Origin of the sequence: Pseudoduganella sp. RAF19 (genome assembly GCF_052114165.1) — a bacterium.
Classification (GTDB): Bacteria; Pseudomonadota; Gammaproteobacteria; order Burkholderiales; family Burkholderiaceae_D; genus Rugamonas.
Genome location: NZ_JBFREF010000002.1, coordinates 340246 through 455588, shown reverse-complemented (window position 1 = coordinate 455588; position 115343 = coordinate 340246). Strand labels below are relative to the sequence as shown.

Sequence of the window (115343 nt, the reverse complement as noted above, 5' to 3'; positions counted from 1 at the left end):
GCCTCCGATGGCGAGGTCAGCGAAGCCGCGCGTTTCCCGACGCCGCTGGAACGTATCTACGGCACTTGCGTTTATCAGCCGAAGAACGGCGGCCTGGAAGTCTTCATCAACGACAAGGACGGCAGCTTCCTGCAGTACCGCATCGCGCACAACGGCGGCGCCTACACCAGCACCCTGCTGCGCCGCTTCAAGACAGCCAGCCAGCCGGAAGGCTGCGTGGCCGACGATCGCACGGGACGCCTGTTTCTCGGCGAGGAAAAGCGCGGTGTCTGGTCAATTTCGGCCGATGGCGACGGCAAGGAATCCATGCACATGATTTTGCCCGTGGGCGGCATCATGACGGCGGACGTGGAAGGCATGTCGATCTACCACGGCGCCAACGCCAGCTATCTGGTCGTTTCAAGCCAGGGCAGCAGCAGTTATGTGGTGCTGGACGCGGCGGCGCCGCACAAGGTCCGCGGCAGCTTCCGCATCGGCATCAATCTGGAAGCCGGCATTGACGGCACCTCGGAAACGGACGGCCTTGATGTCACCTCGGCCAATCTTGGCGGTCCTTTCGCTCAGGGCATGCTTGTGGTCCAGGATGGCCACAAGCGCCTGCCGGACGGACCGCAGAACTTCAAGTACGTTTCGTGGGAAGATGTGGCGCGTGCGCTGAACCTGCGCTAATCAGCTCGGCGAGGTAATGCTCCACCAGGCCTTGCAGTTCGGCCGTTGCGTCGCCCCGATCAGCCGCAGGCACCTCCGCATTCAACGCAACGGCGGCCTTCATCAGGTGCTGGATGACGGCCGCCCTGATCTCCAGCTCACGCGCGGGGAGTTCCGGCGCCAGCACGGCCAGCACCGAAGCCACCTCGCCGCGCACCTTGCGGCGAATATCCTGGGCGCCCGGCATCACCGGGTCCTGCAATTCCGCCAGTCCCAGGAATGCGGGACGCGATTTGCGGAACCGAATGAAGGTCGTGGTCAGGCGCGCGGCCAGCACCGGCAATTCCACCGTTTCCGCGTCACGCCGCAAACCTTCGAAGACTTCGCCAAGCTGCGCCAGGTATTGCTCAAACAATGCCTGCGCCACCAGTTCCTTGGTCGCAAAGAACTGATACAGCGAACCAATGGACGATTCGGCGCGCGCCGCGATGGCGGTCATGGTCGCCGTTTCGTATCCCTTTTCCGCAAATTCGGCAGCAGCCGCCTCCAGCAAGGCGGCGACACGCGCGACGCCGCGCGCGCGGCGTCGCGCCTTCGCTTCACCGGCGTTCGCGGTTTTCGTTGACTTTTGTGAGTCCATCCTCATATAATTTTTTGTGAGCCCACCCTCACAATACACCAGGAGTCATCATGTTGCAAAAATTCGACCCAAAAACGACCGCCCTCGTCCTAATCGATCTCCAGCAAGGCATTCTGGGATTCGGCAAGGCGCCGCGTCCCGGGACCGAGGCGCTGAGCACCGCCGCCACGCTGGCCAGGCGCTTCCGTGAAGTGAATGCGCCGGTTGTTCTGGTGCGCGTCGGCTGGAGCAGCGATTTCGGCGACGCTCTGAAACAAGCCGTCGACCAGCCGCCACCGCTGCCGCCAGGCGGCCTGCCGGCGAACTGGTGGGACTTCCCGGCCGAACTGGAAGCTGCGGACAGCGACATCAAGATCGTCAAACGCCAGTGGAATGCGTTTTATGGCACCGAACTGGACCTGCAACTGCGCCGCCGCGGTGTCACAACCATTGTACTGGCCGGGATTTCGACCAATATCGGCGTCGAATCCACGGCGCGTGCGGCCTACGAGCATGGCTACTCATTGGTGCTGGTTGAAGACGCCATGAGCTGCGGCTTCCAGGAACACCACGACGCCTCGGTCAAATTCATCTTCCCGCGCCTTGGGCAGGTTCGCCAATCCGGCGACGTGCTGGAGGCGCTGGCATAGTAGAGCTGCCCCGGCTGGTGGTATGCTTTAAGCAAACCAGAACCGGGGAGCATCTGTGTCCATCGCAGAGAAACTATTCAAACTCAAGGAAAGCGGCACGGACGTGCGCACCGAAGTGGTCGCGGGCGTCACCACTTTCCTGACCATGGCCTACATCATCTTCGTCAATCCCGCCATTCTTGGCGATGCGGGCATGCCGAAAGAACCCGTGTTTGTCGCCACCTGCCTCGCCGCCGCATTAGGCACGACCATCATGGCCTTGTACGCCAACTACCCGATTGCGATGGCGCCGGGCATGGGTCTGAACGCCTATTTTGCTTACGCGGTGGTGCTAGGTATGGGCATCACGTGGCAGGTTGCTCTCGGCGCCGTCTTTATCTCGGGCTGCCTGTTCCTCACGGTCAGTCTGCTTGGCTTACGCGAGATGGTGGTAAACGGTATTCCACGTTCTCTGCGCACAGCCATTACGGTGGGCCTGGGTTTGTTCCTGGCACTCATTGCACTCAAGTCTGCTGGCATCGTTGCCGCCAATCCCGCCACCATGGTCGGTGTGGGCGACCTGCACAAACCGCCGGCGCTGCTGGCCATTGTGGGCTTCCTGCTGATCGTGACGCTGGATCGCCTGAAAGTACGCGGCGCGATCCTGATTGGCATTATCGTCATCACGGTCCTGAGCTTCTTTTTTGGCGGGAATAAGTTCAACGGCCTGGTATCCGCACCGCCGTCGATCGCACCGACCTTCATGAAACTGGACGTGCCGGGCGCTTTCGGCGTCGGCATCCTGAATGTGGTGCTGGTGTTCTTCCTGGTTGAATTGTTCGACGCAACCGGCACGCTGATGGGCGTGGCCAACCGCGCCGGCCTGCTGGTCAGCGGCAAGATGCAGCGGCTGAATAAAGCGCTGCTGGCCGACAGCACGGCCATCGTGGCGGGCGCCGTGATGGGCACTTCCAGCACCACGGCCTATGTCGAAAGTGCAGCGGGCGTCCAGGCGGGCGGCCGCACCGGCCTGACGGCGCTGGTGGTTGCGGTGCTGTTCCTGGCCTGCCTCTTCATCGCGCCGCTGGCTGGCGTCGTGCCGGCTTACGCTACTGCACCTGCCCTGCTGTTTGTGGCTTGCCTGATGCTGCGCGACCTGTCCGATGTGGAATGGGCGGAAACCACGGAAAGCATTCCTGCCGCGATCACCGCCTTGCTTATTCCCTACACTTATTCCATCGCGCACGGTGTTGCCTTCGGCTTCATTACCTACGCCGCCCTCAAACTGCTGACGGGCCGGGCACGCGAAGTGAAACCCATCGTTTGGATTATTGCTGCGGTGTTCATCTTCAAATACAGCTGGATCGGCGCCTGAGTTTCAGGAAACTGGCTCAAGGCCATGTAGGTGCAGGCCTTGCGGCATTGAGAGCCCAGTCCTACACGCGGTATCAGCGCCGCACTGTAGGGCTGCCTTTGCCCGGCATGTGACGAAAACTTACATACCGACGAGCTGAAATGAGTGCTTCTTGCAACGCGGAATTGACTTCCCGCGCTGCAGCGAATTGATAGGATTTCCCGACGCGCCGCTTGATGGCGCAGGAGATTCTTCTCATGCACGCACTCGACCTGGTCAAGCCCGACGGGCGTGAAATCACGCTCTACAGCCGCAATGCGATATCCGCGATTGCGTCCGCGCCCAGCCCATTCGCTGAGCCGCTGGGCGCCAATCCCCACCTCCGCTGGCATCCGCTGCGCGGCGAATGGGTCACGTACGCGGCCTTCCGCCAGAACCGCACCTTCCTGCCGCCGCCGCAATACAATCCGCTGGCGGTAACGGTCGACGAAGCCGCACCAACCGAGCTGCCGCAGGGCGATTACGAAATCGCCGTGTTCGACAACCGCTTCCCTTCGCTGTCGCTGGCGTCGCACGATCCACCGCAGCTGAAGGTACCGACAGCACCGGCCGCCGGACATTGCGAAGTCGTGGTGTTCACGCAGGACCCCAGTGCCGCGCTGGCCCATCTCGATCTGGGCCGCATCGAGCTGCTGCTACGGGTGTGGGCTGACCGCACCCGGCGCGTGCAGGGGCGTGGCGGCATTCAGTACGTCCTGCCGTTCGAGAACCGCGGCGCGGAAGTTGGCGTCACGTTGCACCATCCCCACGGCCAGATCTACTCGTATCCTTTTGTGCCGCCGGTGCCGGCGCGTATGCTGTCGCAGGAGCAGGCCTTCTTTGCTGAACATGGCCATTCCCTGCTCCCGCACATGGCGCGGGACGAGCTGCGCGAAGGCCTCCGTCTGCTGTATCAGGGTGAACATGCCGTGGCGTTTGTACCGGTCTGCGCTCGCTATCCCTACGAAGTATGGGTGATGCCGATTGCACCCTGCTCCAGCTTCACGGACCTCAACGAATTTCAGCGCCGCGACCTGGCGCGCGCGCTCAAGACGGTGTTGCTGAAGTATGAAGGGTTGTGGCAGCGCCCTTTTCCTTATCTGATGGCCTGGTATCAGGCGCCAACAGATGGCCGGCAGCATCCGGAGACGCAGTTGCACGCGCAGTTCTATCCGCCCTACCGCACCAAGGAACGCCTGAAGTATCTGGCCGGTACCGAGCTTGGTGCCGGGTTGTTTGCCATGGACGTGCTGCCGGAAGAAAAAGCGGCGGAACTCAAGCAAGTCCAGGTCATACTGGAGGCTGCATGATGACGCCGACAGAGTTCTTCAGCGGAACCGCTCAGGTCCACAGTTGGGCTCCTGGCCGAGTTAATCTGCTCGGCGAGCACACAGACTACAACGATGGCTTCATGCTGCCGATCGCGACGCCGCAGCGCACCGATGTGATGCTGGGTGCCAGCGATGACGGCCGCTTCCACCTGTATTCCGCGACGCTGGGGGAAAGCTTCGATTTCGCACCCGGCGAGAAAGCGCCGGAAGGATTCGGACGCTATATCGAGGGTTGCATCCGCCTGCTGGAACAGCGCGGCGTACAACTGCCGCCACTCCGCATTTACGTCCGCTCCAATCTCGCACTGGGCACGGGCCTTTCCAGCAGCGCCGCGCTGGAAGTGGCCACGCTGCGCGCCTTGAAGGAATTGCTGAATCTCGATCTAGATGGCGTGTCCATCGCGAAAATCGCCCAGCAGGCCGAGATCCAGTATGCAGGCGTCAACTGCGGCATCATGGACCAGATGGCGGCCAGCCTGGCGGACAGCGAACATATGCTCTTTCTCGACGCCCGCACGCTCGACACCCGTCTGCTGCCGCTGCCCGCGCAGTCGGAAGTGCTGGTGGTGGATTCCGGCATGCCGCGCACACTGGCCGCCAGCAAATACAACGAGCGCCGCGCGGAATGCGAACAGGCCGCGCAGCTGCTGGATGTTCCCGCTCTGCGCGATGTCACCCGGCTGGAGGATGTGGAAGTCCTGCCGCAGCTCCTGCGTAAGCGCGCCCGCCACGTGGTGAGCGAGAACCTGCGCGTACTGGAAGCCTGCGGCGAAATCACGCCCCAACGCTTCGGCCAGTTGATGAACGATTCTCACGCCAGCCTGCGCGACGACTACGAAGTCTCGATTCCGGCGCTGGATATCCTTACCGGCGCCTTGCGCACCCAACCCGAAGTGTATGGCGCCCGCCTGACCGGCGCTGGTTTCGGTGGCGCTTGCGTCGCCCTGTGCCGCACGGGTTATGCCGCCATGGCAGGCCGCCACGCCGTCGAGCAAGTGAATGCCGCCGGCGGCCGTGCGCGCCTGCTGATTACCGGAGAAGCACGATGAGCGATTTCGAATACCCGCGCCCGCAGCTGGTGCGCGGCAACTGGCAATCCCTGAACGGCCCCTGGCAATTTGCCTTCGACGACGAGCGCAGCTACCGGCTGCCGGAAGATTCCATCAAGTGGACGCACGAAATCATCGTGCCCTTCTGTCCCGAGTGCGAGATGAGCGGCATTGGGGACACCGGTTTCCACACCATTGTCTGGTATCGCCGCGAGTTCGAAATGAACCAGCGCGGTTCACGCACCCTGCTGCACTTTGGCGCCGTGGACTATTCCTGCCGCGTTTGGGTCAACAACCGCCTGGTCACCGAGCACGAAGGCGGCCATACCTCCTTCTGCGTGGATATTACCGACGCGCTGGCCGAAGGCAAAAGCCAGACCATCACCGTGCAGGTGGAAGATGACCCCGCCGATCTGGCTAAGCCGCGCGGCAAGCAGGACTGGCAGCTGGAGCCGCATTCCATCTGGTATCCGCGCACCACCGGGATCTGGCAGACAGTGTGGATTGAGCAGGTGCCATCGACCTACATCGAGAAGATCCGTTGGACGCCGATTTTCGACGGCTTCGAAATTGGCTGCGAAATCAAGACCGCAGGCGACAAGCGCGACCGCATGACGGTGGAAGTCAAACTTTCGCACGATGGCTTGCTGCTGGCGGATGACGACTACAAGCTGATAGGCCGGGAAGCCAACCGCAAGATCGCCATCTCCGACCCCGGTATCGACGATTCGCGTAACGCCCTGCTGTGGAGCCCCGAGTTCCCGACCCTGCTCGATGTCGAGCTGACGCTGCGCTGCGACGGCGCCGTGCTGGAAACTGTGCATTCCTACACGGCCCTGCGCTCGGTCGCCATCAACCGCGACCGCTTCATGCTGAACGGCCGCCCTTATCCCCTGCGCCTGGTGCTGGATCAGGGCTACTGGACCGAAAGCCTGATGACGGCGCCCAACGATGCGGCGCTCAGGCGCGACGTTGAGCTGGCCAAGGAAATGGGCTTCAACGGGGTGCGCAAACACCAGAAAATCGAAGATCCGCGCTATCTCTACTGGGCGGACAAACTGGGCCTCCTGGTGTGGGAGGAAATGCCTTCCGCCTACGCCTTCAGTCCACGCGCCATGACCCGCCTGCTGCATGAATGGGGCGAGGCCATCGAGCGCGATTACAGCCACCCCTGCGTGATCGTCTGGGTGCCGTTCAACGAATCCTGGGGCGTGCCGAACCTGACTTCGATGCAGGCCCACCGCAATGCGGTCGAAGCGCTGTACCACATGACCCGCATGCTCGACTCAACCCGGCCGGTGATCGGCAACGATGGCTGGGAGGCCTCCGCCACCGACATCCTCGGCATTCACGATTACGACAACGACCCGCAGCGGCTGAAGGCCCGCTACGAGGTGACCGATCCGGCGCGCACCCTGTTCGACCAGCGCCGTCCCGGTGGCCGCATCCTGACGCTGGATGGTTTCCCGCACCGCGGGCAGCCCATCGTGCTGACGGAATTCGGCGGCATGGCCTTCGATCCGAAAGCGCCCGCGCACCAGACCTGGGGCTATGCACGGGCCAACACTGCGGAGGCTTTTTACAAGGCCTACCGCGAACTGCTGGAAGTGGTGGGCTCGACGCAGATGTTCAGCGGCTTCTGCTACACGCAGTTTGCCGACACCTTCCAGGAATCGAACGGGCTGCTCAACGCGGACCGCTCGCCAAAGATACCGATGGAGCAGATCAACGCGGCCACGCGCAACGTGCCGCTGCTGGTCGACACTCCACCGGCACCGGGCTGACAAGGCCCTCAACAACCATTCGAGACCCGCAAGGGCAAGGGAGAACGCATGTCAACAATTATCGTATTTTGTCATTTACGCTGGGATTTCGTGTTTCAGCGTCCGCAGCACCTGCTGACTCGCCTGGCGAACCACTACAAGATCATTCTGGTCGAGGAACCGGTTTTCCAGGAAGGCGCGCCTTGCCTGAAGATCAGCTACCCTGCACCAAACATTACCGTCTACCAGCCGCAAACGCCGTGTCATGCGACTGGCTTCCACGACGATCAGATCCCGCTGCTGCAACCGCTGCTGGCCGACATTGTTCCAGAAAATGAAGATCCGATCGTGTGGTTCTACACGCCGATGGCGCTGCCCTTGCTGTCCCAGCTCCATCCCGGCCTCGTCGTGTACGACTGCATGGACGAGCTGTCCGCCTTCAAGAATCCACCGCGCCAGCTGCTGCAGCGGGAAACAGCCCTGCTGAATATCGCCGACCTGGTGTTCACCGGCGGGCCAAGCCTGTTCGAAGCCAAGCGCACCCGCCATCCCAGCACGCATTGCTTCCCCAGCAGCGTGGATGCGGCGCACTTTGCCAAGGCGCTCAACCGCGCGGATGATCATCCGGCGCAGCACGACCTGCCGCACCCGCGTCTCGGATTCTACGGGGTGATCGATGAGCGCTTCGATCCGGCCCTGCTGCAGGCACTGGCCGATGCCCATCCCGAGTGGCAGCTGGTGATGGTGGGCCCAATCGTGAAGATCGATCCGGCCCAGCTGCCGCAGCGCGCCAACATCCACTATCTTGGCCAGCAATCCTATGCCGACCTGCCACGCTTCCTGGCCGGATGGGATGTGTGTCTGATGCCGTTTGCGCTCAACGAAGCCACGCGCTTCATCAGCCCGACCAAGGTGCTGGAATATATGGCGGCCGAGCTGCCCATCGTCAGCACGGCCATTACCGACGTCGTGAAGCCCTACGGCGATATCGTGGCGATCGGTCACACACCGGAAGAATTTATCCGTGCCTGCGAAATCGCGCTGGCGCAAACGCCCCAGCAGCGTGAACACATGGCCGAACAGATGCGCAGGATTGTCGCCAGCACTTCGTGGGAAGCCACTGGTGCGCGCATGAAATTGCTGATGGATGGCACCCAGCCCGGCCGCCGCTCCGCGCGCCTGACGACGCCGGAAGGCATGGCCAATGAGGCAACCGTGGCGTTGCGCCAGTCCAGCACCAAAGTACATACAGCCATTGTCGGCGCGGGGCCGACCGGCTTATCGGCGGCCTATCATCTGGGCACGGACACCCTGCTGCTCGACAAGAATGCCACGGTCGGCGGCTGGTGCCGCTCGATTACCGACAAAGGCTTCACCTTCGATCACGCGGGCCACATCATGTTCTCCAACGATCCGTATGTACTCAAGCTGTACGACGTGCTGCTGGGCGATAACCAGCACTGGCAGCTGCGCGAAGCCTGGGTCTACAGCAAGGACGTCTACACACGCTATCCCTTCCAGGGCGCCTTGTATGGCCTGCCGCCGGACGTGATCCGCGAATGCATCATGGGTGCGATTGAAGCGCGCTACGGATCGGACAAGCCGGCCTGCGCCAACGAAGGCGTGGATGACTGCTGCGCCGACGGCACCGCGGACGCCGCCAATGCCAGCGCGGCGGCAGTGGAAGACAAGCCGCGCAACTTCGAAGAATTCATCTACAAGGTGTGGGGTAAAGGCATCGCCAGGCACTTTGCGATTCCTTACAACCGCAAGCTATGGACCGTGCCGCTGACCGAGATGGAAACCTCCTGGCTGGGTGGCCGGGTGCCGCTGCCGGACCTCGGTGAAATCGTCGATGGCGCTTTGCAGCCCGTCGCCAAACCGATGGGACCAAATGCCCGCTTCGGTTATCCGATCAAGGGCGGCTTCCAGGCGCTGATGAATGGCTTCCTGCCGCATATTCGCGGCAAAGTGGAACTGAAGGCCGACGTGGTGCAGATTCTGCCCCAGGAGCACGTGATTGCGCTGGCCGACGGCCGCCGCTTCCGCTACGAGCAGCTGGTGTCCACCATGCCGCTGCCGGAACTGGTGCGCCTGTGCGGTAACGAAGCGCCGGAAGAAGTGCAAGCTGCGGCGCGTGGGCTGAAGCACATCTCCATCCGTTGCGTGAATATCGGCGTGAACCGCACCGGCATCACCGATAAACACTGGATCTACTACCCGGAGGACACCATCTTCCACCGCATCTTCGTGCAGGGTAACGCCAGCAAGGAATGCAACGCGCCCGGTGGTTTCGGCTTCACCTGCGAGATTTCCTACTCGCCGTGGAAGCCGCTGCCGGTCGATGGTGATGACCTGATCGCGCGCTGTGTGGCCGATTGCGTCAAGGTCGGATTCATCAAACCGGACGACGAAGTGGTCACCGCATCCATCGTCGACATGCCTTACGCCTACGTGGTCTACGATCACCAGCGTGCTGACAATGTCGCGACCGTGCGCGCCTGGGCCGAACAGCACGACATCATCCTGGCCGGCCGCTACAGCGAATGGGAATATTACAACTCTGACCACGCTTTCCTGGCCGGGAAGAAGGCGGCCGAGAAAGTAAAAGCCGGCACAATCGAAACGGGGCCTGCCGTCAAAGCGGACGGCTGATTCGCGGCCGCTCGCGTATCTTGAGGATGCCAATCACATTGCAAAGCCGCATACGGCAAAGCACGAGGGCATCCTCTTCCTCCGCCTCCACCTGCAGATCCACGTTCATCCCGTGCACACCCGGCGCCATGCTGACGCCGCGTAGCTGCACGCCTCCGCGCCGGATAATGGCCAGCGCAGATTCCAGCGAAGTGGTGGCGCTATCCACTTCGACGCGCATTCTGAAAGAAGTCTCCATGACGAAATGATAGGCTGCCGTTGGTGGAATAGGCATCCAAAGATTACTCAGAAACCTGCCAATTGAAGAAGATTCTTCTTTCTCGGATAGAATGCAAGGATCGACATTCTGCAAAGCAGGCAAAATCATGGAACAACTGGACGAAATCGACCGCCGTATCCTGCGCGAACTGCGCCGCGACGGCCGCGTAAGCAATACCAAGCTGGCCGAGAAAGTAGGCCTGTCGACCACACCATGCTGGAACCGCGTGCGCGCCCTGGAAGAAGGCGGCGTGATCGAAGGCTACACGGCGCTGCTGAACCAGGAGGCGCTTGGCTTACCGGACACCGTCATCATCGAGGTCACGCTGGAACGCCACGACGACTCCATGCTGGAAAAGTTCGGCCGCGCGCTCGCCACGCTGCCCGAAGTGATCGAGGCTTACCTCCTGACCGGAGAATATGATTACCTGATCAAGGTCGCCGTGGCCGGCACTGCCGGTTATGAAGAATTCCTGCGCAAGAAGCTGTACAAGCTGCCCGGCCTGCGCCACAGCCGCTCCACTTTCGTGCTGCGCTGCCTGAAGCGCGAGCATTCGGTCGAACCTTAACCTTGCAGCAGCGCGAGCACGGCGCTTTCATCGGGATCGAGTTCGCCGCCGCAGCCTTCGCCCAACAGAACACCGCACATATAAGCATCCAACACGCCTGGATGCACGTAGCACTTGCGGCAGACGGCCGGCGTATTGCCCAGCTTTTCGGCCACACTTTCGATAGCCCGCACCACATTGCGCCTGGCTTCCGTCTCCGATTCAAAATGGCCAGCCTCACGCAGCGCCAGCGCCGCCAGCACCGTGCCGGCCCAGGTACGGAAATCCTTGGCCGTGAAATCCTCGCCACTGATGGCGCGCAGATAATCGTTCACGTCCGCGGAACCGATGGCGTGGGTATTACCTTCCTCGTCCACATACTGAAACAGGTCCTGGCCGGGCAAGTCGCGCATGCGCTGAATGATGCGTGCCAGGCGGCGGTCGCTGACGCGCACGGCATGGCTGATGCCACTCTTGCCACGAAAACGAAATTCGACCGCGCTGCCGGCGATGCGTACATGCCGGTTGCGCAAGGTCGTCAGGCCGAAGGACTTGTTCTCACGCGCATACTCCTCATTCCCGATGCGCATCAGCGTCGCTTCCAGCAGATATACAACAGTGGCCAGCGCCTTTTCGCGCGGCAGTCCCGGCAGGCTTAGCGCTTCATCAACCGCACGCCGGATCGACGGCAAGGACGTCGCGAAGTTGGCCATGTGCTCATACTTCGCTTCGTCCCGCACGGTGCGCCAGCGCGGGTGATAACGGTATTGCTTGCGGCCGCGCGCATCACGTCCCGTGGCCTGGAGATGGCCGTTTGGCTGGGCGCATATCCACACATCCGTCCAGGCAGGCGGAATCACCAGGGAGCGTATGCGCGACAGCACCGTTTCATCGCGTACCGCAGCGCCGTCGGCATCCACATAACGAAAGCCATCGCCCTGCGGCACGCGCCGATAGCCTGCGGCGTTGTCGCTCACATAACGCAACCCGGCCAGTCGGGCTGCCGCTACACCATTGATCGCGGAATCGTCGGGTTTCATGATGTGCAAATCCTACCGCCCCTGCGAAATACGCGGCTCACGGTTGCGCGCGCTCTTGGTGAGGCTGAGGTACAATGCCGCTTCCCCCTTTAGTACCAACGGCCCGCAGGCCCCGGAGCAAGACGCATGAAATATCTCCCTGCCTTAGCCCTGGCACTCGCCACGGCAAGCAGCGGCGCGTTCGCCGCAGACACAGTTGAAGAAAACCTCGGTTGGCATACGTCCGCCGAACTTGGCGCAATTACCACCAGCGGTAACACCACCGGTACCACGGTCACCGGCAAAATCGACGCACGTCAGGAAATGCAGGACTGGAGCAATCAATATATTGCGACCGGCTTCTTCAAAGACGACCGTTTCAAGGACGACCAAGGCGTATCGCACAGCAAGCGATCCGCTGAGCGCTTCTCGCTGTCCGCCAAAGCCGGCTACAAGCTGGTGGATGACCAGGAAAAGCTGTTCGCGCTCGGCTCGTACGTGGACGACAAATTCGGCGCGTTCACCCACTACACCACGATCGCAGTGGGTCACTCAAGCCGCTGGCTGGACTCGCCGAACAAATCGCTGGATGTGGAACTCGGTCCTGGCTATATCAACCGCACCCGCTCCACCGGCGAGGAAGAAAGCGGCTTGACCTTGCGCGGCGCGGCTAACCTGCGCTGGAAGATCAGCCCTTCGGCTTCCTTCTCGCAGAGCGTGACCATGGAAACCGGCGCCGGCAATGTGCACTCGGTGGCGGAAACGGCTCTCAGCACCAAGATCAACAGCACCATGCAGATGAAGGCGGCATTCAGCGCCCGTAACGATACCAGCGTCCCGGTGGACAAAAAGAACACCGACACGCAAACCTCGGTGACCCTGGTCTACTCGTTCTGATTCAGTGCGATAGCTGTTTCTGCGTCTGGTACAGGCGGGCATAGATCCCGCCTTGTGCCAGCAGCGAGTCGTGGCCGCCGATTTCCGCAATCGCGCCTGATTGCATGACCACGATACGGTCCGCATTCTCGATGGTGGACAGGCGGTGCGCGATGACCACGGTGGTGCGCCCTTCCATCAGTTTCTCCAGCGCTGCCTGCACCTGGCGCTCGGATTCGGTATCCAGCGCGCTGGTCGCTTCGTCCAGGATCAGGATCGGCGCGTCCTTATACAGCGCGCGGGCAATTGCCAGGCGCTGACGCTGGCCGCCGGACAGGCGCAAGCCATTCTCTCCGACTTCCGTTTCATAGCCTTCCGGCAGGCGCGCGATGAATTCGTGTGCATAGGCCGCACGGGCCGCCGCTTCGATGCGCGCGCGGTCCGGGTTCTCGTCGCCATAAGCGATATTCGCGGACAGCGTGTCGTTGAACAGCACCACATCCTGGCTAACCAGAGCGATCTGGCTGCGCAAGTCCGGCAGGCGGTATTCGCGCAGGTCGACGCCATCCAGCAAGATGCGGCCGGACCCGACATCATAGAAGCGCGGCAGCAGGCTGGCCAGCGTGGTCTTGCCGCTGCCCGAACCGCCCACCAGCGCCACCGTTTCACCGGCGGCGATATCGAGCGACACATTATGTAAGGCCGGCGCAGCGTCGGCATCATCCACGTTGTAGCGGAAGCCGACTTGCTGCAGTTCGATGCGGCCTTGTGCGCGCTCCAGCGTGCGGGTGCCGGTATCGGGTTCAATTGGCGCGTCGATCAGGCCAAACACCGACTTCGCTGCGGCAAGCCCGCGCTGTAGCGGCTCGTTAATTTTGGTCAGGTTCTTGATCGGCGACTGCATGATCAGCAGCGCCGTCAGGAAGGCCACGAAAGCGCCCGGCGACAGTGCACCGGCGCGGGCGCGCAGCAGCGCCACGTAAATCACGGCGGACAACGTCGCCCCCACCAGCATCATGATGACGCCGGAGTTCATGGCAGCCGTTGAGGCATGTTTCACCGCGATCTGGCGATTCAGCTTCACCACTTCATCGAAGCGTTTCTGCTCGTATTTCTGGCCGCCGAAAATCTTCACCACGCGCTGGCCGCCAATGCTCTCGTCGAGCACGCGGGTCAGCTCTCCCATTGCATCCTGGGCACGTTCGCTCAGGCGGCGCATGCGGCGCGCGGCGAAAGTCACCACCAGTGCCACCAGCGGCAACAGGACAAGGCAGAAAGTGGCCAACTGCCAGTCGATCGTGAACAGCGAAACCAGATAGCCAATGGTACCCACCGAATCGCGCACCGCCACGTTGACCACGTTCAGGCCCGCCTGCGACACCTGTGCAGCATCGAAGGCCACGCGCGACAGCGTGGTGCCGGTGGAGGACTGATCGAAATAGCGGTTCGGCAGGCGCAGAATACGGGCGAACATGCCTTCGCGCAGATTGGCCTGGACACGCTGCGTCAGCCAGGTCGAGCCATAATCGGCAAAGAAGCTGCTGACCATGCGCACCATTGCCAGCGCCAGAATCAGTGCGGGAATCGCCCACAGCATGGAGTCGCCGCTATTCTTCGGCAGCAGGCTATCCGCCCATCCCTGCACCACGCCCAGCATGCCGCCGACGTGATGAGTGGCCCCCGGTCCTTCGGGGCCCAGTCCATCGATCACGTTTTGCAGCTGGCGGACCAGCAGCACGTCCGTCGTCGCCGCCACCGCAACCGCCACCAGCGTGGCGATAACGACCCCGATATAGGGCTGGAATTCCTTGGTCAGTCGGAGATAAAGTTGGCGGGTTTGCACTATTCTGATGGTTATATGCTGGAAAGGCAGCATTGTACCTCAGGGGTGCACCGCCTCAAGCTTGGCTTTGACGCGCTCGGCCAGGTCGGAAACCAGGAAGGGCTTGCGCAGCAGCTCCGTGTCCGCCGCCGTGGCGCCGGCCGCATACCCACTGATCATAATCACCGGCAGTACGGGGAGCCGTTCGCGGACAGCCCCCACCACCTGGTTGCCATCCATCCCGCCCGGCAGACCAATATCCGTGATCATCAGATCGATATGGGGTCCTGACTGCACCAGGCGCAGCGCAGCGGCGCCGCAATCGGCTTCCAGCACACGGTAGCCCAGCTCACGCAACTGCTCGCCGGTCATCTCGCGTACATCCTGCTCGTCTTCCACCAGCAACAGGGTGCGGCCTTTTTCGGGACCAGCGGGGATTTCGAAAGCCGGATCGCTGGCGGAAAACGGCATGCAGACGCGCACCGTGGTGCCTTTTTCCGGTTCCGATTCAATCTGCACGAAACCACCCGACTGCCGCACAAAACCGTAAATCTGGCTCAGGCCAAGCCCCGTGCCTTTGCCCAGGGGTTTGGTGGTGAAGAAGGGTTCGAACACGTGAGCCAGGACTTCCGGCTTCATGCCCATGCCGCTATCCGAAACGGCGATGGTCGCATAACGTCCGGCCGCAGCGCCTTCCTGATGCTGGGCTTCCATGCCGTCCAGTTCCATTTCGTCGGTGCTGATGGTCAGCCAGCCGCCGTCCGGCATGGCGTCGCGCGCATTGACGCAGAGATTCAGCAAGGCGCTTTCCATCTGATTCGGGTCGCACATCACCAGCCATTTGCCGGCGCATAACTGAAGTTCGACCTGGACGGACGGCCCAACCGCGCGCCGGATCATGTCTTCCATCTCCAGCGCGATGCGGCCCAGGCTGACACTTTTCGGTTCCAGCGTCTGCTGCCGGCTGAAGGCCAGCAAACGGTGCGTCAGCCCAGCCGCGCGCTGGGCGCCTTTCTCGGCACGCCGCAAATAGCCTTCCACTTCGCCCAGCTTGCCCTGCTGAAGACGGATGCGCACCAGATTCAGGCCGCTGCTAATGGTTTGCAGCATATTATTGAAGTCGTGCGCGATGCCTCCGGTGAGCTGACCGATGGCCTTCAGCTTCTCGCTCTGCCGCAAACGGTCTTCGGCCTGCTTGCGGTCCAGGATCTCGCGGTTCAGCGCATTCAGCGTCTGTTGCAGCTCCTGGGTGCGTTCAGCGACCCGGCTTTCCAGCAGCTCGCTGTTCCGCACCTGCATCTGCTCGCGCAGGTGGGCGCCGATGGCGTCCGCCGCGTGGCGTGCATACAGGTCCGTCATGCGCAGCTCGCGTTCGCTGAAGTGGCGCGCTTCGCGGAAGTGCGTGTTCAGCATGCCCAGCACTTTGCCGCCGTGCGAAATCAGCGGCGTCGATTGCACCGCGCGGAATCGCGCCAGGCGGCCAATGACGCGCAGTTCGGAGCTGAGCGGCTCCTTTTCGATATCCTCGACAATCACGCGCTGTCCGCTGGCCAACGCCAGGCCGCAAGCGGTGCCGTCTCCACTACGCACCGATTTGAAGCGGTACATGAAATCCGGATCGAAGCCGCGCTGCGCGGCGGTACGCAGGCAAAGTCCCTCCTCATCGTACAGCTGCACACTGCCGGCTGAGGCCCCATGCATTTCGATGGTCGCATCCAGGATTTCGTACAGCATGGTATTCAGATCCATCGCTTTCACAATGCGACAGCTCATCTCATGCAGGCGCGACATATTGCGCAATTCGTCGGCCAGCGCCTGTTCAGCACGGGCACGTTCGACGGCCGTCCAGACGCGGTCCGCAATTTCGCGCAGCAGGTTGCGGTCCGGTGCCGGCCAGTGACGTGGTTCAGGATGGGCCGCATACAGGCAGGCCACCAGTTTGCCGTCTTTGATCAGGGGCGCGATGGCCGTGGACCGCACACCTCGGCTATAAATGCCTCCCGAGCGCCCATTGCGCTCGATCGGCGCGCGGCGCAGGTCCGGCACAAAGCGCGCCCGTCCGTCCAGCAAGGCGCGGCGGAAACCCGGCGCCAGGTCGGACAGCTTGCAGCCCTTCTCCAGCAGACCGGGTAAGCGGCCATCGCCATACCGGCCGCTATCGATCAGGATTTCGCCATCGGACTGCATTTCCGCATAGCCGACGGCGGCCAGCCTGAGTTGCCGCCCCAGCGTTTCGCAAGCCACTTCCATGATCCTGCGCGGGCATGACAAAGGCCGCAGATTGTCGCTTAGCGCGAGCAGGAAGCTCTGGCGCGCTTCGTTCTGGCGCACCGCGGCTTCCGCCGCATGATGCATGGTCACGTCCGAACTGCACAGCAGCACACGATCGCCTGCGCGCGTGGCCATGCTGCGCAGCCAGCGCGTGGAACCGCTGACGCGATAAGGATGTTCGCCCTGCCACAGATGGCCTTTTTCCAGCACATCCACCAGCACAGGAAACAGCTGGCCCAAACCGTCCTCACTGCTGCCGCTCAGCCGCGCGGCGGCCGACTTGCCCAGCACACGCATGGCGGCAGGATTGGCGAACTGGCACTCAAAGGCCGTCAGTACGCAATTCTCGTCGCGCACCGCGGCGTAGATCAGGAAGGCATCGGGCGAAGCCTGCTGCACGGCACGGAAGCGCAGCTCGCTGGCCGCCATCTCCTCACCGCGCAGGCGTGCGATCGCGAGGCAGGAAATGATTGCCGGTTCCAGTTCGCGGGCGGTAAATGGCTTGACGAGGAAGGCGTCCGCGCCGGCTTCCAGCGCCTCATCGCGCAGTGCGCCGTTTTCCGACATCAGCATCGCCGGCATCAGGCGCAGCGCGGGCCGGTTGCGCACGTGCCGCAGCAACTCCAGGTCGTCGCCGGCGAGGAGCAGGTCGAAGCGCTGCTGCGACAGCGCGGCAGCGGCGGCCTGGCTGTCCACCACCAGCGTCACCTGCCCATAGGGCTGCAGCAAGCCACGCGCCCGTTCGCCCATGCCTGCGTCATTCTCGACAACCAGGACGCAAAACGGCGGCTGGGGATGATCGTCCTGTCCGCTCGCAGCGGCTGATTCGGCAGGCAATGCCGGGGCCACTTCGTCACAGGTACAGCACAGACCGAGCACGGCGCCGGTTTTGTCCACGACAGCATTGAAGGCGAAGGCCAGGCATGGGCTGCCTGGTGCCGGCAGGCGTACTTCTTCCGTCCAGCTGGCAACGGAACGGTTGTGGATTTTTTCGACGCCAGATGAAATGGTTTCCCAGATACCGGACCAGGCCTCGCTGGCGGGTTTGCCTGCCATGTCCGGGCCGAGCCAGGGGATGCAGGCGTCGTTATAGAACAGGGTGTATTCCGCGCCCCACCATAGCTGCATGGGATGGCGGGACGTGAGGCAAATACTTAACGCCGCACGCAAGCTGTCCGGCCAATTCCCGACTGGCCCGACGGCCATGGATGGCCAATCCATGGCACGCATTCTGCGCGCCATCTCGCTTTCGCAGGGAAATACGCGCAGCAAGTCTGCTGCCGCGTCATCAAGCATTAGCCTCTCCACCGTCCCACGTAATCCCTGTACGAGCTCAGCCTAACCGATGCTAACCAATGGTTGGCCGGGCAATTATGTTCTGAGACTTTTACATTAGCTCATTTTTGCAAATTTGGATGGACAGGATGTGACTGACTGTCTTTTGCAAGCAACTTATTAAGCAATAATCCATTCCCACACTGAACTTCAGTTACGCAAACGAACGCTACATTCAGTCGTTTTTTGCCTTGCGGCCGCCGCGGCGCTGGCCCGCGCGCTCGCCAAACCATTCCACCACCGCGTGGCGGTAGTTCGCCGGGATCTTGGCGGAGGTGCGGCTGGCCAGGGCGCCAACCGTGTGCCCGGCAAGCACTTCGCGCATACGCTGATCCGCTTCCAGCATCACCGCATGAATGCCGCAAACGCCGCGCGTCGCGCTGGCAGGCGGATTGTCGCCGTACACAGCGCAGCGGGCGCGAATTTCGCGGCAATCGAACAGCGCCTTTTCGCCCTCCACCGCATCAACTACTTCAAGAACGGTGATGTCGTCTGCTGGTCGTGCCAGCGTAAAGCCGCCCTTCACGCCTTCGGTGGCGCTGACGATGCCCGCCTTGGTCAGCTTGGTGAACAGCTTGGCCAGGTAATCCACCGGCACACCCTGCAACTCGGCCAGGTCGCGCACGCTGGCTTCGCGCACGCCGCTATTGCGCTCGTCGAGATAGAGCAGGCAATGGAGCACGTACTCGGTAGCGCTACTGATATGGCTCATCTTGAAATAACTCCACCTACAATTGTCGTCGTTTGATGATACCGGGCTTCCATCGGCGTGGCAATCAGTAGAACTACGCTTGCGTAGCAGCGCTTCCCGGCATATTGTTAACTCCGACTTCGCGAGTCGTCGTTTAAACCGAACTTTGGAGTGAGTAATGAAACAGACAATTTTGATCGTCGGCGGCGGTTTCGCCGGCATGTGGAGCGCCCTCGGCGCAGCGCGCCTGCTGGACCAGCAAGGCAAGTCGGACAGTGTGGAAGTGGCGCTGATTTCCCCCGAGCCTGTACTGCATTTGCGTCCGCGCCTGCATGAAGCCGCACCACACGCCATGAGCACGCCCCTGCTGCCGGTGCTGGAAGCAGCCGGCGTGCGTTATATCCAGGGCGCCGTGAGCAAAGTGCAAGCTCAGCAAAAAGTCGTGCTGGCCACCGGCCCACAAGGCGAACAATTCACCCTCGCCTACGACCGTCTGGTGCTGGGCACGGGCAGCAAACTGCACCGTCCTGACCTGCCGGGCGTCCGTGAGCATGCCTTCAGCATCGACCAGCTGGACGAGGCAACGGCGCTGGACCTGCACCTGGCCCGCCTGGCAGATCGCCCCGGCAGCGCGGCCCGCAATACGGCCGTGGTGGTAGGCGGCGGCTTCACTGGCATCGAACTGGCTTGCGAACTGCCGGAACGCCTGCGCACCATCCTCGGTGAAGACGTGCGCGTCATCATCGTTGAGCGTAACCCGGAAATCGGTCCGGACCTCGGCCCGAGCCCGCGTCCCCTGATTAACGAAGCGTTGGATGCCCTTGGCGTTGAACGCATCCTCGGCGATGGTGTGGCATCGGTGGACGAGCATGGCCTGGTGACGTCGTCGGGCAAGCGCATCGAATCCCACACCGTGATCTGGACCGGCGGCATGCGGGCGCACGCCCTGACCAGCCAGCTGGGCGGCGACAAGGATGCGCTGGGCCGCCTGAAGGTGACGCGCGAGCTGCGCGTGGAAGGCGTGTCCGGCGTGTTCGCCGCGGGCGACGTGGCGGTCGCCACCACGGATAATGAAGGCAACCAGTCCATGATGTCCTGCCAGCACGCGATGGTAATGGGGCGTTTTGCCGGCCATAACGTGGCAGCCGATCTGATTGGCATCGCCTCCCTGCCCTACACACAGGAGCTGTATGTGACCTGCCTGGATCTCGGTCCATGGGGCGCCATGTATTCCGAAGGGTGGGATCGACAGATCAAGATGACGCCGGCCGACGCCAAGGCCCTGAAGCGCCGCATCAACACGGAGTGGATCTATCCGCCGCTGGCCAGCCGCACGGCCACGCTGGCGGCCGCCGAGCCAACCCGCCGCGCCGTCGCCTGATCGCGCTTGCCTTGCAGGGGCGGTGCGTTTATCGTGTGCGTTTCGCCATCACGATGGAGTGCCCATGCATCGCCCCCTGCTGCAAGCTTGCGCCGCACTGTTGATTGCCGTCTCCGTACCGCTCCATGCGGCGCCGGAGACTCCCGCCTTCGCCGACGCCGGCCGCGAGCAGCGAGTGAAAGCCCTGCTGCCCGAGATCGACCGCATGTACGATGAGCTGGCGCAGAAGGAGCATTTGCCCGGTCTGGTGTACGGCGTGGTGATGGATGGCCGCCTGCTGCATCTGCGTGCGCTGGGGGAAGCTGACCTCGAACACAAGGTCCCCGTCACTTCTGCCACGCGCTTCCGCATCGCTTCGATGACCAAGAGCTTCGTCGCGATGGCGGTGCTGAAGCTGCGCGATGAGGGCAAGTTGCGGCTGGACGATCCGGTGGCACAGTATCTGCCGGAGCTGAAGAAGCTGCAGCTGCCGACCACCGACTCGCCTGTGCCGACCATCCGTCACCTGCTCACCATGAGCAGCGGCCTGCCGGAAGATAATCCCTGGGGCGATCGCCAGATGGCGCGCAGCAATGCAGAGATTGAGCGGCTGCTGCATGGCGGCTTGTCCTTCTCTACCGCGCCGGGCACCGGCTACGAATACAGTAATCTGGGCTTCGTCATGCTGGGCAAGATTGTGAGCAAAGTCTCCGGCATGCGCTTCCAGGACTACATCACGCGCAACATCCTGCAACCCCTGGGTATGCGAAACACCACCTGGGAGTATTCGTCCATTCCGGCTGGACAACTGGCGCTGGGCTACCACTGGAATCACGGCGCATGGCAGCTCGAACCGATTCTGCACGATGGCGACGGCGCCGCGATGGGCGGCCTGATTACGACCATGGACGATTTCTCGCGCTACGTCATCTTCCTGATGAACGCCTGGCCGGCCCGCAACGACCCTGACACGGGTCCCGTACGCCGCGCCTCTGTGCGTGAAATGCAGCACCCCTTCAGCTTTACCGCCTACCAGCCCAACGCCACGCTGGCCGATGGCGAAACGCTGAATCCCAAGGTCGGTTTCTACGGCTACGGCCTGCACTGGACGCGCGACGTCCACAATGTACTGATCGTTGGCCATTCGGGCGGCCTGCCCGGCTACGGCAGCCAGTACCGCTTTGCGCCGGACCACGGCGTGGGTGTGATCGCCTTCAGCAACCTGCGGTATGCGCCGGTGTATGGTCCGACCATCCGCGCCGTGAATCTGATGGTCGAGAAAGCCGGACTGCAGCCACGCAGCATTGCGCCATCGCGCGTGCTGGCCGAGCGCAAGGAGCAGGTAGTGAAGTTGCTCAAGACCTGGGATCAGACACTGGCGGGCCGCATCACGGCCGAGAACTTCTTCCTCGACCGTTCCAGCGCCGACTGGCAGCAGCTGATTGCCGGCCGCATGGCCGCCATCGGCAGGATCAAATCGATTGGCGAGATCGAACCCGAGAACCAGATGCGCGGAACGTTCAGAGTCACCGGCGAACTTGGCGTAATTGATGTATGGTTCACACTCTCGCCTGAACGTGAACCGAAGATTCAGGCGCTGGAACTCAGACAACCACAATCTTAAGGAGACTGTATGCAATCCCGTACCGATCTCGCCTTCCACGCCATGCATGAAGAAGGCATCCTGATGCTCGCCAATTGCTGGGATGGCGGTTCCGCCCGTATCGCCGATGCGGCCGGCTCGCGCGCGCTGGCCACCAGCAGCGGCGCTGTCGCCTGGGCGCATGGCTATTCGGATGGCTATCAGTTGCCGACCGAACTGCTGCTGGCCACTGTGCGCGACATCGCGCGCGCCAGCAAATTGCCGCTGACGGTGGACATTGAAGATGGCTATTCGGACGATCCCGCCCAGGTTGTGAAGTTCGTGGAGGAGCTGATGGCCACCGGCGTGGTGGGCATCAATATAGAAGACGGCAGCAAGGCGCCCGAACTCCTGGTCAGCAAAATCTCGGCGATCCGCGCCGCGGCCGACAAGGCAGGCGTGAAGCTCTATATCAATGCGCGCTGCGACGTCTTCCTGCGCGGCCTGGCGCCGCCGCTGGAACGCGCTGCCGAGATGCTGCGCCGCGCGGCACTGTACAAGCAGGCCGGCGCCAGCGGCCTGTTTGCTGCAGGCGCAGCCGAACATGCGGACATCGCCGCCATCGTTGAAGGTGCAAGCATGCCGGTCAATCTTCTGGCGCTCGCCACGCTGCCGCCGCCGGAGCGCCTGGCCGCCATGGGCGTGCGCCGCCTGAGCGCCGGTTCGGCACCGGCCGAGGCAATGTTCGGCCGGGCGGCCTTCTATATGAAACGATTCCTGCAGACCGGCGAGATCGACGACGAACAGTCCCTGACCTACGGCGCCCTGAACCAGCTCATGAAGAGCGAATAATCCCCGCGCAGGCGTGTTTGAAGAGTTTCGCGACTTCCTCCACGCTGCGCCCACGCTGCCGCAGGCTTTCGAACACCGGGAAGCTGGTGGCAGCGTACAGCATGTCCACCATATCCAGCTGGTGCTCATCGGACCAGCGGCCCGCCGAGATGCGCTTCACCAGCACATTCAGCGCGCCGCGGCGGCGCTCCGTGCGCTTGCCTATGGCGGCAGCCAATTCCTGGTCCATCTCGGCGGCTGCATGCAGACTGCGCATCGAATCATCATGGCCCCAGGCGCGGCACACCAGGTCAATCAATAGCTCCAGTGAGGCGTTCGGGTCCTGATGGCACATCGCCTCGGCCACCCGCTCCATCCCCGCTTCGCGCGCGACCTGGTCCAGCACAGCTTCCAGCAAGCCGCTGCGCGAGCCGAACTGGTTGTATACAGTCAGCCGCGTCACCCCTGCGGCTTTTGCCACCGCTTCCAGGGACACCACCCGATTATTGTCGCGATCTCTTAATAGAACTGTCGCCGCTGCCACCACCCGCGCGCGCTTTTCCTCGGCCGCGGCCTGCCGCGCCGGACTTTCATACGCCCGTGTGCTCATCTCATTGCCATCTCATTGCCATCTCGTTGCCGACTCGTTGCCATTTGGGTATACAACATGTATATTCAAAGTTCCACAAACCACCCCGATTATAGCCATGAGCACACTTCCATTCTTCATCATTTGCCTGCACGTGATGGCAGGCGTATTCTGGGCAGGCACGGCGTTCACCATGGCGCGTGCCGGAGAAAATGCGGCGCTGCATGCGAAACTGAAGAAACCACAGCTGGGTGCCGCCGCCATGGCGATATTGACCGGCGGCTATCTGTGGCATACCTTCCACGTAGGTCCGGTGTCGGCGGTAGAGCGTTCACTCGGAATTGGCGCGGTGGCAGCCTTGCTGGCACTGGGACTGCAGATCGTGGGGGCACTGAAACCGGCACATGCCCACAAGATGCAGGCACGATCCGCTATTTTGATGGCAGTGACTGTAATCGGCATGGCGGGGGCCCGTTATGCCGGCGTGTTTTAGCCAGTTTAGCGTCTGAACAACATTGAATATTCTTTTCCAATAAATCCAGACGGCTGTGCTAGTATGCGGCAGCGCCTTGCGGAGACAGGGCGAATATCCGTAGAAAAGAGAATATTGGAGAAGGAACAGTGAGTATTTTCAGAACCAAAAACCTGGACGACATGGTGGCAACTGCCCGTGCTCCAGGTGGCCTGCGCAAGGTGCTGGGCCCGTTTGACCTCGTCCTGATGGGCATTGGCGCCATCGTCGGTACAGGTATCTTCGTCCTGACCGGTACTGGCGCGCTGACTGCTGGTCCTGCTCTGACTATTTCCTTCGTCGTCGCCGCAATCGCCTGCGCTTTTGCGGCGCTGTGCTATGCCGAATTCGCTTCCACCGTCCCGGTGGCCGGTTCCATTTATACCTACAGCTACGCCACTCTGGGCGAGCTGGTGGCGTGGATGATCGGTTGGGACCTGATGCTGGAATATGGCCTGGCCACTTCCGCTGTGTCGGTTGCCTGGTCCGGCTACTTCCAGTCTTTGATCGACGCCATCGGCATCCATCTGCCGACCGCATTGACGGCGGCGCCAGGCGCCATCCCGGGCGTGAACACGCTGTTCAACCTGCCGGCCTTCCTGATCATGGTCGTGCTGACCGCCCTGCTGGGCTGGGGTGTGCGCGAATCGGCCCGCATGAACAACATCATGGTGGCGATCAAGATCGGCGTGGTGCTGCTGTTCATCGTTGTGGGTGCACGCCACGTGCATCCAGTGAACTGGCATCCATTCGCACCGTATGGCCACACCGGTATTCTGAGCGCTGCGGCGCTGGTGTTCTTCGCCTTTATCGGCTTCGACGCCGTGACTTCGGCTGCTGAAGAAGTAAAGCGTCCGGAGCGCGATCTGCCGATCGGCATTATCGGTTCACTGACCGTCTGCACGATTCTGTACGTGATCGTGGCAGCCATCATGACCGGCATCGTTCCTTACAAAGAATTCCTGGGCATCGACCACCCGGTATCGCTGGCGCTGCAATATGCCGGTGAAAACTGGTTTGCCGGCTTCGTCTCGCTGGGCGCGATTCTCGGCATGACCACCGTGATCCTGGTGATGGCATTTGGCCAGACCCGCATTATCTTCGCCATGTCGCGTGACGGCCTGCTGCCGAAGAAACTGTCGACCGTGCATCCGAAATACGGCACCCCGTTCTTCGCTACCTGGCTGGTTGGCCTGATCTTCGGCGCCATCGCTGCGCTGGTGCCGCTGAATGTGCTGGCGGAACTGGTGAACATGGGCACGCTGGCTGCATTCTGCCTGGTGTCGATCGCCGTGGTCATCATGCGCAAGAAGCGCCCTGACCTGCACCGCGCCTTCCGCTGCCCTGGCGTGCCATATGTGCCGGCGCTGGCAGTGATCTTCTGCGTACTGCTGATGACCTACCTGGCTGCCACCACCTGGATTGCCTTCCTGGTCTGGCTGGCCATCGGCCTGGTCGTCTACTTCGGCTACGCACGGCATCGCTCAGTATTGAATACCGCTGCCCAGGCAGCGTAAGCAAAAAGGGGAAGACGAGTTCTTCCCCTTTTTTTATTTTCAACTGGAGGAGAGCAAATCATGAAATTGTTCGCTGCAGCCACGCTGCTGCTTGCCGCTGCTGTTTGCCAGGCAGCCGATGTCCCCACTACTGGCCGTTCCGCTGAAGATGTCGCCCGCGATGCGAATCGCAAACCGGCAGAGATGCTGGCTTTCGCCGGCGTGAAGCCTGGCCAGGTTGTTATCGATTATTTCCCGGGCGGCGGATATTTCACCCGCATCTTCTCCAACGCAGTCGGTCCGACCGGCCAGGTATGGGCCGTGGCGCCGCAGATCTGGATCGATCGCCGCAACGGCAAGCCGCTGCCGCCGCCGGTGTCCGGTGAAGAGGGCCGCAGCAATGTGCATGAATCCATTGGCGATGCGTCCTTCAACGTGCCCTTGAAAGCGGATGTGGTCTGGACCTCCCAGAACTATCACGACATCCACATCTGGGGCGGCGCCGCCGCCACGGCCAAGCTGAACAAAGCTGCCTTCGATGCTCTGAAACCAGGCGGCGTCTTCGTGGTGCTGGACCACGCCAGCGCGCCCGGTCTGGACGACAAAGGCATGAGCGACCTGCATCGCATCGATGAAGCCCTGGTCAAGAAGGAAGTCGAAGCGGCCGGCTTCAAGCTGGATGGCGAGTCTTCGGTTCTGCGCAATGCCGGCGATAACCACAGCCTGAAGGTATTCGATCCGTCGATCCGCGGCAAAACCGACCAGTTCATCCTGCGTTTCCGCAAGCCGTAAAAAATTTCGGGCAGTCTGTCACAAACCGGTTCCGGCGTTCGTCTAATGGGTATGGAAGGCGCATTGTGGCGCTTTCCACCTAGACCGGAGAAATACATCATGACTCATACTGCCCGTATCCCCTTCTTCACCCTGGCACAAAACCAGATGAAGAACATGATCGCCCTGTCCATGTCCGTCAAAAGCGGCGTACTGGGCCACCGCCTGATCGAGCTGATTAACCTGCGCGTGTCCCAGATCAATGGCTGCGGCGTGTGCATCGACATGCACTGGCGCGATCTGATCAAGCAGGGCGCCGATCCGCGCCATCTCAATTCCATCGCCGGCTGGCGCGAGTCGCCTTTCTTCGACGACCGCGAACGCGCTGCGCTGGGCTGGGCCGAAGCCGTCAACGCCCTGCCGCAGAAGGACGATATCGACGCTGCCTTCCGCGAGCTGAAAGAACATTTCAACGATGAGGAAATCGCCCAGATGGGTTATGCCATCTCCGTGATCCGCGGTTGGAACAGCCTGAACCTGAGCCTGCGCAACCAGATCCCGGAAGTGCCACCTCCAGGTATGTAATAAGGCAGAGCGCGCACGGAACGAATCAGAACCTTCTGCGTACCATTCCGTGCGCGACCGCCGGTATCTTGAAGACTCCACATTTAACGGAGTCTTCGCATGAAAAACTTGAAACCTCTCGTCCTCGCAAGCGCCCTGCTGCTGGCTTCGGCCACTAACGCAGCCAGCCAGTATGCTGATCCTGCCAATCCAGGTCTGCCTGCATCAACCTTCAAATGGGATGCCAGCCGTACTGCAATGGTGGTGATCGATCCCCAGATCGATTTCATGAGCGCCAAAGGCGCGGCCTGGGCCCTGGTCGGCGAGAGCGTTACCGAGCAAAAGCTGGTGCCGCACTTGCTGCAGCTGTTCGCCGCCACCAAACGCGCCGGCATGACGGTCGCGATTTCGCCGCACTACTACTATCCGCATGACCACAATTGGAAGTTCCAGGCGCCGGCGGAAAGCGTGCAGCACAAGCTGCGCATGTTCGACCGCAAAGGCAACCTGAATCTGGAGGGCTTCAATGGCTCCGGCGCCGACTGGATGCCTGAGTTCAAGCCTTACATCGAGGACGGCAAGACGATTGTCGCGGCCACCCATAAGCTGTATGGCCCACAGAGCAATGACCTGATGCTCCAGTTGCGCAAGCAAGGCATCGACAAGATCATCCTCACCGGCATGGCATCCAATCTATGCGTGGAATCGCATTTGCGCGAGTTCCTGGAGCGCGGTTTCGAAGTCGTGGTGGTGCGCGATGCGATCGCGGGTCCGAAAGCGCCGGAGGGCGATGGCTATGGCAGCGCGCTCGTAAATTTCCGCTTCATCGCAAACGCCGTCTGGACCACGGATGACGTGTTGAAGCATCTGGAGAATTAATGGCATTAACACTAGACCAGGCACTGGGACAGGTCGATATCACGGCCCTCGCCTTCCAGCGTATAGCGCTGGCGGGGAACGAACTGCCAGGCGCGGCGCCGGAGATGGCTCACTTCATCGCGGTGCTGGAGGGCTGTGGCACGCTGGGCACCGCATTGGGTCCCATCTCTGCCAAGGCGGGCGAGCTGCTGCTCTTGCCCGGCTACGCTGCCCCTCGTCCGGGACCTGGTCTGGTGCTGGCACATGGCCTGCTCGCGGCAAAGCTGCTTGACGGCCGCAGCCTGTTCGACGTCCTGCTGCTGCCGCACAGGCTCGATGCGGCAGGGAGCGAATTGTTTACCGGCGCAATTCCCGAACTGCTGCGCGAGTCGGCGCACGGCGGCGCTGGGTCGGCCGCGATCGTGAATTGCGTGGCGCGGCGCCTGGTCACCACGCTGGTACGCCATGCCTGGCCTGATGCGGCAGAGGTCCCCTCTCCCGGCATCAGCAGCCAGCAGGAGCGCCTGGCCAAGATCGTCAAGCTGCTGGAGAAGGACCCGGCCCGCGAGTACACGCTGGATGGGCTGGCGCAAGCGGCGGGCATGAGCCGCACCGTTTTTCACCGCCTCTTCACGCAAACCTACAGCTGCTCGCCGCTGTCAATGCTGCGCGAATTCCGCATGAAGCGCGCCGAGAAGCTGCTGGCCGAGACGGACATGCCGATCAAAATCATCACAGCGCGTCTGGGCTACCGCAGCCGCAGCCATTTCTGGAAGCTGTTCAAGGATGCGCATGGTGTGGACCCTGAACAGTTTCGTCAATCACGTACAGACCCAGCTCCCGGATCACCTCTACTGGTGGACGTCCGCCAGGAGCCAGGTTGATGATGACATGCGCCACGCCCAGTTCCTGTAAGCGCTGCAGGTAAGCCTTTAGCGCATTGCGGCCGGTGCGCATGCCCAGCGTGATCGGAACCGGCGGCGCGTCCGGGTCTTCTTCGAGGTCCAGGTTCAGCGACTGGATGAACGGCTTGGCACCTTCACTGCGCTGGGCCAGCGCCTGCTGCCACAGGCCGATGCGGCCTTGCTGGCGTTCTTCTTCACGGTGATAGGACGCCCAGCCGTCCGCATTGGCCGCAATCCATTGCAGCGATTGACGGGACGTTCCGACCACGATCATCGGCACCGCCGCTTCCTGCGCTGCGTGGATGTCGAAACCGCCCGTGCGGTCACGCACCGCCGCGCGCTGGGCCGGGTCCATCGCTTGCCGCACCAGCTCCCACTTCTGACGGTAGATTTCTGCGGATTGCTGCACCTCGCGGCCAAAGGCGGCGAATTCATCCGGGCGGTCGCCGGAGCCCAGCCCCAGGATGAAACGGCCGCCGCTCAGACGATTCAGCGACAGTGCCGATTTGGCAAGATGCAGCGGGTCTCGCAGCGGCAGCACCGCCGCCGCCGTGCCGACCGCGATGGAATTCGTGGCGGCGGCCAGCATGGCCAGCCAGAGGAAGGGATCATCCAGGGCGCTGACATTGCCTTCCTGCGGAATCATCAGCGGCACATCGCGGCACCACAAGGCGGTAAATCCGGCGATTTCGGCCGTCTGCGCGATCAATTGCTGCTCCCGCAGCTCAGCCGGAACGCGCTGCGGCATGGGCGCAGGCGTCATCAATCCCAGGGTCAGACCGGAACCGGCTACCCGGCGCCAGACGAGATTATCAACTTTTGGTGGAAAGTTATTCGTCACGACACCCTCTTTTTCGTGAATATTGCTCCACCTACACTAGAGACATCAGGCAGCCACTGCCAATCGCTATCAGGAGAATACATCATGAAAACCGCATCCTTCATCGCCGCTACCTTGTTTGCCCTGTCCGCCGTAGGCGCCGCTCAAGCCGCAGACCAATCGACCGTCACCCGCGAGCAAGTCCGCCAACAAGCCATCGAAATGCTGCGCTCCGGCGTACCAAATGATGGCGAAGGCTATCAGAATCAACTGCCAGCCCAGACCCAAACCAAAGTTACGCGTGATGCGGTGCGCGCTGATGCGCGTGCCGCAAACCGCAGCAATATCGTGACTGGCGGCGATCTGTATCAGTGATCCGCTCAGGGGCGCACAGGCAGCAGGCTTGCTGCGCTCTTCATCACGTAGTTGACGAAAAGACGCACCCGCGCCGGCATCTGGGTCCGGTGCGGGTAGTACATGTGAATGGCCGATATCGCCGTCGCGAATTGCGGCAAAATCTCCACCAGCTCCCCTTTCTCAAGCTCCTCGCGGATCAGGTAGACGCTTAGCTGCCCGATGCCGATGCCCGCCTTCACCGCTTCCACTTCCGGCAATGCGCTGTTGACGGTGCAGACCGAGGGCACGTCCTGAAATACCATCTCCCCATTAATGTTCAGTTCCCACGGCACCAGCCTGCCCGTGCTGGGCATACGGAATCCCGTGCAGGGATGCTGCAGCAGTTCGCACAGATTCTTTGGCTCTCCATGGCGCTTCAGATAGTCCGGCGTGGCGGCAATCACCAGCGATAGCGGCGCCAGACGGCGTGACACCACATTGCGCGAAGGCTCGCGGCCAATGCGGAATCCGACGTCGATCTTGGCTTGCACGATGTCGGTGTCCAGATCTTCCAGCACCAGGTCGAAGGCGATGTTGGGGTGTTCGAGACGGAAGCTGCGAATCAAGGGCATCAGCACTTTGCCGCCCAGGGATACGGGTGCCGTTATGCGGATCACGCCCTCGCGGCCGTCGCTGCTGGTGCGGACTTCATCGAGGATCTCATCCAGCATTTGCAACGCTGGACCGGCCACCTCCAGCAGCCGGGCGCCTTCGTCGGTCAGCTTCAAGGTGCGCGTGGTACGGTGGAACAGACGCACGCCGAGGTGTTCTTCCAGCTGCTTGACAGCCTTGCTGAGCGCTTGCACGCTCATGCCCACGTCCGCTGCGGCCGCGCTGAAGCCACCGGCGCGCGCCACGGTCGCAAAGAGTTCCACCGCCCTCGCCTTGTCCATCGTCCGTTCCGTGTATCCCGAAGCAAACGATGGTAGCATGGCCGCGACGGAGGTCGACCATGGCAAAGCGAACTCTCGTAGAAGGACTGGTACAGGGCGTCGGCTATCGCTACGCTTTTTCGGATCAGGCGGAAGCGCTGGGCTTGCGCGGCTGGGTGCGCAACCGGGCCGACGGCACAGTGGAAGCCTGCGTGCACGGACCGGATGAAGCGATCGAGCGCATGGTCAGCTGGGCGCAGCGTGGACCTTCCGCAGCGCGCGTCAGCAAGGTGACTGTCAGCGATTCGGATGAAGCGCCAACTGAGCGCTTCGATATTCGCCCCACGGCCTAGTTACAGCCAGCGCCGCACGCGGGCGCAGTATTCGGCGTAGCGCTGGCCGTAGCGTGCGTGCATGGCTTCTTCCTCGAAGCGTACCTGGATCTGCGCCAGCACTTCGCACAGCACCCACACCACGAATACCGGCCAGCTGCCGATTACCAGCAACTGGCCGAGCATGATGATGCGCACGCCCAGGTAGATCGGGTGGCGCGAAATGGCGAACGGTCCACCAGTCATTAACTCGCCGTCGTCGACGACACCCATGGCCCAGCTGCGGCCCATCGACGCTTGCGCATAGACGACCCACGCCGGACCGAGCACCATCATCAGCAGGCCAAGCCAGCGCAGACTTTCGTTATCCAGCAGCAGTGGGCCGGGATTGCCTGTCGCCGTGTAGAAAACCAGGTAAATTATATCCACCAGCGGAATTCCAAGGTAGAAGCAGCGCGCCACGAAATCACGTGGGCCTTGGCCGTGCAGGAAAGTAAGCTTCATGCGGCCGGCAAGATATGAGCGCAGTGTGACTGCCAGCAGCCCGAAGACGACAGCGTGCGCAATGGGGAAGTATCGCCAGAACATGGCGTTATGATCGCACAGYGCCTCCGGCTCACGTATGAATTCTATGCAAGATCATCTTGAATAATGATCGCTTCTGCGCAGCGCCTGCTGATGGCATGCTTCGGCTTTGCGTCACAAGGAATTCGCCGTGCTACGCCATGTCTTCACTACCGTTGCGACTGCGCTGGTCGCCATGTCCATTGCCATCTGGCTTAAGCTGCCAATGCCGCAGATTACGATGGTCAGCGTGTTTATCCTCATGCAGCCACTGACGCGGCAGGTGCTCGCCAAGAGCTTGTACCGGATGATCGGCACAGTGACCGGCGTGGCCGCCGCCTGGCTGCTGGCGCCGCTGTTTGCGCAGACGCCTGAGCGCCTTTTGATGGCGCTGGGCGTCTGGGTCACGCTATTCACGGCCGCCGCGGCCTTCAACCGGGATTTGCGCGCTTACAGCATTGTGCTGACCGGGTACACACCGCTGCTGATTGGCATTCCAGCCACCATGGAGTTGCATCACGTACGCGTCGATGCACTCAGCCGCCTCGCCGAAGTGGGCTTGGGCGTGGCTTGCGCGGCCATCGCCGCCTTGGCGCTCGGTCGCCGCGCAGTGATGCCCGCGCCACTACATTCGCCACCCGCGCCACCTGCCCCGGCGCCCGCGATGATGCTGCCGGCGGGCGCGCGTACGGTGCAGGCGTCCTTGGCTGGCCTGCATCCCGCTATCGCGATGCTGGCCATGGGCACGCTCTGGCTGGCCACCTCGTGGCGCGGTGGTGCGATGGCGACGCTGAACGCCACCGTCGATTGTGCGCTGGTGGCGCTGGCCGCGCATCCCGTGCGGGCGGCGCTGCAGATGTCGTCGGGCACAGTCGGCGCGGTGGCGATGGCCCTGCTTCTGAAGGCCTGCTACCTCTGGCTGCCATTGCCGCCAAGCCTGCTGCTGGCCCCAGCACTGGCAATCGGTGCATGGATGACGGGCCGTGCGCAGACGCTCGGACAAGGCCTGGGCTACTGTATCACTCTAAGCATGCTCGCCTACCCCGGCGCGGCCCACAATGACCAATATTTGTACGACAGCGCGGGCCTGGTGTTTTCGGTCGCCGTACTGACGGCAGTCTGCGCGGTATTATGGCCACTTCGCCAACGCGTTAATCCAATATGAACTTCGATCGCATCGATCTGAACCTGCTGCGGGTGTTTAACGTCGTATTTGAAGAACGCAATCTGCTGCGGGCGGCGAAGCGGCTGAACCTGAGCCAGTCGGCGATCAGCCATGCACTGGGCCGCTTGCGTGAAGCGCTGGGCGACGAGTTGTTCGTCCGCACCGCCAACGGCATGCAGCCCACAGCGCGGGCGCAGGCGATGGCCACGCCCTTGCGCAATGCGCTTCAGCAGATCGGCAATGCGCTCGGCGAAGAACCGTTCGCACCCGCCACCGCGCTGCGCGATTTTGTGGTGGCGGCAAATGATTACATCACCTTGCTGCTGCTGGATCGCCTCAGCGCACGCCTGCAAGCACTGGCGCCGCAAGTCAATCTGGTGATTCGGCCATCGACGCGGATTGACCTGGCTGGCCAGCTTGACCTGGGCAGGATCGATATGGCGATTGGCGTGTTTGCCGACGTGCCGCCGCGCTTCAGTGTCATGCCGCTGTGGACACAGACCGATATGCTGGCCATGCGCCCCGATCATCCGCTCGCGCAGAGCGGCGTGAGCGCGGCCGATATGGCGCAATACGGATTGATGGCAGTCTCGCTCGGCGGACCGGAAGAAGGCGCGGTGGATGGCTTCCTGTCCGAACGCGGCCTGGCCCGCGAGTCGGATATGTTCGATCGCGCGGCACTGCCGGACGGCCTGCGGCTGCGCATGCTGCTGCCGCATTCGCTCGCGGTGCCATCCCTGCTGCGCTCAAGCGATATGCTGGCCATTTTGCCGTCGCTGCTGTGCGAACTGTTTGCGGCGCGCGAAGGCTTGTGCACTATGCCACTGCCTTACGAATCACGCAGCCGCCAGGTGCAAGCGATCTGGCATACGCGCGGCGATGACGATCAGGGACTGGCCTGGCTGCGCACGCAGCTGCCCTAGGGCACCATGACGGTCGCCTGTCCGGCGAAATTGATCTGGATTACGCCAGCCCAGGCGCACATCAGCTTTGAGGTAGCGTTCAAGGCAGGCATGCTGCCGATCAGCACTGTTGGCGAACCTGGCACCCAGGGGCCGGCCGGAACCGGCACGCAAAGCATCGGCGTCAGCACGCCTAACGCGGCGGCGGTGGCGGTGATGACGGCAGGATTGGACGGACTGCTGCACATACCAAATGGTGGAACGTTGACTATAGGTATGTTGTCCATGATGGTCGCGGCTGGCGGGCCACCGGTCATGGTGCGGTTGGCGGGCAGCACGTTCAGAGCGCCCGGCGCGGCGCCGAAGCTGCATTGCATTAATGCTCCCGAACATACGCACTGGGACATTTACCCTCCAGTTAATAGCAATTATTAACTTACAAATTTATATCCAATAATAATCTAATTCCAAATCGAAATAATATAAAACCGCCCCGAGTCTAATCCCGGGGCGGTTTTAATGCAAATTACCAGGAAGCGTTCAGGGTATATTTGCCACTGGTGGCGCCGGTGCCACCACTGTAATAGATCACTTTGGCATACAGATCCATGGAGCTGGAGCCAGTGTTGGCCTTGCTGACCGTGTCCACAGCGCCCTTGCCATTGACGCTGGAGCTCAGCTTGGTGCCCGCCGAGTTGTACAGTTCCAGGTCATAGTCCGAGCTGGAGTTCGGAGTCATGGCCACCGTCAGGGTCTTGCCGGCCGGCAGAGTGACCTTGAAGTAGTCGACGTCCGTGCTTGCGCTCATGGTGGCGTTCACGGTGGTGTTGGCCGTCGAGATCAGGTTGGCGGTAGCTATGGTGTTATTGCTTTCCGTCTCGCTCATCGTTGGACCGGTCGCGGTCAGGATCTTCTGCGCCTCGAACTTGGCCTGGTAAGTGTTCGCATAGCTCAGGTCGCCAGGGAAGAGGTTTTTGGCGGCATTCACGATAGCGGTCGCCATGGCCGGCATCTTCACGTTGGCGCCGAGGCCAAAGTGGGCTTCCAGGATGATCTTGTCGATGTTGGCGCGTGGCTTGCCGGCGGCGATCAGGTCCACCATGGCCAGGTACAGCGGTGCCGACCACAGTTCGTCGGACTGGAAGGTCACGCCGTTTTCGGTCACCGAGGTGTGGGCGGCGTAGGTCTTCGAAGCGTTGTACTTGGCGTCCGAGCGGTTCAGCATGCGGCCTGCCCAGCAGGAGCCGTGACCGTCCCAGCTGAAGGCCCACTCAGGATGGTAAGTCTTGCCGTTCGGGGTGCTGTAGGAATAGGACGCCGCCCAGTAGTCGCCGAAGCCCTCGCCCATCGCGCCGGTATCGCCGCCGCTCCAGCTGGAGTCGATGTTGGCCTGGATGCCATGGCCGTACTCGTGCAGGATCACGTCCGCATCTTCGCTGTCGTTCACGCAGCCATGGCCGAAGGCCAGGTAGTCGGAGCCTGGCGAGCCGCCGCTGTAGTGCGAGTTGTCGTCGCCGTTGACGCCGTTGGTGTCGACATCCAGCGGGCGGTTAATGATGGACTTGGTGCCGGTAAAGCCCAGCGACTGGATGTAGCGCTGGTTCTGATCCAGGTGGAAGTAGACGTTGGTGTCGTCGAAGGCATCGTTGCCGCGTTTGGCCGTCCACACGCCGTTGGTGGTGGTGCTTGGTGCGGTGTTCGGGGCCTCGATATCCTTGATGTTGACGTACGGGCCGCTCAGCTTATACACGCCGCTGGTCACGGTCAGATCGTTCAGGGACTTGGTCGAGTAGGCAGCATCGAAGGCCGAAGCAGCCGAGGTGTCGGTCAGCGCATCGGTATTCAGCACGGTACGTGGATCAGGATCGAACACATAGCCGCTGCCGTTGATGCCGGAAGCGGCAGCCTGCACAGCGGCGGCTTGGTTGGCTGCAGCTTTCGGTGCGCCGGCATCGGACTTGCCGCGGATCTTCGCATCCGCGGTGGCTGAGGCGCGGTCAAGGGTTGCGCCGTCCAGCTTGCCGCGCGCCGAGATGCTGCGCTCGCCGCTCTTGTTGGTGCGCGGCAGCGAGGTGCTATAGGAATCAATCAGCGTGCCGTCGTGGGCGTTCAGGAACTGCACGAAGCCGCCGGTCGGCATTTCAGCTTCGATCCGCACCTTCCTCGCGAGCTGCACACCATCCTTCGCGCGTACCCAGACCAGAGTGGTGGTCGGCACGCTCACCAGCTTGTGCTGGACCTTCATATTGTTCCAGCCCTTGTCCAGCGCCTGATCATCGCTGATCTGCTGCTTGTTGTAGAGCTGGTTCACGGCATCCGCATCGTCCTTGCCGGAGATGCTGAGCGTTTCGTTGAAGATTTTCTGCAGGCTGCCATCCTTGCCGATCGAAACCACGATCTCAGCACGGTCCACCGGCAGGCCGCGCAGCATTTGTTGATAGTAGTAGTGCTTGCCGGTCAGCGATTCGGTGACGCGGGTCAATACCAGGTTCTTGAGATCGGCAGGCAGGCCGAAGCGCTCTGCATTGTCGTGCAAGACCTGTTCCGCCGAGACGGCTTTCGTACCACTGAAGAAGGTCAGGTTGTCGACCCTCTTGTCGGCTGCGTTCGCGTAGCTTGCGCAAGCCAGCATGATCATTGTGGCGATCGTGGTGCGTGTCGTTTTCCGCATAGTTTATGTCTCTCCTGCAAATTAATTTATTAATTGATTTATTTTCGGAATTTTTATTCCTCGCCAGGAATTTAACTAGTGAAACAAATGAAACGCGTGCGGCGAGTATATGTCGAAAAAGTAGAATATATTTTTGAAAATTTTGATTAAAATCACACAGTGTCGCTTTTGCATCAGTCAAGTGCGCACGCACAACAGCGGAGCCGTTTTATGAAGAAAATTCTTACTGCAGGTCTTGCCAGCGCGCTGATTTTCGGTTGTGCGAGCGCGCAGCAGGACGCTAGCCAGGACACCGAACCCCAAGTCACTTCGGAGGTAACGGACATCGTGGCGCGCATTGCTGGCGGCGCAGCACCGCAGGACCGTTTCACCGAACGGGGTGCGGCGATGACGCTGGCCAGTGGCACGGCGGCGCGCCAGTTGAAAGGTTGCGATGCGCCCTCGCTGCGTTTGCTGGATCGCCGGGTCAAAGGCGAGGACCGCCAGTACCTGTACCGCCTCAATTGCGGGAATGCGGTATGGCTACTGGAAGTCGATTACAACAAGGCGTCGCGCATCAACCGGATGGAATTGCGCCCTTCTGAATAGGTGCGCGCGGGGCTGGACTTGCCCCATTCAGTGTGGTCAGATATGCATTAACGGAGCCAGGAGAATCGCATGGATGTCATCACTACTGCAGTGACGGCTGGTGCCAGCGAAGGAGGCATCAGCGCAGCCTACCAGATGTTGAAATCCCGGCTGGCGGGGAACTCTCCCGCCGTGGCGGACGCAATCGCCGATGTGGAACAAGATCCCGGATCGCAGTCCCGCCAGTTCGCCCTGTCCGATGCCCTGGCCTCCGCCGGCCTGGCGGGCGACCGCTACTTGCGGGCTGCTGCGCGCAACCTGATCGACGAGGTTGAGAAGCGCGCCCGCAGCCGTTTGATTACGCAACCGGCTGCAATTGAGCCGGCCGATACGCCCAACCATGCAGTCATGAAGGTCTGGTTTGCCACCGACCGCGAACTGTCCGGCGATCGCCATCCGGCCCGCCTGTTTGGCGGAGCACGCGGCCAGCTGCGCTATGGTTCCTGCGATGTGAGCATCCCGCGCGAGCACCGCATGGGCGAACTGGAGTCACCCTCGTTGCTGCGGCTGGAGTTCCATGAAAATCCCGAGCACCACGTGATGCTGATGGCGGTCGAACTGATGGACGCCTCGTACTGCTTCGGCCAGCTGAAGGACGCAGTCGCGGCAGGCGGCGAGAAAAGCGCCCTGCTCTTCGTGCACGGCTACCGCACCAGTTTTGAAGATGCCGCGCGGCGCACCGGCCAGCTCGCTTATGACCTTGGCTACCAGGGCGTCCCGATTTTTTACAGTTGGCCCTCGCAAGGCAAGCTTTCGGGATATATAGTGGATGAGACCAATGTCGAATGGACATTGTCGAACTTGAATACGTTCCTGATCGAATTCCTGGAACAGAGCGGCGCCGAGCACGTGTACCTGCTGGCGCACAGCATGGGCAACCGCGCCATGACGCGTGCGATGATGAACCTGAATGCATCGCGGCCTGAGCTGGCAGCTCGTATCCGCGAAGTGATCCTGACCGCGCCGGACATCGATGCCGACGTGTTCCGGCAGCAAATCGCGCCGGCGCTGGCGAAGGCTGCCAACCCGGTCACGCTGTATGCCTCGTCGGAAGACGCGGCGCTGCAAGCTTCGAAGTCGGTGCATGGCTATCCCCGCGCCGGGGAAAGCGGCCCCGGGCTGGCACTGGCCCCGGGCGTGGAGACCATTGATGTGACCGGGATCGATACCGGTTTCATCAAGCACTCCTACTTTGCCGAGCGGCGCTCGGCGCTGAGCGATATGTATTACCTGATCCACGAACATGCGCGGGCCGCCGACCGTTTCGGCCTGCGTGCCGTAGACAGCGGGGCGGGACGCTATTGGGTGTTCCGCGATTGAGGAGAAGCAGCATGACCGCCTATGCCAGCGCCTCGGATGAGGCCATATTCTGTGTCGATCGGCTCATGCAGTACATGGGCGACGATGACAAGGCGATATCCAATGTCGTGAAGATTGTTCGCGACGGTATCGGACCCGGAGTCGAACCGCTGAACATGGCGGGTGAAGCGATCCGGGACGAGAAATTCATGGAAGCGCGCCGCATCCTGCACAATCTGCGCGCAACAATTGGCGCGCTCGGCGCCAAACGCTTCGTGGCCGCGTCACTGGCCTTGGAGCTGGCCCTGCAAGAGGGGCGCATGATGGAAGTTCCCTATCTGTTCACCGCCCTGGAAGGTGAGCTGAAACTGGTGCTGGACTACGCCGGCGCCTGGCTGGACCGTCATTCCGGACGTGCCTCAGCCCGTTAATTCTTGTTACAAGTTTTACCCCCTTGCGCTGGTTTCTTATGATGCAGCGCAATACGCCCGTGCTAAGATCGCCAACAATTTGTGAATTTGGCAGTCTTGCGCCGCCTCGTGATTCATCGTGCGCCGTCCTGTGGCCATAGTGCCTACAATGATGGAACGGCATGCCGAGAGTTGATTTTAGGCAATAAACTGGTATATTGGCGTCCCCAGTGGAAAAAAAGAATATGGAATTATTTAACAAGTCCGGCGTGCTGTTGTCGTCGGTACTCGTGATGGTGGGCATGCTGATTGCCTGTCAGGCGCGGGATGACGTTGTGCCTGCGGCACCGGAAGTCCTCGCACTGGCCCAGCAAGTTGGCAAGCACGGTGGCGCGGCCGCCGAGCGCCGCCTGCGCGAATGGTCGGACCAAGGGTCCGCCGTCGCGACCCGTGAATTGGGCATGCTGTACCGCAACGATACTGCCAAGCGCGGCGAAGCCATGCGTCTGTTCGAAAAGGCCGCCCGCGAGGGCGATCCGGAATCGGCATTCCAATTGGCGGAGATGTACCGCACCGGCAATGTGAGCAAGGAAGAAGCGACCGACAAGGCCTGGCCCTGGTATGTGCAAGCCGCGGAACACCGCCATGCACAGGCGGCGCTGACCCTGGCTTCCCTGGCCCGCAACGGTGAAGGCGCTCCGCACAGCGATGCGGAAGTCGCCAAGTGGCTGGCGGCTGCCGGCCACGTCAAGTAAAGCGGCTGCATGGACAGGCTGCGCGCGCTCGAAGTGTTTGTCGAAGTTGTGCGCAAAGAGGGCTTCGCGCGTGCCGCCGAATCCCTGGACACCTCCCCTGCCAACGTTACCCGCTACATCAGCGACCTCGAATCCCATCTCCAGACCCGACTGCTGAACCGCAGCTCGCGCAAGATGTCGCTCACACCGAGCGGCGAAGCGCTGTTTGAGCGCGCCCGTTCCATCCTCGAAGAGGTGCAGGAGGCGGAAGCCATTGTGTCGTCGGCCGCCCTGCATCCGCGCGGCGTACTGCGGATCAATGCGCCGCTCAGTTTTGGCGTATTGCAGCTGGCCCATTTGTGGCCAAAGTTCATGCAGCAGCATCCGGATGTACAGCTGGACATTTCCCTGATCGACCGCGTGGTCGATATTGTCGAAGAAGGCTACGACATGGCGATCCGCATCTCGCGCGCCGGCTCGGCCAGCAATGTGGCGCGCAAGCTGGCCACGTCGCGCAATATCGTGTGCGCTTCGCCGGACTACCTGGCGCGGCGCGGAATACCGCGCACGCCGGCCGATCTGCAGCAGCATGAATGCATTGTCTACAGCTACAACCCCACCGGCGACGAATGGCAGTTCTCCGACGAGGCGGGCAAGCCGCATCCGGTGAAAGTCCGTGGCGCCATGCATACCAATAACGGCGACACCGCGCGGGCTGCCGCGCTGGGCGGGATGGGCATCATCTGGCAGCCAAGCTTCCTGATCGGTGCCGACCTGCGTGAAGGGCGGCTGGTGCCGGTGCTGCCCGGCTATCGGCTTCCTGACATCGATGTGCTGGCCGTCTATCCCAGCCGCCGACACCTGAGCGCCAAGGTGCGCGCCATGATCGATTTCCTGGTCCGGGAGTTCGAAGGCACGCCGCCCTGGGACCGCGTCAACTAAGCAAGTCCTTTGCGCGGCGTCAATGAGCGCCGCCGCCGCTTCCCTACGCTGGAGTCTTTGCCAGCTGAGGAGAAGGTCATGTCGAAAAGCATTACCGTTGCCGCCGGTGTGGCACTTGCCATTCTCGTCGCCTGCCAACGCATGCAGCCCGCCGATAAACTGCTGGAAGAGGCGCGCGGCTTCCGCGCTCGCGGCGACTTCCGGGCTGCCGTCATTCAGTTGAAGAACGCGGCCGAGCAATCGCCTGAAAACGGCTCGGTGCGGCAGCTGTTGGGCGAAGTGTACGTCGAACAGGGTGATGCCGTCTCGGCAGAGAAAGAACTGAAGCGCGCCCTGGACCGTGGCCGTCCCCGCGCCGAAGTTATTCCTTATCTGGGCAAGGCCTTGCTGCTGCAAGGCGAATATCAGAAGCTGCTGGATGTGCTAAGCAATGACGGCAGTAGCGCGATCGTGCTGGCCCTGCGCGGCGAGGCTCAGCTTGGCCTGGGCAAGCCGGATCTGGCGGCTCCCCTGTTCCGCCAGGCGCTGCAAGCGCGTCCGGACAGCATGGACGCCCTGCTCGGCCTAGCCCGGCTGGCAATGGCGCGCGAGCGGCAAGACGAAGCCATGCGTTATATCGAGCAAGCGATCGTCGCCCAGCCGCGTGAAATCGACGCGCTGCGCTTCAAGGGTGATTTGCTGCGCGCTCAGGGACGGCTGGAGGCGGCTCGCCTGGCCTATGAAAGCGTACTGAAGCTCAGGCCCAATAACCTGCAGGCACGCATCGACATTGCCAATCTCGCCATTCAGGCCGGACAACTGGAACAAGCCCGGCAGCAGATCGCTGCCGCGCGCAAGAGCCAGCCCAATAGCCTGCTGGTCTACTATGCGCAGGCAATGCTGGATTTCCGGGAAGGCCAGAATAAGAGCGCGCTGACCCAGGTGCAGCAAATTCTGCGTGCGGCGCCGGATCATGCGCCAAGCCTGCTGCTGGCCGGCGCCATCGAAACGGCCATGGGTTCCTTCACGCAGGCGCGCGGCCATTTGCAAAAGTTTCTAGAAAGCTCACCGCACCATCCTTATGCCACCCGGCTGCTGGCGGCTGCAGCGCTGAATGCGCGCCAGCCAGAAGAGGCGCTGCACTTGTTACTACCCTTGGTCGGAAGCGATGCGTCCGATGCGGATGTGCTCGCACTGGCTGGTGAGGCAGCCATGCAATTGCGCAAATTCGAGCAGGCCGCCACCTACTTCGAACGCGCCAGCGCGCTCGCTCCGGACTCAACTCAGCTGCAAGCGGCGCAAGGCCTGAGCCATCTTGGCACAGGCGAGCACAAGCGCGCCATCGCCGAACTGGAGCAGGCGGCCCGCACATCCGGCGCCGGCTCGCGCGCCGGCGCGTTGCTGGTCATGACGCACTTGCGGGCACGCGACTTCGACAAAGCCATGCAACAGGTCGAGGCCATGCTCAAGCAAGGCGACAACCCCATGGTGCAGAATCTGCGCGGTGGCGTGCTGCTGGCCAAAGGCGATCTGCACGGCGCGCGTGCCGGTTTCGAACAGGCACTCAAGCTGGATGCGCAGTACATGCCTGCCTTACAAAACCTCACCCAGCTCGACTTGATGGAAAAGAAACCGGATCAGGCGCGCAGGCGTTTGAACGAGGCTCTGGCCCGCTCCAGGGACAGTCTGCCGCTGATGATCGCCCTGTCGAAGCTCGCCGCCGGTCAGGGCAATCAGGCTGAAGCCGTCAATTGGCTGGAAAAGGCCTGCGCCGCGCACCCGAATGATGTGGCGACGTCCACCATCCTGGCGGCGGCCTATCTGCGCAGCGGCGCCCGAGAAAAGGGTATGACGCTGGCACGCAAGCTGCACGCCGCCAATCCGGCTAATGCTGAAGTGCTGGCCCTGCTGGCGAGCGCTGAAGCAGACAGCGGCGAGCATGCCAATGCGCTGGAAAGCTACAGCAAACTCGCCGTACTTCAGGCCCGTTCGGCAGCTGTGCAAATGCGCATCGCGTTGGAACAGCTGGCGCTGAAGCGTCCGCATGACGCAATGGTTGCCGTTCGCCGCGCACTGGCGCTCGAACCGGATCGCGATGATGCGCTCGCCCTGGCCAGCGCCATGTTGATCGATGGCGGCGCGCTGCCGGAAGCCATCAGTCTCGCCCAGGGCGTGCAACGGCGCCGTCCCAATGATGCACTGGGCTTCAAGCTGGAAGGCGACGCACTGCAAGCCCAAGGTAACGTTGAACAAGCATTAAAGCGCTATGAACGGGGCTTCGAACTGATGCGCACAGGCCCGCTGCTGATCTCGATCCATCGCGCCCTGCGCGCGTCCGGCAAGCGCCCTGCGGCCAATGCGCGCATGGACCAGTGGCAGGATAAAAATCCGGCCGATGCCCGCACGCGCCTCTACTATGCCAGCGCGCTGGTACAGGACCGCGACTTCCACGCCGCCAGCACTCAGTACGAACGCTTGCTGGAGGTCGGTCCAAACAATGCGCTGGTATTGAACGACCTTGCCTGGTGCTATCTGCAACTTGCCGATAAGCGTGCGCAAGGCCTGGCCGAGCGCGCCTTCAAACTCGCGCCGCAAAATCCGGCCGTCGCGGACACGCTGGCCGCGGTGCTGACCTCGCAAGGCCAGGCCACGCGCGCACTTCCTCTGCTGAGGAAAGCTGTCGACCAGGCGCCCGCTTCAGCCGATATCCGCTTCCATTACGCACAGGCGCTGGCACAAACCGGCGACAAACGCGCGGCGCGTATACAGTGCGAACAGCTGCTGGCCCTGCATGATCTTCCTCAGCGCAGCGAAGTGCAGGCGCTGATGGCCAAACTGTAAGGACATCTTAACCTGGCCCGTAACGGCCGGGAGCGATGATGTGCTGCGGGTCCAATGCGTCTTTGACACGCGCTACAGTACGCCAAAAGCTGTCGTCTCCATTGTCCAGTTTATCCATCGATTGCTGCCCCACGCGGTAGGGAATGTAGCCTGCGGCCATCATTTCCTCAAACAGCTGGTCGTGGCAGGCGCGCGCGCGGGCCGTTTCAGCCGCATCTTCCTTATCGAAAGCGACGGTCAGCACGCCGCCCAACGCGCGCTCGTTGATCATGCTGAAAGTCGCGAACAGATCGAACTGGTGCGCACGGAAAATGCGATCGGCCAGGGAGCTGGCCACCAGCATATCGGCGCCACGCATCGGCAAAACGGGCGAAACCCACAGCAGACCGCAGTTATCAAGCGCAGGATTGGCGCCTTGCGGGAAGCCTTTTGGCAAGCCACCCCGGCGGCGCCAGTAAGCCCCCGCCAGAAATCGCCCATTGGGAATGCCGCGGTTCATGTCGAATAGCGAGCGGCCCAGCGCCACGCGCGCGCGCAGCTTGTGTGCCAGCGCACCCTTGCCCAGCATTCGCACCGCCATCTCGCCCAGCGCCAGTTTGCGCTCGTCAAGAAACTGAACACGCGCCCTGGTTGGCGCCAAAGCCATGCGCACCGCTTTCCGCGCAAAGGCCAATTGCGCGGTGCTGCCGTAAAGCGCCCCTGACACGGTCCAGCTCCCAATGCCCGCCGACTTCCGCAGTTGCTGGCGCACTTCGTCGGGCAGCCGCGATGCGCCAGGCGCGAGCTGATGCGGAAAGGTCATGCCGCCCGAAATCACGCGCAAGTCATTGCCGATATGCAGAATGCTGCGCAGGATACCGCCCATACGCAAGGGCCGCAGTGCATCGACCACCGCTGCGATATCGCCGTGCTCTTCAACTGAACACAGGAAATGGTTGATCGCCTGCGTCTTCGGCATCAGCCACAGGCCGAGACTGGTGACGATGCCCAGATTCGCCTGCGTGAACAAGCCATCCAGATAAGGCCCCACGCCATACGGAAAGATGCGCTGGTTAACGGCGGTGGGAAAATGGCCAAAGCCCGTGTTCAGCACCTCGCCATTGCCCAGCACGATTCTCATTCCGGCCACGTTCTGAAAGCGGTTGCCGTAGGGCGAGTGGCCAAAGCCGCGCTCCAGGATATTGCCGACGAGGCTGGTGTCCGGTCCGCCCCCCGTGCAATCCATCCACATCGGCAAGTCTTCGCGAAGCAAATAATCCGACAGTTGCGCCTGAGTTACGCCGGGCTCGACCACCACGTAAGCCAGATCGCGGTCCATTTCCAGGATGCGCCGCATGCCACTCAAATCCACAATCACATTCCCGTCGCGCACCGCGCAGGCGTCGCCGTAGCCCCAGTTGTGGCCCACGCTGATTGGGTACAGCGCTGTGCCATGTCGTGCCGCGATGCGCACCACCGCAACGACTTCATCCGTTGTCAGCGGACGCAAGACGGCCAGGGGCCGGGTGCTGCGCGCGGCCGTGCTGGCACTGTAAGGCGCAAGACTCGCCGCATCGACGGCCACGCGCCCGGCACCAAGCAAGGCCGACCAGGCTTCCAGGGCTTCGGAGGCGCCCATGGCTAATCCTTGCCTTCCATCAGACGCGCCGTAATACCAGGTTCATCCTCGCGTGCGAAGAAGTAGGGATAGAAAGAGCGTTCTCCTTCGCGCTGCTCCATCATGCCGCCGAACTTGTCGATCTGCCGGCCCATGTACTCCAGCTCCAGCCGCAGCAGGACGGCCGGCGCCTGCACACGGCTGCAGTGGCGCTCGCCCCCAAAGTCCTTGAAGCCCAGCATCCGTTTGTAGAACATCACGTGGCGGGGGTTCACCTCGATGATGTAGTCGGTGTAGCCATGGATGTTGTGGGCGTAGATGTACGAAATATGGATCAGCGAAGCGAACACGCGCTTGCTCACATGCCGGTCGATCGCCAGCCGCGACGGCTCGCACAGACGGCGTCCCCGGGAGCGCAGGTCGTCGAGCTTGTCGCGGAAATTTTCATCGGCCGGCAAGCCGACGCCGGCATCGTCCAGACACAGCGACATGGTGCCGACTGTCGCGCCCTCCGCCTCCGCATATAGCGTAATCCGGTTGGGCGCATGCTGATCATGCGTATCGACCTCGTAACCGCGCCAGCCATACATTTTCTGCAGGAGCAGACCGGCGCTCTTCCGCGTGCCAGGGGTGTTAGCCATGCGGATATGGAACAACTGGTGGTCCAGTTGGTGGTTCAGGGCAGTATCCATGCCGCTCTCTCCAATTAAAAGATCACGCAGTGCAGGCTCTGCCGCGAACGAAACAATGCTGTCGTTATCGTGGCTCATCTCACTCAGAGCGCAGTGATCTTCAAAAGGTTCCCGCGCGTCGGACTTTTTTTCATGCGCCGTCGCGCGCTCAGCTCGGTCCGCGCAAGCATTTGATTTGATGAGGGAAATCGCTGTGGCACGGATGCTGCTGAACGGTGTGCGTCGGCACTTCGCCGCCAACACAAAAGGAGAAGCAAGCCATGAACACCTTGAAAAAAAGCCTGATGGCCACGGCCGCTGCAGCGGCGCTGGGCCTGGGAGTGGCCGGAGCGGCTCAGGCCTCGACGTTCGCGTCCGCCATCCTGGACATCAATAATTTCCGCCTGTTGCATGCCAACGGTGCGGCATTCAGCAACACCGATTTTTCTCAGTTGTCCGGCACCAACGATGCCCACGCCACGGCCTCCCGCGACATCATTTTCGCGGCAGGCAGCGATTCGCGCGGCATTCTGAGCGGCACCAATCCCAACGTGTTGCATCAATGCGTGGGAGCGCCCTGCTTCCCGCTGGTCGAAGACAATTTCACGCCTTTTGCCAGCCCGCCGCCGGTGCCGGGCAGCTTCGGCTACGCCGACCAGAATCTGACCGGTTCCTCCATCAGCATCAACGGCGGCCCCGCAGGTGCCCACGCACAGACCCGCGCCGACGCTTCGACCGGCCTGAACACGGTCACGTCCGGCAACTCGGATGTGGGCACCTCGACCACCTTCAGCTTTGTTCTCGGCAATTCGGAAACGATGACGATTGCATTTGACGGCACGCCTTACACACAAGCCTTCGTATCCGCTGGCGCAGGTCCGACGTCAAATGCCAACGCCCGCCTGTCGTGGAGCATCAACATCGTGGACCTGTCGACCGGCTTGTCGGTATTCGCCTTCGAACCGAGCGCACTCAACGCACTGAGCGCCGTCAGCCGGACTGACGCCAGCACGGGCATCCTGACCTACAACCCCGGCACGACGGCATACAGTTCCACCACGCCGATGCTGACCGGTGGCACCAGCTACCAGATCACGATCCAGCACAACACGCTGGCCAACGCATTGCAGCAGGAAGTGCCGGAACCGGGAACGCTGGCCGTGGTTGCAGCCGGCCTGCTCAGCATGTCGCTGCTGAGCCGCCGCCGCAAGCAATGAATAATTTCGGAATTGAAGCCGGACTTGATCCGGCGCAAGTGTTGGGCCGGTTCGGCGTGCGCTCGCCGAACCGAGCCATATAATCGATTCAAGCCTTTAGCCATGGAGCGCCTGGACATGGAACCGATGATCAGCCAGTTGCTGTCCAGCCTGAAAGGAATCTGGAAGTACCGCTGGCCCGCTTTCATGGTCATGTGGCTGGTTGCCGCGCTGGGGTGGCTGAAGGTTTACACCCTGCCCGACGATTACCAGACCTCGGCCCGGGTCTTTGTCGACACGCAAAGCGTACTCAAGCCGCTGATGGCGGGCATGACCAGTGTGCCCAACGTCGAACAGCAGGTTGCAATCATGAGCCGCACCCTGCTGACCCGGCCCAATATCGAGCGCGTGATGCGCATGGTGGACCTCGACATCAACGCCCGCACACCGCGCGAGCACGAGAAACAGGTCGATGAGCTGATGAACGCGATCCACATCAGCGGCACGGCCAATTACGACATCTACACCATTAGCTACAATCACTCCAGCCCGCGCCTGGTGCGTGATGTGGTGCAGTCGCTGCTCACCATCTTTGTCGAAGGCAGTTTCAAGGGCAAGAAAGGCGATTCGGAGAAGGCTGTTCAATTTATCGACGAACAAATCCGCAGCTATGAAGACAAACTGCTCACCGCCGAAAACGCCATGAAGGAATTCAAGCTGAAACACAACACCCTGCTGCCGCGCCAGGGTGTCGACTATGGCGCGCAAATCCTGATTTCTGCCGATGCGCTGAATACCGCACGACTGGAACTGGTGGAAGCCGAACACTCCCGCACTGCCCTGGCGGCGCAGGCCAATGGCGATGAGCCTGTCATCGGCACCAGTGCCGCGCCGGCCGTAGAGAATCCGGAAATCGATAGCCGCATCGACGCCCTGAATAAATCGCTCGACGCGTTGCGCACCACATATACCGACCTGCATCCGGACATTGTCGCCACCCTGCGCTTGATTGGGCAGCTTGAAGAGCGCAAGGCCGATGAGGCGAAAAAACGCGTTCCGGGTGCCGACCCAGGAAAAGGCTACAGCCCCATGCTGCAGCAGCTCAAAGTGGCGCTGGCCGAAGCGGATGCGCACGTGGCCGCGGTCAAAGCTCGCGTGCAGGAGATGGAAGTGCGCCATGAACGCCTGGTAGCGCGAAGCAATGCCGTCCCCGAAGTGGAATCTCAGTTGGCCCAGTTGAACCGCGATTACCAGGTCAACAAGGAAAACTACGAGAAGCTGATTGCGCGGCGCGAGTCGGCAAAGCTGTCAGGCGAACTCAGCACAACGACCGAGATGATGAGCTTTAAGATCATCGATCCGCCTACCGTGCCCTTGCGCCCGATCGGTCCCAACCGCGCCCTGTTGTTCAGCGTCGTGCTGCTGGTTTCGATCCTGGCAAGCGGCGCGGTGGCGCTTCTGCTGGGTCAACTGCGTCCGACCTTCCTCAGTCCCGCTGAACTGCGCGAGGCAACGGGCTTCCGTGTCATCGGCACCGTGTCGATGAACTGGACCGACGCCGAGCAACGCCGCCGCCGCCACGGCCGCATCGGCTTCAGCGCAGGTCTGGCCTGCCTCTGTGCTTGCTATGGCGGCGTCATGGCCTACGCCTTCATCCATTGAGCTGTGGGGTGAGTAATGCAACTGCCCGAAGTGCTGCTGGAAGCTGGAAACGAAATGCCAGAGCCCGGTTTCGCGGATATCAACCTCGTGAGGCTGCTCCAGCGTGGCATGCTCACCCACGATGGCGGGCGTACGCCGGTGGCCGAAGACTTCCGCATCATCAAGCGCCCCTTGCTGCATGACGCCAAAACAGCCAACCGCGGCAACCTGATCATCGTCACCAGCGCCCTGCCCGGCGAAGGCAAGACTTACTGCGCCATCAACCTGGCCATGAGCATCGCGATGGAAAAGGACGTGACGGTGCTGCTGGTCGATGCCGATGTGGCACGCCCTTCCGTCCTCAAGGTCCTGGGCCTGCATGCCGACATCGGCCTGATGGACGTGCTGCTCAACGGCAGCATGGATCTGTCCGATGTCATCCTCAAGACCAATGTGCCTTCGCTCAGCATTCTGCCCACCGGTCGCGCCAACCGTCACGCCACCGAACTGCTGGCGAGCCGCAATATGAGCAGTCTTCTGGAAGAAATCGCCTCCCGCTACTCGGACCGCATCGTTATCTTCGATTCGCCGCCTTTGCTCATTACGACGGAGGCAAGCGTCCTCGTGTCGCAAATGGGCCAGGTGGTGATGGTGGTAGAGGCCGAAACCACTACCCAGAACGCGGTGCGCGAGGCGCTGGGCCGCCTGGAACCCGGCCGCAATGTCAACCTGGTCTACAACAAGACGCGCGCCTTTCCCGGCGTGGAGTATTACGGCTACTACACCTGACAGTGACGCCGCATGCGCGACATCCTAATCCTGCTCGCCATCTTCGCCAGCCTGCCATTCGTGTTGAAAGACCCCATCAATGGCGTGCTGATGTGGGTACTGGTCAGCGTCATGAATCCCCACACCCAGGGCTGGGGCTATGCCCAGCACTTCCCGGTCGCAATGATTATCGCGATCTGTACATTTTTCAGCATATTGAAGGCGCCGCAGTCCTGCCGCCTGCCATGGACACCCGAAACCATTCTGCTGCTCACCTTTATATGGTGGATGAATATCACCACCCTGTTCGCCATGTTTCCGAATGCGGCCTGGACCCAGTGGGGCAAGGTGATGAAGATCATGCTGATGAACCTGGTAACGCTGATGGTGCTGCGCGAGCGCGCCGACATCCAGCGCCTGATCGGTGTGATCGTGCTTTCCCTGGGCTTTTACGGCGTCAAAGGCGGCATCTTTACCTTGCGAACCGGTGGCGCCGATCTGGTGTGGGGGCCGGAGGATACCTTCATCGGCGACAACAACGCGCTGGCGCTGGCCTTGATCGTGACCATCCCCCTGATGCGCTATCTGCAGCTGGCTACCCACAGGAAATGGCTCAAGCACGGGATGACCGCTACCATGCTGCTGTCGGCTGTCGCCACACTGGGTTCCTACTCACGCGGTGCGCTCCTGGCCATTGGCGCAATGCTGGTGTACATGTGGCTGAAGAGCCGCCACAAACTGCTCGGCGGCGCCCTGCTGCTGATTTGTGTTCCGCTGGTTCTGGTGCTGATGCCGGAGCGCTGGTCAACGCGCATGGATTCCATTAACTCTTACCAGGAGGACGACTCGGCAATGGGCCGCATCAATGCATGGCGCATGGCCTTCAATCTGGCGAGCGATCGCTTCTTCGGCGGTGGCTTCGAGGTTTCAGAACCCCTCGCGTTCTTTCTGTACGCGCCGGTTCCCAGCGACGTGCATGCGGCGCACAGCATCTATTTTCAGGCGCTGGGCGAACACGGCTACGTCGGGCTCGTGCTTTATATGCTGCTCGGATTATTCACATGGCGCTCCGCCACGGTGGTGGTGCGCCAGGCAGCCATGCAGGAGGAATTCGCCTGGGCGGGATCGCTGGCGCGCATGATCCAGGCCAGCATGGTGGGATTTGCAGTTGGCGGCGCCTTCCTCAGCCTGCTGTATTACGACGTACCTTACTACCTGATGGCCGCCGTTGTTGCCATGCGCGCTCAGCTGCGCGGACGTGTGCCCAATACCACGGTGTAAGGCGTGGCGACATGGGCTAGCCAACGCAGTCCGGGCCAGGCACGAACGGCAGAAATCACGGTGCGCCGGGCCCGTCCCAGTTTGTTCACATCAATCAGGTCGAACCGGTCCTGGCAGCGCACGCCACGCGCTGTCAGCCAGTCGCGCAGGCCGTAATAGCTGAACCAGTTCACCGCGGGATACGTTGCATACCCCGCCAGTTCGGGGCGGCTCGTCATCGCCAACTGCACGATGTGCCGTTTCAACGCCGGCGGATACCAGGAGTACAGCGGCAATTGGAACTCCTCCTGCCGTGGACACAGCACATTGCTGGTGCTGATATACAGGCTGCCGCCGGGCCGCAGTACCCGCACCATCTCGCGCAGGCATGCTTGCCAGTCTTCGACGTGCTCCAGCAGTTCAGGCGCTATACACAGATCCATGCTGGCATCCGGCCAGGGCAGATCGGTGGCTGAAGCGACTGCGAAACCGATCTGCAATCCGGCATCCGCCGAGCGTTCGCGCGCCAGGGCAATCAGTGCCGCATTGATATCGGCGCCAAATACTTCGTGTCCGCCCTCGGCCCACAGGCGGGACTGCGTGCCCGCCCCGCAACCGATATCGGCAACATACAAAGGCGCCTCTGGAGCACCCAGCGCGCGCAGCACCGTGCGCTGGATCGATGCAAAGCGTTCCAGCGCCGCCTGTCCCGCGCTTTCCTTCTCGTAGTAATCGTAGAAGCCGCGTTGGCTGCCGGTATTCCAGGTTGGGCTGACCATCATTTCCTCGCACCGTCAGTGAGACAGCTTCATGATTCGCGAATTCGAGGTTTCGCTTCTTGCGATGGGACAGGCAGAGCGTTTGACGGATATCAAACGGCGCCAGGCACCGCAGCGGTCTAATGGCTCAATGAAGAACCGGATACGACGCTGCATTGCTGAACTCGGATGGCACAGCGCTGCCTGGTACGCCCTCTCCCGTCTGGTGGAAAGCGTCGGCTGGCGTCTGCAGCGCTATTTGTTTGTGGCCCAACGCGTCGCGACCGAGCCGGCACGCCAGCGATGCAATGGCTGTATTACGGTGAGCCCGATCGTCACCATAGAAGACGTCCCGCCTGGCTATCCGCGGTGTGCGGACATCCTGTCGCGCCGCTTCCGTCAGGGCGCCCACAGCCTGGCTGCCTGGCGTGGCGAGCAACTGGCAGGCTTCATCTGGTACCAGTTCGGCGCTTATCAGGAAGATGATGTGCGCGTCCGCTATTGCCTGCCTTCGCCGCACTCGGCGTGGGACTTCGACGTATTCGTGCAACCGGAGATGCGGCTTGGCACCGCCTTTTGCAGGCTGTGGGACGCGACCAACCGCCGCCTGCACGCCGTTGGCGTTCAATGGACCTGCAGCCGCATATCCGCCTTCAATCCGGAATCGCTGCGCGCGCACAGGCGCATGGGCGCAACGCCGCTCGGATCGGCAGTCTTTCTTTGCTGCGGCGAGTGGCAGTGGATGGTGGCGTCGCAGTTCCCCTGGGTCCACTTATCCCGCCACGAGAATTCCTTCCCAAAACTGGTTTTCGACACCAAGGCGCTGGAAAGGCTTACTTGATGCCGTGATGATTCATCAGGTCGTACAGCGTCGGCCGGCTCACGCCAAGCAGCTCGGCGGCGCGCGCGATATTGCCGCCGGTTCGCGCCAGAGCGCGCACCATCACCTTGTACTCGGCGCCGCTGCGTGCTTCCCGTAGATCCATGCTCTCGGATTGCGCGGCAAGCGGCGGCAAACCCAGGTCGGCCGCCGTGATGTGCGGGCCGTCGGCCATGATGACCGCACGTTTGATGCAGTTTTCCATCTCGCGCACATTGCCAGGCCAGCCGTGTGCCTCGATCGCCGCCAGCGCGTCCGTGCTGAAAGCCATGGCGGGACGGCTTTCAGCGTTGGCAAAGCGATGACGGAAGTGGTGGGCTAGTAGCACGCTGTCGCCCATGCGCTCCCGCAGCGGCGGAATCACCAGCACAATTTCGCTCAAACGATAGAACAGGTCCTCCCGGAATGATCCGGCATCGACCAATGCTTTCAGATTACGGTGTGTGGCGCAGACAATGCGCACATCGACTGCGATCTCATTCCGGCCGCCGACGCGCTCAATGATCCGCTGCTGCAGGAAGCGCAGCAGCTTGGCCTGTAAAGGCATCGCCATATCGCCGATTTCATCGAGGAAGAATGTGCCGCCGCCGGCCAGTTCGATCTTGCCCAGCGTCTGACGCTCGGCCCCCGTGAATGCCCCCTTTTCGTAGCCAAACAGCTCGCTCTCCAGCAGGTTCTCCGGGATCGCGGCGCAATTGATGGCGACGAAGCGTTTGCCGTGACGGGCACTCAGCTCGTGCAGGCCGCGTGCCAGCAACTCCTTGCCGCAGCCCGAAGCGCCCAGCAGCATCACCGTCGCCGAGCTGGGCGCGACTTTTTCCACGCTGCGGCAGACCCGCAGCATGCCGGGGTCGCGCGTAATAATGCCGGCCAGCGGCGAGTCGACCTCCGTCTGCAGCATGCGCCGGTTGTCCTGCTGGACGGTGTGCAGGAAGAAGGCGCGCTCGATCATGAGGCGCAACAGGTCTGTTTCCAGCGGCTTCTGATGAAAGTCGTAAGCGCCCAGCCCTACGGCTTTCAGAACATTGCCGCGGTCCTGGTTCCCGGACAGCACGATGACCTTCATATCCGGAGCAATCGCCAGCATCTGCTTCAGCAAGGCCAGGCCTTCGGCCGAACCATCGGTATCCGGCGGCAGACCGAGATCAATGGTCGCCACGGCGGTTTGGTGGCGGCGCAGCTGATTCAGCGCCATGTCACGGTCCGCCGCAAACACAGTGTCATAATCATCCAGCGCCCAGCGCAGCTGCCTTTGCAAGCCCGGATCGTCTTCCACCACCAGCAGCTTTTTCTTGGCCATGCTTGCTCCCTATGACGCTAAAATCAGCGGCTGCCCTTACCGAATAGCACAACTTGCACCGTGTCGACCAGAATCAGCAGGTCAAGGAACAGGCTATTGTTTTTCACGTAGTACAGGTCATATTGCAGCTTGCACACCGCATCCTCGATCGAGGCGCCGTATTGATAGCGCACCTGGGCGAGGCCCGTGATGCCGGGCTTGATCGTGTGGCGCACGTCGTAATACGCGATTTGGCGCTGGAACTGGGAGACGAAGAAGGCGCGTTCCGGCCGCGGCCCGACAAAGCTCATCTCGCCGCGGAACACATTCAGCAATTGTGGAAGTTCGTCGATGCGCAGCTTGCGCAACCAGCGGCCGGTGGATGTGATGCGCTTGTCAGCCTGCTGCGCCCAGCGCGGCTGGCCATCGTGTTCCGCGTCCTGGCGCATGCTGCGGAACTTCAGGAGAAAAAAAAGCCTGCCATCGCGCCCGACGCGCTCCTGCCGGTAAATCACAGGACCGCCATCGTCAAGCAAAATGGCAAGAACCGCTCCGGCCATGAGCGGCAGGGTAATCAGACAAATGGCAGCACTGGCGGCCAGGTCGAAGCCGCGCTTGACCGCAGCCCGCAGCAGGCTTTGATCAAAGCCGCCACCGAAGGTCAGGTAACTCGGTTGCATGGAATCGATCCGGAGCTGGGATGCTTCCCGCTCGAAAAAGGTCGCGGCATCGATCACCCGAACTCCACCCAGCGCACAGGCCAGCAATTCCTTGACGGGATAAGTCCCATTGCGGCGGTCGCCGATCGATACCACCAGTTCATGCGCGCCGTGTTTGCGCGCCAGCGCCAGCAGGCTTCCGCACACGGGCAGCACCACTGCCGACGGCACACAGCGCAATTCGCCTTCAACCGGCACGCAGCCAACCACTTCGAATCGATGAAAACCCTGGCGGCTGCGCGCCAGCTCCAGGCATTCCCGTGCCAGCACGCCATCGCCGACCAGTATCAGACGCTGTACCAGCATGCTGGTCTGGGCGGAACCGCGCAGCAGCAGCCGCGTCATCAGAACGCCACCAGCACCCAGCAGGAAAGACAGGCTAGGCACCAGGTGCGGCACCAGTGACAGCATGGCGAATCCCAGAGCAAACGCCGGCAGCACGCGCGCCACGATGCCAGGCAGGTCTTCGTGCACCTCATTGCGGTACATGCCGAGGGCAGCCATGATGAAGACCATGACCAGCGAGAACACTGTCGCGGAAAGCCAGGTGCTTCCAATCAGCCGCACCTCATGCAGCCCGGCCAGCGTCGCCAGCGCTGCTGCCGCGAGCAGGACGGCCAGCTCCATCAGGAGCAGAAGCAGGGCCATGCGCGACACGTAGTGATTGAAGATCCGGATCACTTCCGCCTCCTCCGGTGAGACCTCAACCATGATGCGCCCGCACTGGCATCAGGGTTTTGAGGGAGCGCAAGCCTGCGGAGGGATGGCAAATGGTCTATAGTATTGCTCTTGACCGCATAAAATCCCGAATCACCATGAAATTTGATGTAGCCATCGTCGGCAGCGGACTGGCCGGCCTGTCGGTAGCCCTGCACCTGGCGGAAAGCCGAAAAGTTGCAGTTATTTCCAAACGTGAGCTGCTGGATGGCGCCAGCAACTGGGCCCAGGGCGGCATAGCTGCGGTGCTCGATTCCGGCGACAGCCACGAGCAGCACATCACGGACACCCTGATCGCCGGCGCCGGCCTGTGCGACGAGGGCGCCACCCGCTACATCGTTGAACACGGACGGGAAGCGATCCAGTGGCTGATCGACCAGGGCGTGCCCTTCACCCGCGACGAGAGCGCGGAACTGGGCTTCCACCTGACGCGCGAAGGCGGCCATAGCCAGCGCCGCATCATTCACGCTGCCGACGCCACCGGCCACGCCGTGCAGGTGACGCTGGAAGAAAAAGTGCGCGCGCATCCGAACATCACCCTGTTCGAGCACCATTGTGCGATTGACCTGATTACGTCGGACAAAATCAGCCCGCGTCCGCAAAACAGCCAGCCGCGCTGCCACGGCCTGTACGTGCAGGACGTGAAAACCGGCCAGGTCCACACCTTCGCAGCCGAACACACCATCATGGCCACCGGCGGTGCGGGCAAGGTTTATCTGTACACCACCAATCCCGATACGGCCAGCGGCGACGGCATCGCCATGGCCTGGCGCGCAGGCTGCCGCGTGGCGAATATGGAATTCATCCAGTTCCACCCGACCTGCCTGTATCACCCTTACGCCAAGTCCTTCCTGATCACGGAAGCGATCCGCGGTGAAGGCGGTCTGCTGAAACTGCCGCCCGAAGCCGGCGCCGCAGCCGGCCAGCGCTTCATGCTGGCCCACGACGACCGCGCCGAACTGGCTCCGCGCGACGTGGTGGCGCGCGCCATCGACTTCGAAATCAAGAAGCGCGGCCTGGACTACGTGCACCTGGACATCAGCCACAAGCCGGCCGAATTCCTGATCGAGCACTTCCCGACCATCTACGCACGCTGCTTGGAACTGGGCATCGACATCACCAAGGAACCGATTCCTATCGTGCCCGCTGCCCACTACACCTGCGGCGGCGTGGTGACCGATATGGCGGGCCGCACTGATCTGGCAGGCCTGTACGCAGTGGGCGAAACCGCCTGCACCGGCCTGCACGGCGCCAACCGCCTGGCATCTAACTCGCTGCTGGAATGCGTGGTAATCGGCCGTGCCTGCGCCCAGGACATCATGTCCACGCCGAAGGAAGGCGCGCCATTCCTGCCGGATTGGGATGAAAGCCGCGTGACCGATGCGGACGAAGAAGTGGTCATCGCCCATAACTGGGATGAGCTGCGCCGCTTCATGTGGAATTATGTGGGCATCGTGCGCACCACCAAGCGCCTGGAACGCGCCCAGCACCGCATTGCGCTGCTGAAGGAAGAAATCGACGAATACTACGCCCACTTCCGCATCACGCCGGACTTGCTGGAGCTGCGCAATCTGGTGGAAGTGGCGTCGATGATCGTCAACAGCGCGCTGCAGCGCCGCGAAAGCCGCGGCCTGCATTTCAGCCGCAATTATCCAGGGACCTTGCCGAAAGCCTTGCCGACGGTGCTGACGCCGCCGCCCCGTTAAGGCACGTTGACTTCGTGGCGCTGGCCGAGCCGTCTCAGCTCGCCGGCGTCCACGAGTTTCTGGAATTCCCCATCGAAGGCCTTGCGCAGCGCCTCGCCTGATGCATTGCGTTGAAAGGCGAAATAACCGTCCTGCACCTCGATCACATGCGGCAGCATGGTGATCTGCCCGGCCAGCCCGATTCTTCCCAGTACCGGCTCGGTGTTGCGGCGATTGCTGGCAAACAGGTGCACATGCTGATGCGCCACCATCTTCAAGCCGCTCTCCACGCTGTTCGCCACGCTCAGACGCAGCTGAGGGCGTGCCGCGTCAAAGGCCGGACCATAGGCCCAGCCGTTCAGCACGACCACGCGCCGCTCCGACAGCTCACCGAAATCGCCGTTCCACTCGATGCCCGATCCGGTGCGCGCGTAGAACACCATCTGGTCCTGATAGAAGGGCAAATGCGAGAACAACATGAGCTTCTGGCGCTCGAACGTTTTGTAAGGACCGACCAGAATGTCGGCCTTGCCCTGCACCAGCATGGCCTGGGCACGCGCCCAGGGGTAGATTTCGAAGCGGGCTTTGTGGCCCATACGTTCGGCGACGATGCGCACGATCTCGGGTCCGAGGCCGACGATATCGCCTTCCTGTCCCTGTTCATACACCCGTTCAAAATGTGCGCCGATCACCAGCAGTTCTCGCGCGCCCGCTGCGGGAAGGCAGCATATGAAAACCAGAATGGCAGCGAACTTGCGCATGGCCCCTCCATGGATAAGCCCATGATACCATCGCCGCATGACAAATCCAGCCCACCTGCGGCCTGCCCGCCACGATGATATTCCGAGCATGGAAGCGCTGATCCGGCGCTCCGGCATCGAGCTAAGCCGGGGTTTCTATTCGCCGGAACAAGCGCAGGCAGTTACCCGCCACGTGTTCGGCGTCGATACCCAACTGGTGGACGATGGCACCTACTTCGTGATTGAGCGCGATGGCGAGTTGCTGGCCTGCGGCGGCTGGAGCAAGCGCGCCACGCTGTTTGGCGCCGACCGCACCAAGACTGGCGCAGATCCCCTGCTTGATCCGGCCACGCAGCCGGCGCGCATTCGCGCCTTCTTTGTCGATCCGGCCGTACCGCGCCAGGGACTGGGGCGGCGCCTGATGGAGCACTGCGAATCGGAGGCCGCAGCAGCAGGGTTTCAGGTGATGGAGTTGGCAGCCACCATGCCCGGCGTACCGCTGTACCGGGCCTGTGGCTTTGAGGTGGTGGAAGATTTCGCGCTTGCGCTGCCGGACGGCGTTTCAGTTCCGCTGTCCCGCATGCGCAAGCGAATCGGCTGATCAGCCGTTGAGGCCCTTGCCTTCAGCGGCCAGCTTGACCAACAGCGGCGCCGGTTTCCAGGCTTCGCCGTGGCGGCCCTTGGACAGGCGCTCGATGGTGCCCAGCACATTCGGCAAGCCCACGGTATCGGCATAGAACATCGGACCGCCGCGGTACAGCGGGAAGCCGTAGCCGGTCAGGTAGACCATGTCGATATCCGAGGCGCGCAGTGCAATGCCCTCTTCCACAATCAGCGCGCCCTCGTTCACCAGCGAATACACCAGGCGTTCCACGATTTCCTGATCGCTGATCTTGCGGCGCTCGACGCCGATATCCGCCGAGTGCTGCACGATCATGGCGTTCACGACGTCACTCGGATAGGCCTTACGGTCGCCTTCCTTGTAGTCGTACCAGCCGGCGCTGGTCTTCTGGCCGAAGCGCCCCATTTCGCACAGCAAGTCGGCGGTTTTCGAATAGGCGATTTCCGGCTTTTCCACGTAACGGCGCTTGCGGATGTACCAGCCGATATCATTGCCGGCTAGGTCGCTCATGCGGAAAGGCCCCATCGGGAAGCCGAATTTTTCGATAGCCCGGTCCACCTGCTCAGGCGACGCGCCTTCTTCCAACAGGAAGCCCGCTTGACGGAAATATTGTTCGATCATGCGGTTGCCAATAAAGCCATCGCACACGCCGGACACAACGCCGGTCTTCTTCAGCTTCTTGGACAGCGCCAGCGCCGTTGCCAGCACGTCCTTGCCGGTGGCCTTGCCGCGCACGATTTCCAGCAGCTTCATCACGTTGGCCGGGCTGAAGAAATGCAGGCCAATCACGTCCTGCGGGCGCTTGGTGAAGGCGGCGATCTTGTCCAGGTCCAGCGTGGACGTGTTCGAGGCCAGGATCGCGCCCTGCTTCATGACATCGTCCAGCTTGCGGAATACGGTTTCCTTCACGCCCATGTCTTCGAACACGGCTTCGATAACGATGTCCGCGTCGGCAATCGCCGCGTAATCCAGGGTGCCGGTAATCAGGGCGGTGCGCTGGTCGAACTTGTCCTGAGTCAGCTTACCCTTCTTCAGGGTGTTTTCGTAATTCTTGCGGATGGTGGCGATGCCCTTGTCCAGCGCTTCCTGTTTGGTCTCCAGCAGCAGGACGGGAATACCGGCATTTGCAAAATTCATTGCAATGCCGCCGCCCATGGTGCCGGCGCCGATCACGGCGGCCTTCCTGATTTCGCGCGCCGGTGTATCCGGCGGCACATCCGGCACCTTGCTGGCCTGGCGTTCGGCCATGAAGGCATGACGCAGGGATTTCGACTCCGGCGTCTGGATCAGATGCAGGAATCGCTCGCGTTCAAACTTCAGACCGTCCTCGAATTTGCGGGTCACGGAGGCAGCCACGGTTTCCACGCATTCCAGCGGTGCCGGGAATGGGCCGGCAACGGCTTTCACCGTATTGCGGCTGAATTGCAGGAAGGCTTCGTGATTCGGATAATCCACTTTGCGGTCGCGCACTTTCGGCAGCGGACGCGCATCGGCAATTTTCTGGGCGAAGGTCACGGCAGCCGGCAGCAGATCGGTCCCGGCCGGGAACACCTCGTCGAACAGTGCGGTGCCGGCCAGCTTTTCGGACAGCGCCGGGGTGCCGGAGACAATCATATTCAGCGCGGTTTCCAGACCCAGCACGCGCGGCAGACGCTGCGTGCCGCCTGCGCCCGGCAGCAGCCCCAGTTTCACTTCCGGCAAGGCGATCTGAGCGCCGGGCAGCGCCACCCGGTAATTGCAACCCAGCGCCAGCTCCAGACCTCCGCCCATGCAGACCGTGTGGATCGCAGCCACGATCGGCTTGGTCGACTCTTCCACCACGCGGATCAGCGAATGCAGGGTCGGTTCCTGCAGTGCTTTCGGGGAATTGAATTCCTTGATGTCGGCGCCACCCGAGAAGGCCTTGCCGGCGCCGGTGATGACGATGACCTTCACCGCGCTGTCGTCCAGCGCGCGGCGGACGCCTTCGACGGCTGCCGTCCGGGTCGCATGGCCCAGGCCATTGACGGGCGGATTGCTCAGCGTGATGACGGCGACCGTTCCATTGACTGCGTATTCTGCGCTCATGTCTCTTCTTTCTCCATGGTGAGGACAGGTAACTATACCGCAAAAGTGCACGGTCGTATTATTTCTTTACTTTGATTGATAATTAGTAATATGTGTTGCCATTTGGCAAATAACATTAATTGTTTCTTAAACCTTTGATTTCAAAGACTTTTCTGAGAGTAACTATAATACTTGCAAGTTAGTTTTCTTAATACTCAGACTAATCCGCAACAGCGACTAAAAGTTTTAAAAACCTCTTGCCATGCGGCATTAAGTAACCTAAGATTCCATCCAGCAACTAGCTGACAAGGGCAAACCAGGCGAAAGCCTGGGACGCAAAGTCATCGGTCTAAGGAGCTTCGGCTCTATGACGGCAGGACTGCCAGACTAAGTACATCGTACACACTCGATGGGTGATTTTGCCCCTTGCGTGGCGTCTCCAACCTGTCCCTCGGGACAGGCGGCAGTCCTACTTTTCAGAACTTTGAAAATACAGGACTCGCCAAAATGAAATTCTTCGCCACCTCCATCACCTCCGCTGCTATCGCTGCCGCCCTGGCTGGCTTCGCCGCCCCTGCCTTCGCTGCCAACGACAACGCCCAGGATTATGCCCGTGGCCGCATTATCGTTGAACCGCGCGCCGGCCTCACCGCCGACGAGTTCGCCAACATTCTGAAAGTTCATGGCGGTAAAGCGCGCAAGCTGGGCCAGAGCAACCTGCACATCGTTGACCTGCCGGCCAATGCCTCCGAAAAAGCCGTCGTGGCACTGCTGAAAAAGCACCCAAGCCTGAAGTTCGCTGAACTGGATCAGCGCGTGCCTGTTACCGCGACCACTAACGACCCCTACCTGGGCAGCGAATGGCACATCAGCAAAATCGGCGCTGACACCGCCTGGGACACTACCCAGGGTGCCGGCGTGACCATCGCCATCCTGGATTCCGGCGTGGACGCCGTCCCTGACCTGGCTGCCAATATGGTTGCCGGTTACAACATCTACGACAACAACACCAACACCGCCGACGTCTGCGGCCACGGCACCAAGGTCGCCGGCGCAGCGGCTGCGACCTCCAACAACGGCGCCGGCGTTGCTGGCGTTGCGGGCCAAGCCAAGATCATGCCGGTCCGTATCGCTTACGTTGACCCGACCTACGGCTGCTACGCTTACTTCTCGACCATCGCCAGCGGCATCACCTGGGCGGCCGACCACGGCGCCCGTATCGCCAACGTCAGCTACGCTGCTCTGCCAACCAGCTCGGCCATCATCAGCGCGTCGAACTACATGAAGAGCAAGGGCGGCCTGGTGTTCGTCTCCGCCGGCAACTACGCCAAGGATGATGGCTACACCCCGACCGATTCCATGATCGCCGTGTCTGCCACCGACAGCAATGACGCTCTGGCCAGCTTCTCCAGCTTCGGCGCTTACGTTAATCTGTCCGCGCCAGGCTCCGGCATCTACACCACCGCCCAAGGCGGTGCCTACGGCGCCGTGAACGGCACCTCGTTCTCGGCCCCGATCGCAGCTGCCGTGGCAGCACTGATGATGTCGGCCAACCCGACCCTGAGCAACAGCAAGGTGGAAAGCCTGCTGTACTCTACCGCAACCGATCTGGGCGCGGCCGGCAAAGATCCTTACTTCGGTTACGGCCGCGTGAACGCCGCGGCGGCTGTCGCTGCGGCCGCATCTAGCGCCCCGGCACCCGACACTACTGCTCCGACCGTGGCAATCACCTCGCCTTCCGCTAACGGCACCGTTTCCGGCAGCGTGATCGTCAGCGTCAACGCGGCCGACAATGTTGGTGTGGCCCGTGTCGATCTCAAAGTCAACAACACTGTGGTCGCCTCGGATACCGCCGGCCCGTTCAGCTTCTCCTGGAACTCGACTGGCGCCGCAAACGGTATGAACACCCTGGTTGCTGTCGCTTATGATGCCGCAGGCAATGTGGCTTCCTCCACCCCGGTTTCGGTCAACGTGTCGAACAGCGTGACCCCGCCGGTTGCTGACACCACCGCTCCGGCCCTGGCCATCACCAATCCGACCAACGGCGGCACCGTGACCGGCAACGTCAACATTACCCTGAGCTCTTCGGACAACAGCGGCGCGGCCGGCATCTCGATGTCTCTGTATATCGACGGCGCATTGAAGGCCAGCGGCAGCGGCGCAAGCATGTCTTACAGCTGGAACGCCAAGAAAGCCACTGCCGGCAATCACGTGATCCAAGCCGTCGCCAAGGATAAAGCGGGCAATACCACCAATACCCAGGTGCAAGTTACCAGCCGCTAAATCAACAGTAATTAATAATATTAAAAGCCGGGCTTATTGCCCGGTTTTTATTTATCTGTACTATATATTATTATTGTCACTTGCATCAGAATAGTTGCTGCGCATAATTGACGTAAGTCATTGTATACGTTCAATCTTTCGATCAGTTAAAATTACGCAAACCAACTTTGCATAGTGTTCAGACTAATGTGCAACAACAGAAAACTTAATTAAAGATAGCGATTGCTTACCCGCAATTCGTCAATTAAGATCTGACGCAGAAATCTGACAAAGGCACACCACGCGAAAGCATGGGTCGCAAAGTCTACGGTCTAAAGGGATTTTTTAAATCTCTATGACGGCAGGACTGCCAGATACAGCTCTTCGGCTGAGCCGAGTGCTGTCTTCTTCGCACTGGTCACGAGACCAGTTGGCAGTCCGCTTTTCTGAAACTTTGAAAACTGGACTTCCATCTATGAAGAACCGCTCCACCGCAGCCCGCCTCTCCAATACTTCCCTCACCGTATTCGCAGTTGCCGCCGCGCTCCTCGCAATGGCGCCTGCTGCCCGCGCCGACAAACCGGCCGCGGAACAATTCGCCCGCGGCCGCATCCTGGTTGAACCACGTGCCGGCTTGACCGACGAAAATTTCGATAAAGTGTTGAAGACCCACGGCGGCGGCAAGAAGCGCAAGCTGGGTCAGAGCAATCTGCACCTGGTTGACACTGCTGCCGGCTCCGAGCAGCAGGTTGTCGATGCCCTGAAAAACGACCCTAACTTCAAATACGCCGAGCTGGACAAGCGCGTTGAACCGACCACCACCACCAATGACCCGTACCTGGGCAGCGAGTGGCACATCAGCAAGATCGGCGCCGACGCGGCCTGGGATAAAGCCCAGGGCGCAGGCGTGACCATCGCGATTCTGGACTCCGGCGTCGACCCGGTTCCCGACCTGGCTTCGCACATGGTGCCTGGCTATAACATCTACGACAACAACACCAATACCGCCGACGTCTGCGGTCACGGCACCAAAGTCGCCGGCGCTGCCGCCGCTGCCATGAACAATGGCACGGGTGTGGCCGGTGTCGCCGGCCAGGCCAAGATCATGCCGGTGCGTATCGCTTACGTCGATCCGACCTACGGCTGCTACGCCTACTTCTCGACCATTGCCAGCGGCATTACCTGGGCGGCCGACCATGGCGCCCGCGTGGTGAACGTCAGCTACGCTGCCATGCCGACCAGCTCGGCCGTGATCAGCGCTGCCAACTACCTGAAGAGCAAGGGCGGCCTGCTGTTCGTCTCCGCCGGTAACTACAACCGCGACGAAGGCTACACCCCGACCACCAGCATGATCGCTGTGTCCGCGACCGACAGCACCGACGCCCGCGCCAGCTTCTCCAGCTACGGCAACTTCGTCTCGCTGGCCGCGCCAGGTGCAGGCATTTACACCACCGCACAAGACGGCACCTATGGCGCGGTGAACGGCACCTCGTTCTCCTCCCCGGTTGCCGCCGGTGTGGCAGCGCTGGTGATGTCCGCCAACCCATCGCTGAGCAACAGCAAGGTCGAAAGCATCCTGTACTCCACCGCGGTTGACCTGGGCACCGCCGGCCGCGATCCGCAATTCGGCTACGGCCGTGTGAACGCTGCGGCTGCAGTGGCAGCCGCCGCAGGCAGCGCAACGACGCCACCTCCAGCTGACACCACTGCGCCTACCGTGGCAATTGCCGCGCCGCTGGCTAGCAGTACGGTTTCCGGTTCTGTCGCCGTCAACGTGAACGCCAGCGACAACGTGGGCGTGGCACGTGTTGACCTGAAGGTGAACAACACCGTGGTCGCGTCCGACAGCTCGGCACCGTTCGCCTTCGCCTGGGATTCGAAAGGTGTAGCAAACGGCATGGCAACCCTGACCGCCGTCGCCTATGACGCGGCCGGCAACGTGGCCTCCTCCACGCCTATCTCGGTGAACGTCTCCAACACGACCACCACCACGCCAGTCACGGACACCACCGCGCCGGTCGTGAAGATCACCAACCCGACCAACGGCGGTACTGTACGCGGCAACGTCAGCGTGACCGTGAACGCCACCGACAACAGCGGCAACGCTAACATCGCCCTGTCGCTGTATGTGGACGGCGCGCTGAAGGCATCCGGTACTGGCTCCAGCCTGTCGTACAGCTGGAACACCAAGAAAGCCGCCACCGGTAACCACACTATCCAGGCGGTGGCGAAGGATAAAGCAGGCAACACTTCCACCACCACCGAAACCGTCTCGAGCAAGTAAGATCAGCGGCAATAAAAAAACGGCAGCCTCGGCTGCCGTTTTTAATGGGAGGCGCTTGTTTAAGTCTGCTTCCGGCGCTTATACGCCAGCCCCAGAAGACCGGCGCCCAGCAGCGCCAGCGTGCCCGGTTCAGGAATTTCTTGTGGCGGACCGCCGCAAGGGTTCTGAGGAGTAGGGACGCATTCGCCGTTCACAGGGGCTCCTTTGATATACGCCCATTCCTCATAGCCGTCATTGTTCGGCGACAGGCCCGGGTCCAGGGTGGGACTTGTCCCGAACCTCGAATACAGGTAAATGTACGCGCCGTTCTTTGCTGCATCCGTGCCCAGACCGGCTGTGTTGAATGCCGCGTCGAACATCGAGAACGGAATATCCAGGAACATGTCGCCGCTACCGCTGCCGGTATTCAGCGCATAGTTCAGCTGGGCCTGATTATTCTGCCCACCAATGCCGCCTTGATCCAACTGATAGACCAGTGTTCCCAGGTTTAAGGTTGACCCCTGAGTCATAGTAGGCTCGATGGACTGGTTCGGCGTGCCGGAAATATAAATCTGCACGTCATCGAGACTCAGCAGCGGGCTCTCCTTCGTCTGATTAATGTCGAGCAAGAAGCGCATCACCAGATTGCCGCCGCCAAGATCGATAAAGCCGATCTGGCCAACGGTCACCTCATGGTTGAAGGTGTCGGAACCATCGTTCTGATAAGTTCCGCTAACCGTGGTGTTGTACCCTTGCACCAGGTCTGCGTTGTCCCGGATGCGGACAAATGATTTAAGTACACCGCTACCGGTCGGCTGAGCCGGTACCTGGGTGTAGGTTGCGCCATTCAGCGAATGGCTTGCTCCAGCTGTGGTCAGGTCTAATACGGTATCAGCCTGCGCACTCATGCTAAACAGTAAAGCTATTGCACCAGCACATGCTCCCAGCGACTTTTGTAAGAGTTTCATGACACCCCCCTGTGTTGTTCTGCACAAAAAGGATGCATAAGTCGTGCCTAAATATCGAACCAACGTGTAATCAAATAGTTACAGCTTGCGATTTGCATGCGCAGTCATCAGTTGTAAGAATTTCCGACACTAAATCTTTTAAAATCAAGCACTTAATGGTGATTTTCGGCCACTTTAATTACTTCGCGTTACTGTTGGTAGCTCGTAGTCCTTGAACTGTTCCCGCAGCTTATTCTTCTGAATTTTTCCGGTGCCGCCAACCGGCAGCGCTTCGACAAAGACCACATCGTCCGGCATCCACCATTTGGCAATTTTGCCCTCGAAGAAGCTCAGCAGTTCGTCACGGCTGACTTCCGCACTCGTTTTTTTGACGACGATGAGTAGCGGACGCTCGTCCCATTTTGGATGGCGGATGCCAATGCAGGCCGCCTGCATCACAGCTGGATGAGCGACGGCAATATTTTCCAGATCGATGGTGCCAATCCATTCGCCGCCGGATTTGATCACATCCTTGCTGCGGTCGGTGATCTGCATGAAGCCGTCTTCATCAATGGTGGCCACGTCGCCGGTCGGGAACCAACCCCGGTCCAGTACGCTACCGCCCTCTTCCTTGAAATAGGACGAGATGATCCACGGACCGCGCACCTGCAAGTGGCCGAAGGACGTTCCATCCCAAGGCAGTTCCTGGCCGTCGTCATCGACGATGCGCATGTCGACGCCATAAATTGCATGGCCTTGCTTGCGCAGGATCTTGCGCTGCTCCTCGCGCGGCAGTTTTTCGTGCCGCGCCAGCAGTCCGCAAGCGGTGCCCAGCGGCGACATCTCCGTCATCCCCCAGGCATGCACGACATCCACGCCAAAGTCGTCCATCAGCGTATCCATCATTGCGGGCGGACATGCCGAACCACCAATGACCGTGCGGCGGAAGGTCGAAAACTTCAGGTTGTTCATCTTGGCGTAGTTGATCAGACCCAGCCACACGGTCGGAACGCCGGCCGAGAAAGTCACTCCTTCGGCCTCGAACAGGTCATAAACCGATTTGCCATCCAGCGCGCAGCCGGGGAAGACCAGCTTGGCGCCGGATAGCGGCACCGAATACGGCAAGCCCCATGCATTCACATGAAACATCGGCACTACGGGCAGCACGGTATCGCGTGAACCGACATCCAGCGCATTCGGCATAGCCGAGCCATAAGCGTGCAGCACGGTGGAGCGATGCGAGTACAGCGCGCCCTTGGGATTGCCGGTAGTGCCGGAGGTGTAGCACAGCGTCGCCGCCGAGTTCTCGTCGAACAATGGCCAGTCGAACTGCTCCGGCTGAGCCGCCAGCAGCGCCTCATAGCTCAGCAGGTTCGGAATCCTGGTTTCCGCCGGTAAGCGGTCGGCATCCGCCATCAGTACCCAGCCGCGCACACCTTTACACAGCGGCGCGATTGCTTCCACCAATGGCAGGAAGGTCAGGTCAAATAACAGATACTGATCCTCGGCGTGATTGACGATGTAGGCAATCTGCTCCGGATGCAGACGGGGATTGATCGTATGCAGCACCGCGCCCGAGCCCGACACCGCGTAATAAGCCTCCAGGTGACGGTAGCCGTTCCAGGCCAAGGTGGCGACGCGGTCGCCCATGCAGACGCCAAGCGCATTCAGTGCATTGGCCAGCCGTTTCGCGCGGGCCAGGCAAGCCCGCCAGTTGTAGCGATGCATATCGCCTTCCACGCGGCGGGAGACGATCTCCGACGCGCCGTAGTGGCGCGCAGCGAATTCGATGATGCTGGAAATAAGCAGCGGCTGATCCATCATCTGGCCCATGAGGGGGCTCTTCGGGTATGCCTGCATGGTGTCTCCTTTTGACTTTTTATCAAGTCTCGATTGCCGTCTGCACCAGCGTCAACGAAATTCAATGCTGCAATGCAGCAAATCGCACATTCGTCCGCTTTGTTAGAATGCGCCTGATAGATCTATGATTGGAACAGCCATTACTGCCACCGCCCTCCCCCTCGACAACTCTTTCGCGAGCCTGCCGCCTGCCTTTTACACGCGGCTGATGCCTACGCCTTTGCCGGCGCCTTATGTAGTCGCCGTCAGCCCGGCCGCTGCGCGCCTGGTCGGCCTCAATCCGGAAGCAATGAAGGATGACGACACCATCGCCACCCTGATCGGTAACCGTGTGCCGGACCGTTCCATGCCCCTGTCCGCCGTGTATTCCGGCCACCAGTTCGGTGTGTGGGCAGGCCAGCTGGGCGACGGCCGCGCCATCCTGCTGGGCGACGTCGCCACCGCGCAGGGGCCGATGGAGCTGCAACTGAAAGGCGCGGGCCTTACGCCGTACTCGCGCATGGGCGACGGCCGTGCCGTGCTGCGTTCCTCGATCCGCGAATTCCTCTGCTCGGAAGCCATGCAAGCGCTGGGCATCCCGACCACGCGTGCGTTATCGGTCGCCGGTTCCGACCAGGGCGTGGTGCGCGAAACGATTGAAACTTCCGCCGTGGTGATCCGCATGGCGCCGACCTTCGTGCGTTTCGGCTCCTTTGAGCACTGGTTCTACCGCAACAAGAAGGACGAACTGAAACAGCTGGCCGATTACGTCATCGACCGCTTCTATCCCGAGTTGCGCGAACAGGCCAATCCTTACGCCGCATTCCTGGAAGAAGTCACGCGCCGCACCGCGCGCATGATCGCGCAGTGGCAGGCGGTCGGCTTCATGCATGGCGTGATGAACACCGACAATATGTCCATTCTCGGCCAGACTCTCGACTACGGCCCCTTCGGCTTCATGGAAGCTTTCGATGCTCAGCACATCTGCAACCACACGGATGAGCACGGCCGCTACTCCTACGCCAACCAGCCGCAGATCGGCCACTGGAATTGCTACGCCCTCGGCCAGGCCCTGTTGCCGCTGATTGGCGAGGTTGAACAGGCGCAGGCTGCGCTGGATGTTTACCAGCCGGAATTCGCCGTCGCCATCGACAAGCTGCTGCACGCCAAGCTGGGCCTGAAGTCCTTCCACGAAGGCGACCGCGAACTGCTGGATGGACTGTTCGGCATCATGCAGTCGAGCCATGTCGACTTCACCAATTTCTTCCGCCGCCTGAGCGGCCTGAAGTCCGATTCCACCGCCGGTGACGAGCCGCTTCGCGACCTGTTCATCGACCGCGGCGCTTTCGACGCCTGGGCCAACGAGTATCGCAACCGCCTGCAGGCGGAAAGCAGCGACGACGCCGAGCGCAAGCTTGCAATGGATGCGGTAAACCCCAAATACGTGCTGCGAAACTATTTAGCTCAGGTAGCCATCGAAAAGGCGCAAAATAAGGATTTCTCGGAAATCGCACGCCTTTTGTCAGTTTTGGAGCGGCCGTTCGACGAACAGCCAGAAAATGAACATTACGCAGCCTTGCCGCCAGACTGGGCCAGCCATCTGGAAGTAAGCTGCTCCTCCTGAAAGACCGTCATGACCGAAAAACTGATCAAATCGGACGCCGAATGGCGCGCCCAGCTCGATTCCATGCAATACCAGGTGACCCGCCACGCGGCCACCGAACGTGCTTTCACCGGCAAATACTGGGATCACCACGAACCCGGCATCTATCACTGTGTCTGCTGCGATACGCCGCTGTTCGCCTCCGACACCAAATTCGACTCGGGCTGCGGCTGGCCCAGCTACTTCGCCGCCATCGATCCGGCCAATGTAATCGAGAAGGTGGACCGCTCGCATGGTATGCTGCGCACCGAAGTCATCTGCGGAGTATGCGATGCCCACCTGGGCCACGTATTCCCGGATGGTCCGCCGCCGACCGGATTGCGCTTCTGCATCAATTCGGCCTCGCTGCGATTTGAACCGCTACCTGAGAAGAAATGAAATTCCTGTTCGATATTTTTCCGCTGCTGATCTTCTTCGGCAGCTACAAATATGCCGGCTCCCATGAGGAAGCGGCACAAGCCTTTATCAATACGCACCTGAGCAGTTTTATCTCCGGAGGCGCGGTGACGGCCTCCCAGGCGCCCATCATCATCGCTACGGTCGTTGGTATCGTTGCCACACTGTTGCAAATCGGCTACTTGCTGGTACGCCGCCAGAAAGTCGATGGCGCGCTGTGGGTGTCGATGGCGGTGTTCGTGGTTTTCGGCGGCCTCACCATTTATTTCCACGACGATGATTTCATCAAGTGGAAGCCTACGGTGATTTACTGGAGTTTCGCGACCGCCATGCTGGTGGCCTACCGCTTCTTCGACAAGAACCTGATCAAGGCGGCCATGGAAAAACAGGTCAGCCTGCCTGAACACGTTTGGGTACGCCTGCATTTCGCCTGGATTACTTTCTGGCTGGTGCTCGGTTTTGTGAATCTGTTTGTCGCCTTTGTGCTGTTCAAGGCCGATAACAGTGCGTGGGTGAATTTCAAGGTATTTGGCGTGACCGGACTAATGCTTCTGTTCTTTATTGCCCAGGCTTTTTACCTTTCGAAACATATCAAGGATGAAGCATGAGCGATCCGCGTCTGGCCAAAATCCGCGAGCGCCTGGAAGCCGCCCTGGCACCCGTTCAGATCAATATTGAGGACGAATCCGCCATGCATGCCGGGCATGCCGGAGCGGCCTCCGGCGGGGGGCATTACCGGGTCCGTATCGTCTCCGGTAAATTCGAAGGTCATAAACTCGTCACACGCCATCGGCTGGTGTATGATTCCGTGCACGATATGATGCATAAAGAAATTCATGCATTGGCCATTACCGCACTGGCACCGTCTGAAGTATGATATGCGCGGAATTTTGGGATACAAATCAAAGAAGCTCAAACAAATTGAATAGTAGAGACATCTCGGCGATCCGCCCAAATTCCTCCACGTTTTTCGAGTAACTTTCCCTTAGGAATTAAATCAATGACTTTCAAGCCAGCCCGTCTGCTGCTCGCACTCATCGCCGTTGCGTCTGCACCAGTCTTTGCTCAGAACGTTGCTGTCGTTAACGGCAAAGCCATTCCTACTTCCCGTGTTGACGCCATCGTCAAGCAGCTGGTAGCACAGGGCCAACAACAAGACAGCCCTCAGCTGCGTGAAGCCATCAAGAAAGACCTGATCGGCCGTGAAGTAATGATGCAGGAAGCGGAAAAACAAAAGTTCGGTAACGACCCACAGGTCAAGCAGGCGCTGGAAAACGCCCGCCAGGCCATCGTGCTGAACGCCATGGTTGCCGACTACGTCAAGAAGCACCCGGTTGCCGACGCCGAAGTGAAGGCTGAATACGACCGCGTGGTTGCTCAGACCGGCGACAAGGAATACCACGTACGCCACATCCTGGTGGAGTCCGAGAAGGACGCGACCGACATCATCGCCAAGCTGAAAGGCGGCGCCAAGTTCGAAGACCTGGCCAAGAATTCCAAGGATGCTGGTTCCGCTGCCAACGGCGGCGACCTGGACTGGGGCACCCCATCCAACTTCCCTAAGCAATTTGCTGACGCCTTCGTAGGCCTGCAAAAAGGCCAGATCACCGAGAAGCCACTGCAGACCCCGAACGGCTGGCACGTGATCAAGGTCGACGACATTCGTCCTGTGAAGCTGCCAACCCTGGAAGAAGCCAAGCCGCAAATCACCGACGCGCTGATCCAGAAGAAGCTGCAAGCCTACCAGGAAGAACTGGTGAAGAAAGCCAAGATTCAGTAATCAGCTGATCTGACCTGTCCGGCGCCTGTGTGGCGCCGGTTTTGCATTTTATTTCTTAGGAATAGACAAGATGTTGAAGCCAGCAAGCCTGTTGTTAGCACTGACCGCTGTAGTCGCCGCACCAGCATTCGCGCAAAACGTAGCCACCGTCAACGGCAAAGCCATCCCGGCAACGCGCGTGGACGCCATGGTCAAGCAAGTGACCGCCCAGAGTGGCCAGCCGGATTCGCCTCAGCTGCGCGAAGCCATCAAGAAGGACCTGATCGGCCGCGAGGTGCTGATCCAGGAAGCCGACAAGCAAGGCTTCGCCGCCAAGCCGGAAGTCAAGCTGGCGCTGGAAAACGCACGCCAGTCCATCATCATCAACGCCATGCTGCAAGACTACGTCAAGAAGCATCCGGTAACTGATGCTGAAATCAAAGCCGCTTACGACGAGCACAAAGCTTCCCGCGGCGACAAGGAATACCACGCACGCCACATCCTGGTTGGCACCGAGAAGGAAGCCCAGGACATCATCGCCAAGCTGAAAGCCGGCGGCAAGTTTGAAGAACTGGCCAAAGTATCCAAGGACAGCTCCGCCAACAACGGCGGCGATCTGGACTGGGCCGCTCCAGGCAGCTATGTGAAGCCATTCTCCGACGCCATGGTGGCCCTGAAGGAAGGTCAATTCACCGACAAGCCAGTGCAGTCCCAGTTCGGCTGGCACGTGATCAAGCTGGAAGGCGTTCGCCCAACCAAGCTGCCGGCTCTGGAAGAAGTGAAAGGCCAGGTGGCTGAAGCCCTGACCCAGCGCAAAGTCGCCGCCTACCGCGACGAACTGCTGAAGAAAGCCAAGATCCAGTAAGTGGACAAGAAAGCGCTCTCCGGAGCGCTTTTTTTATGACCAAAGCACCTCCCTCTCCCACCGCCGCTGGCGTTATCGCCGCCCTCGCCCCGCTCGCCGATCCCGTCCGCGCTCCCGCGATGCGCGCCTATATGCGCGATCACTTCGAATTCCTTGGCATCCCAACGCCTGCACGCCGGGCAGCGCTCAAGCCCCTGATCGCGGCGCTGCGCGGCGCCACGGAGAACGAACTGCTGGCGCTGGCCGGCACGCTATGGGATCTGCCCCAGCGCGAATATCAGTACGCCGCGCTGGATATTCTTGCGGCACGCTGGAAAACCCTGGGCGCCGAGCAACTGCCGGCCCTGATCGCACTGGCACGCCGCAAGTCCTGGTGGGATAGCGTGGATGCCACCGCCAGCATTGTCGGCGACGTGCTGCGCGGCAGCCACGACGGTATGGATGAAGCCTTGCAGGATGAGGATTTCTGGGTGCGCCGCATCGCCCTGCTCCACCAGCTCGGCTGGCGCGATGCCGTTGACGCGCCACGTCTGTTCCGTTATGCGTTAGCCTTGAGCCATGAGAAGGAATTCTTCATCCAGAAAGCCATCGGCTGGGCGCTGCGCGACTATGCCCGGCATGCGCCGGATGCGGTCGGGAATTTCCTTGCCCAGCATCGCGCACAACTGGCGCCCCTGAGCTACCGGGAGGCAGCCAAACATCTTTAGGAGAGAGGATGATTACGCAATCCATGTTCGTGATTGCCGTACCGGATCTGCAGCGCACCGCCGCCTTCTTTCGCAGCGTCCTCGCCTTCAAAATCCACGAGAGCGAAGAACCCGACTGGCGTATCTTCGTGAATGGCAGTTGCACCATCATGGCGGCCGAGCGGCCGTCAGCGCCGCCGCCCGTTAGCCTGGGCGACCACGCCTACTTCGCCTACCTGCTTGTCGATAAGGTAGATGCCTACTACCGACGCGCGCTGGATGCGCGCGTCGACATCTTCAAAGACCTGACCAACGAGCCATGCGCCATCCGTGAATTCGGATTACGCACGCCCGATGGCCATCGCCTGATGATCGGACAGCAGCTTAGCCGATGAACTTGCGCGCGTTGCGGAACATGCGCATCCACGGCGAATCCTCGCCCCAGCCATCCGGGTGCCAGGAGTTCGTCACGGTGCGGAACACGCGCTCTGCGTGCGGCATCATGACCGTGAAGCGTCCATCCGGCGTGGTGACCGAAGTCAGGCCACGTGGCGAACCGTTCGGGTTGAAGGGATAGACTTCGGTCGCGTCACCGCGGTTGTCCACGAAGCGCATTGCCGCAATGGCTTCATCGATCTTGCCGGTCTGGCTGAAGTCAGCGAAACCTTCACCGTGGGCGATGGCGATCGGCGTCTGGGTGCCGGCCATGCCCTGGAAGAAGATGGACGGCGAATCCAGCACTTCCACCATCGAGAAGCGAGCCTCGAATTTCTCCGACTTGTTGGTCGTGAACTTCGGCCAGGCGTGCGCACCGGGGATCAGCGGCTTCAGGTTGGCCATCATCTGGCAACCGTTGCAGACGCCGAGGCCGAAGGTGTCCTTGCGCTGGAAGAAGCGCGCGAACTGCTCCGACATCTCCGGATTGAACAGGATGGACTTGGCCCAGCCTTCGCCGGCACCCAGCACGTCGCCGTAGGAGAAGCCCCCCACCGCGATAATGCCCTGGAAGTCATCCAGCTTCACGCGGCCGGAAATCAGGTCGCTCATGTGCACGTCGACAGCCGCGAAACCTGCCTGGTGCATCACCCACGCCGTCTCGATATGCGAGTTCACGCCCTGCTCGCGCAGGATCGCCACACGTGGGCGCACGCCGGTGTTCAGGAACGGTGCAGCCACATTGTCGGCCATGTCGAAAGTGATCTTCGGCTGCATGCCTGGATCGGTTTCGTCCAGCAGGCGGTCAAATTCCGCATCGGCCGTGGCAGGATTCTCGCGGACGCGGGAAATGCGCCAGCTGGTTTCGCTCCACAGGCGGTGCAGCGCGGAACGCTGTGCGCTGTAGATGATCTTCGCATCGCGGGTGAATTCGATCACGCCGCGGTCGTTCAGCTTACCGATGATATGGCTGCAGGCGCCCAGATTGTGGGCACGCAGAACGTCCATCACAGCCGATTTCTCTTCGGCGCGCACCTGGATCACGGCGCCCAGTTCTTCGTTGAACAAGGCGCGCAGGGTGAAGTCGTTGCGGCGCTCAGCGATCTGGCCAGCCCAATTCTTGGCGTCGCCCTGGTCCATGGCGTGTTCGGATTCCAGCGTCAGCATGTCCAGGTTGACGGACAGGCCGGCGCGGCCGGCGAAGGCCATTTCCACCAGGGTGGTGTACAGGCCACCGTCGGAACGGTCGTGGTAAGCCAGGAGCTTGCCGTCTTTGTTCAGCTGCTGGATCGCGTTGAAGAAGGCTTTCAGGTCTTCCGGCGAATCCACGTCCGGTGCGTCGTTGCCCAGCTGGCCCATCACCTGCGACAGGGCGGATGCGCCCATACGGTTCTTGCCGCGGCCCAGGTCAATCACGATCAGGGCAGTCTCGCCCAGATCGGTGCGGATCTGCGGGGTCAGCGACTTGCGCACGTCGTACACCGGCGAGAAGCCGGAAACGATCAGCGATACCGGCGATACCACGGCCTTGTCTTCGCCCTCATCCTTCCAGGTGGTGCGCATGGACAGGGAGTCCTTGCCCACCGGGATGGACACACCCAGCGCCGGGCACAGTTCCATACCCACAGCGGCCACGGTGTCGAACAGCGCAGCGTCCTGGCCCGGCTGGCCGCATGCGGCCATCCAGTTGGCGGACAGTTTGATGTCGGAGATATCGGCGATCGGCGCAGCAGCCAGGTTGGTGATGGTTTCGCCCACCGCCATACGGCCGGAAGCCGGCGCGTCGATCACGGCCAGCGGCGTACGCTCGCCCATCGACATCGCCTCGCCCACATAGCCTTCGTAGCTCAGCGCAGTCACGGCGCAGTCGGCCACCGGCACCTGCCATGGGCCAACCATCTGGTCGCGCACCGACATGCCGCCCACGGTACGGTCGCCAATGGTGATCAGGAAGCTCTTGTCCGCAACGGTCGGCAGCAGCAGAACGCGGCGCGCCGCTTCTTCCAGCTGGATGCCGGTCAGGTCAATCGCAGGCAGCGCGTTCTGCACGTGCTTCACATCGCGGTGCATCTTCGGCGGTTTGCCCAGCAGGACTTCCATCGGCATGTCGACCGGATTGTTGCCCATTTCCTGGTCGATCACCTTCAGCTGGCGCTCTTCGGTCGCCACACCTACGACAGCAAAGGGGCAGCGCTCACGTTCGCACAGAGCCTGGAACACTGGCAGGTCGTTTGGCGCAATCGCCAGAACATAGCGTTCCTGCGATTCGTTGGACCAGATCTCTTTCGGCGCCATGCCGGATTCTTCCAGCGGCACTTTTCGCAGATCGAAGATCGCACCGCGCTTGGCGTCGTTGGTAATTTCAGGGAAAGCGTTCGACAGGCCACCCGCACCCACGTCGTGGATCGAGATGATCGGGTTGTTGTCGGCCATCTGCCAGCAGCCGTTGATCACTTCCTGGGCACGGCGTTCCATTTCGGGATTGCCGCGCTGGACGGAGTCGAAGTCCAGGTCCGCAGTGTTGGTGCCGGTCGCCATCGAGGAAGCGGCCGAGCCACCCATGCCGATGCGCATGCCAGGACCGCCCAACTGGATCAGCAGGCTGCCGACTGGGATGTCGTTCTTGTGCGTGTGCTTGCCAGAGATATTGCCGATACCGCCCGCAATCATGATCGGCTTGTGGTAGCCAAACACAGCGTCTTTCGCACCAGCGAACTGCTGGCCGATATTCTGCTCGTATGTTCGGAAGTAGCCACCCAGCACCGGACGGCCAAATTCATTCGAGAACGCGGCGCCGCCCAGCGGGCCGTCGATCATGATCTGCAGCGGCGAAGCGATGCGCTCCGGCTTGCCATAGACCCTGGATTCATCGCGCTTGCCAACCGGCGCGGTCACATTGGCCGCGTTTTCCCATGGCTGCACTGCACCCGGGATCATCAGGTTGGATACGGTGAAGCCGGTCAGGCCAGCCTTTGGCTTGGCGCCGCGGCCGGTTGCACCTTCGTCGCGGATCTCGCCGCCCGCGCCGGTGGAGGCGCCTGGGAACGGAGAAATGGCGGTCGGGTGATTGTGGGTTTCCACCTTCATCAGGGTGTGCACCAGTTCCGTGGACGGCGCGTATTCATGGTTCTCGCCGCGCGGGTAGAAGCGGGTAACTTCCGCACCTTCGATGATCGACGAGTTGTCCGAGTACGCCACCACGGTGCCGCGCGGGTTCTTCTCGTGCGTGTTCTTGATCATCTTGAACAGCGAAATGGCTTGCTGTTCGCCGTCGATGGTCCAGTCGGCGTTGAAGATCTTGTGGCGGCAGTGTTCCGAGTTCGCCTGCGCGAACATCATCAGCTCCACGTCGGTCGGATTGCGCTTGGCGGTGGTGAAGGCTTTGTCCAGGTAGTCGATTTCATCGTCGGACATCGCCAGACCCAGGTCCGTATTGGCCTTTTCCAGCGCGTGGCGGCCGGCGCCCAGCACATCGATGAATTCCAGACCCTTGGCGTCCAGGCTGGAGAACAGACCGGCTGCCTGGTCGGCGCTGCGCAGCACCGACTCGGTCATGCGGTCATGCAGCAGGGCTGCCACGGCTTGCGCCTCTTCCGGCGACAATTTCTTGGCCGCGCCCAGGCCGGTGCCCAGGATACCGCCCTTCAGGTTCACGCGGTAAGCCACGCCGCGCTCAACGCGGTGCACGTGGATCATGCCGCAGTTATGCACGATATCGGTAGCCTTCGAAGCCCACGGCGAAATGGTGCCGAAGCGCGGGATGACGAAGAATTCTTCCACCACGCCGTCGGCTTGCTCCGCCAGGGCCGGCTCGCCATACGTCAGCAGGCCATTGAGGCGGGTTTTGTCGTCGGCCGACAGCTCGGAAGCGCTGTCAACGAAGTGGATGTAGCGTGCTTGCACCGAGCTAATCGAGGGCAGCACAGCTTGCAGTTGGGTTAAAAGACGTTGGCTACGGAATGCGGACAGGGCGTTTGAACCCGGCAGAATCAACATGGTTGGGAGGCAGTAGGTGCAGCGTAGCTGCGGATTAAAAGAATACTGGGCACGAGCTGAATGGTCTTGCGGAATTTCCTTTGCCGACATTATACCGGTTTCAGCCCCCTCTTCCCACCCCGCCGCCATGGCAATGCAGCAACATTTTCGGCCAAAACTAGCTTTTGCAGGGCGTAAACACGCGCAAAACGTCCATTTTGGGGTGTGCTTGGAGTATTCTCCTTCCCAATGAGAGAACTTTGACTTCGCAATGCAAGCGTATAACAACCTGTCGGTCCTGATCATCGATCCGAACCAGCATATGCGTGCGGGCCTGCACAATATGCTGTCGCAGCTCGACGTCCGCCAGATTGAGCACGCGGTGAGCAGCGGTACGGCCATCCGCCAACTGGACAAGCGCCATTACGACCTGATTCTGTGTGAATACGATCTGGGCAGCGAAAACGGCCAGGATGGCCAGCAGCTGCTGGAAGACCTGCGCCACCACAAAATCATCTCCCAGTCAGCCATGTTCATCATGCTGACCACGGAAGGCATGTACGGCAAAGTGGTCAGCGCGGCCGAACTGACGCCGACCGATTACATTCTTAAACCTTTTACGGTGGACGTGCTGTCCCAGCGCATCGCGCGTGCTGTGGACCGCCGCAACGCCCTGCTGCCGGTGCACCAGATGTTCGAACAAGGCCGCCTCCAGGAAGCAATCGACGCCAGCGAGAGCGCGGCGACCGCCCATCCGCGCTACGCCACCGAATGCGCCCGTCTGCGCGCCGAGGCTTTGCTGGCGCTTGGCCACACAGAGGCGGCGCAAGGCACATACGCTGAAATCCTCGAATCGCGCGACGTCGGCTGGGCTCAGCTCGGCCTGGCCCGCTGCCAGTTCGCCGCGCGCAACTTTGCCGCCGCGGTGGAGACGCTGCAAACACTGCTGGATGCGAATCCCAAGTTCATGGCCGCATACGACCTGATGGCGCGCGCCCACGAAGCCATGGGCCAGCCCGACGATGCACGACAGGTGCTGGAAGCCGCCGTCTCCATCTCGCCCCATATGGTGCGCCGCCTGCGCCACCTCGGCCAGGTGGCTTTTGACACCGGCGACGTGGCGGCGGCCGAAAAAACCTTCAAGCAGGTCGTCGCCCGCGCCAAGTATTCCGAATTCCGCGATCCCGAAGATCACGTGAATCTGGTGCGCACGCTGGTGAAGAAGGGCGACGCATCCGGCGCCGCCACCGTGCTGCGCGATCTGGAACGCTCCTCCCGCAGTGGACCGAATACCGATGCCTGCCGCGCCTATTCCGCCGCCATGCTGCAAGCCTTGAATGGCAACGGCGCGGCGGCGGCAGTCGAACTGGCGAACGCCGCCAAGGCGCTGGAAGCCTGCAGCGGCCTGTCGCGTGGCCTGAAAATGGGTCTGGTGCAAAGCTGCCTGGAGAATGGCCTCGATCAGGAAGCCATGCATTTGCTGGACGCCTTCACCGACGATGCCCATAGCGGCATCAACCAGGCCGACGCCGAAGCCCTGTATGTCAAGGCCGGCCGCAGCGACCTGGCGCATAACGAAGGCGATAGCGTGGAGCGCTATCTCGATGATCTGGTCAAGCAGGCCGCGGCCCGCAGCGGCCAGGGCGACCAGCGCGGCGCCATTCAGGTATTGAAGGCGGCCGTCAAGCGGCGTCCGGACAATCCGGGCCTGATGTCCGCCCTCGCCTCCGCCATGCTGCGCCTGATGAACGACGAGGGCTGGGACGCCCCTCTGGCCGAGCAGTGCGCCGCGCTGCTGGCACGGCTGCGCAAGGCCGACCCGCGGCACGCCATGCTGGCGGGTCTGTCGTCCCAATACATCGCACTGCGAACTAAAACAAACCAGACCAGCGCCATTTCGAGCGCGGAGTAAAGCACGATGCCATTGACCAGCGACCTGTCCGTCCTTATTGTTGACCCGAATCCGGCGATGCGGGGAAACTTGCACAATATGCTTAGCCAGTCCTCGATCTCACGCATCGAGTACGCGGTCAGCGCGGGCACGGCCATCCGCCAGTTGAGCAACAAACGCTTCGACATCATCCTGTGCGAGTATGATCTGGGCAACGGCAGCGAAGACAGCGGCCAGGATGGCCAGCAGCTGCTGGAAGACCTGCGGCACCATAAGCTGATCGACCGTTCCGCCATCTTCATCATGCTCACCTCCGAGGGTGTGCACAGCAAGGTGATGGGCGCTGCCGAACTGACGCCCACCGACTACGTGCTGAAGCCATTCACGGTGGACCTGCTGCTGCAGCGGATCACGCGCGCCGTGGACCGCCGTGCGCTGTTCATGCCGGTCTACCAGCAGATCGCTTCCGGCCAGTTGCGCGAAGCGGTGAAGGCTTGCCGCGAGTCGGAAATCTCCCATGCCCGCTACGCAACCGAATTTGCCCGCCTGCGCGCCGAGCTGTTGTCCGAACTGGGCGAACTGGCGGAAGCCGAACATGTCTATCAGGGCGTGATGGTGACGCGCCACTCGGGCTGGGCGCAGCTGGGCCTCGCCCGCTGCCAGTTTGCCCAGCAACGCTACGACGAAGCACAGGGTACGCTGGAGCGCCTGCTGGAGCTGAATCCGCAGCTGATGGCGGCCTACGACCTGCTGGCGCGTACTTACGAGGCGATGGGCCAGACCGTGCAAGCCAAGAAAGTGCTGGAGGATGCCGTGTCGATCTCGCCTCATCTGGTGCAGCGCTTGCGGCACCTGGGCGAAGTGTCGTTCGAGTCCGGCGACATCAGCGGCGCAGAGAAAGCGTTCAAGCAGGTGGTGGCGAAAGCGCGCTATTCCGAATTCCGCGATCCCGAGGATCATGTGAACCTGGTGCGCGCGCTGGTGCGCAAGGGCGACGCGAACCAGGCCAGTGGCGTGATCCGCGATCTGGAACGCTCGCTGCGCGCCAATGCCAACACCGAAGCCTGCCGCTCCATTTCGAATGCGCTGCTGCTGGATTTGACGGGCAAGGAGAATGAAGCAGCCGAGGAGCTGTCCAACGCCGTGAGTGCCGTCGGCATGGCGCGCGGGCTATCGAGCCAGCTGCGCATCGGACTGGTGCACGCTTGCCTGCGGCATCGCCTGGATAGCGACGCCTCCGAAGTCATGTTGAATATGATGAATGATCCCGAAAGCGGGCTCTCGATGGAGCAGGCAGTCGGCGTGTTCGAGAAAGCCGGCCGCCACGATCTCGCGCGCGGCGTGGGCGATCGCATCAACAATCAGGTGGAAGCGATGGTCACCGAAGCGGCCGACAAGACGGCCCAGGGCGATCACCGGTCTGCGGTCATCACACTCAATCAGGCCCTGCGCCGCACGCCGGGCAATCTGCCGGTGCTATATGCGGCCGCGCAGGCAGCCGTGCGCCAGCTGGACGAACTGGGCTGGGAAGCACCGCTGGGCGAACAGGCCGCCGACCTGATCGGCCGCATCCGCCGCCTCGACCCCGACAATCCCCAGCTGGCCGCGCTGCTGGCCCAGTACACCGGCACGCAGCGCAAATACGGTATTTCCACCACCGCATAAGACTAGTGGCAGGCACGCCGTGCCTGCCACTCGGGTTTGCTGCGGGTTTTACTCAATGATCCGCGGGAGCGCCATATCCGCCGCCGCCCGGCGTTTCGATTACAAACACGTCACCGGGCCGCATCGCGGTCTTGCCGATGTGCCCCAACTGCTCCGTGCTGCCATCCACGCGCTGCACCGTATTACGGCCCAGCGCCCCGGGCTCGCCGCCCGCCATGCCAAACGGCGCATGCACGCGGTTATTCGACAGAATGGCCGCCGTCATCTCCTCCAGGAAGCGCACCTTGCGCACGCCGCCACTGCCGCCGTGCCACTGCCCCTTGCCGCCCGAATCCCTGCGAATCTCGTAGCTTTCCAGCCGCACCGGGAAGCGGAATTCCAGAATCTCAGGATCGGTCAGGCGCGAGTTGGTCATATTAGTCTGTACCACGTCCGTGCCATTGAAGCCGTCGCCTGCGCCCGAACCGCCGCTGATCGTCTCGTAATACTGATACTTCGCATTCCCGAAGGTGAAGTTGTTCATCGTGCCCTGCGAAGCGCCCTGCACGCCCAGTGCGCCGTACAGCGCATTGGTGATGCAGGTCGACGTCTCCACATTGCCCGACACTACCGACGCAGGATAGTGCGGATTCAGCATCGAGCCCGGCGGGATGACCACGTGCAAAGGCTTCAGACAGCCCGCATTAAGCGGAATCTCATCGTCCACCAGCGTCCGGAACACATACAGCACGGCCGCCATGCAAACCGCAGACGGCGCGTTGAAATTGTTATCCAGCTGGCCCGAAGTGCCGTTAAAGTCGATTTCCGCGCTGCGCTCCGCCTGATTCACACGGACAGCGACTTCGATGCGCGCGCCGTTGTCGAGGTCGAGCACAAAGTGGCCATCGCGCAGCGCGCTGATCACGCGGCGCACGGCTTCTTCGGCGTTATCCTGCACATGGCGCATATAAGCCTGCACCACGTCCAGGCCGAAGTGGGCCACCATCTTGCGCAGTTCTTCCACACCTTTCTGGTTCGCCGCCACCTGCGCACGGAAGTCGGCCATATTCTGGTCCGGATTGCGCGCAGGGTATTTGGCGCCTGCCAGCAGCGCACGCGCTTCGGCATCGCGCAACTGGCCGCCGGATGCACCGTCCACCAGCTTGAAATTATTAATCAGGACGCCCTCTTCTTCGATAAGGCGCGAATCCGGCGGCATCGAACCGGGCGTGGTGCCGCCAATGTCCGCATGGTGGCCACGCGAGCCAACGTAGAACAGGATCTTCTCGTCCGCCTCATCGAAGACCGGCGTGATGACGGTGACATCCGGCAAGTGGGTGCCGCCGTTGTAAGGGTCGTTCAGCATGTACACGTCGCCCGCGCGCATCTTGCCCGCGTTCTCGCGCATCACCGTCTTGATGCTTTCGCCCATGGAGCCGAGGTGCACCGGCATGTGCGGCGCATTGGCAATCAGATTGCCGTCGGCATCGAAGATGGCGCAACTGAAGTCCAGGCGCTCCTTGATGTTCACCGAGTAGGCCGTGTTCTGCAGGCGCAGCCCCATCTGCTCGGCGATGGACATGAACAGGTTGTTGAAGATCTCCAGCATGACCGGATCGGCCGTGGTGCCGATCGCCCGGCGCTGCGGCAGCGCTTCGATGCGAGTCAGCACCAGATGGTCTTGCGGCGTGACCTCGGCCTGCCAGCCTGGCTCCACGATGGTCGTCGCATTGGCTTCCGCAATGATGGCAGGGCCTTTGATGATGTCGCCAATGCGGGTGGACTCGCGCAGGAACAGGCCTGTATCGCGCCATTGGCCGGCGCTGTACATCTGCACCACGCGCTGCGGCGCCAGTGGCGCATGGCGCGGTGCGGCTTGCGGCGGCGCTTCGGCTGGCGCGTCGGATTTGCCGATGGCTTCCACCGACGCCGCTTCCACGATCAGCGCCTTGTGCGGCATCAGGAAGGAGAAACGCTTGCGATAGGCAGCCTCAAACTGCGCCTTCATCTCCGCCTCGCTGCCAAACAGCACGATCAGCGCGGAATCCGTGCCTTCATAGCGCAAGTGCACGCGGCGTACCACGTCGATACGCGCGGGGGCGACAGCCTGCGCCACCAGATCGGTGCGCGCCAGCTCGGCCAGCGCATCGAGGCGGCCTTCCAGCGCGGCGTGCGCATCGCCACCGAGTTTCATTTCAACCGCCGACTCCCGCATCACGGTCTGATCGGCCAGTCCCATGCCGTACGCCGACAGCACGCCCGCCAGTGAATGGATGAATACTGTTTTCATGCCCAGAGCATCAGCCACCAGGCAGGCATGCTGGCCGCCCGCACCACCAAAGCTGGTCAACGCGTATTCGGTGACGTCGTGGCCGCGCTGCACGGAAATCTGCTTGATTGCGTTGGCCATATTACCGACCGCGATCTCGATGAAGCCCTCAGCCACCTGCTCCGGCGAGGACGGGGCGCCGGTTGCAGCCTCGATTTCGCGAGCCATGGCAGCGAATTGATCGCGCACAGTTTCCGCGTCCAGCGGCTGGTCGCCCTTCGCGCCAAACAGTTTGGGGAAATTCTCGGGCTGGATTTTGCCCAGCATGACGTTGCAGTCCGTGACCGCCAGCGGGCCGCCGCGGCGGTAGCTGGCCGGGCCGGGATCAGCGCCGGCGCTATCCGGACCGACGCGGAAGCGGCTGCCGTCGAAGTGCAAAATGGAGCCGCCGCCCGCCGCCACGGTATGAATGCTCATCATGGGCGCGCGCATGCGCACGCCGGCGACCTGCGTCTCGAACACGCGCTCGAATTCGCCGGAGAAGTGCGACACATCGGTTGACGTGCCCCCCATATCGAAGCCGATTACCTTTTCGAAGCCCGCCGCGCGGCTGGCGCGCACCATGCCGACAATACCGCCTGCGGGGCCACTCAGAATCGAGTCCTTGCCCTGGAAGGCGCGTGCGTCGGTCAAACCGCCGTTCGACTGCATGAATTGCAGGTTCACGCCCGGCAGGTCGGAGGCTACCTGGTCCACGTAGCGGCGCAGGATGGGCGACAGATAGGCGTCAACGACCGTCGTATCGCCACGTGCCACCAGCTTCATCATCGGGCTGACGTGGTGCGAGACGGAGATTTGCGTAAAGCCGATTTCACGCGCAATCTGCGCTACCGTTTCTTCGTGCGCCGTGTAACGGTAGCCGTGCATGAAAACGATGGCCAGCGAGCGCAGTCCCTTGTCGTAGGCGGCCTGCAGGCCGGCGCGCGCCGCGGCACTATCCAGCGGCGTAACGACATCGCCATGTGCGCCGATGCGCTCGTCGATTTCGACCACGCACTGGTACAGCAGTTCGGGCAGCACGATATGGCGGTCAAACAGGCGTGGACGGTTCTGGTACGCGATGCGCAGTGCATCGCGGAAGCCGCGCGTGATGGCCAGAGCGGCCGGCTCGCCCTTGCGCTCCAGCAGCGCGTTGGTGGCCACGGTCGTGCCCATTTTCACCRCTTCGACCCGCTCGACCGGGATTGCTCCACCAGCCGCAACGCCCATCAGATGGCGGATGCCGGCAATGGCCGCGTCACGGTAATGCTCGGGGCTTTCGGACAGCAGCTTGTGCGTTCGCAGTTTGCCGTCCGGCATACGCGCAACGATATCCGTGAAAGTACCGCCCCTGTCGATCCAGAATTGCCAGTCCATTGCCTGCCCCGTATGCGTCGTGAAGCGCCTATTGTAGTGCGGCGGGCTGCTCTTGAGCAGCGGAATTTCGGTGCTAGAATTGTTGCCATGACCCCTCTCTACACCGTTGCCGAAATCCGCGACATCGAGCGCACCGCAGCGCAGCGGCTGCCAGAGGGTGCATTGATGCAGCGCGCGGGCCAGGCAAGCGCCAACGAGGCCCTGGACCTGCTGCCCTTCACGATCGCCAAGGCAAGAGTGCTGGCCCTGGCAGGTCCCGGCAATAACGGCGGCGACGCGCTGGAAGCCGCCGCCCATCTGGCCCATGCGGGCGCGCAGGTCACCCTGCTCCACTTTGAGCCAGGCGGCGAGCCTTCCGCCGAGCGCCGCCATGCCCTCGACCGCGCCCGTAGTGCACCTCTGCGTTTTCTGGCGCCGGAACTGGTGCATGTACATGGCGAATGGAGCCTGGTGATCGACGGGTTGTTTGGCATAGGGCTGAAACGGCCGCTGTCCGGCCTTGCCGCGGAGCTGGTCCAGGCAGTGAATACGCTGGGCTGTCCGGTGCTGGCGCTGGATGTGCCGAGCGGACTGGATGCCGATACCGGCGCCATCGTCGGGCCGCATGGCGTTGCGGTGCGCGCCACACACACCATCACCTTCATTGGCGACAAGCCCGGCCTGCATACTTGCGAAGGCCGCGATCACGCGGGACTGGTCCTGGTCAGCAATCTGGATCTGGATGGTTCGCTGTTTCCGCGCACGGCCGCCCGGCTGTCGGATGTTGCGCTGTTTTCGCACTGCGTGCAGCGCCGCCGTCACAGTGCGCACAAAGGCAGTTTCGGCAATGTGGCCGTGCTGGGTGGTGCGCGCGGGATGGCTGGCGCCCCCATTCTGGCCGCACGTACGGCCCTGATGTGCGGTGCGGGGCGCGTGTTCGCCTGTTTCATTGGCGARGCGCCCTCCTTCGATCCGAATCATCCTGAGCTGATGTGCCGCGCTGCGCAGGCATTCGATTTCGACACTGCCGTCACTGTTGCGGGGCCTGGACTGGGCACGTCAGCGTCGGCCTCGGAAATTCTGTTCAGCGCCCTGCACAGCCACAGCGCCATGGTCGCCGATGCCGATGCTTTGAATCTGTGCGCTGCAGACGCCAATCTGCGCGAGCTGCTGGCAACGCGCCATGCTCCGACATTAATCACGCCGCATCCGCTGGAAGCTGCGCGGCTGCTCGGTTGCAGCACGGCGGATGTGCAGGAAGACCGGCCCGCGGCGGCGCGCAAACTTGCTGCGGCGCTGAACGCGGTGGTGGTGCTGAAAGGATCGGGCACGGTAATCGCGGCGCAGGACGGCACAGTCGTCATCAACACCACCGGTAATCCGGCGCTTGCAACGGCGGGAACCGGCGACGTACTGGCGGGGCTTTGCGGCAGCCTGCTGGCGCAGGGTTGGCCGGCATGGGAGACGGCGCTGGGCGCGGTGTGGCTGCACGGCATGGCGGCTGATGTGCTGGTAGCGGAAGGCACGGGCGCGATTGGCATCACGGCCGGCGAGCTGATACCGGCCATCCGCACCGCCATCAACCGCCTGGCCAGCCATAGTGGCCGTTAGAATCCGCACCGCGATCAATCGCCTGCCAGCCACAGTGGCCGTTAGAATCCGCACCGCGGACAATCGCATGGCCAGCCACAGTCGCCTTTAGAACCCACGGCGTAAAACAGGTGCCTGCCACGGCGTGGCAGGCACCAGGTCCTGGCCTCGGGTTTTAAGGGACGATGCGGCCGGCCGCGATGGTGATGGTCCGGCCGCAGCGCGCAGCGATCGATGGGTCATGCGTCACCAGCACCAGCGTCGAACCGCGCTCGCGGTTCAGTTCAAACATCAACTGAATGACTGCCTCGCCGGTCGCCGCATCCAGGCTGCCGGTCGGTTCATCCGCCAGCAGCAGCGGCGGCTCGGTCACGAAAGCGCGCGCCAGCGCCACACGTTGCTGTTCGCCGCCGGACAGAAACTTGGGATAATGCTTAAGACGGCTTGACAGCCCCACGCGTCCCAGCATCGCTTCAGCCTTGGCGCGGGCATGCGAATCGCCCGCCAGTTCCAGCGGCAGCATCACATTTTCCAGCGCGGTCAGGTGCGGCAGCAGCTGGAAAGACTGAAACACAAAGCCCAGCTTTTCCTTGCGCAGCGACGCACGGCCGTCTTCGTCCAGAGCGAAAATATCGACACCGTCGAGGACGACGCGGCCCTCGCTCGGGGTGTCCAATCCCGCCAGGAGGCCCAGCAGGGTCGATTTACCGGAACCGGAGGCGCCGACGATAGCAAGCGTCTCGGCCTTTTGCACGGTAAAATCCACGCTATGCAAAATCGTCAGCTCGCCGCTGGCATCGGCCACGCGCTTGCTCAGGCCGGAAACTGCGATAGCGGCATGCGACACGGATACACGCGACGCCGGCAAGGCCGGTGCGTCGGGAATGAAACTGCTGGTAGACGCTTGAGGGAAATCGGGCATGATCTTGTTCAATAAGTTGCGACTGGCCTTGACCGCCCTGCTCCTGGTGGTCAGCGCGGCAAACGCCTATTCTGCACCAAAAACCCTGCTTGTGGTGGGCGATAGCTTGTCGGCCGAATATGGCCTGGCGCGCGGCACCGGCTGGGTCGCTCTGCTGGAGCAGAAACTGAAGTCGCAGAAGATGGATGCCAATATCGTCAACGCCAGCATCAGCGGCGAGACGACCAGTGGCGGCCGTACCCGCCTGCCCGCCCTGCTGAGCAAACACAAGCCGGATGTCGTCGTGATCGAATTGGGCGCCAACGATGGCCTGCGCGGCCTGCCGGTTCCCGCCGCCGAAGCCAATCTGCGCGCCATGGTCGATGCCTCGCGCAAGGCAGGCGCCCAGGTGCTGCTGGTCGGCATGCGCATGCCGCCGAATTATGGCCGCGACTATTCCGATAAATTCTTCGCCATGTACGGCGCCCTGAGCAAGAACGCCAAGGTGCCGCTGACGCCCTTCATGCTGGAAGGCGTTGCCGACAATACCTTCCAGGCCGACCGCCTGCATCCGCTGGCCCAGGCCCATCCGATTATCCTGGCCAATATCTGGCCCCACCTGCTTCCCATACTCAAAACAAAATGAAGTATCCCGAACTCCTGAAGATTGAAGACGTACTGGCCCGCCTCGACGAATTCGACACCATCATCGATGCGCGCAGCCCCTCCGAGTACGCGCTGGACCATCTGCCGAATGCCATCAACTGCCCGGTGCTGGATGACGAACAGCGCATCGCTGTCGGCACCATGTACAAGCAGGTCGGCTCGTTTGAAGCCAAGAAGGTCGGCGCAGCCATGGTGTCGAAGAATATCGCCTACCACATCGAAACGCTGTGGCTGGACAAGCCGCGCGACTGGAAGCCGCTGATCTACTGCTGGCGCGGCGGCAACCGCAGCGGCGCCATGGCGCATGTGCTGGCCAAGATCGGCTGGCCGGTGGTGCAGCTGGACGGCGGCTACAAGGCCTTCCGCAACCAGATCAACCTCGAACTTGAAAAGACGCCGGAGCTGGATTTCCGCGTCATCTGCGGCACTACCGGCAGCGGCAAGACCCGCCTGCTGGATACGCTGGAGGCAATCGGCGCGCAAGTGCTGGATCTGGAACAGCTGGCAGCCCACCGCGGTTCGGTGCTGGGCAATATTCCCTGCCAGCCGCAGCCTTCGCAGAAAGCGTTTGAGACCTCGATCTGGGACCGCCTGCGCCGCTTCGATCCTGCGCACCCCGTGTTCGTTGAATCCGAGAGCAAGAAGGTAGGCGACCTGCGCGTACCTGCGGCGCTGATGGACCGCATGCGCGCCTCGCAGTGCGTGGCCATGAACGTCTCGCGCGCCGACCGCGTGAAGCTGCTGATCGAGGATTACCAGCACTTCGCCTGCAATGCGCCGGCGCTGAATGCACAACTGGAGTTCCTGGTGCCACTGCACGGCAAGGAAAAGATCGCGCGCTGGCAGGAGATGGCCAGCGTCGGCCAGATGCCGGAGCTGGTGGACGAGCTGCTGGTGGATCACTACGATCCGGCTTACACCAAGTCGATCAACAGGAATTTCGTACAGTACGATAAAGCCCAGGCCGTGGAGCTCGCGGACATCTCGCCAGACTCCTTCCTGGCCGCAGCGAGACAGCTGCACAAGGAATAAAAAAAGCCGCCCGTGGGCGGCTTTTTTATTATTCGGCTTTCGCCGGAGCGGTGGTGACCGGTCGAACGATCTTCACTTTCGCTTTCTGCTTCAGCACTTCCACGTAGCCCACCATTTCCTGCTGCGCGGTCAGCGTATTGATCTGCTGCGCTTCCTGATCGCGGCGTGCTGCGTCTTCGTTGGCAGGCTGCTGCACCTTGCCGATGCGGTACACGCCGTAACCTACGCCCGGTACTTCCACGCCGACATAAGCCGGCAGCTTGGAGACGTCGGCGCGCATCACAGCCTGGAAGGCCGCAGGATTGAATTCAGGCTTGGCGCGGGACACCAGTTTGGCTTCACCGAAGCCTTCAGCGCTACCGGCCTTTTTCGCTGCAGCCAGCTTCTCTTCGCCGGCTTTGTGCGCGGCCTTCAGGGCTTCTTCCATGGTCACGCGTTGACGGATTGCGCCTTCCACTTCAGCCAGCGGACGCTTGGATGCAGGCTTGAATTCCACGATACGTCCGGAAACCAGAGTGCTCGGCGCCACTTCAACGGCTTCGGTATTGCGCTTGTTCTTGATGGCGTCATCGGAGAACAGCGCGGTCAGGAACTTGGCGTTGTTGAACGGCGCCTGGCCCAGTGCAGGCGACGGCTGACGGGTCAGGCCTTCGGCGGTTTCGATCTTCAGTTTCAGCTTGTCGGCCGCTGGCTTCAGGCTGTCCGCTTGCTCGTACACGGTGTTGGTGAAGGTTTCAGCCATTTCGGAATACTTCTTCGCGGCCTTCTGCTTCTTGATCTCGGCGACGATTTCCGGCTTCACTTCGTCCAGCGTCTTCACATGCGCAGGCTTCAGCTGGGTCACGGTGATGATGTGGTAGCCGAATTCGGACTCCACCAGATTGCTGATCTCGCCCTGCTTCAGGCTCAGGATCGCGTCTTCTACCGGCTTCACGAAGCTGCCCTTGACCAGGAAGTCCAGATCACCGCCCTGCTCCGCGGAGCCCTGGTCTTCCGACTTGGCCTTGGCAATCTTGGCGAATTCGGCCGGGTTCTTACGCACTTCGGCCAGGATAGCTTCAGCCTTGGCTTTCGACGCTGCCTTGTCGGTGCCGTACTTGATCAGGATGTGGCTCGAACGGCGCTGCTCTTCTTCGCTGTAGCGCTTTTCGTTGTTCTTGTAATAGGACGCGATTTCCTCATCGTTCACGCTGACCTGGTCTGCAATCGCAGCGGCGTTCAGCACCACGTATTCGATCCTGGCTTGCTCAGGCACTTCGAACAGCTTGGCGTTCTTGTCGTAGAAGGCTTTCACCATATCGTCGGTGATCTTCACCTGCGGCACGAAGGAAGCCACCGGCAGCATCAGTTCCTGCACTTCGCGCTCTTGTGCGCCGAAGTCGGAAATCATCTTGGACACGGTGCGTGGCGCGAAGCCGCTGAACTCGATGGCGCCGGTCAGCTGCTGCAGGCTCAGTTCCTGGCGCAGACGCGCCTGATGCATCTCTGGCGACATGCCTTGCGCGGCCAGCACGGCCTTGTAGCGCTCGACTTCGAACTTGCCTTTGTCATCCACCAGGCCTGGAATCTCGCTGATGATCTTGCGCAGCGTAGCGTCAGTCACGGTCAGGTGATCGCGGTGCACTTCGGCGTTCACTGCGCGCTCGGCGATCAGCGTATCCAGCACGTTCTGCTTGAATTCCGGCGTGTCGAACTGCTTCTGGTCGAACTGTGGACCCATACGCTGGCGCAGGTTGTCCAGCTGGTTGCGCTGTGCGTTGTCCAGCTCTTGCTGCGTCACCGAACGGCCATCGACCTTGGCGAGCGTATTGGCGTCTTCGCCAAAGCTGCGGTAACCGCTGATGCCGACGAGGGCAAACGACGGCACAATCAGAATCGCCAAAATAATCTGCATCAGTTTTTGATGCGTGCGAACAAAATCAAACATGGTTAGCTGGTTTCCGGTCTTGTGGATGCTACGTAAATGTTCGCGCGATTTTACAGGGCTGTTGCCCCCATAGCAAGGCGCCACAAAGGAAAAAAGCCCCATCTGCACATAGCGCGACCTGGGGCGCGTTAGGGCTGATGAGGCTTTTTTCGGTATTCTGGCGGAGTGGACGGGGCTCGAACCCGCGACCCCCGGCGTGACAGGCCGGTATTCTAACCAACTGAACTACCACTCCAGGTAGTTGTGTGCGCTTGCTGGCGGAGTGGACGGGGCTCGAACCCGCGACCCCCGGCGTGACAGGCCGGTATTCTAACCAACTGAACTACCACTCCTGCAAACACAACACGGTACTACAATCGTTTAACTGGTGGGCGTTGAGAGGGTCGAACTCCCGACCTAATCCTTGTAAGGGATCCGCTCTACCAACTGAGCTAAACGCCCGGTTAAACTGCCCGGTAAGCATCACTGCTTACCGAAGGCCATTATTGTACAGCGTCTTTCAAAGCTTTACCAGCTTTAAATTTAGGAACTTTTGCTGCATCAATCTTGATCTCTTCTTTCGTGCGCGGATTGCGGCCGGTACGGGCTGCGCGCTCGCTCACGGAGAAGGTGCCGAAGCCGACCAGGGTGACGCTGTCGTTCTTGGCCAGGGTGGTGGTTACGCCATCGATCACTGCGTCCAGCGCGCGAGCGGCTGCCGCTTTCGAGATGTCTGCGGAAGTAGCGATGTGGTCGATCAGTTCAGTCTTGTTCAAAGCAAGGTCCCCGTCACAAAGGTTTAAATCGTTTATACCGTTTTCATGCCTAACAATAAGGCAGAAAAATATTGCGAGAAAAATCTCAGGGCGTATTAAACAAGCCGGGATTACTCTGTGTCAAGGGTAAATAGCAAAACAGGCGCCAGATGGCGCCTGTTTTTCCAAACCGGGTGACCCAAGTGTCTGCCACGAGGTGGCAGACACTGGCTTTTCACGGTTCAGTGTTTGACTACTTCGGCTGGGCCGTCGCTTTTGGCGGCAGCGGCTGCAACCGCCTCCACCGGCACTTCAGTGATAGGCTCCGGCTGGCGTTCCAGCGCGACTTCCAGCACCTTGTCGATCCAGCGCACCGGCACGATTTCCAGCTTGTTCTTCACATTGTCCGGAATCTCGGCCAGGTCCTTCACGTTCTGCTCGGGAATCAGAACGGTCTTGATGCCGCCGCGATGCGCTGCCAGCAGCTTCTCTTTCAGACCGCCGATCGGCAGCACTTCGCCGCGCAGCGTGATCTCGCCGGTCATGGCGACGTCCGCACGGACCGGGATGCCCGTGAAGGTCGACACCATGGCAGTCGTCATCGCGATACCGGCCGAAGGTCCATCTTTAGGCGTAGCGCCTTCCGGCACGTGGATGTGAATATCCTGCTTCTCGAACGCTTCGGTTTTGATGCCGAGGCGCGAAGCGCGGCTACGCACTACGGTACGCGCTGCTTCGATGGACTCCTTCATCACATCGCCCAGCGTACCGGTACGGATCACATTGCCCTTGCCCGGCATGTTCACGGACTCGATGGTCAGCAGATCGCCGCCCACTTCGGTCCATGCCAGGCCGACCACCTGGCCGATCTGATTGGTCTTCTCGGCCACGCCAAAGTCGTAGCGGCGCACGCCCAGGAACTTGTCCAGGTTTTTCGGCGTCACAGCGACCTTCTTGTCGGACTTCTTCAGCAGCAGCATCTTCACGACTTTGCGGCAGATCTTGGCCACTTCACGTTCCAGCGAACGCACGCCGGCTTCGCGGGTGTAATAGCGAATCGCGTCGCGCACGGCCGCTTCGCTGATGCTGATCTCGCCTTCCTTCAGACCGTTGTTCTTGATCTGTTTCGGCAGCAGATAACGCAGCGCGATATTGGCCTTCTCGTCTTCCGTGTAGCCGGACAGGCGGATCACTTCCATACGATCCAGCAGCGCCGGCGGGATGTTGTAGCTGTTCGACGTCGCCACGAACATCACGTCGCTCAGATCGAAGTCCACTTCAATGTAGTGGTCCGAGAACGTGTGGTTCTGTTCGGGGTCCAGCACTTCCAGCAGGGCCGACGACGGATCGCCGCGGAAGTCCGCGCCCATCTTGTCGATCTCGTCCAGCAGGAACAGCGGGTTGCGCACGCCAACCTTCGACAGCGACTGCAGCACCTTGCCCGGCATGGAGCCGATATAGGTACGGCGGTGACCGCGGATCTCGGCCTCATCGCGCACACCACCCAGCGCCATCCGCACGTACTTGCGGTTGGTGGCCTTGGCGATGGACTGGCCCAGCGAGGTCTTACCCACGCCTGGAGGACCAACGAAGCACAGGATCGGTGCTTTCAGCTTGTCCACGCGCTGCTGCACCGCGAGGTATTCCAGAATGCGTTCCTTGATCTTCTCAAGGCCATAGTGGTCGGCTTCCAGGATGCGCTCGGCATTGGCCAGATCGTTGTTGACCTTGGACTTTTTCTTCCAGGGCAGCGACACCAGCGTATCGATGTAGTTGCGCACCACGGTGGCTTCGGCCGACATCGGCGACATCAACTTCAGCTTCTTCAGCTCGGCCTGGGCCTTTTCCAGCGCTTCCTTCGGCATCTTGGCGGCGGCTACCTTCTTCTCGAGTTCGTCGAGATCGGCGCCCTCTTCGCCTTCGCCCAGTTCCTTCTGGATGGCTTTGACCTGTTCGTTCAGGTAGTACTCGCGCTGCGACTTCTCCATCTGGCGCTTGACGCGGCCACGGATGCGCTTTTCGACCTGCAGGATATCCAGCTCGCCTTCCAGCTGGCCGAGCAGATGCTCCAGGCGCTTGGCGACGTTGAAGATTTCCAGGATGACCTGTTTCTGTTCGAGCTTGAGCGGCAGGTGCGCTGCCACGGTGTCGGCCAGACGGCCGGCATCGTCGATGCCCGACAGGGATGCGAGGATTTCTGGCGGGATCTTCTTGTTCAGTTTGACGTACTGGTCGAACTGCTGAACGATCGCACGGCGCATGGCCTCGATCTCGGACTCATCGCCAATTTCCGACTCCAGCGGTACCAGGTCGGCAATAAAGTGAGTAGGCGAATCGGTAATCTTGCGGATGCGCGCACGCTGCGAACCTTCGACCAGCACCTTCACGGTACCGTCCGGCAGTTTCAGCATTTGCAAAATGTTGGCGACGCAGCCGATTTCATAAATATCAGCGGGAGAAGGTTCGTCCTTGGCGGCGGCTTTCTGGGCAGCGAGCATGATGCTCTTGCCCTGCTCCATTGCCGCTTCCAGCGCCTTGATCGATTTCGGGCGGCCAACAAACAGCGGTATCACCATATGCGGAAAAACGACGACATCCCGCAGAGGCAACAGAGGCAGTTGAGTTTGCTCAGTTAATTTGGAAGTTGTCATGGCGTACCCTATGTAAAAGCTTGGTTATGATGTAGGCCCTCGCGGCCAAATCACAAGACCTGCAACCGTAATATTTCTCAGAAAAATTAAGATTTGCTGAAATTATTAGCGGCTACGATAAAAGAACGCATTTTCAAATAAAAAAAGCCACGCGCGACAGGCAATCGCGAGTGGCTTTCCGACTGAAGCCTGCGTTCTATTATTGGTTTTGATTGTACCGCCTTGCCTCAGGGATGCAAAACCCTTTTTAGTTTTCCCCCGACGCCTTTGGGGTTTCCTGATAAATCAAAAGAGGTTTTGCGCCACTGGTGATCGTATTTTCATCAATGACGACTTTTGTTACGTTTTGCTGATTCGGCAAATCAAACATTACGTCCAGCAGTGCATGTTCCAGAATCGAACGCAGACCGCGCGCGCCGGTCTTGCGCGCCAGGGCTTTCTTGGCAATGGCGTGCAGTGCGGCAGGACGGATCTCCAGTTCGGAACCTTCCATTTCGAGCAGTTTGGAATACTGTTTCACCAGCGCATTCTTTGGCTCGATCAGGATCTGGATCAGGGCTTCTTCCGTCAGTTCCGACAGGGTCGCCACCACCGGCAGACGGCCTACCAGTTCAGGGATCAGGCCGAACTTGATCAGGTCTTCCGGTTCCGCTTCCATCAGGATTTCGCTGTTGGCGCGCTGTTCCTTGCTCTTCACCACGGCCGAGAAGCCGATGCCGGATTTTTCGGACCGGTTCGAAATGATCTTCGCCAGGCCGTCAAATGCGCCGCCGCAAATGAACATGATGTTGGTGGTGTCGATCTGCACGAAGTCCTGGTTCGGGTGCTTGCGGCCGCCCTGCGGAGGCACGGAAGCCATGGTGCCTTCGATCAGTTTCAGCAGTGCCTGCTGCACGCCCTCGCCCGACACGTCGCGGGTAATCGACGGGTTGTCGGACTTGCGGGAAATCTTGTCGATCTCGTCGATGTACACGATACCGCGCTGAGCTTTTTCTACATCATAGTTGCAGCTCTGCAACAGTTTTTGAATGATATTCTCGACGTCCTCACCCACGTAGCCAGCCTCGGTCAGCGTGGTCGCGTCAGCGATCACGAATGGCACGTTCAGCATGCGCGCCAGGGTCTGGGCCAGCAGGGTCTTGCCGGAGCCGGTGGGGCCGACCAGCAGGATATTGGACTTGGCCAGCTCGACATCGTCTTTCTTGCCGAGATGCTTCAGGCGCTTGTAGTGGTTGTACACGGCCACCGACAGGATGCGCTTGGCCGTTTCCTGGCCGATCACATACTGGTTCAGCAGGTCGGTGATTTCCTGCGGCGTTGGCAGGTCCGACTTGGCGCCCGTGACAGATTCGATGCTGGAGGTCTCATCGCGGATGATGTCATTGCACAAGTCAATGCACTCGTCGCAGATGAAGACGGATGGACCGGCGATGAGTTTCTTCACCTCGTGCTGGCTTTTGCCGCAGAACGAGCAGTACAGAAGTTTTTCGCCGCTGGAGGATTTTTTCTCTGACATGGGACTTTTCTTTAGTGTGTAGCCAAGGTTGCAATGTGCCGCGGAAAGAAGTCCTGCACACAACCACCATGCTACCCGAAATAAATGCAAAACGCCCGAACGTTGTAGCGTCCGGGCGTCTTATCTTCGGACGCTTTTAAGCCCGGCTGGTCAACACTTTGTCGATCAGGCCATATTCCGCCGCCTCTTCCGACGACATGAAGCGGTCGCGGTCGGTGTCCTTGGCAATCTGGTCGATCGTCTGGCCGGTACGCTCGGCCATGATGCTGTTCAGGCGATGGCGCAGGTACAGGATTTCCTTGGCCTGAATTTCGATGTCCGATGCCATGCCCTGCGAACCGCCCGACGGCTGGTGAATCATGATACGGGAGTTCGGCAGCGAGAAGCGCTTGCCTTTCGCGCCCGCGGCCAGCAGGAAGGCGCCCATCGAGGCGGCCATGCCGGTGCACAGGGTCGACACGTCAGGCTTGATGAACTGCATCGTGTCAAAGATCGCCAGGCCGGCGGAAACGGAACCGCCCGGGGAATTGATGTACAGCGAGATGTCCTTGTCCGGATTTTCACTTTCAAGGAACAGCAGCTGGGCAACAATCAGGTTGGCCATCTGGTCGTTGACCGGACCCACCATGAAGATCACGCGTTCCTTCAGCAGGCGCGAGTAAATGTCATACGAGCGCTCGCCGCGGCCGCTTTGTTCGATCACCATCGGCACCAGGCCGAGCATTTCCGTATCGAGTGCGGGATTACGGTTCATTCCAATTCCTTTGCTAGAACCACCATCGTGAAACAGGGGGCAGACACACATTCAGCTGCAGCGGCTCGCGTCCACTATCTCTGACTGCGTGTCTGCCCCCAGGATTAGGCCGGTGGTTTATTAAACACAAGCAATTAAGCCTGCGCTGCGCTTCCCATCAGTTCGTCGAAAGGAATTTCTTTCGAAGCGTTCTTAGACAGGCCCAGGACGTATGTAACGACGTTTTCTTCCAATACAAGAGCTTCCACCTCAGCCAGACGACGACGGTCGCTGTAGTAGTATTTCAGCACTTCGCGTGGATCTTCGTAGCTCTGCGCGAAGTCTTCGATCTGTGCCTTCACCTGCTCTGGAGTCGCTTGCAGGTTGTTGTCGCCAACCAGCTTGGACAGGATCAGACCCAGGCGCACGCGGCGCTCAGCCTTGTCCTTGAACAGCTCTGGAGGGAATGGTACATCTTTTACGTTCATGCCGCGGGCAGCCATGTCCTGGCGGGTCATTTCGGCCAGGCGCTCGGTGTCCTGAGCGATCAGGGACTGTGGCACTTCCAGCACGGCGGTCTTGACCAGGGAATCCATCACGGCTTCCTTGTTGCGTGCTTTCACGCGGCCTGCAACTTCACGCTCCAGGTTGACTTTGATGTCTTCGCGCATTTTGGCCAGGTCGCCGTCAGCCACGCCTAGGGACTTGGCGAATTCGCCGTCCACTTCAGGCAGATGCGCCCATTCCAGCTTTTTCAGGGTGATGGTGAACTCGGCGGTTTTGCCGGCCACGTCCTTGCCGTGGTAGTCCTCAGGGAATGCCAGCGGGAAGGTCTTGGACTCGCCCACTTTCAGGCCGACGGTTGCGGCTTCGAATTCCGGCAGCATGCGGCCTTCGCCCAGCACGAAAGCGTAGTCTTCCGCTTTACCGCCAGGGAATTCCACGCCGTCGATGGAGCCGACGAAGTCCACGGTCACGCGGTCGCCGTTAGCAGCGATGGCTTCGCCGCCGTCGCCGTGCTCGCCTTTTTCGCCCTTGGTGTGGAAGTGCACGCGCTGCTTGCGCAGGATGTCGATGGTCTTGTCGATTTCGGTATCGGTCACGGACGACTTCACGGTCTCGATCTCAACCTTGGTCAGGTCGCCGATTTCCACTTCCGGATAGATCTCGAAGGTGGCGTCGAAAGCCAACTGGCCTTCCGGTGCGTCCTGCTTCGGTTCGATGCGTGGGAAACCAGCAACACGCAGTTCGTTGGCGTTGGCGGCATCGTTGAAAGCGCGGCCGACTTTGTCGTTCAGCACTTCGCTTTCGATCTGGTAGCCGTATTGTGCAGCAACCATTTTCATTGGCACTTTGCCTGGACGGAAGCCAGGTGCGCGAGCGCTACGGGCTTGTACTTTCAGGCGCTTTTCCACTTCGGAACGAACATCCGACAGCGGGAAGGAAATCGTCATGCGGCGTTCAAGTTTGCCCAGGGTTTCGACTGCAGTAGCCATGTAAAAATCGTCCAAAAAAATATATGTACTTATGGTGCGAGGAGGGGGACTCGAACCCCCACACCATTGCTGGCGTCAGGACCTAAACCTGGTGCGTCTACCAATTTCGCCATCCTCGCGGCACTTTTGCACAAAAGCAAAGGGCGACCCTTTAAGTGAAAACAGGTCGCCCAGGGCTTTCAACTTCGACCCGGCATTTTACAACTTTTTTCAGAGTGTGGAAGGGTTTTTTAGCTTCCACACAACATTAAGAACCCTCGGCTTGAACCTGACGGCGGCACAACCGGAACCCGAGGCAGAGACCTGGTGGCTGCCACGTCGTGGCAGCCACCCGTTTTATGCCTTGGGTTTTGGCACCCGGAACCACGCCGCGTAGAGTGCCGGAAGGAATAGCAAAGTCAAAGCAGTCGCCAGAATCAGCCCGCCCATGATCGCCACCGCCATCGGCCCCCAGAATACGGAGCGCGACAAGGGAATCATGGCCAGCGCCGCCGCAGCCGCGGTCAGGCAGATCGGACGGCAGCGGCGCACGGCCGACTCCACGATCGCATTCCAGGCCGGCACGCCCAACTTGATATCCTGCTCGATCTGGTCCACCAGGATCACCGAGTTCCGGATAATCATACCGAACAGCGCGATGATGCCCAGGTTCGCCACAAAGCCGAGCGGACGGTGCATGATCAGCAGCGCCATCGCCGCCCCCGCCACGCCCAGAGGACCGGTCAGGAACACCATCACCGAACGCGAGAAGCTATGCAATTGCAGCATCAGCAGCGTGAAGATGATGAAGATCGCCAGCGGCAGATTGGCCGAAATCGACTCTTCCGCTGCGCTGGAATCCGAGGAAGCGCCCTTCACCGTGATCGCGTAGCCGGCCGGCAGCTTCTTGCGCAGCGCATCCAGTTTCGGATTGATCTGATCCGAAACGGTCGGACCCTGGATGCCTTCCGCCACGTCGGCCTGCACCGTGATCGCCCATTCGCGGCCCAGGCGCCACACCACGCCCGGCTCCCACACGAACTGCACGCGGGCCAGCTGCGAGATCGGCACCGACTTGCCGCTGGCGGTTGGAATATAGGTGTCGTTCAGCACCGCAATCGTGCTGCGCTCTTCCAGCGGCTGGCGCACCTGGATATCGATCAGACGGATGCCTTCGCGGAACTGGCCGATCGGCGTGCCGGACAGGATCGTGTTCGCCGCCCGCATCACGGTCTGCGACGTCACACCCAAAGCGCGCATCTTGTCCTGATCCAGATCCAGGCGCAGCACCTTGATGTACTCGTTCCAGTTATCGTTCACGCCCAGCGTATTCGGATTGGCGCGCATGACATCCTTCACCTGGTCGGCGATCGAACGCACGGTCGCCACGTCGGCGCCGGTCACGCGGAACTGCACCGGATACGGCACCGGCGGCCCATTCGGCAGCAGCTGGACGCGGCCGCGCACCTCCGGGAAGTCAGTCTTGAAGATGTCCGTGATCTTCTTGCGCAGCTCCTCGCGCGAATGCAGGTCTTTCGCCAGCACCACCATCTGCGACACATTGGTCTGCGGGAAAATCTGGTTCAGCGGCAGGTAGAAGCGCGGGCTGCCGGTGCCGACATAACTGGTCACGCTCGCAACGCCCTCCTGTTTCGCCATGAAGGCCTCGAACTTCTTCACCTGCTTTTCGTTCTGTTCGAAGGAGGAACCTTCCGGCAGCCACATCTCCACCATCAGCTCTGGACGGCTGGAATCCGGGAAGAACTGCTTCTCGATGAACTTGAAGCCGAACACGCCAAGGAAGAACACCAGCAGCGTCGCGCCAATCGTCGTCCAGCGGTACTCCACGCACCAGTTCACGATACGGCGGAATTTCGCATAGCCCGGCGTATCGAACAGATCATGTCCGTGTTCGCCCGGCGCGTGCGGCTTCACTTTCAGCAGCACATAACCGATGTAAGGGGTGAACACCACGGCCACCACCCACGAGGTCACCAGTGCAATCGCATTCACCGAGAACAGCGAGAAGGTGTACTCGCCCGCTGCCGATGCGGCCAGGCCGATCGGCACGAAGCCAGCCACCGTAATCAGCGTACCGGTCAGCATCGGCATCGCGGTCGAGGTGTAGGCAAAGGTGGCCGCATCGAAGCGCGAGTGGCCCTCCTCCATCTTCCGCACCATCATTTCCACGGCAATGATGGCGTCGTCCACCAGCAGACCTAGCGCGATAATCAGAGCGCCCAGCGAAATTTTGTGCAGGTCGATGTCGAAAATGCGCATGAATAGGAAGGTCACAGCCAGCACCAGCGGAATGGTCAGTGCCACCACCAGTCCCGGACGGGCATCGATACGCAGCTTGGGCTTGGTGTGCACGCCCAGCGAAACGAAGCTCACCGCCAGCACGATCACCACCGCCTCAATCAGCGTGTGCAGGAATTCGCCCACGGACGCAGTCACGGCGGCAGGCTGGTTGGCCACGCGGTCCAGCTCAATACCGACCGGCAGCTTGCCCTTCATTTCGGTGACGGTCTTTTCCAGATCCTTACCCAGCTCGATGATATTACCGCCCTTCTCCATCGAGATGCCCAGGCCGATCACTTCTTTGCCGTTGAAGCGCATTTTGTCGCGCGGCGGGTCCTGGTAGCCGCGCCTGATGGTCGCGAAGTCGCCGAGACGGAAGGTCGTCCCGTTGGCGCGCAGCTCCAGTTCTTCCAGGTCCTTGACGGTCTTCAGCGCCCCGGATACGCGCACCTCCAGATTGTCGGTTGGCGTGACGACCACACCGGTCGCCTCCACCACGTTCTGCGTTGCGATCTGGTTGGCGATCTGTTCCACCGTCAGGCCAAGCTGGGCGAACTTCTTGTGCGAGAACTCGATATCGATCTTTTCGTCCTGCACGCCAAGCAGTTCAACCTTCGACACCTTGGGCACGTTGAGCAGCGCCTGGCGCACGAAGTCCGCATAGTCCTTCATTTCGGCATAGGTAAAGCCATCGCCGCGCAGCGCGATGATGGAGCCGAACGTATCGCCGAATTCGTCGTTGAAGGCCGGGCCGATCACACCGGGCGGCAGCGTGCCGCGGATGTCGCCGATCTTCTTGCGCACCTGATACCAGGCCTGCGACACTTCTTTCGGCGGCGCCGACTCGCGCAGGTTGACGATAATGACGGTCTGCCCCGGCTTGGAATAGCTGGTGATCTCGTGAATGTAAGGCGTTTCCTGCAGCTTCTTTTCAAGCTTGTCGGTCACCTGGTCGGCCATCTGCAGCGCGGTCGCGCCGGGCCAGAAAGCCTGCACCACCATGGCGCGGAAGGTAAACGGCGGATCTTCGTCCTGCCCCAGATTTTTGTACGACAGCATGCCGCCAATTAGCAGCACCGCAATCAGATAGCGCGTGAGCGGGATATGCTCCAGCGCCCAGCGCGAGAGGTTGAAATCCTTCATTTAACCGGCGCTCCCAGAACATTGACCTTCTGGCCCGGCTTCAGCAGATTCACGCCTGCGGTGACGATGGTCTGGCCCGGCTTGATGCCACCGCCGATCACCAGATCGTTACCTTGCACACCTGCGACGGTGACCGGCACCAGCTTCACCGCGCCATTCTCCACCACCCACACGGAGGTGGCATTCCGCTCGCGGAACAGCGCCGTCAGCGGCACTTTGATCTGGGGGATCGCGGTCTTTGACGCAAAGGCCACCACCGCCGTCATGCCCAGTTTCGCCTCGATCAAGGATTGCGGGATCGTTACTTTGAAGGCGTAGGTACGGGTGAACGGGTCGGCTACCGGCGAAATCTCGCGGATCTTGCCCGGCACCTGCTTGTCCGGATCGGCCCACAGGCGCACTTGCACGTCCTGGGTCTTGCGCAAGGTGTCGACCTTATCTTCCGGTACGCCGAACACGATTTCCTTTTCGTCCGACTTCGCCACGCGCACTACTGGCGTGCCGGGTGCGACCACCTGCCCTACTTCCGCATCCACGGCGGTGACTACGCCGTCGATGTCCGAAGTCAGGCTCGCGTAGCCGGCCTGGTTGGACTGGCCGCGGTAGGCTGCCAGCGCCGAATCCACCTGCGCCTGCGCCGACTTGGCGGTCGACAGCTTGGAATCGAGCACGGTCTGGCTCACAAAATTCTTCTCGCGCAGTTCCTGGTAGCGCTTCAGCTCCGCCGCCGCCAGATCGCGGTTGGTTTCAGCGGCGCGCAGCGCGGCCATGGCCTGCGCCTGCGACAGCTTCAAGTCCTGCGGGTCCAGCTCCATCAGCACCTGGCCGTGGTGCACCACATTGCCCACATCGACCTTACGCGATACGATCTTGCCGCCGACGCGGAAGCCGAGGCGGGATTCGACGCGCGGGCGCACTTCACCGGAAAATTCGGCGTTGACGTCAATATCGCTGCTCTGAACGGTCATGACGCGGACCGGGCGGATCTCCTCAGTCTTCTCGGCGGGCTTGGAACAGGCGGCCAGCAACAGGGTCGCGGCCAGGGCCATTGGAAGATTTTTTGCGACAAACACGATGTATTTCCTTCACGGGATGTCAGATTGCCATTATTATTTTCGTTCCGGGAAGTAAATGACTTTCCGGTTAGGTAAAAATTATAGTTGGGTCAACCAGTTTTGAAAATGACTTTCGCGTCATTTATATTAGAATCCGTCCTCTATGCCCGTTGACCATTACGAGAACTTCCCTGTTGCTTCGGTTTTGCTGCCGCGCCGCCTGGTTCCTGCCGTCGAAGCGATTTACGCTTTCGCCCGCAGCGCCGACGACCTGGCCGATGAAGGCGACGCCACGCCGGAACAGCGCCTGACCGCGCTAACGGCCTATGAAGAATCCCTCGCCCGCATCGAGCGTGGCGAAGATGGCCTGGACCCGATGTTCACGCGCCTGGCCGCCACCATCGCCAAGTACGCGCTGCCGATGCGGCCCTTCTACGATCTGCTGTCTGCCTTCAAGCAGGATGTGGAAGTCACCCGCTACGCCAGTTATGAGGCCCTGCTCGATTACTGCGCCCGCTCCGCCAATCCGGTGGGCTTGCTGATGCTACACCTGTATGGCCAGGCCGACGAAGAGAATGTGCGCGATTCCGACGCCATCTGCTCCGCCCTCCAGATCATCAACTTCCTGCAGGACGTGGCGATCGACGAGCAAAAAGAGCGCATCTACATTCCGATGGAGGACCTGAACCGCTTCGCCATCCTGCCCGCCCACATGAACCGCGCCGACAACGTCGCCAAATGGCGCGCCATGATGAAATTTGAAGTCGAACGCGCACGTGCCTTAATGCTCAGCGGTGCGCCACTGGCTCTGCGCCTGAAAGGCCGCATCGGCCTGGAACTGCGCCTGGTAGTACAGGGCGGCCTGCGCATTCTGGAGGCGATCGAGGAGAACGAATACGACGTTTTCCGCCGCCGTCCCAAACTCGAAAAACGGGACTGGATCAAAGTTTTATGGCGTGGGCTTCGGATGAAGCGATCTTCCCTATAGAATAGCGGCTTTGACATCCTTGCCTGAGTGACCATGTCCCCAGACGAATACTGCCAGCAGAAAGCCGCAGCCAGCGGTTCCAGTTTTTATTACAGCTTCCTGTTCCTGCCGCCGGAACGCCGGAAAGCGATCACGGCGCTGTACGCGTTCTGCCGCGAAGTGGACGACACGGTCGATGAATGCACCGACGAATCCCTGGCCCGCATCAAGCTGGCCTGGTGGCGCAACGAAATCGCGCAAATGTACGAGGGCAAGCAAAGCCACCCCGTCACACTTGCGCTGCAGCCGCATCTGAAGAACTACGACCTGAAACAGGAACATATGCAGGCCATCATCGATGGCATGGAGATGGACCTGAATCAGACCCGCTATCTGGACTACGCCGGCCTGGCCAAATACTGCTGGCACGTAGCCAGCGTGGTGGGCATTCTTTCTGCCAGCATCTTTGGCGTGACGCGTCCGGAAACCTTGCAGTACGCGGAAAAACTGGGCCTGGCTTTCCAGCTCACGAACATCATCCGCGACGTGGGCGAAGATGCGCGCAAAGGCCGCATCTACCTGCCGATCAACGAACTGCAGCAGTTCAACGTGACCGCAGCCGATCTGCTGAATGCCCGCGAAACCGAGAACTTCCAGAAGCTGATGGCCTTCCAGGCCGATCGCGCGCAAAAGGCTTACGACGAAGCGTTTGCCCTGCTGCCAAAAGAAGACCGCCGCGCACAACGTCCGGGCCTGATCATGTCCGCCATCTACCGCACGCTCCTGAACGAAATCCAGGAAGACGGCTATCACGTGCTGAAGCAGCGCATCTCGCTGACGCCGATCCGCAAACTGTGGCTGGCCTGGAAGACCTGGGTCCGTGGCTAAGCATGTAGCCGTCGTTGGCGGCGGCTGGGCCGGTTTCACCGCTGCGGTGGAACTGTCGCAGGCCGGCCATCAGGTCACCGTGTTCGAAGCCGCCCGCACGCTCGGCGGCCGCGCGCGCCGCATCTCCACCGATCGGCGCGACCTCGATAACGGCCAGCACATCATGCTGGGAGCTTACGCCGAAACGCTGCGCATGATGCGCTGCGTCGGCGTGGACCTCAACACCGCCGTGCTCACGCTGCCGCTGCAAATGCGCTACGTGCCCGGCAATGGCGGTATGGACTTCGTCGCGCCACGCCTGCCCGCGCCGCTGCACGTGGGCCTGGCCTTGCTGCGCGCAAAAGGCCTGAACCGCCAGGATAAATTGAGCCTCGCTCGCTTTTCGACCACCGCACGCTGGATGGGCTGGAAGCTCACCACCGATTGCAGTGTGGCTGAATTGATGGAGCGCTTCGATCAGACCGCGCGCCTGATCCAGCTGATGTGGCGTCCGCTCTGCCTGGCGGCGCTGAACACGCCGCCGGAACGCGCCTCCGCCAACGTTTTCCTCGCCGTGCTGCGCGACAGCCTTGGTGCCAGGCGCGCCGCGTCGGACATGCTGATTCCGCGCGCCGACCTGTCCGCCCTGTTCCCCGATGCCGCCGCCAAATGGCTGCAGGAACGGGGCTGCACCGTGCGTATGGGCGCCAAGGTCGCCGGCGTACTGCGCGCCAACGGCGCCGACAGCGCGGGCAATGCCGAAGCCCAGGGCCGCGCATGGCGCGTGGACGCCAACGGTTCCGCCGTCGGCGGCAACTGGACTTCCTATTACGATGCCGTGGTGCTGGCCGGTTCGCCCGCTGCCACGGCCGTCCTGCTGCACCAGCATGCCGAAACGGCAAGCCTGGCCGAACAACTCACGGCCTTCGAGCCGGAACCGATCACCACCTGCTACCTGCAATACGGCCCGGAGATCGGCCTCGATCTGCCTTTCTTCGCCCTGATTGACGATCCTACAACGCATCGCTGGGGCCAGTTCGTGTTCGACCGTGGCCAACTGGACGCCACGCAGAAAGGCCTGCTGGCCGTGGTCATCAGCGCCTCCAGTTCGGCAGCCGGTGAAGGCCACGATTTGCTGGCCGAGGCAGTCGCGGTCCAGCTGGCGGAAGTGTTCCAGCGCCCGGAACTGGGCCGCCCGGAATGGTTCAAAGTGATCACCGAAAAGCGCGCAACCTATGCCTGCACGCCGGATCTGGCCCGTCCTGACAACGCCACCGCGCTGGAAGGCCTGGTTTTGGCGGGCGATTACACGGCGGGCGAGTACCCGGCGACCATCGAAATGGCCGTCCGCAGCGGCATGTCGGCAGCCCAATCCCTGCAAACGGTACTGCGCTGATGCTCCGGCTGTCCCTGAATACGGTCGCCTGCTCCGCCAAAACTGCAGCCTGTCGCATACCGGTCGCAGCTCGCGCTACAAATCCGTACATTTGCACAATGGAGTCATGGAACGTTGGAGTTGTTAATGGGCAAGTACGAATACCTTGAAGCATTGAAGAAAGCCATGGCAGGCCTGCCGCCGGAAACGGTCGCGCGCACCCTGGCCTTCTACGAACAGCGCTTCATCGATGGCCTGGCCGCGGGCCGCACCGAGCAGGAAATCGCTGCGGATCTGGATGAACCGCGCAAAATCGCCATGACCCTGCGGGCCAACGTCCACCTCAACGCATTCGAGCAGAAACGCAGTCCGGTCAATGCTGCGCGCATGCTGGTGTCCCTTATCGGTCTGGCCATCTTCAATCTGTTCATGGTCATTCCGGCAATGGTGTACGCCGCCCTGTTGATGGCTGTCTACGCCAGCGCCTTTGCTTTCTATGTCGGCGGCATTGCCATCACGGCAAGCGGCCTGGCCGGCGCCAATGAGCTGGTGCTGAGCGGCCCCTTCCAGCATCTCGTCACCTACGACGACGACGGCAGCAGCGATCCTGATGTGCGCATGCAGACCAAGGTGTCCATCGGCAGTACCGGCATCCAAGTGTTCCAGGAACCGTCGCCAAGCTTGAAAGCGCAGCTGGAGGGCGAAACCAGTAACTCCGAGCGCCTGCTGGACAGCGCCGAAGCCGTGGCCGACAGCGGCGTACGCATCTCGACCGACCTGGATAGCGCCTCCCGCACCACCCAGACCGCCATCGGTGCGGGCATTGTCCTGATGGGCATCATGCTCAGCCTCCTGAGCATCGTCATTACCAAATTCACGATCGTCGGCATCAAGCGCTATGTGCAGATGAACTTCGCGCTGCTGAAAGGAGATCGCAAATGAGCATTCGATCCCTCGTTAAAGTCGCCATCAGCATGCTGCTGCTGGCCGTCGTGCTGACGGGCGTTTCCTACGGCGCCCTGCGCGCCAACGGCATCGCCAATCCGACCAGCGCGGCAGGCCGCGCGCCGCGCACCGAAATCCGCGAAATCGGCGCCGGCATCACCATGGTGGAGCTGGTTGGCCCCATCGATCTGACGTTGAAGCAAGGCGATGTGCCGTCGCTGAAGGTGCGCGGCGAACAGCGGCTGCTGGGCAATATCGATACCACGCAGGACGGCAGCACCCTGCGCATCGGCACCAAAGGCATGCTGTTCCATCATCGCCGCCCGATTCAGGTTGAGCTGATTTTGCCTTCGCTGCAGGAACTGGTGGTGAATGGCAGTGGCGAGAGCACTGTGAATGGCTTCAATGGCGAGAAACTGGCCCTGCAATTGCAGGGCTCCGGCAACCTGACCTTCAATGGCCGCTATCGCGAAGTCGATGCGGGCGTGCACGGCAGCGGTGATCTGAATCTGAATACCGGCACCAGCGAGAAAGTGGCGCTGGAAATGGTGGGCTCCGGCGCGATTACGTCGAGCGGCAGCTGCAAGGAATTGAGCGCTGAACTGACCGGCTCAGGCGATCTGGATGCACAGCACATGGCGTCCGACGCCGTGACCGTCAAGCTGGACGGCTCCGGCACCACCAACGTCTTCGCCCGCCAGAGCGCAGATGTGACGGTGCGCGGCAGCGGGGATATCAGGGTGTATGGCAATCCCGGTGATCGAAACGTGAGCCGCTCGGGCTCAGGCAGCGTGACGTGGGAGCGCTGAACACCCGAGGCAGAAACCAGGTGGCAGCCACGAGGTGGCTGCCACCAGCTTCACGCCCTTGGTTCTGATAACCACCGCGCCGCATCGTGCGCAGCGGCCAGGCCGCTGGCAAAGCAGGCAGTGAGCAGATATCCGCCCGTCGGCGCTTCCCAGTCCACCATCTCCCCCGCAACGAACACCCCCGGCACCGCGCGCAGCATGGTGCCGTCGAGTGCCTCAAACTTCACCCCGCCCGCGCTGCTGATCGCTTCATCGACCGGACGCGGCGCCTGCAAGCGCACGGGCAGCGCCTTCAGCGTACGTGCCACGCAGTCGACATCATGGAATTCATCCTTACTGAGCACCTCATGCAGCAGCCCTGTCTTCACGCCCTTGATATGCAGGCGGCTCTGCAAATGGCTCGACATCGAGCGCGAACCGCGCGGATGGCTCAGCTCATCCAGCACGCGCTGCGGCGGCAGGTCCGGCAGCAGATCCAGCTCGATCACGGCACTGCCCTCGGCCGTGATGCGATCACGCAGCCCCGCCGACAGCGCATAAATCAAACTGCCCTCGACACCCGTCGCGGTCACCACGAACTGCCCCTTCTTGCCACCGATAGCAACGGTAGTCAGCGGCTGCCCCGCATATTTGGAAGCGAAATGTTCRCTCCAGCCCACATCGAAGCCGCAATTCGCTGCCTGCAGCGGCGCCACCTCGACGCCGCGCTCGGCCAGCACCGGCGCCCACGCGCCATCGGAGCCCAGCCGCGCCCAACTCGCGCCACCCAGAGCCAGCACGGTGGCATCGGCGCGCACAGCGATCTCGCCCTGCGGCGACTCAAAGCGCAACGCGCCGTCGTCCGCCCAGCCAATCCAGCGATGGCGCTGATGGAAGTGGACGCCGCTTTCGCGCAGCTTGTGCAGCCAGGCGCGCAGCATTGGCGCCGCCTTCATCTCGGTCGGGAACACACGGCCGGACGTGCCGACAAAAGTATCGATGCCCAGGCTATGCACCCAATCGCGCACCTGCTGCGGCCCGAACGCATCCAGCATCGGACGCAGCTCACCCGCTCGAGCGCCGTAGCGCGTCACGAAGCGCTCGTAATCCTCGGCATGCGTGATGTTCATGCCGCCGCGTCCCGCCAGCAGGAACTTGCGGCCGACGGACGGCATGGCGTCGTACACGTCCACGCGCAGACCGGCCGCAGCCAGCTCCTGTGCCGCCATCAGGCCCGCAGGCCCGCCGCCGATCACGGCCACCGATTGTTGATTTCTGCTCATAAGGGGAAGCATTGTATACTGGCCCCACCACAATGAGGAGGCTTCGATGGGCGCTGCATTCTGGATCAAACGCTATCTGATGGCCGCTGCGCCGCTGTTCGGCATTCTCGCGCTGGTCGAATATGCCAAAGAGTCGGCAACCGCCGCGGATTACCTCAGTGCCGCCGCCTGGGCCGCCAGTGCGGCAGCCATCTTCGTTGGCGCGGCTTACCGCCGCTTTAAAAAGGCCATGAGCTGCTCGGCCTGTGAGGATATTTCAAAGCGCCGGACGGCGGATCAATGATCCGCCCTACCCGCCCGTTACCGGCGGGAAGAACGCCACTTCGGCGCCGCTGGCGATAGCAGTCTCCGGGCCGCACATGGCCTGGTTGCAGGCCATGCGCAGCGCACGGCCTTCGGCCAGCGCTTCCGCCCACGGCGCGCCGCGCTGGATCAGCCAGGCGCGTACGCCGCCAACCGTATTCACGCCTTCCGGCAGCGACACGCGCTCACTCGGCTGGCCAATGGCTTCCCGCACACTGGCGAAGTATTTCAGGGTGATGTCCATCTCAGTGCAGCAGTTCGGCAAATGGAATAAAGCGTACGACGTCGCCGGCCTGGATGGCCTGGGCCGGCGGATTGTCGATCAGGCCATCGCCCCACACGGTTGACGTCAACACGCCGGAGCTCTGGTTCGGGAACAGATCCAGTCCGCCGTTCTCATTGATTTTCACGCGCAGGAATTCGTTGCGGCGGTCCGGCTTAGCCCAGCTGAAGTCGGCACGCATGGCAAAGCTGCGCGGCGCCAGAGTTTCGGATACGCCCTGCAGTTTCAGGATAAACGGCCGCACGAACAGCAGGAAGGTAATGAAGCTCGACACCGGATTGCCCGGCAGGCCGAGGAAGAATGCGTTCTGTACTTCGCCGAAGGCCAGCGGCTTGCCCGGCTTGACGGCGATCTGCCACATATTCAGCTTGCCTTCCGCTTCCACGGCAGGCTTGATGTGATCTTCCTCGCCGACGGAGACGCCGCCGGAGGTGATGATCAGGTCATTACCATCGGCAGCCTTGCGCAGAACAGCGCGGGTAGCGTCCAGCGAATCCGGCACGATGCCGAAATCGCTGATTTCGCAGCCCATGTTTTCCAGCAGCGCACGCAGCGTGAAACGGTTGGAATTGTAGATGGCGCCCGGCGGCAAAGGCTCGCCCGGCATCGCCAGCTCGTCGCCGGTGAAGAACACCGCCACGCGCAGCTTGCGCTTCACGGGCAGTTCGGCCAGGCCCACCGAAGCAGCCAGACCCATTTCAGCGCTGCCCATGCGCGTGCCCGCAGGCAGGATCACGCTGCCATTGGTAATGTCTTCGCCGGCCCGGCGAATCCATTCACCGGACTTTGGCGTGTGGCGGATCGTCACCACATTGCCATTCAGCTCGCACTGCTCCTGCATGACCACCGCGTCGGCGCCTTCAGGAATCAGGGCGCCGGTAAAGATGCGGGCTGCCGTGCCAGGCAGCAGCGGCTGCCCCACGTGGCCCGCCGGAATGCGTTGAGAAACCGTCAGCGAAGCGCTGCCGCCGGCGCAATCGGCCGAGCGTACGGCATACCCGTCCATCTGGGTGTTGTCGGCGCCGGGCACGTTCATGCCCGAGACTTGCGACTTCGCCAGCACGCGGCCATTGGCCGCCAGGGTGTTGACCGTCTCGATCTCGGTGACAGGACGCGCGGCAGACAGCAGGAAGTCGAGAGCTTCCTTCACTGCCAGCATGGGCTTCGCTTGGGGTTTGTTCATTGCTTACAGTCCGGTGTTTTCGGCGATATACGCCTTCATCTTTTGCACGTCCGGCGGCATGACGACGAACTTCTGCGGCAGCTTTTCGATGTCTTCGAAACCTGCAGGACGCTCGGCATCTTCGCCCAGCGCTTCCAGAATGGTTTCGTTGAACTTCGCAGCCAGCGCCGTTTCCAGCACGATCATCGGCACACCAGGCTCCATGAACCCCTTGGCGACCTTGATACCGTCGGCGGTGTGGGTGTCGATCACGATACCGTAATCGTCGGCCACGTCGCGGATGGTCTGTACGCGGTCGGCGTGGGTGGACTTGCCGGATTTGAAGCCGTACTTGGACACCAGCTTGAACTCGTCGCCATCGCTGCCGGGCTTGCCGGACAGGTCGAAGCCGCCCGCCGTTTCGACCTTATGGAACAGTTCGCGCACGCGCTTGCCGTCGCCGGCAGTCAGGTCGAAAATGAAGCGCTCGAAGTTGGACGCCTTCGAGATGTCCATCGACGGGCTGGTGGTGTGATAAGTCTCAGCCGACTTGCGCACACGGTACACGCCGGTGCGGAAGAATTCGTCCAGCACGTCGTTTTCGTTGGTTGCAACCACCAGCTTGTCGATCGGGAGGCCCATCTGGCGGGCGATATGGCCAGCGCAGATATTGCCGAAGTTACCCGAGGGGACGGTGAACGACACCTTCTGGTCATTGGCCGTGGTGGCCGCCAGGTAGCCGCGGAAGTAGTACACCACCTGCGCAACCACACGCGCCCAGTTGATCGAATTGACGGTGCCGATCTTCTGGCGGTTCTTGTATTCCAGATCGTTCGAGACTGCCTTGACCATGTCCTGGCAATCATCGAACACGCCTTCGACTGCGATGTTGAAGATGTTCGGGTCCTGCAGGGAGAACATCTGCGCGGTCTGGAAGGCGCTCATTTTCTTGTGCGGCGACAGCATGAAGACACGAATGCCCTTCTTGCCGCGCATCGCGTACTCGGCGGCGCTACCGGTATCGCCGGAAGTCGCGCCGAAGATGTTCAGTTGGGCGTCATGCTTGGCGAGCGTGTATTCGAACAGGTTGCCAAGCAGTTGCATGGCCATGTCCTTGAAGGCCAGCGTGGGGCCATTGGACAGTGCCTGCAGCACCAGTTTTTTGCCTGCGTTCTCTTCGAGTACGCGAAGCGGAGTAATGTCGGCAGATTTCTCGTCCTTGCGGGCGTTGCGGTATACGTCGGCGGTGTAGGTCTTGTGGGCCAGCGCCTTCAGGTCTGCTTCCGGGATATCGGTGGCGAACTTTTTCAGGATTTCTACGGCCAGGTCGGCGTAGGACAGCTTGCGCCAGGCGGTCAGCTCGGCGTCGCTAATCTGAGGATACTCAAACGGGAGGTACAGGCCACCATCAGGTGCCAGGCCGCCCAGAAGGATGTCGGAAAAATGCTGTGGGGATTTTGCTGCGGCCGACGCGTCGGCACGGGTAGACACGTATTGCATAAAGTAAGAAATCCGGTTGAGCAAGGTTCGACGGATTTCTATTATAGTGCCAAAAACCATAGGCGTGACCCCAGTGGCTGCCACGGCGTGGCAGCCACTTGTTTTACGCCCCGGGTTTTGGTCAGCAGGCCGGGTGATTCACCGTCACCACGTGAACGGCCAGGCCGCCCAGCGAGGTTTCCTTGTACTTGGCCTGCATGTCCGCGCCGGTCTGGCGCATGGTTTCGATGACCTCGTCCAGCGAGACAAAGTGCGTGCCGTCACCCTTCAAGGCCAGCGATGCAGCGGTAATCGCCTTCACCGCGCCCATGCCATTGCGTTCGATGCAGGGAATCTGCACCAAGCCACCGATCGGGTCGCACGTCATGCCGAGGTGATGCTCGATGCCGATTTCGGCGGCATTCTCAATCTGGGCGTTGGTGCCGCCCAGCGCAGCCACCAGGCCGGCAGCGGCCATCGCGCAGGCCACGCCCACTTCGCCCTGGCAGCCAATCTCCGCACCGGAAATGGACGCATTGCGCTTGCACAGCATGCCGATCGCCGCTGCGGTCAACAGGAAGCTGCGGACGCCGGTGACCGGATCTTGCGGCTTGCAGTCCTCTGCATAATATTTGAGCACTGCCGGAATAATGCCCGCTGCGCCGTTGGTCGGCGCCGTGACGACGCGGCCGCCGGCGGCGTTTTCTTCATTGACGGCCATCGCGTACAGGCTGACACCGTTCAGTGCATCGTGCGGCAGATGGTCGGCCTTGTCCGGCTTTTGCGCCTGGCGCCACAGGTCGGCGGCGCGGCGCTTCACGTGCAGGCCGCCAGGCAACTGGCCATTGGTTTCCAGGCCGTGCTGGATGCAGTCGCGCATCACGTTCCAGATGCGATCGATACCGGCGTCCAGCTCCTGATCACCGATGCGGGTCAGCTCATTCGCGCGCAGCATCTGCGGGATGGTCAGGCCGGTACGCTCGCCATGGGCCAGCAGATCGGCCATGGTGTCGAATGGGTACGGCAGTGCGGCGCCTGGCGCGCCATCAGTGCCTGCCTGCTCGCCTTCAGCGCGGATAAAGCCGCCGCCGATGGAGTAATACACCTTGCGCAGCGTGCTGCCGTCCGCGCGCTTCAGGGCGAAGCGCATGCCGTTCGGGTGCTCCGGCAGATTTTCGGTCTTGTGGAAGATCAGGTTGGTGGTAGCGCTGAACGGCACGGCTTTCTCGCCCAGCAGCTTCAGGGTCTTCGCCTCTTCAGCGGCCGCCAGCATGCTGTTCACCGCGTCAGGATTCACGCCCTGCGGCGTTTCGCCCATCAGGCCGAGGATCACGGCCTTGTCGGTGCCGTGGCCGACGCCGGTCAGTGCCAGGGAACCAAACAGCTCCGCTTCCACTTCAACGACATCGTCCAGCGGACTGTTCTCGACCAGGAAGCGGCGTGCCGCCACCATCGGGCCCACGGTATGCGAGCTGGAAGGCCCGATACCGATCTTGAAAAGGTCGAAAACACTCATGTCCATAAATTTGTCTCTCTTTATAATGAATAACGGCGGGCTTGTGGCCCGCCGATCGATTTACGCCGCCTTGCTGAGGCTTACGTCGATATTTGCCAACATGTCCTTCACCATCTCTTCCACGCCGATGCGGGCCTTCCAGTTCCAGTCCGCGGTAGCCTTGGAATCGTCCAGGCTTTGCGGCCAGCTGTCGGCAATGGCCTGGCGGCTGTCCGGAGTGTAGGCGATCTTAAACTCCGGCACCGCACGGGTGATTGCCGCCGCCAGCTCTTCCGGATTGAACGACACGCCCGCCACATTGTAGGACGAGCGGATCTTGATTTGTTCCGCCGGTGCTTCCATCAATTCGATGGTGGCGCGAATCGCGTCCGGCATGTAAATCATCGGCAGCGTGGTCTTCGGGCCGAGGAAGCAGTCGTAACGCTCGCCGCGCAGAGCCGAGTGGAAGATGGCGATCGCGTAATCGGTCGTGCCGCCGCCTGGAGGCGACTTGAAGCTGATGATGCCCGGGTAGCGGATCGAGCGCACATCCACGCCATACTTCAGGAAGTAGTATTCGCACAGGCGCTCGCCGGCCAGCTTGGAAATGCCGTAAATCGTGGTCGGGTCCATCACCGTCATCTGCGGCGTGTTCTGCTGCGGCGTGTTCGGGCCAAACGCCGCGATGGAAGACGGCCAGAAGATACGTACCGGCTTGCCCTGCTCGCCGCGCACGCGCGCCACTTCCAGGATATTCAGCAGGCCATCCATGTTCAGATCCCACGCCTTCAGCGGCGCTGCCTCGCCGGTGGCGGACAGCATGGCGGCCAACTGGTAAACCTGGGTGATGTTTTCGTCGGCCACCAGTTTTTCCAGTGCCGCCTTGTCCATCACGTCCAGCACCTGATAGCGGGCTGCGTTGTAAAGGTTCTTTGGACTGATATCGGTGGCGATGACATTGTCGGTACCGTGCTGCTTTGCCAGCGCTTCGACCAGTTCGCTGCCGATTTGACCGTTTGCGCCGATGACGAGGATGCGTTCCATGTTTGATTCCTGTAATTCCGATTAATTCTTGATGATGCCGAGTTCTTTGCCAGCCTGTTCGAATGCTGCCAGGACTTTGTCCAGCTGCTCGCGGGTATGGGCGGCGGACAGCTGCACGCGCACGCGCGCCTGGCCCATTGGCACCACTGGATAGAAGAAGCCCGACAGCAGCACGCCCAGTTCATACATACGTGCCGCGAATTTTTGTGCGACTGGCGCATCGAACAGCATCACCGGCACGACCGGATGAGTGCCTGGCTTGATGGTGAAGCCGATACGCTCGATCTCCTTGCGGAAGTAAGCGGTGTTTTCATGCAGGCGATCACGCAGTTCGGTCGATTCGGACAGGCGCTTCAGCACTTCCAGCGAGGCGCCGGCGATGGATGGGGCCAGGGTGTTCGAGAACAGGTAAGGACGCGATTTCTGGCGCAGCGTGTCGATCACTTCCTTGCGGCCGGAGGTGAAGCCGCCCATCGCACCACCCAGCGCCTTGCCCAGGGTGCCGGTAATGATGTCGATCTTGCCGACGACGTTGTGGTGTTCGTGGGTGCCGCGGCCGGTCTTGCCCATGAAACCGGAGGCGTGGCACTCATCGATCATCACCAGCGCGCCGTATTTCTCCGCCAGTGCAACGATCTCGTCCAGCTTGGCGATGGTGCCGTCCATGGAGAACACACCGTCGGTCACAACGATCTTGTGGCGCTTGTCGGCAGCGGCCTGCAGCTGCTTTTCTAGGTCGGCCATATCGTTGTGGGCGTAGCGGAAGCGCGCAGCCTTGCACAGGCGGATACCGTCGATGATGGAGGCGTGGTTCAGCGCATCGGAGATGATGGCGTCGTTCTCGTCGAACAGCGGCTCGAACACGCCGCCGTTGGCGTCGAAAGCGGCCGCGTACAGGATGGTGTCTTCAGTGCCCAGGAATTTGGAGATCGCCTGCTCCAGCTGCTTGTGCACGGTCTGGGTGCCGCAGATGAAACGCACGGAGGACAGGCCATAGCCGTATTTTTCAGTGGCGGCAATGGAAGCCTGCGCCACCCACTCCTGGCCCGACAGGCCCAGATAGTTATTGGCACACATATTGATCAGGGTGCGGCCGTCTTCGGCTACCACTTCAGCGCCCTGGCGGGACGCAATCACGCGCTCCGGCTTGTACAGACCCTCTTGCTGGAGCTTTTCCAGGCTCTGTTTCAGTCCGGTGTAAAACGCATTGGTCGCTTGGCTCATGATCATCCTCTGTATATATGTGTTGACCGGGTGGATTCTAAAGTTTACTCTTATTCCACTGATTCTTCAGAAATCCACTATCCTGAACACGGATTCAATATACCGAATCCTACTTTACTATATTGAACTCTGCAAGCGTGAAACCGACTGTTGCCAGTAATGCACCGCCCGAAGTGGGCGCCACCCTGCAGCGCCTGCGCCTCGCGCGCGGCCTGACCTTGGAAGATTTGTCCCGCATCGCCGGTGTGTCGAAGTCGATGCTGTCCCAGATCGAGCGTGAAAAGGCGAATCCCACCATCGCCATCACCTGGCGCCTGGCCAATGCGCTCGGCGTGGCCATCGGCGAACTGCTGTCGGATGTGGAAAGAAATGTCGAAACGATAAAAGTGGTCGATGCGCACGAAACGCCTACCCTGCCCGGCGCGCATGCAGGCTATATCCTGCGCATCCTGGGGCCGATGGAACTGGCCGGTAAATATGAGTGGTACGAACTGACGCTGGCGGCGGGCGGCGAGCTGGTGTCCCAGCCCCACGATCCCGGCACCACCGAGCACTTGACGCTTCTACACGGTTCGATGGAGCTGGAAGTCGGTAATACCAAGAAGAAG

At 61.3% G+C, this 115343-nt stretch carries 96 protein-coding genes, 4 tRNA genes and 2 riboswitches (2 of these 102 only partly in view); of the genes, 57 read left to right on the top strand and 43 right to left on the bottom strand.

Translation table 11 applies throughout. The features are described 5' to 3' along the window. Positions 1-669: the end of a phytase gene (locus AB4Z19_RS06675; RefSeq protein WP_442034743.1), read on the top strand. It extends 1077 nt beyond the left edge of the window; only the last 669 of its 1746 coding nucleotides appear in the window; its start codon lies off the left edge, out of view; the stop codon is at positions 667-669. On the opposite strand, the gene AB4Z19_RS06670 is transcribed toward AB4Z19_RS06675, so the two are convergent. Beyond that, on the bottom strand, positions 620-1288 hold the full coding sequence (locus AB4Z19_RS06670; protein WP_442028521.1) for a TetR/AcrR family transcriptional regulator: 669 nt from the start codon (positions 1286-1288) through the stop codon (positions 620-622). The genes AB4Z19_RS06675 and AB4Z19_RS06670 overlap by 50 nt on opposite strands. Positions 1289-1338: 50 nt before the next feature. Here AB4Z19_RS06670 and AB4Z19_RS06665 point away from each other — a divergent pair, with 50 nt between their 5' ends. From AB4Z19_RS06665 to AB4Z19_RS06640, 6 genes are all read left to right on the top strand, one after another. Continuing rightward, complete coding sequence (locus tag AB4Z19_RS06665) at positions 1339-1917, top strand: hydrolase (protein WP_442034742.1); 579 nt, start codon at positions 1339-1341, stop codon at positions 1915-1917. Positions 1918-1978: 61 nt separating this feature from the next. Then, a complete protein-coding gene (locus AB4Z19_RS06660) occupies positions 1979-3271 on the top strand; it encodes an NCS2 family permease (protein ID WP_442026856.1) in 1293 nt (430 codons plus the stop codon). Positions 3272-3507: 236 nt separating this feature from the next. Next, entirely contained in the window at positions 3508-4599 is a 1092-nt protein-coding gene (gene galT, locus AB4Z19_RS06655; RefSeq protein ID WP_442034740.1) for a galactose-1-phosphate uridylyltransferase, read from the top strand. Beyond that, positions 4596-5669, top strand: coding sequence for a galactokinase (galK, locus tag AB4Z19_RS06650; protein WP_442026852.1), 1074 nt, complete (start codon positions 4596-4598; stop codon positions 5667-5669). The genes galT and galK overlap by 4 nt, the downstream gene beginning before the upstream one ends. After that, the gene (locus tag AB4Z19_RS06645; protein ID WP_442026851.1) at positions 5666-7453 is read left to right on the top strand and encodes a glycoside hydrolase family 2 protein; all 1788 of its coding nucleotides are present in this window, start codon (positions 5666-5668) and stop codon (positions 7451-7453) included. The genes galK and AB4Z19_RS06645 overlap by 4 nt, the downstream gene beginning before the upstream one ends. Before the next feature lie 48 nt (positions 7454-7501). After that, complete coding sequence (locus tag AB4Z19_RS06640) at positions 7502-10087, top strand: NAD(P)-binding protein (protein ID WP_442034738.1); 2586 nt, start codon at positions 7502-7504, stop codon at positions 10085-10087. Here the strand turns inward: AB4Z19_RS06640 and AB4Z19_RS06635 are convergent. After that, a complete protein-coding gene (locus AB4Z19_RS06635) occupies positions 10071-10454 on the bottom strand; it encodes a hypothetical protein (protein WP_442027931.1) in 384 nt (127 codons plus the stop codon). The two genes, AB4Z19_RS06640 and AB4Z19_RS06635, sit on opposite strands and share 17 nt — an antisense overlap. On the opposite strand from AB4Z19_RS06635, the gene AB4Z19_RS06630 reads away from it, so the two are divergent. Continuing rightward, positions 10453-10914: an Lrp/AsnC family transcriptional regulator gene (locus AB4Z19_RS06630; protein ID WP_442027932.1), complete on the top strand. Its 462-nt coding sequence runs from the start codon at positions 10453-10455 to the stop codon at positions 10912-10914. The two genes, AB4Z19_RS06635 and AB4Z19_RS06630, sit on opposite strands and share 2 nt — an antisense overlap. On the opposite strand, the gene AB4Z19_RS06625 is transcribed toward AB4Z19_RS06630, so the two are convergent. Then, a complete protein-coding gene (locus AB4Z19_RS06625; RefSeq protein ID WP_442027933.1) occupies positions 10911-11933 on the bottom strand; it encodes a DNA topoisomerase IB in 1023 nt (340 codons plus the stop codon). The two genes, AB4Z19_RS06630 and AB4Z19_RS06625, sit on opposite strands and share 4 nt — an antisense overlap. A 126-nt stretch (positions 11934-12059) precedes the next feature. On the opposite strand from AB4Z19_RS06625, the gene AB4Z19_RS06620 reads away from it, so the two are divergent. Next, positions 12060-12809, top strand: a complete 750-nt coding sequence (locus AB4Z19_RS06620) for a DUF481 domain-containing protein (RefSeq protein WP_442027935.1) — start codon at positions 12060-12062, stop codon at positions 12807-12809. 1 nt (position 12810) lies between these two features. On the opposite strand, the gene msbA is transcribed toward AB4Z19_RS06620, so the two are convergent. The 3 genes from msbA to AB4Z19_RS06605 all read right to left on the bottom strand — a co-directional run bounded on the left by msbA (position 12811) and on the right by AB4Z19_RS06605 (position 18928). Next, positions 12811-14631 (bottom strand): lipid A export permease/ATP-binding protein MsbA, encoded by a 1821-nt coding sequence (msbA, locus tag AB4Z19_RS06615; protein WP_442034736.1) that lies wholly within the window; start codon positions 14629-14631, stop codon positions 12811-12813. 39 nt (positions 14632-14670) lie between these two features. Further along, positions 14671-18177, bottom strand: a complete 3507-nt coding sequence (locus AB4Z19_RS06610) for a GAF domain-containing protein (protein WP_442034735.1) — start codon at positions 18175-18177, stop codon at positions 14671-14673. A gap of 214 nt (positions 18178-18391) precedes the next feature. Beyond that, positions 18392-18928: an RrF2 family transcriptional regulator gene (locus AB4Z19_RS06605; RefSeq protein WP_442025751.1), complete on the bottom strand. Its 537-nt coding sequence runs from the start codon at positions 18926-18928 to the stop codon at positions 18392-18394. A gap of 157 nt (positions 18929-19085) precedes the next feature. On the opposite strand from AB4Z19_RS06605, the gene AB4Z19_RS06600 reads away from it, so the two are divergent. The 3 genes from AB4Z19_RS06600 (at position 19086) to AB4Z19_RS06590 (ending at position 22701) form a co-directional block, all read left to right on the top strand. Continuing rightward, positions 19086-20288: an NAD(P)/FAD-dependent oxidoreductase gene (locus tag AB4Z19_RS06600; RefSeq protein WP_442034733.1), complete on the top strand. Its 1203-nt coding sequence runs from the start codon at positions 19086-19088 to the stop codon at positions 20286-20288. Between the two features lie 64 nt (positions 20289-20352). Continuing rightward, the gene (locus tag AB4Z19_RS06595; protein WP_442025749.1) at positions 20353-21891 is read left to right on the top strand and encodes a serine hydrolase domain-containing protein; all 1539 of its coding nucleotides are present in this window, start codon (positions 20353-20355) and stop codon (positions 21889-21891) included. A 9-nt stretch (positions 21892-21900) separates the two neighbouring features. Then, positions 21901-22701 (top strand): isocitrate lyase/PEP mutase family protein, encoded by an 801-nt coding sequence (locus AB4Z19_RS06590; RefSeq protein WP_442025748.1) that lies wholly within the window; start codon positions 21901-21903, stop codon positions 22699-22701. On the opposite strand, the gene AB4Z19_RS06585 is transcribed toward AB4Z19_RS06590, so the two are convergent. After that, a complete protein-coding gene (locus AB4Z19_RS06585; protein WP_442025747.1) occupies positions 22685-23290 on the bottom strand; it encodes a TetR/AcrR family transcriptional regulator in 606 nt (201 codons plus the stop codon). The genes AB4Z19_RS06590 and AB4Z19_RS06585 overlap by 17 nt on opposite strands. A gap of 97 nt (positions 23291-23387) precedes the next feature. Between AB4Z19_RS06585 and AB4Z19_RS06580 the strand changes: the two genes are divergently transcribed. The 6 genes from AB4Z19_RS06580 (at position 23388) to AB4Z19_RS06555 (ending at position 28353) form a co-directional block, all read left to right on the top strand. Beyond that, positions 23388-23762: a hypothetical protein gene (locus tag AB4Z19_RS06580; RefSeq protein WP_442034731.1), complete on the top strand. Its 375-nt coding sequence runs from the start codon at positions 23388-23390 to the stop codon at positions 23760-23762. Between the two features lie 128 nt (positions 23763-23890). Continuing rightward, entirely contained in the window at positions 23891-25297 is a 1407-nt protein-coding gene (locus AB4Z19_RS06575) for an amino acid permease (RefSeq protein WP_442027903.1), read from the top strand. A gap of 60 nt (positions 25298-25357) precedes the next feature. Then, positions 25358-26068 carry a class I SAM-dependent methyltransferase gene (locus tag AB4Z19_RS06570; protein WP_442027905.1) on the top strand — a complete coding sequence of 237 codons (711 nt, stop codon included), beginning with the start codon at positions 25358-25360 and terminating at the stop codon, positions 26066-26068. 99 nt (positions 26069-26167) lie between these two features. Next, on the top strand, positions 26168-26632 hold the full coding sequence (locus AB4Z19_RS06565) for a carboxymuconolactone decarboxylase family protein (protein WP_442027906.1): 465 nt from the start codon (positions 26168-26170) through the stop codon (positions 26630-26632). Between the two features lie 99 nt (positions 26633-26731). Then, positions 26732-27490: a cysteine hydrolase family protein gene (locus AB4Z19_RS06560; RefSeq protein WP_442027907.1), complete on the top strand. Its 759-nt coding sequence runs from the start codon at positions 26732-26734 to the stop codon at positions 27488-27490. Beyond that, the gene (locus AB4Z19_RS06555) at positions 27490-28353 is read left to right on the top strand and encodes a helix-turn-helix transcriptional regulator (protein WP_442027909.1); all 864 of its coding nucleotides are present in this window, start codon (positions 27490-27492) and stop codon (positions 28351-28353) included. Before AB4Z19_RS06560 ends, AB4Z19_RS06555 begins: the two co-directional genes overlap by 1 nt. On the opposite strand, the gene AB4Z19_RS06550 is transcribed toward AB4Z19_RS06555, so the two are convergent. Then, on the bottom strand, positions 28250-29122 hold the full coding sequence (locus AB4Z19_RS06550; protein ID WP_442034931.1) for a TIGR03571 family LLM class oxidoreductase: 873 nt from the start codon (positions 29120-29122) through the stop codon (positions 28250-28252). The two genes, AB4Z19_RS06555 and AB4Z19_RS06550, sit on opposite strands and share 104 nt — an antisense overlap. A gap of 177 nt (positions 29123-29299) precedes the next feature. Between AB4Z19_RS06550 and AB4Z19_RS06545 the strand changes: the two genes are divergently transcribed. Further along, complete coding sequence (locus AB4Z19_RS06545) at positions 29300-29569, top strand: DUF4148 domain-containing protein (protein ID WP_442029992.1); 270 nt, start codon at positions 29300-29302, stop codon at positions 29567-29569. 5 nt (positions 29570-29574) lie between these two features. Here the strand turns inward: AB4Z19_RS06545 and AB4Z19_RS06540 are convergent, their stop codons facing one another. Beyond that, complete coding sequence (locus tag AB4Z19_RS06540) at positions 29575-30483, bottom strand: LysR family transcriptional regulator (RefSeq protein ID WP_442034729.1); 909 nt, start codon at positions 30481-30483, stop codon at positions 29575-29577. 59 nt (positions 30484-30542) lie between these two features. On the opposite strand from AB4Z19_RS06540, the gene AB4Z19_RS06535 reads away from it, so the two are divergent. Continuing rightward, positions 30543-30815, top strand: a complete 273-nt coding sequence (locus AB4Z19_RS06535; RefSeq protein ID WP_442027312.1) for an acylphosphatase — start codon at positions 30543-30545, stop codon at positions 30813-30815. Here the strand turns inward: AB4Z19_RS06535 and AB4Z19_RS06530 are convergent, their stop codons facing one another. Next, positions 30816-31382, bottom strand: coding sequence for a methyltransferase family protein (locus AB4Z19_RS06530; RefSeq protein WP_442027310.1), 567 nt, complete (start codon positions 31380-31382; stop codon positions 30816-30818). 127 nt (positions 31383-31509) lie between these two features. Here AB4Z19_RS06530 and AB4Z19_RS06525 point away from each other — a divergent pair, with 127 nt between their 5' ends. Together AB4Z19_RS06525 and AB4Z19_RS06520 are read left to right on the top strand one after the other, a co-directional pair. Then, complete coding sequence (locus tag AB4Z19_RS06525; protein ID WP_442027308.1) at positions 31510-32523, top strand: FUSC family protein; 1014 nt, start codon at positions 31510-31512, stop codon at positions 32521-32523. Then, complete coding sequence (locus AB4Z19_RS06520; protein ID WP_442027306.1) at positions 32520-33446, top strand: LysR family transcriptional regulator; 927 nt, start codon at positions 32520-32522, stop codon at positions 33444-33446. Before AB4Z19_RS06525 ends, AB4Z19_RS06520 begins: the two co-directional genes overlap by 4 nt. Here AB4Z19_RS06520 and AB4Z19_RS06515 read toward each other — a convergent pair. Further along, complete coding sequence (locus AB4Z19_RS06515) at positions 33443-33832, bottom strand: DUF4280 domain-containing protein (RefSeq protein ID WP_442027304.1); 390 nt, start codon at positions 33830-33832, stop codon at positions 33443-33445. The genes AB4Z19_RS06520 and AB4Z19_RS06515 overlap by 4 nt on opposite strands. Positions 33833-33951: 119 nt before the next feature. Then, positions 33952-36096: a pre-peptidase C-terminal domain-containing protein gene (locus AB4Z19_RS06510; RefSeq protein ID WP_442034727.1), complete on the bottom strand. Its 2145-nt coding sequence runs from the start codon at positions 36094-36096 to the stop codon at positions 33952-33954. Positions 36097-36306: 210 nt separating this feature from the next. Here AB4Z19_RS06510 and AB4Z19_RS06505 point away from each other — a divergent pair, with 210 nt between their 5' ends. The 6 genes from AB4Z19_RS06505 (at position 36307) to prsT (ending at position 42928) form a co-directional block, all read left to right on the top strand. Continuing rightward, on the top strand, positions 36307-36684 hold the full coding sequence (locus tag AB4Z19_RS06505; protein ID WP_442034725.1) for a hypothetical protein: 378 nt from the start codon (positions 36307-36309) through the stop codon (positions 36682-36684). A 69-nt stretch (positions 36685-36753) separates the two neighbouring features. Then, on the top strand, positions 36754-38043 hold the full coding sequence (locus AB4Z19_RS06500; RefSeq protein ID WP_442027299.1) for an alpha/beta hydrolase: 1290 nt from the start codon (positions 36754-36756) through the stop codon (positions 38041-38043). An 11-nt stretch (positions 38044-38054) separates the two neighbouring features. Then, positions 38055-38453, top strand: coding sequence for an Hpt domain-containing protein (locus AB4Z19_RS06495; protein ID WP_442027297.1), 399 nt, complete (start codon positions 38055-38057; stop codon positions 38451-38453). Positions 38454-38677: 224 nt separating this feature from the next. After that, on the top strand, positions 38678-39187 hold the full coding sequence (locus AB4Z19_RS06490) for a tetratricopeptide repeat protein (RefSeq protein WP_442034723.1): 510 nt from the start codon (positions 38678-38680) through the stop codon (positions 39185-39187). Positions 39188-39196: 9 nt separating this feature from the next. Next, complete coding sequence (locus AB4Z19_RS06485; protein WP_442027294.1) at positions 39197-40108, top strand: LysR family transcriptional regulator; 912 nt, start codon at positions 39197-39199, stop codon at positions 40106-40108. Positions 40109-40186: 78 nt separating this feature from the next. Then, positions 40187-42928, top strand: a complete 2742-nt coding sequence (gene prsT / locus AB4Z19_RS06480; protein ID WP_442027292.1) for an XrtA/PEP-CTERM system TPR-repeat protein PrsT — start codon at positions 40187-40189, stop codon at positions 42926-42928. Positions 42929-42935: 7 nt separating this feature from the next. Here prsT and AB4Z19_RS06475 read toward each other — a convergent pair whose 3' ends face one another. Continuing rightward, positions 42936-44546, bottom strand: coding sequence for an FAD-binding oxidoreductase (locus AB4Z19_RS06475; protein ID WP_442034721.1), 1611 nt, complete (start codon positions 44544-44546; stop codon positions 42936-42938). Between the two features lie 2 nt (positions 44547-44548). Continuing rightward, positions 44549-45217 (bottom strand): N-acyl amino acid synthase FeeM domain-containing protein, encoded by a 669-nt coding sequence (locus AB4Z19_RS06470; protein WP_442034719.1) that lies wholly within the window; start codon positions 45215-45217, stop codon positions 44549-44551. 260 nt (positions 45218-45477) lie between these two features. Between AB4Z19_RS06470 and AB4Z19_RS06465 the strand changes: the two genes are divergently transcribed. From AB4Z19_RS06465 to AB4Z19_RS06450, 4 genes are all read left to right on the top strand, one after another. Further along, positions 45478-46413, top strand: coding sequence for an EDSAP-1 family PEP-CTERM protein (locus AB4Z19_RS06465; RefSeq protein ID WP_442025513.1), 936 nt, complete (start codon positions 45478-45480; stop codon positions 46411-46413). A 117-nt stretch (positions 46414-46530) separates the two neighbouring features. Next, complete coding sequence (locus tag AB4Z19_RS06460; protein ID WP_442034718.1) at positions 46531-48054, top strand: XrtA system polysaccharide chain length determinant; 1524 nt, start codon at positions 46531-46533, stop codon at positions 48052-48054. Between the two features lie 15 nt (positions 48055-48069). Next, on the top strand, positions 48070-48822 hold the full coding sequence (locus tag AB4Z19_RS06455; protein ID WP_442025515.1) for an XrtA-associated tyrosine autokinase: 753 nt from the start codon (positions 48070-48072) through the stop codon (positions 48820-48822). Positions 48823-48834: 12 nt separating this feature from the next. Beyond that, on the top strand, positions 48835-50082 hold the full coding sequence (locus AB4Z19_RS06450; protein ID WP_442025516.1) for a putative O-glycosylation ligase, exosortase A system-associated: 1248 nt from the start codon (positions 48835-48837) through the stop codon (positions 50080-50082). Here the strand turns inward: AB4Z19_RS06450 and AB4Z19_RS06445 are convergent. Then, positions 50046-50843 (bottom strand): methyltransferase domain-containing protein, encoded by a 798-nt coding sequence (locus AB4Z19_RS06445; protein ID WP_442025517.1) that lies wholly within the window; start codon positions 50841-50843, stop codon positions 50046-50048. The two genes, AB4Z19_RS06450 and AB4Z19_RS06445, sit on opposite strands and share 37 nt — an antisense overlap. A 28-nt stretch (positions 50844-50871) precedes the next feature. Between AB4Z19_RS06445 and AB4Z19_RS06440 the strand changes: the two genes are divergently transcribed. Beyond that, positions 50872-51660 (top strand): GNAT family N-acetyltransferase, encoded by a 789-nt coding sequence (locus tag AB4Z19_RS06440; RefSeq protein WP_442034716.1) that lies wholly within the window; start codon positions 50872-50874, stop codon positions 51658-51660. On the opposite strand, the gene prsR is transcribed toward AB4Z19_RS06440, so the two are convergent. Further along, complete coding sequence (prsR, locus tag AB4Z19_RS06435; protein WP_442025519.1) at positions 51653-52999, bottom strand: PEP-CTERM-box response regulator transcription factor; 1347 nt, start codon at positions 52997-52999, stop codon at positions 51653-51655. The two genes, AB4Z19_RS06440 and prsR, sit on opposite strands and share 8 nt — an antisense overlap. A 23-nt stretch (positions 53000-53022) precedes the next feature. Then, positions 53023-54408 (bottom strand): TIGR03013 family XrtA/PEP-CTERM system glycosyltransferase, encoded by a 1386-nt coding sequence (locus AB4Z19_RS06430; RefSeq protein WP_442025520.1) that lies wholly within the window; start codon positions 54406-54408, stop codon positions 53023-53025. Positions 54409-54512: 104 nt separating this feature from the next. Between AB4Z19_RS06430 and nadB the strand changes: the two genes are divergently transcribed. Next, on the top strand, positions 54513-56120 hold the full coding sequence (gene nadB / locus AB4Z19_RS06425; RefSeq protein ID WP_442034714.1) for an L-aspartate oxidase: 1608 nt from the start codon (positions 54513-54515) through the stop codon (positions 56118-56120). Here the strand turns inward: nadB and AB4Z19_RS06420 are convergent. Continuing rightward, positions 56117-56860, bottom strand: coding sequence for a substrate-binding periplasmic protein (locus AB4Z19_RS06420; protein WP_442025949.1), 744 nt, complete (start codon positions 56858-56860; stop codon positions 56117-56119). The two genes, nadB and AB4Z19_RS06420, sit on opposite strands and share 4 nt — an antisense overlap. 37 nt (positions 56861-56897) lie before the next feature. Here AB4Z19_RS06420 and AB4Z19_RS06415 point away from each other — a divergent pair, with 37 nt between their 5' ends. Beyond that, on the top strand, positions 56898-57440 hold the full coding sequence (locus tag AB4Z19_RS06415) for a GNAT family N-acetyltransferase (protein WP_442025948.1): 543 nt from the start codon (positions 56898-56900) through the stop codon (positions 57438-57440). Here AB4Z19_RS06415 and AB4Z19_RS06410 read toward each other — a convergent pair whose 3' ends face one another. After that, positions 57441-59528 carry a 3-hydroxyacyl-CoA dehydrogenase NAD-binding domain-containing protein gene (locus AB4Z19_RS06410; RefSeq protein ID WP_442034712.1) on the bottom strand — a complete coding sequence of 696 codons (2088 nt, stop codon included), beginning with the start codon at positions 59526-59528 and terminating at the stop codon, positions 57441-57443. A gap of 279 nt (positions 59529-59807) precedes the next feature. After that, positions 59808-59894, top strand: a riboswitch (cyclic di-GMP riboswitch). A 120-nt stretch (positions 59895-60014) separates the two neighbouring features. On the opposite strand from AB4Z19_RS06410, the gene AB4Z19_RS06405 reads away from it, so the two are divergent. Continuing rightward, complete coding sequence (locus AB4Z19_RS06405) at positions 60015-61790, top strand: S8 family serine peptidase (protein ID WP_442025946.1); 1776 nt, start codon at positions 60015-60017, stop codon at positions 61788-61790. Between the two features lie 262 nt (positions 61791-62052). Next, positions 62053-62144, top strand: a riboswitch (cyclic di-GMP riboswitch). 100 nt (positions 62145-62244) lie between these two features. After that, on the top strand, positions 62245-64053 hold the full coding sequence (locus AB4Z19_RS06400) for a S8 family serine peptidase (RefSeq protein WP_442034710.1): 1809 nt from the start codon (positions 62245-62247) through the stop codon (positions 64051-64053). Between the two features lie 59 nt (positions 64054-64112). Here AB4Z19_RS06400 and AB4Z19_RS06395 read toward each other — a convergent pair whose 3' ends face one another. After that, positions 64113-65000 carry a PEP-CTERM sorting domain-containing protein gene (locus AB4Z19_RS06395; protein WP_442034708.1) on the bottom strand — a complete coding sequence of 296 codons (888 nt, stop codon included), beginning with the start codon at positions 64998-65000 and terminating at the stop codon, positions 64113-64115. Positions 65001-65174: 174 nt separating this feature from the next. Next, complete coding sequence (locus tag AB4Z19_RS06390; RefSeq protein WP_442034706.1) at positions 65175-66839, bottom strand: 3-(methylthio)propionyl-CoA ligase; 1665 nt, start codon at positions 66837-66839, stop codon at positions 65175-65177. A 124-nt stretch (positions 66840-66963) separates the two neighbouring features. On the opposite strand from AB4Z19_RS06390, the gene AB4Z19_RS06385 reads away from it, so the two are divergent. From AB4Z19_RS06385 to AB4Z19_RS06350, 8 genes are all read left to right on the top strand, one after another. Further along, the gene (locus tag AB4Z19_RS06385; protein ID WP_442034704.1) at positions 66964-68442 is read left to right on the top strand and encodes a protein adenylyltransferase SelO; all 1479 of its coding nucleotides are present in this window, start codon (positions 66964-66966) and stop codon (positions 68440-68442) included. A 9-nt stretch (positions 68443-68451) separates the two neighbouring features. Continuing rightward, positions 68452-68859, top strand: coding sequence for a peptide-methionine (R)-S-oxide reductase MsrB (msrB, locus tag AB4Z19_RS06380; RefSeq protein WP_442034702.1), 408 nt, complete (start codon positions 68452-68454; stop codon positions 68857-68859). After that, the gene (locus AB4Z19_RS06375) at positions 68856-69485 is read left to right on the top strand and encodes a septation protein A (RefSeq protein WP_442034700.1); all 630 of its coding nucleotides are present in this window, start codon (positions 68856-68858) and stop codon (positions 69483-69485) included. Before msrB ends, AB4Z19_RS06375 begins: the two co-directional genes overlap by 4 nt. Next, entirely contained in the window at positions 69482-69754 is a 273-nt protein-coding gene (locus AB4Z19_RS06370) for a BolA family protein (RefSeq protein ID WP_442025374.1), read from the top strand. Before AB4Z19_RS06375 ends, AB4Z19_RS06370 begins: the two co-directional genes overlap by 4 nt. 123 nt (positions 69755-69877) lie before the next feature. Then, positions 69878-70657, top strand: coding sequence for a peptidylprolyl isomerase (locus AB4Z19_RS06365; RefSeq protein WP_442034699.1), 780 nt, complete (start codon positions 69878-69880; stop codon positions 70655-70657). Positions 70658-70727: 70 nt separating this feature from the next. Next, positions 70728-71501 carry a peptidylprolyl isomerase gene (locus tag AB4Z19_RS06360; protein ID WP_442034697.1) on the top strand — a complete coding sequence of 258 codons (774 nt, stop codon included), beginning with the start codon at positions 70728-70730 and terminating at the stop codon, positions 71499-71501. Between the two features lie 35 nt (positions 71502-71536). Continuing rightward, positions 71537-72208 (top strand): DNA alkylation repair protein, encoded by a 672-nt coding sequence (locus AB4Z19_RS06355; RefSeq protein WP_442025371.1) that lies wholly within the window; start codon positions 71537-71539, stop codon positions 72206-72208. Between the two features lie 8 nt (positions 72209-72216). Further along, positions 72217-72582: a VOC family protein gene (locus AB4Z19_RS06350; protein ID WP_442025370.1), complete on the top strand. Its 366-nt coding sequence runs from the start codon at positions 72217-72219 to the stop codon at positions 72580-72582. Here the strand turns inward: AB4Z19_RS06350 and purL are convergent. Further along, a complete protein-coding gene (purL, locus tag AB4Z19_RS06345; RefSeq protein WP_442025369.1) occupies positions 72572-76618 on the bottom strand; it encodes a phosphoribosylformylglycinamidine synthase in 4047 nt (1348 codons plus the stop codon). The two genes, AB4Z19_RS06350 and purL, sit on opposite strands and share 11 nt — an antisense overlap. A gap of 250 nt (positions 76619-76868) precedes the next feature. Here purL and AB4Z19_RS06340 point away from each other — a divergent pair, with 250 nt between their 5' ends. Together AB4Z19_RS06340 and AB4Z19_RS06335 are read left to right on the top strand one after the other, a co-directional pair. Further along, a complete protein-coding gene (locus tag AB4Z19_RS06340) occupies positions 76869-78509 on the top strand; it encodes a tetratricopeptide repeat protein (RefSeq protein WP_442034695.1) in 1641 nt (546 codons plus the stop codon). A 6-nt stretch (positions 78510-78515) separates the two neighbouring features. After that, entirely contained in the window at positions 78516-80153 is a 1638-nt protein-coding gene (locus AB4Z19_RS06335) for a tetratricopeptide repeat protein (RefSeq protein WP_442034694.1), read from the top strand. Between the two features lie 52 nt (positions 80154-80205). On the opposite strand, the gene AB4Z19_RS06330 is transcribed toward AB4Z19_RS06335, so the two are convergent. Further along, positions 80206-83817, bottom strand: a complete 3612-nt coding sequence (locus AB4Z19_RS06330; RefSeq protein ID WP_442034693.1) for a hydantoinase B/oxoprolinase family protein — start codon at positions 83815-83817, stop codon at positions 80206-80208. Between the two features lie 87 nt (positions 83818-83904). On the opposite strand from AB4Z19_RS06330, the gene AB4Z19_RS06325 reads away from it, so the two are divergent. Further along, on the top strand, positions 83905-85407 hold the full coding sequence (locus AB4Z19_RS06325; protein ID WP_442034691.1) for an NAD(P)H-hydrate dehydratase: 1503 nt from the start codon (positions 83905-83907) through the stop codon (positions 85405-85407). Between the two features lie 154 nt (positions 85408-85561). Here the strand turns inward: AB4Z19_RS06325 and AB4Z19_RS06320 are convergent, their stop codons facing one another. Next, the gene (locus AB4Z19_RS06320) at positions 85562-86308 is read right to left on the bottom strand and encodes an ABC transporter ATP-binding protein (RefSeq protein WP_442029205.1); all 747 of its coding nucleotides are present in this window, start codon (positions 86306-86308) and stop codon (positions 85562-85564) included. Here AB4Z19_RS06320 and AB4Z19_RS06315 point away from each other — a divergent pair. Further along, positions 86307-86933, top strand: a complete 627-nt coding sequence (locus AB4Z19_RS06315; RefSeq protein WP_442029204.1) for an arylesterase — start codon at positions 86307-86309, stop codon at positions 86931-86933. The genes AB4Z19_RS06320 and AB4Z19_RS06315 overlap by 2 nt on opposite strands. Next, the gene (mnmH, locus tag AB4Z19_RS06310; RefSeq protein WP_442034689.1) at positions 86930-87985 is read left to right on the top strand and encodes a tRNA 2-selenouridine(34) synthase MnmH; all 1056 of its coding nucleotides are present in this window, start codon (positions 86930-86932) and stop codon (positions 87983-87985) included. The genes AB4Z19_RS06315 and mnmH overlap by 4 nt, the downstream gene beginning before the upstream one ends. A 28-nt stretch (positions 87986-88013) precedes the next feature. On the opposite strand, the gene AB4Z19_RS06305 is transcribed toward mnmH, so the two are convergent. From AB4Z19_RS06305 to AB4Z19_RS06250, 12 genes are all read right to left on the bottom strand, one after another. Further along, positions 88014-89912 (bottom strand): SurA N-terminal domain-containing protein, encoded by a 1899-nt coding sequence (locus AB4Z19_RS06305; protein WP_442034687.1) that lies wholly within the window; start codon positions 89910-89912, stop codon positions 88014-88016. A 158-nt stretch (positions 89913-90070) separates the two neighbouring features. Then, positions 90071-90147: transfer RNA gene (locus AB4Z19_RS06300), tRNA-Asp, on the bottom strand. A 20-nt stretch (positions 90148-90167) separates the two neighbouring features. Beyond that, positions 90168-90244 (bottom strand) — tRNA-Asp (locus tag AB4Z19_RS06295). Between the two features lie 33 nt (positions 90245-90277). Continuing rightward, positions 90278-90353 (bottom strand) — tRNA-Val (locus AB4Z19_RS06290). 41 nt (positions 90354-90394) lie between these two features. Continuing rightward, positions 90395-90667, bottom strand: a complete 273-nt coding sequence (locus AB4Z19_RS06285) for an HU family DNA-binding protein (protein ID WP_055927923.1) — start codon at positions 90665-90667, stop codon at positions 90395-90397. A 221-nt stretch (positions 90668-90888) separates the two neighbouring features. Further along, positions 90889-93297, bottom strand: a complete 2409-nt coding sequence (gene lon / locus AB4Z19_RS06280; protein WP_442034685.1) for an endopeptidase La — start codon at positions 93295-93297, stop codon at positions 90889-90891. Between the two features lie 247 nt (positions 93298-93544). Then, positions 93545-94813 (bottom strand): ATP-dependent Clp protease ATP-binding subunit ClpX, encoded by a 1269-nt coding sequence (clpX, locus tag AB4Z19_RS06275; RefSeq protein WP_442028160.1) that lies wholly within the window; start codon positions 94811-94813, stop codon positions 93545-93547. Positions 94814-94949: 136 nt separating this feature from the next. Next, positions 94950-95567 (bottom strand): ATP-dependent Clp endopeptidase proteolytic subunit ClpP, encoded by a 618-nt coding sequence (gene clpP / locus AB4Z19_RS06270; RefSeq protein WP_442028161.1) that lies wholly within the window; start codon positions 95565-95567, stop codon positions 94950-94952. A gap of 134 nt (positions 95568-95701) precedes the next feature. After that, positions 95702-97042: a trigger factor gene (tig, locus tag AB4Z19_RS06265; RefSeq protein ID WP_442028162.1), complete on the bottom strand. Its 1341-nt coding sequence runs from the start codon at positions 97040-97042 to the stop codon at positions 95702-95704. Positions 97043-97074: 32 nt separating this feature from the next. Beyond that, positions 97075-97161: transfer RNA gene (locus AB4Z19_RS06260), tRNA-Leu, on the bottom strand. 217 nt (positions 97162-97378) lie between these two features. Next, entirely contained in the window at positions 97379-100465 is a 3087-nt protein-coding gene (locus AB4Z19_RS06255; RefSeq protein WP_442034683.1) for an efflux RND transporter permease subunit, read from the bottom strand. Continuing rightward, entirely contained in the window at positions 100462-101538 is a 1077-nt protein-coding gene (locus AB4Z19_RS06250) for an efflux RND transporter periplasmic adaptor subunit (RefSeq protein ID WP_442034681.1), read from the bottom strand. The genes AB4Z19_RS06255 and AB4Z19_RS06250 overlap by 4 nt, the downstream gene beginning before the upstream one ends. Positions 101539-101683: 145 nt before the next feature. On the opposite strand from AB4Z19_RS06250, the gene hpnC reads away from it, so the two are divergent. The 5 genes from hpnC (at position 101684) to AB4Z19_RS06225 (ending at position 106483) form a co-directional block, all read left to right on the top strand. Then, on the top strand, positions 101684-102508 hold the full coding sequence (gene hpnC, locus AB4Z19_RS06245) for a squalene synthase HpnC (RefSeq protein ID WP_442026371.1): 825 nt from the start codon (positions 101684-101686) through the stop codon (positions 102506-102508). 33 nt (positions 102509-102541) lie between these two features. Beyond that, a complete protein-coding gene (gene hpnD / locus AB4Z19_RS06240) occupies positions 102542-103375 on the top strand; it encodes a presqualene diphosphate synthase HpnD (RefSeq protein WP_442026370.1) in 834 nt (277 codons plus the stop codon). After that, positions 103368-104750 (top strand): hydroxysqualene dehydroxylase HpnE, encoded by a 1383-nt coding sequence (gene hpnE / locus AB4Z19_RS06235; RefSeq protein ID WP_442034679.1) that lies wholly within the window; start codon positions 103368-103370, stop codon positions 104748-104750. Before hpnD ends, hpnE begins: the two co-directional genes overlap by 8 nt. Positions 104751-104876: 126 nt before the next feature. Continuing rightward, positions 104877-105671: a DUF1700 domain-containing protein gene (locus AB4Z19_RS06230; RefSeq protein ID WP_442026368.1), complete on the top strand. Its 795-nt coding sequence runs from the start codon at positions 104877-104879 to the stop codon at positions 105669-105671. Beyond that, positions 105668-106483, top strand: coding sequence for a head GIN domain-containing protein (locus AB4Z19_RS06225; RefSeq protein WP_442034677.1), 816 nt, complete (start codon positions 105668-105670; stop codon positions 106481-106483). Before AB4Z19_RS06230 ends, AB4Z19_RS06225 begins: the two co-directional genes overlap by 4 nt. Positions 106484-106533: 50 nt before the next feature. Here AB4Z19_RS06225 and AB4Z19_RS06220 read toward each other — a convergent pair whose 3' ends face one another. After that, on the bottom strand, positions 106534-107745 hold the full coding sequence (locus AB4Z19_RS06220) for a TIGR03862 family flavoprotein (protein ID WP_442026366.1): 1212 nt from the start codon (positions 107743-107745) through the stop codon (positions 106534-106536). Positions 107746-107791: 46 nt separating this feature from the next. On the opposite strand from AB4Z19_RS06220, the gene AB4Z19_RS06215 reads away from it, so the two are divergent. Further along, positions 107792-108028 carry a hypothetical protein gene (locus AB4Z19_RS06215; protein WP_442026365.1) on the top strand — a complete coding sequence of 79 codons (237 nt, stop codon included), beginning with the start codon at positions 107792-107794 and terminating at the stop codon, positions 108026-108028. Between the two features lie 6 nt (positions 108029-108034). Here the strand turns inward: AB4Z19_RS06215 and moaD are convergent, their stop codons facing one another. The 6 genes from moaD to kbl all read right to left on the bottom strand — a co-directional run bounded on the left by moaD (position 108035) and on the right by kbl (position 114735). Next, positions 108035-108292 (bottom strand): molybdopterin converting factor subunit 1, encoded by a 258-nt coding sequence (moaD, locus tag AB4Z19_RS06210; RefSeq protein WP_442026364.1) that lies wholly within the window; start codon positions 108290-108292, stop codon positions 108035-108037. 1 nt (position 108293) lies between these two features. Beyond that, the gene (locus tag AB4Z19_RS06205; RefSeq protein WP_442034675.1) at positions 108294-109514 is read right to left on the bottom strand and encodes a molybdopterin molybdotransferase MoeA; all 1221 of its coding nucleotides are present in this window, start codon (positions 109512-109514) and stop codon (positions 108294-108296) included. A gap of 3 nt (positions 109515-109517) precedes the next feature. Then, positions 109518-110993, bottom strand: a complete 1476-nt coding sequence (gene thrC, locus AB4Z19_RS06200; RefSeq protein WP_442026932.1) for a threonine synthase — start codon at positions 110991-110993, stop codon at positions 109518-109520. 121 nt (positions 110994-111114) lie between these two features. After that, positions 111115-112494, bottom strand: a complete 1380-nt coding sequence (locus AB4Z19_RS06195; protein ID WP_442026934.1) for an L-serine ammonia-lyase — start codon at positions 112492-112494, stop codon at positions 111115-111117. Positions 112495-112548: 54 nt separating this feature from the next. Further along, positions 112549-113511 carry an NAD-dependent epimerase/dehydratase family protein gene (locus tag AB4Z19_RS06190; protein ID WP_442026935.1) on the bottom strand — a complete coding sequence of 321 codons (963 nt, stop codon included), beginning with the start codon at positions 113509-113511 and terminating at the stop codon, positions 112549-112551. A 21-nt stretch (positions 113512-113532) separates the two neighbouring features. Then, positions 113533-114735 carry a glycine C-acetyltransferase gene (gene kbl, locus AB4Z19_RS06185; protein ID WP_442026936.1) on the bottom strand — a complete coding sequence of 401 codons (1203 nt, stop codon included), beginning with the start codon at positions 114733-114735 and terminating at the stop codon, positions 113533-113535. Positions 114736-114872: 137 nt separating this feature from the next. Here kbl and AB4Z19_RS06180 point away from each other — a divergent pair, with 137 nt between their 5' ends. Then, a protein-coding gene (locus AB4Z19_RS06180; RefSeq protein ID WP_442026938.1) for a helix-turn-helix domain-containing protein crosses the window boundary here: on the top strand, positions 114873-115343 show its 5' portion. It continues 105 nt past the right edge of the window; the window shows 471 of its 576 coding nt (coding positions 1-471); the start codon lies at positions 114873-114875; its stop codon lies beyond the right edge, outside the window.

Coding starts and splice junctions, on each gene's coding strand:
- AB4Z19_RS06670 (WP_442028521.1), bottom strand. CDS start 1,288: ATGGACTCACAAAAGTCAACGAAAACCGCGAACGCCGGTGAAGCGAAG.
- AB4Z19_RS06665 (WP_442034742.1), top strand. CDS start 1,339: ATGTTGCAAAAATTCGACCCAAAAACGACCGCCCTCGTCCTAATCGAT.
- galT (WP_442034740.1), top strand. CDS start 3,508: ATGCACGCACTCGACCTGGTCAAGCCCGACGGGCGTGAAATCACGCTC.
- galK (WP_442026852.1), top strand. CDS start 4,596: ATGATGACGCCGACAGAGTTCTTCAGCGGAACCGCTCAGGTCCACAGT.
- AB4Z19_RS06645 (WP_442026851.1), top strand. CDS start 5,666: ATGAGCGATTTCGAATACCCGCGCCCGCAGCTGGTGCGCGGCAACTGG.
- AB4Z19_RS06640 (WP_442034738.1), top strand. CDS start 7,502: ATGTCAACAATTATCGTATTTTGTCATTTACGCTGGGATTTCGTGTTT.
- AB4Z19_RS06630 (WP_442027932.1), top strand. CDS start 10,453: ATGGAACAACTGGACGAAATCGACCGCCGTATCCTGCGCGAACTGCGC.
- AB4Z19_RS06635 (WP_442027931.1), bottom strand. CDS start 10,454: ATGATTTTGCCTGCTTTGCAGAATGTCGATCCTTGCATTCTATCCGAG.
- AB4Z19_RS06625 (WP_442027933.1), bottom strand. CDS start 11,933: ATGAAACCCGACGATTCCGCGATCAATGGTGTAGCGGCAGCCCGACTG.
- AB4Z19_RS06620 (WP_442027935.1), top strand. CDS start 12,060: ATGAAATATCTCCCTGCCTTAGCCCTGGCACTCGCCACGGCAAGCAGC.
- AB4Z19_RS06610 (WP_442034735.1), bottom strand. CDS start 18,177: ATGCTTGATGACGCGGCAGCAGACTTGCTGCGCGTATTTCCCTGCGAA.
- AB4Z19_RS06605 (WP_442025751.1), bottom strand. CDS start 18,928: ATGAGCCATATCAGTAGCGCTACCGAGTACGTGCTCCATTGCCTGCTC.
- AB4Z19_RS06600 (WP_442034733.1), top strand. CDS start 19,086: ATGAAACAGACAATTTTGATCGTCGGCGGCGGTTTCGCCGGCATGTGG.
- AB4Z19_RS06595 (WP_442025749.1), top strand. CDS start 20,353: ATGCATCGCCCCCTGCTGCAAGCTTGCGCCGCACTGTTGATTGCCGTC.
- AB4Z19_RS06590 (WP_442025748.1), top strand. CDS start 21,901: ATGCAATCCCGTACCGATCTCGCCTTCCACGCCATGCATGAAGAAGGC.
- AB4Z19_RS06585 (WP_442025747.1), bottom strand. CDS start 23,290: ATGAGCACACGGGCGTATGAAAGTCCGGCGCGGCAGGCCGCGGCCGAG.
- AB4Z19_RS06580 (WP_442034731.1), top strand. CDS start 23,388: ATGAGCACACTTCCATTCTTCATCATTTGCCTGCACGTGATGGCAGGC.
- AB4Z19_RS06570 (WP_442027905.1), top strand. CDS start 25,358: ATGAAATTGTTCGCTGCAGCCACGCTGCTGCTTGCCGCTGCTGTTTGC.
- AB4Z19_RS06565 (WP_442027906.1), top strand. CDS start 26,168: ATGACTCATACTGCCCGTATCCCCTTCTTCACCCTGGCACAAAACCAG.
- AB4Z19_RS06560 (WP_442027907.1), top strand. CDS start 26,732: ATGAAAAACTTGAAACCTCTCGTCCTCGCAAGCGCCCTGCTGCTGGCT.
- AB4Z19_RS06555 (WP_442027909.1), top strand. CDS start 27,490: ATGGCATTAACACTAGACCAGGCACTGGGACAGGTCGATATCACGGCC.
- AB4Z19_RS06550 (WP_442034931.1), bottom strand. CDS start 29,122: ATGCCGCAGCGCGTTCCGGCTGAGCTGCGGGAGCAGCAATTGATCGCG.
- AB4Z19_RS06545 (WP_442029992.1), top strand. CDS start 29,300: ATGAAAACCGCATCCTTCATCGCCGCTACCTTGTTTGCCCTGTCCGCC.
- AB4Z19_RS06540 (WP_442034729.1), bottom strand. CDS start 30,483: ATGGACAAGGCGAGGGCGGTGGAACTCTTTGCGACCGTGGCGCGCGCC.
- AB4Z19_RS06535 (WP_442027312.1), top strand. CDS start 30,543: ATGGCAAAGCGAACTCTCGTAGAAGGACTGGTACAGGGCGTCGGCTAT.
- AB4Z19_RS06530 (WP_442027310.1), bottom strand. CDS start 31,382: ATGTTCTGGCGATACTTCCCCATTGCGCACGCTGTCGTCTTCGGGCTG.
- AB4Z19_RS06520 (WP_442027306.1), top strand. CDS start 32,520: ATGAACTTCGATCGCATCGATCTGAACCTGCTGCGGGTGTTTAACGTC.
- AB4Z19_RS06515 (WP_442027304.1), bottom strand. CDS start 33,832: ATGTCCCAGTGCGTATGTTCGGGAGCATTAATGCAATGCAGCTTCGGC.
- AB4Z19_RS06510 (WP_442034727.1), bottom strand. CDS start 36,096: ATGCGGAAAACGACACGCACCACGATCGCCACAATGATCATGCTGGCT.
- AB4Z19_RS06505 (WP_442034725.1), top strand. CDS start 36,307: ATGAAGAAAATTCTTACTGCAGGTCTTGCCAGCGCGCTGATTTTCGGT.
- AB4Z19_RS06500 (WP_442027299.1), top strand. CDS start 36,754: ATGGATGTCATCACTACTGCAGTGACGGCTGGTGCCAGCGAAGGAGGC.
- AB4Z19_RS06495 (WP_442027297.1), top strand. CDS start 38,055: ATGACCGCCTATGCCAGCGCCTCGGATGAGGCCATATTCTGTGTCGAT.
- AB4Z19_RS06490 (WP_442034723.1), top strand. CDS start 38,678: ATGGAATTATTTAACAAGTCCGGCGTGCTGTTGTCGTCGGTACTCGTG.
- AB4Z19_RS06485 (WP_442027294.1), top strand. CDS start 39,197: ATGGACAGGCTGCGCGCGCTCGAAGTGTTTGTCGAAGTTGTGCGCAAA.
- prsT (WP_442027292.1), top strand. CDS start 40,187: ATGTCGAAAAGCATTACCGTTGCCGCCGGTGTGGCACTTGCCATTCTC.
- AB4Z19_RS06475 (WP_442034721.1), bottom strand. CDS start 44,546: ATGGGCGCCTCCGAAGCCCTGGAAGCCTGGTCGGCCTTGCTTGGTGCC.
- AB4Z19_RS06470 (WP_442034719.1), bottom strand. CDS start 45,217: ATGGATACTGCCCTGAACCACCAACTGGACCACCAGTTGTTCCATATC.
- AB4Z19_RS06465 (WP_442025513.1), top strand. CDS start 45,478: ATGAACACCTTGAAAAAAAGCCTGATGGCCACGGCCGCTGCAGCGGCG.
- AB4Z19_RS06460 (WP_442034718.1), top strand. CDS start 46,531: ATGGAACCGATGATCAGCCAGTTGCTGTCCAGCCTGAAAGGAATCTGG.
- AB4Z19_RS06455 (WP_442025515.1), top strand. CDS start 48,070: ATGCAACTGCCCGAAGTGCTGCTGGAAGCTGGAAACGAAATGCCAGAG.
- AB4Z19_RS06450 (WP_442025516.1), top strand. CDS start 48,835: ATGCGCGACATCCTAATCCTGCTCGCCATCTTCGCCAGCCTGCCATTC.
- AB4Z19_RS06445 (WP_442025517.1), bottom strand. CDS start 50,843: ATGATGGTCAGCCCAACCTGGAATACCGGCAGCCAACGCGGCTTCTAC.
- AB4Z19_RS06440 (WP_442034716.1), top strand. CDS start 50,872: ATGATTCGCGAATTCGAGGTTTCGCTTCTTGCGATGGGACAGGCAGAG.
- prsR (WP_442025519.1), bottom strand. CDS start 52,999: ATGGCCAAGAAAAAGCTGCTGGTGGTGGAAGACGATCCGGGCTTGCAA.
- AB4Z19_RS06430 (WP_442025520.1), bottom strand. CDS start 54,408: ATGGTTGAGGTCTCACCGGAGGAGGCGGAAGTGATCCGGATCTTCAAT.
- nadB (WP_442034714.1), top strand. CDS start 54,513: ATGAAATTTGATGTAGCCATCGTCGGCAGCGGACTGGCCGGCCTGTCG.
- AB4Z19_RS06420 (WP_442025949.1), bottom strand. CDS start 56,860: ATGCGCAAGTTCGCTGCCATTCTGGTTTTCATATGCTGCCTTCCCGCA.
- AB4Z19_RS06415 (WP_442025948.1), top strand. CDS start 56,898: ATGACAAATCCAGCCCACCTGCGGCCTGCCCGCCACGATGATATTCCG.
- AB4Z19_RS06410 (WP_442034712.1), bottom strand. CDS start 59,528: ATGAGCGCAGAATACGCAGTCAATGGAACGGTCGCCGTCATCACGCTG.
- AB4Z19_RS06405 (WP_442025946.1), top strand. CDS start 60,015: ATGAAATTCTTCGCCACCTCCATCACCTCCGCTGCTATCGCTGCCGCC.
- AB4Z19_RS06400 (WP_442034710.1), top strand. CDS start 62,245: ATGAAGAACCGCTCCACCGCAGCCCGCCTCTCCAATACTTCCCTCACC.
- AB4Z19_RS06395 (WP_442034708.1), bottom strand. CDS start 65,000: ATGAAACTCTTACAAAAGTCGCTGGGAGCATGTGCTGGTGCAATAGCT.
- AB4Z19_RS06390 (WP_442034706.1), bottom strand. CDS start 66,839: ATGCAGGCATACCCGAAGAGCCCCCTCATGGGCCAGATGATGGATCAG.
- AB4Z19_RS06385 (WP_442034704.1), top strand. CDS start 66,964: ATGATTGGAACAGCCATTACTGCCACCGCCCTCCCCCTCGACAACTCT.
- msrB (WP_442034702.1), top strand. CDS start 68,452: ATGACCGAAAAACTGATCAAATCGGACGCCGAATGGCGCGCCCAGCTC.
- AB4Z19_RS06375 (WP_442034700.1), top strand. CDS start 68,856: ATGAAATTCCTGTTCGATATTTTTCCGCTGCTGATCTTCTTCGGCAGC.
- AB4Z19_RS06370 (WP_442025374.1), top strand. CDS start 69,482: ATGAGCGATCCGCGTCTGGCCAAAATCCGCGAGCGCCTGGAAGCCGCC.
- AB4Z19_RS06365 (WP_442034699.1), top strand. CDS start 69,878: ATGACTTTCAAGCCAGCCCGTCTGCTGCTCGCACTCATCGCCGTTGCG.
- AB4Z19_RS06360 (WP_442034697.1), top strand. CDS start 70,728: ATGTTGAAGCCAGCAAGCCTGTTGTTAGCACTGACCGCTGTAGTCGCC.
- AB4Z19_RS06355 (WP_442025371.1), top strand. CDS start 71,537: ATGACCAAAGCACCTCCCTCTCCCACCGCCGCTGGCGTTATCGCCGCC.
- AB4Z19_RS06350 (WP_442025370.1), top strand. CDS start 72,217: ATGATTACGCAATCCATGTTCGTGATTGCCGTACCGGATCTGCAGCGC.
- purL (WP_442025369.1), bottom strand. CDS start 76,618: ATGTTGATTCTGCCGGGTTCAAACGCCCTGTCCGCATTCCGTAGCCAA.
- AB4Z19_RS06340 (WP_442034695.1), top strand. CDS start 76,869: ATGCAAGCGTATAACAACCTGTCGGTCCTGATCATCGATCCGAACCAG.
- AB4Z19_RS06335 (WP_442034694.1), top strand. CDS start 78,516: ATGCCATTGACCAGCGACCTGTCCGTCCTTATTGTTGACCCGAATCCG.
- AB4Z19_RS06315 (WP_442029204.1), top strand. CDS start 86,307: ATGATCTTGTTCAATAAGTTGCGACTGGCCTTGACCGCCCTGCTCCTG.
- AB4Z19_RS06320 (WP_442029205.1), bottom strand. CDS start 86,308: ATGCCCGATTTCCCTCAAGCGTCTACCAGCAGTTTCATTCCCGACGCA.
- mnmH (WP_442034689.1), top strand. CDS start 86,930: ATGAAGTATCCCGAACTCCTGAAGATTGAAGACGTACTGGCCCGCCTC.
- AB4Z19_RS06305 (WP_442034687.1), bottom strand. CDS start 89,912: ATGTTTGATTTTGTTCGCACGCATCAAAAACTGATGCAGATTATTTTG.
- lon (WP_442034685.1), bottom strand. CDS start 93,297: ATGACAACTTCCAAATTAACTGAGCAAACTCAACTGCCTCTGTTGCCT.
- clpX (WP_442028160.1), bottom strand. CDS start 94,813: ATGTCAGAGAAAAAATCCTCCAGCGGCGAAAAACTTCTGTACTGCTCG.
- clpP (WP_442028161.1), bottom strand. CDS start 95,567: ATGAACCGTAATCCCGCACTCGATACGGAAATGCTCGGCCTGGTGCCG.
- tig (WP_442028162.1), bottom strand. CDS start 97,042: ATGGCTACTGCAGTCGAAACCCTGGGCAAACTTGAACGCCGCATGACG.
- AB4Z19_RS06255 (WP_442034683.1), bottom strand. CDS start 100,465: ATGAAGGATTTCAACCTCTCGCGCTGGGCGCTGGAGCATATCCCGCTC.
- hpnC (WP_442026371.1), top strand. CDS start 101,684: ATGCCCGTTGACCATTACGAGAACTTCCCTGTTGCTTCGGTTTTGCTG.
- hpnD (WP_442026370.1), top strand. CDS start 102,542: ATGTCCCCAGACGAATACTGCCAGCAGAAAGCCGCAGCCAGCGGTTCC.
- AB4Z19_RS06230 (WP_442026368.1), top strand. CDS start 104,877: ATGGGCAAGTACGAATACCTTGAAGCATTGAAGAAAGCCATGGCAGGC.
- AB4Z19_RS06225 (WP_442034677.1), top strand. CDS start 105,668: ATGAGCATTCGATCCCTCGTTAAAGTCGCCATCAGCATGCTGCTGCTG.
- AB4Z19_RS06215 (WP_442026365.1), top strand. CDS start 107,792: ATGGGCGCTGCATTCTGGATCAAACGCTATCTGATGGCCGCTGCGCCG.
- moaD (WP_442026364.1), bottom strand. CDS start 108,292: ATGGACATCACCCTGAAATACTTCGCCAGTGTGCGGGAAGCCATTGGC.
- AB4Z19_RS06205 (WP_442034675.1), bottom strand. CDS start 109,514: ATGAACAAACCCCAAGCGAAGCCCATGCTGGCAGTGAAGGAAGCTCTC.
- thrC (WP_442026932.1), bottom strand. CDS start 110,993: ATGCAATACGTGTCTACCCGTGCCGACGCGTCGGCCGCAGCAAAATCC.
- AB4Z19_RS06195 (WP_442026934.1), bottom strand. CDS start 112,494: ATGGACATGAGTGTTTTCGACCTTTTCAAGATCGGTATCGGGCCTTCC.
- AB4Z19_RS06190 (WP_442026935.1), bottom strand. CDS start 113,511: ATGGAACGCATCCTCGTCATCGGCGCAAACGGTCAAATCGGCAGCGAA.
- kbl (WP_442026936.1), bottom strand. CDS start 114,735: ATGAGCCAAGCGACCAATGCGTTTTACACCGGACTGAAACAGAGCCTG.